At 47.4% G+C, this 115,343-nt stretch carries 100 protein-coding genes and 10 pseudogenes (1 of these 110 only partly in view); 32 read left to right on the top strand and 78 right to left on the bottom strand.

Annotated elements, in window-relative coordinates; genetic code table 11:
- Nucleotides 1–123 precede the first annotated feature (123 nt).
- The 4 genes from BM528_RS09510 to BM528_RS09495 all read right to left on the bottom strand — a co-directional run bounded on the left by BM528_RS09510 (nt 124) and on the right by BM528_RS09495 (nt 5,171).
- Nucleotides 124–699, bottom strand: a complete 576-nt coding sequence (locus BM528_RS09510) for an NADPH-dependent FMN reductase (protein ID WP_071979595.1) — start codon at nt 697–699, stop codon at nt 124–126.
- Nucleotides 700–937: 238 nt separating this feature from the next.
- Nucleotides 938–2,668 (bottom strand): arginine--tRNA ligase, encoded by a 1,731-nt coding sequence (gene argS, locus BM528_RS09505; RefSeq protein ID WP_071979594.1) that lies wholly within the window; start codon nt 2,666–2,668, stop codon nt 938–940.
- A gap of 9 nt (nt 2,669–2,677) precedes the next feature.
- The gene (prfC, locus tag BM528_RS09500) at nt 2,678–4,267 is read right to left on the bottom strand and encodes a peptide chain release factor 3 (RefSeq protein WP_071979593.1); all 1,590 of its coding nucleotides are present in this window, start codon (nt 4,265–4,267) and stop codon (nt 2,678–2,680) included.
- Nucleotides 4,268–4,523: 256 nt separating this feature from the next.
- On the bottom strand, nt 4,524–5,171 hold the full coding sequence (locus BM528_RS09495) for a LexA family protein (protein WP_015066602.1): 648 nt from the start codon (nt 5,169–5,171) through the stop codon (nt 4,524–4,526).
- 117 nt (nt 5,172–5,288) lie between these two features.
- Between BM528_RS09495 and BM528_RS09490 the strand changes: the two genes are divergently transcribed.
- The 7 genes from BM528_RS09490 to eexS are packed head-to-tail and all read left to right on the top strand — an operon-like array spanning nt 5,289 to nt 8,964.
- Nucleotides 5,289–5,540, top strand: coding sequence for a helix-turn-helix domain-containing protein (locus BM528_RS09490; RefSeq protein WP_000451746.1), 252 nt, complete (start codon nt 5,289–5,291; stop codon nt 5,538–5,540).
- A gap of 55 nt (nt 5,541–5,595) precedes the next feature.
- Nucleotides 5,596–6,465 (top strand): hypothetical protein, encoded by an 870-nt coding sequence (locus BM528_RS09485; RefSeq protein WP_015066601.1) that lies wholly within the window; start codon nt 5,596–5,598, stop codon nt 6,463–6,465.
- A complete protein-coding gene (locus BM528_RS09480; protein WP_015066600.1) occupies nt 6,452–7,114 on the top strand; it encodes a DUF6475 domain-containing protein in 663 nt (220 codons plus the stop codon). The genes BM528_RS09485 and BM528_RS09480 overlap by 14 nt, the downstream gene beginning before the upstream one ends.
- Nucleotides 7,101–7,649, top strand: a complete 549-nt coding sequence (locus BM528_RS09475) for a lytic transglycosylase domain-containing protein (protein ID WP_015066599.1) — start codon at nt 7,101–7,103, stop codon at nt 7,647–7,649. Before BM528_RS09480 ends, BM528_RS09475 begins: the two co-directional genes overlap by 14 nt.
- Nucleotides 7,646–7,945 (top strand): flagellar transcriptional regulator FlhD, encoded by a 300-nt coding sequence (locus BM528_RS09470; protein ID WP_015066598.1) that lies wholly within the window; start codon nt 7,646–7,648, stop codon nt 7,943–7,945. Before BM528_RS09475 ends, BM528_RS09470 begins: the two co-directional genes overlap by 4 nt.
- Entirely contained in the window at nt 7,942–8,475 is a 534-nt protein-coding gene (locus BM528_RS09465; RefSeq protein WP_015066597.1) for a FlhC family transcriptional regulator, read from the top strand. Before BM528_RS09470 ends, BM528_RS09465 begins: the two co-directional genes overlap by 4 nt.
- Nucleotides 8,476–8,532: 57 nt before the next feature.
- Complete coding sequence (gene eexS / locus BM528_RS09460; protein ID WP_015066596.1) at nt 8,533–8,964, top strand: entry exclusion protein EexS; 432 nt, start codon at nt 8,533–8,535, stop codon at nt 8,962–8,964.
- Nucleotides 8,965–8,996: 32 nt separating this feature from the next.
- On the opposite strand, the gene BM528_RS09455 is transcribed toward eexS, so the two are convergent.
- The 4 genes from BM528_RS09455 to chrA form a co-directional block, all read right to left on the bottom strand.
- On the bottom strand, nt 8,997–12,566 hold the full coding sequence (locus BM528_RS09455; RefSeq protein WP_015066595.1) for a conjugal transfer protein TraG N-terminal domain-containing protein: 3,570 nt from the start codon (nt 12,564–12,566) through the stop codon (nt 8,997–8,999).
- Nucleotides 12,567–12,569: 3 nt separating this feature from the next.
- Complete coding sequence (locus BM528_RS09450; protein WP_015066594.1) at nt 12,570–13,958, bottom strand: conjugal transfer protein TraH; 1,389 nt, start codon at nt 13,956–13,958, stop codon at nt 12,570–12,572.
- A 2-nt stretch (nt 13,959–13,960) separates the two neighbouring features.
- Nucleotides 13,961–14,905, bottom strand: a complete 945-nt coding sequence (locus BM528_RS09445; protein WP_015066593.1) for a thioredoxin family protein — start codon at nt 14,903–14,905, stop codon at nt 13,961–13,963.
- A 371-nt stretch (nt 14,906–15,276) separates the two neighbouring features.
- A complete protein-coding gene (gene chrA / locus BM528_RS09440; protein WP_015066592.1) occupies nt 15,277–16,416 on the bottom strand; it encodes a chromate efflux transporter in 1,140 nt (379 codons plus the stop codon).
- Between the two features lie 88 nt (nt 16,417–16,504).
- Here chrA and BM528_RS09435 point away from each other — a divergent pair, with 88 nt between their 5' ends.
- Nucleotides 16,505–17,446 (top strand): LysR family transcriptional regulator, encoded by a 942-nt coding sequence (locus BM528_RS09435; protein ID WP_041702643.1) that lies wholly within the window; start codon nt 16,505–16,507, stop codon nt 17,444–17,446.
- A 242-nt stretch (nt 17,447–17,688) separates the two neighbouring features.
- Here the strand turns inward: BM528_RS09435 and BM528_RS09430 are convergent, their stop codons facing one another.
- From BM528_RS09430 to BM528_RS09370, 14 genes are all read right to left on the bottom strand, one after another.
- A complete protein-coding gene (locus BM528_RS09430; protein ID WP_015066590.1) occupies nt 17,689–18,396 on the bottom strand; it encodes a hypothetical protein in 708 nt (235 codons plus the stop codon).
- Between the two features lie 89 nt (nt 18,397–18,485).
- Nucleotides 18,486–19,553: a DUF7146 domain-containing protein gene (locus BM528_RS09425; RefSeq protein WP_015066589.1), complete on the bottom strand. Its 1,068-nt coding sequence runs from the start codon at nt 19,551–19,553 to the stop codon at nt 18,486–18,488.
- Between the two features lie 91 nt (nt 19,554–19,644).
- The gene (locus tag BM528_RS09420; protein WP_015066588.1) at nt 19,645–19,986 is read right to left on the bottom strand and encodes a hypothetical protein; all 342 of its coding nucleotides are present in this window, start codon (nt 19,984–19,986) and stop codon (nt 19,645–19,647) included.
- Nucleotides 19,986–20,483: a RadC family protein gene (gene radC / locus BM528_RS09415; protein ID WP_000791199.1), complete on the bottom strand. Its 498-nt coding sequence runs from the start codon at nt 20,481–20,483 to the stop codon at nt 19,986–19,988. Before radC ends, BM528_RS09420 begins: the two co-directional genes overlap by 1 nt.
- Before the next feature lie 85 nt (nt 20,484–20,568).
- Entirely contained in the window at nt 20,569–22,224 is a 1,656-nt protein-coding gene (locus BM528_RS09410) for a VWA domain-containing protein (protein WP_015066587.1), read from the bottom strand.
- A 69-nt stretch (nt 22,225–22,293) separates the two neighbouring features.
- Nucleotides 22,294–22,734 carry a hypothetical protein gene (locus BM528_RS09405; protein WP_015066586.1) on the bottom strand — a complete coding sequence of 147 codons (441 nt, stop codon included), beginning with the start codon at nt 22,732–22,734 and terminating at the stop codon, nt 22,294–22,296.
- Nucleotides 22,735–22,795: 61 nt separating this feature from the next.
- Complete coding sequence (locus BM528_RS09400; protein WP_015066585.1) at nt 22,796–23,749, bottom strand: DUF3150 domain-containing protein; 954 nt, start codon at nt 23,747–23,749, stop codon at nt 22,796–22,798.
- Nucleotides 23,750–23,847: 98 nt separating this feature from the next.
- The gene (locus BM528_RS09395; RefSeq protein WP_442855911.1) at nt 23,848–24,612 is read right to left on the bottom strand and encodes a hypothetical protein; all 765 of its coding nucleotides are present in this window, start codon (nt 24,610–24,612) and stop codon (nt 23,848–23,850) included.
- Nucleotides 24,613–24,614: 2 nt separating this feature from the next.
- Complete coding sequence (locus tag BM528_RS09390; protein WP_015066583.1) at nt 24,615–25,574, bottom strand: AAA family ATPase; 960 nt, start codon at nt 25,572–25,574, stop codon at nt 24,615–24,617.
- Nucleotides 25,575–25,783: 209 nt separating this feature from the next.
- Nucleotides 25,784–26,800, bottom strand: a complete 1,017-nt coding sequence (locus BM528_RS09385; protein WP_015066582.1) for a YqaJ viral recombinase family nuclease — start codon at nt 26,798–26,800, stop codon at nt 25,784–25,786.
- Between the two features lie 61 nt (nt 26,801–26,861).
- A complete protein-coding gene (locus BM528_RS18660) occupies nt 26,862–27,005 on the bottom strand; it encodes a hypothetical protein (RefSeq protein WP_015066581.1) in 144 nt (47 codons plus the stop codon).
- An 81-nt stretch (nt 27,006–27,086) separates the two neighbouring features.
- Nucleotides 27,087–27,905, bottom strand: coding sequence for a phage recombination protein Bet (gene bet / locus BM528_RS09380; RefSeq protein ID WP_000414662.1), 819 nt, complete (start codon nt 27,903–27,905; stop codon nt 27,087–27,089).
- A gap of 79 nt (nt 27,906–27,984) precedes the next feature.
- Complete coding sequence (locus BM528_RS09375; RefSeq protein ID WP_015066580.1) at nt 27,985–28,404, bottom strand: single-stranded DNA-binding protein; 420 nt, start codon at nt 28,402–28,404, stop codon at nt 27,985–27,987.
- 15 nt (nt 28,405–28,419) lie between these two features.
- Nucleotides 28,420–28,746 (bottom strand): hypothetical protein, encoded by a 327-nt coding sequence (locus tag BM528_RS09370; RefSeq protein ID WP_000455722.1) that lies wholly within the window; start codon nt 28,744–28,746, stop codon nt 28,420–28,422.
- Between the two features lie 367 nt (nt 28,747–29,113).
- Here BM528_RS09370 and BM528_RS09365 point away from each other — a divergent pair, with 367 nt between their 5' ends.
- The 6 genes from BM528_RS09365 to BM528_RS09340 all read left to right on the top strand — a co-directional run bounded on the left by BM528_RS09365 (nt 29,114) and on the right by BM528_RS09340 (nt 37,188).
- Nucleotides 29,114–29,716, top strand: coding sequence for a hypothetical protein (locus BM528_RS09365; protein WP_015066579.1), 603 nt, complete (start codon nt 29,114–29,116; stop codon nt 29,714–29,716).
- A gap of 141 nt (nt 29,717–29,857) precedes the next feature.
- Nucleotides 29,858–30,037, top strand: coding sequence for a hypothetical protein (locus BM528_RS09360; protein ID WP_015066578.1), 180 nt, complete (start codon nt 29,858–29,860; stop codon nt 30,035–30,037).
- A gap of 110 nt (nt 30,038–30,147) precedes the next feature.
- Nucleotides 30,148–31,119, top strand: a complete 972-nt coding sequence (locus BM528_RS09355) for an AAA family ATPase (protein ID WP_020744900.1) — start codon at nt 30,148–30,150, stop codon at nt 31,117–31,119.
- 14 nt (nt 31,120–31,133) lie between these two features.
- The gene (locus tag BM528_RS09350) at nt 31,134–33,512 is read left to right on the top strand and encodes a S8 family peptidase (protein ID WP_015066576.1); all 2,379 of its coding nucleotides are present in this window, start codon (nt 31,134–31,136) and stop codon (nt 33,510–33,512) included.
- A 77-nt stretch (nt 33,513–33,589) separates the two neighbouring features.
- A complete protein-coding gene (locus BM528_RS09345) occupies nt 33,590–35,515 on the top strand; it encodes an ATP-dependent nuclease (RefSeq protein ID WP_015066575.1) in 1,926 nt (641 codons plus the stop codon).
- Complete coding sequence (locus BM528_RS09340) at nt 35,512–37,188, top strand: UvrD-helicase domain-containing protein (RefSeq protein WP_015066574.1); 1,677 nt, start codon at nt 35,512–35,514, stop codon at nt 37,186–37,188. The genes BM528_RS09345 and BM528_RS09340 overlap by 4 nt, the downstream gene beginning before the upstream one ends.
- 141 nt (nt 37,189–37,329) lie before the next feature.
- Here BM528_RS09340 and traN read toward each other — a convergent pair whose 3' ends face one another.
- The 9 genes from traN to BM528_RS19065 form a co-directional block, all read right to left on the bottom strand.
- Nucleotides 37,330–41,022, bottom strand: a complete 3,693-nt coding sequence (gene traN, locus BM528_RS09335; protein ID WP_015066573.1) for a conjugal transfer protein TraN — start codon at nt 41,020–41,022, stop codon at nt 37,330–37,332.
- A gap of 2 nt (nt 41,023–41,024) precedes the next feature.
- Nucleotides 41,025–42,053, bottom strand: a complete 1,029-nt coding sequence (locus BM528_RS09330) for a TraU family protein (protein WP_015066572.1) — start codon at nt 42,051–42,053, stop codon at nt 41,025–41,027.
- A complete protein-coding gene (locus tag BM528_RS09325; protein WP_442855904.1) occupies nt 42,037–43,164 on the bottom strand; it encodes a TrbC family F-type conjugative pilus assembly protein in 1,128 nt (375 codons plus the stop codon). The genes BM528_RS09330 and BM528_RS09325 overlap by 17 nt, the downstream gene beginning before the upstream one ends.
- Nucleotides 43,165–43,171: 7 nt before the next feature.
- Nucleotides 43,172–43,684: a S26 family signal peptidase gene (locus BM528_RS09320; RefSeq protein WP_015066570.1), complete on the bottom strand. Its 513-nt coding sequence runs from the start codon at nt 43,682–43,684 to the stop codon at nt 43,172–43,174.
- Nucleotides 43,668–44,015, bottom strand: coding sequence for a hypothetical protein (locus BM528_RS09315; RefSeq protein ID WP_015066569.1), 348 nt, complete (start codon nt 44,013–44,015; stop codon nt 43,668–43,670). The genes BM528_RS09320 and BM528_RS09315 overlap by 17 nt, the downstream gene beginning before the upstream one ends.
- Entirely contained in the window at nt 44,008–46,407 is a 2,400-nt protein-coding gene (gene traC, locus BM528_RS09310; protein WP_015066568.1) for a type IV secretion system protein TraC, read from the bottom strand. Before traC ends, BM528_RS09315 begins: the two co-directional genes overlap by 8 nt.
- Nucleotides 46,407–47,099, bottom strand: coding sequence for a DsbC family protein (locus BM528_RS09305; protein WP_063527513.1), 693 nt, complete (start codon nt 47,097–47,099; stop codon nt 46,407–46,409). Before BM528_RS09305 ends, traC begins: the two co-directional genes overlap by 1 nt.
- Nucleotides 47,100–47,309: 210 nt before the next feature.
- On the bottom strand, nt 47,310–47,564 hold the full coding sequence (tnpB, locus tag BM528_RS09300) for an IS66 family insertion sequence element accessory protein TnpB (protein WP_011788498.1): 255 nt from the start codon (nt 47,562–47,564) through the stop codon (nt 47,310–47,312).
- Nucleotides 47,561–47,833: a hypothetical protein gene (locus tag BM528_RS19065; RefSeq protein ID WP_071979591.1), complete on the bottom strand. Its 273-nt coding sequence runs from the start codon at nt 47,831–47,833 to the stop codon at nt 47,561–47,563. The genes tnpB and BM528_RS19065 overlap by 4 nt, the downstream gene beginning before the upstream one ends.
- 119 nt (nt 47,834–47,952) lie before the next feature.
- Here BM528_RS19065 and BM528_RS09290 point away from each other — a divergent pair.
- A pseudogene (locus BM528_RS09290) lies at nt 47,953–48,455 on the top strand (IS4 family transposase); the annotation flags it as partial.
- Nucleotides 48,456–48,533: 78 nt separating this feature from the next.
- Here the strand turns inward: BM528_RS09290 and BM528_RS09285 are convergent.
- The 7 genes and pseudogenes from BM528_RS09285 to BM528_RS09245 form a co-directional block, all read right to left on the bottom strand.
- Nucleotides 48,534–48,725: a heavy-metal-associated domain-containing protein gene (locus BM528_RS09285; RefSeq protein ID WP_015066565.1), complete on the bottom strand. Its 192-nt coding sequence runs from the start codon at nt 48,723–48,725 to the stop codon at nt 48,534–48,536.
- A gap of 97 nt (nt 48,726–48,822) precedes the next feature.
- Nucleotides 48,823–49,206, bottom strand: a pseudogene (locus BM528_RS19060) (efflux RND transporter permease subunit).
- Nucleotides 49,197–49,697, bottom strand: a pseudogene (locus BM528_RS19055) (efflux RND transporter permease subunit). The pseudogenes BM528_RS19060 and BM528_RS19055 overlap by 10 nt, the downstream one beginning before the upstream one ends.
- Before the next feature lie 16 nt (nt 49,698–49,713).
- Nucleotides 49,714–49,806, bottom strand: a pseudogene (locus BM528_RS19050) (hypothetical protein); the annotation flags it as partial.
- 213 nt (nt 49,807–50,019) lie between these two features.
- Nucleotides 50,020–51,513 carry an efflux transporter outer membrane subunit gene (locus BM528_RS09255; RefSeq protein WP_011788495.1) on the bottom strand — a complete coding sequence of 498 codons (1,494 nt, stop codon included), beginning with the start codon at nt 51,511–51,513 and terminating at the stop codon, nt 50,020–50,022.
- 1 nt (nt 51,514) lies between these two features.
- Complete coding sequence (locus BM528_RS09250) at nt 51,515–54,706, bottom strand: efflux RND transporter permease subunit (RefSeq protein ID WP_071979589.1); 3,192 nt, start codon at nt 54,704–54,706, stop codon at nt 51,515–51,517.
- On the bottom strand, nt 54,703–55,755 hold the full coding sequence (locus BM528_RS09245) for an efflux RND transporter periplasmic adaptor subunit (RefSeq protein ID WP_269464979.1): 1,053 nt from the start codon (nt 55,753–55,755) through the stop codon (nt 54,703–54,705). The genes BM528_RS09250 and BM528_RS09245 overlap by 4 nt, the downstream gene beginning before the upstream one ends.
- On the opposite strand from BM528_RS09245, the gene BM528_RS18955 reads away from it, so the two are divergent.
- A complete protein-coding gene (locus BM528_RS18955; protein ID WP_269529793.1) occupies nt 55,690–56,175 on the top strand; it encodes a hypothetical protein in 486 nt (161 codons plus the stop codon). The genes BM528_RS09245 and BM528_RS18955 overlap by 66 nt on opposite strands.
- 199 nt (nt 56,176–56,374) lie before the next feature.
- Here the strand turns inward: BM528_RS18955 and BM528_RS09240 are convergent, their stop codons facing one another.
- Nucleotides 56,375–59,029: a heavy metal translocating P-type ATPase gene (locus tag BM528_RS09240; protein ID WP_011788492.1), complete on the bottom strand. Its 2,655-nt coding sequence runs from the start codon at nt 59,027–59,029 to the stop codon at nt 56,375–56,377.
- Nucleotides 59,030–59,365: 336 nt separating this feature from the next.
- Between BM528_RS09240 and BM528_RS18495 the strand changes: the two genes are divergently transcribed.
- Complete coding sequence (locus BM528_RS18495; RefSeq protein ID WP_148290650.1) at nt 59,366–59,554, top strand: hypothetical protein; 189 nt, start codon at nt 59,366–59,368, stop codon at nt 59,552–59,554.
- Between the two features lie 71 nt (nt 59,555–59,625).
- Here BM528_RS18495 and BM528_RS09235 read toward each other — a convergent pair whose 3' ends face one another.
- Nucleotides 59,626–59,904 (bottom strand): ArsR/SmtB family transcription factor, encoded by a 279-nt coding sequence (locus BM528_RS09235; RefSeq protein WP_011788491.1) that lies wholly within the window; start codon nt 59,902–59,904, stop codon nt 59,626–59,628.
- 44 nt (nt 59,905–59,948) lie between these two features.
- On the bottom strand, nt 59,949–60,977 hold the full coding sequence (locus BM528_RS09230) for a cation diffusion facilitator family transporter (RefSeq protein ID WP_011788490.1): 1,029 nt from the start codon (nt 60,975–60,977) through the stop codon (nt 59,949–59,951).
- Between the two features lie 345 nt (nt 60,978–61,322).
- On the opposite strand from BM528_RS09230, the gene BM528_RS18375 reads away from it, so the two are divergent.
- Together BM528_RS18375 and BM528_RS18835 are read left to right on the top strand one after the other, a co-directional pair.
- Complete coding sequence (locus BM528_RS18375) at nt 61,323–62,021, top strand: FAD-dependent oxidoreductase (RefSeq protein WP_015066563.1); 699 nt, start codon at nt 61,323–61,325, stop codon at nt 62,019–62,021.
- On the top strand, nt 61,933–62,301 hold the full coding sequence (locus tag BM528_RS18835; protein WP_223420022.1) for a hypothetical protein: 369 nt from the start codon (nt 61,933–61,935) through the stop codon (nt 62,299–62,301). The genes BM528_RS18375 and BM528_RS18835 overlap by 89 nt, the downstream gene beginning before the upstream one ends.
- Nucleotides 62,302–62,341: 40 nt before the next feature.
- On the opposite strand, the gene BM528_RS09210 is transcribed toward BM528_RS18835, so the two are convergent.
- The 4 genes and pseudogenes from BM528_RS09210 to BM528_RS18370 all read right to left on the bottom strand — a co-directional run bounded on the left by BM528_RS09210 (nt 62,342) and on the right by BM528_RS18370 (nt 64,480).
- Nucleotides 62,342–62,695, bottom strand: a complete 354-nt coding sequence (locus BM528_RS09210) for an ArsR/SmtB family transcription factor (protein WP_011788489.1) — start codon at nt 62,693–62,695, stop codon at nt 62,342–62,344.
- Between the two features lie 370 nt (nt 62,696–63,065).
- Nucleotides 63,066–63,274, bottom strand: a pseudogene (locus tag BM528_RS18490) (IS4 family transposase); the annotation flags it as partial.
- A gap of 183 nt (nt 63,275–63,457) precedes the next feature.
- The gene (gene cueR / locus BM528_RS09200) at nt 63,458–63,883 is read right to left on the bottom strand and encodes a Cu(I)-responsive transcriptional regulator (protein WP_011788488.1); all 426 of its coding nucleotides are present in this window, start codon (nt 63,881–63,883) and stop codon (nt 63,458–63,460) included.
- A 426-nt stretch (nt 63,884–64,309) separates the two neighbouring features.
- Nucleotides 64,310–64,480, bottom strand: coding sequence for a hypothetical protein (locus BM528_RS18370; protein WP_015066561.1), 171 nt, complete (start codon nt 64,478–64,480; stop codon nt 64,310–64,312).
- A gap of 386 nt (nt 64,481–64,866) precedes the next feature.
- Here BM528_RS18370 and BM528_RS09190 point away from each other — a divergent pair.
- Nucleotides 64,867–65,382 (top strand): annotated as a pseudogene (locus BM528_RS09190) (Cd(II)/Pb(II)-responsive transcriptional regulator).
- An 86-nt stretch (nt 65,383–65,468) separates the two neighbouring features.
- Here the strand turns inward: BM528_RS09190 and cueR (BM528_RS09185) are convergent.
- The 8 genes from cueR (BM528_RS09185) to traL form a co-directional block, all read right to left on the bottom strand.
- Complete coding sequence (gene cueR / locus BM528_RS09185) at nt 65,469–65,933, bottom strand: Cu(I)-responsive transcriptional regulator (protein WP_011788480.1); 465 nt, start codon at nt 65,931–65,933, stop codon at nt 65,469–65,471.
- 25 nt (nt 65,934–65,958) lie between these two features.
- Nucleotides 65,959–68,454 (bottom strand): heavy metal translocating P-type ATPase, encoded by a 2,496-nt coding sequence (locus tag BM528_RS09180; protein ID WP_011788479.1) that lies wholly within the window; start codon nt 68,452–68,454, stop codon nt 65,959–65,961.
- A 408-nt stretch (nt 68,455–68,862) separates the two neighbouring features.
- Nucleotides 68,863–69,252, bottom strand: a complete 390-nt coding sequence (gene traA, locus BM528_RS09175; RefSeq protein WP_011788478.1) for a TraA family conjugative transfer protein — start codon at nt 69,250–69,252, stop codon at nt 68,863–68,865.
- Nucleotides 69,249–69,821 carry a TraV family lipoprotein gene (locus tag BM528_RS09170; protein ID WP_156844045.1) on the bottom strand — a complete coding sequence of 191 codons (573 nt, stop codon included), beginning with the start codon at nt 69,819–69,821 and terminating at the stop codon, nt 69,249–69,251. Before BM528_RS09170 ends, traA begins: the two co-directional genes overlap by 4 nt.
- Before the next feature lie 74 nt (nt 69,822–69,895).
- Nucleotides 69,896–71,185, bottom strand: coding sequence for a TraB/VirB10 family protein (locus BM528_RS09165; RefSeq protein ID WP_071979587.1), 1,290 nt, complete (start codon nt 71,183–71,185; stop codon nt 69,896–69,898).
- A gap of 2 nt (nt 71,186–71,187) precedes the next feature.
- Nucleotides 71,188–72,084, bottom strand: coding sequence for a TraK domain-containing protein (locus BM528_RS09160; RefSeq protein ID WP_020743644.1), 897 nt, complete (start codon nt 72,082–72,084; stop codon nt 71,188–71,190).
- Nucleotides 72,068–72,682: a TraE/TraK family type IV conjugative transfer system protein gene (locus tag BM528_RS09155; protein ID WP_002042607.1), complete on the bottom strand. Its 615-nt coding sequence runs from the start codon at nt 72,680–72,682 to the stop codon at nt 72,068–72,070. The genes BM528_RS09160 and BM528_RS09155 overlap by 17 nt, the downstream gene beginning before the upstream one ends.
- An 8-nt stretch (nt 72,683–72,690) precedes the next feature.
- Nucleotides 72,691–72,972 (bottom strand): type IV conjugative transfer system protein TraL, encoded by a 282-nt coding sequence (traL, locus tag BM528_RS09150; RefSeq protein ID WP_000433889.1) that lies wholly within the window; start codon nt 72,970–72,972, stop codon nt 72,691–72,693.
- A gap of 288 nt (nt 72,973–73,260) precedes the next feature.
- Between traL and BM528_RS09140 the strand changes: the two genes are divergently transcribed.
- Entirely contained in the window at nt 73,261–73,833 is a 573-nt protein-coding gene (locus BM528_RS09140; protein ID WP_001167481.1) for a hypothetical protein, read from the top strand.
- A gap of 78 nt (nt 73,834–73,911) precedes the next feature.
- Here the strand turns inward: BM528_RS09140 and istB (BM528_RS09135) are convergent.
- The 20 genes and pseudogenes from istB (BM528_RS09135) to BM528_RS09045 form a co-directional block, all read right to left on the bottom strand.
- Nucleotides 73,912–74,643, bottom strand: a pseudogene (gene istB / locus BM528_RS09135) (IS21-like element helper ATPase IstB); the annotation flags it as partial.
- Between the two features lie 205 nt (nt 74,644–74,848).
- Nucleotides 74,849–76,186, bottom strand: coding sequence for an IS21 family transposase (gene istA / locus BM528_RS09130; RefSeq protein WP_231401163.1), 1,338 nt, complete (start codon nt 76,184–76,186; stop codon nt 74,849–74,851).
- 271 nt (nt 76,187–76,457) lie between these two features.
- Nucleotides 76,458–77,093, bottom strand: a complete 636-nt coding sequence (locus BM528_RS09125) for a DUF4400 domain-containing protein (protein WP_000033756.1) — start codon at nt 77,091–77,093, stop codon at nt 76,458–76,460.
- Nucleotides 77,080–77,640, bottom strand: a complete 561-nt coding sequence (locus tag BM528_RS09120) for a hypothetical protein (protein WP_000546512.1) — start codon at nt 77,638–77,640, stop codon at nt 77,080–77,082. Before BM528_RS09120 ends, BM528_RS09125 begins: the two co-directional genes overlap by 14 nt.
- A gap of 9 nt (nt 77,641–77,649) precedes the next feature.
- Nucleotides 77,650–79,473 carry a conjugative transfer system coupling protein TraD gene (gene traD / locus BM528_RS09115; protein ID WP_071979586.1) on the bottom strand — a complete coding sequence of 608 codons (1,824 nt, stop codon included), beginning with the start codon at nt 79,471–79,473 and terminating at the stop codon, nt 77,650–77,652.
- A gap of 48 nt (nt 79,474–79,521) precedes the next feature.
- The gene (mobH, locus tag BM528_RS09110; RefSeq protein WP_015066554.1) at nt 79,522–81,672 is read right to left on the bottom strand and encodes a MobH family relaxase; all 2,151 of its coding nucleotides are present in this window, start codon (nt 81,670–81,672) and stop codon (nt 79,522–79,524) included.
- A 116-nt stretch (nt 81,673–81,788) separates the two neighbouring features.
- Nucleotides 81,789–82,502, bottom strand: coding sequence for a hypothetical protein (locus tag BM528_RS09105; RefSeq protein WP_015066553.1), 714 nt, complete (start codon nt 82,500–82,502; stop codon nt 81,789–81,791).
- On the bottom strand, nt 82,503–83,693 hold the full coding sequence (locus tag BM528_RS09100; RefSeq protein WP_015066552.1) for a nucleotidyltransferase domain-containing protein: 1,191 nt from the start codon (nt 83,691–83,693) through the stop codon (nt 82,503–82,505).
- Nucleotides 83,686–84,840, bottom strand: a complete 1,155-nt coding sequence (locus tag BM528_RS09095; protein ID WP_015066551.1) for an SAVED domain-containing protein — start codon at nt 84,838–84,840, stop codon at nt 83,686–83,688. The genes BM528_RS09100 and BM528_RS09095 overlap by 8 nt, the downstream gene beginning before the upstream one ends.
- Nucleotides 84,841–84,849: 9 nt before the next feature.
- Nucleotides 84,850–85,218 carry a metal-dependent hydrolase gene (locus tag BM528_RS09090; RefSeq protein WP_015066550.1) on the bottom strand — a complete coding sequence of 123 codons (369 nt, stop codon included), beginning with the start codon at nt 85,216–85,218 and terminating at the stop codon, nt 84,850–84,852.
- 1 nt (nt 85,219) lies between these two features.
- A complete protein-coding gene (locus BM528_RS18655; protein ID WP_000224748.1) occupies nt 85,220–85,393 on the bottom strand; it encodes a hypothetical protein in 174 nt (57 codons plus the stop codon).
- A gap of 129 nt (nt 85,394–85,522) precedes the next feature.
- Complete coding sequence (locus BM528_RS09085; protein ID WP_015066549.1) at nt 85,523–86,074, bottom strand: MarR family transcriptional regulator; 552 nt, start codon at nt 86,072–86,074, stop codon at nt 85,523–85,525.
- 22 nt (nt 86,075–86,096) lie between these two features.
- Entirely contained in the window at nt 86,097–87,182 is a 1,086-nt protein-coding gene (locus BM528_RS09080) for an ATP-binding region, ATPase-like protein (RefSeq protein ID WP_015066548.1), read from the bottom strand.
- A 22-nt stretch (nt 87,183–87,204) separates the two neighbouring features.
- Nucleotides 87,205–90,222, bottom strand: coding sequence for a type I restriction endonuclease subunit R (locus tag BM528_RS09075; protein WP_061094529.1), 3,018 nt, complete (start codon nt 90,220–90,222; stop codon nt 87,205–87,207).
- 14 nt (nt 90,223–90,236) lie between these two features.
- Nucleotides 90,237–91,400 (bottom strand): DUF4268 domain-containing protein, encoded by a 1,164-nt coding sequence (locus BM528_RS09070; protein ID WP_015066546.1) that lies wholly within the window; start codon nt 91,398–91,400, stop codon nt 90,237–90,239.
- Between the two features lie 9 nt (nt 91,401–91,409).
- The gene (locus tag BM528_RS09065) at nt 91,410–92,678 is read right to left on the bottom strand and encodes a restriction endonuclease subunit S (RefSeq protein WP_015066545.1); all 1,269 of its coding nucleotides are present in this window, start codon (nt 92,676–92,678) and stop codon (nt 91,410–91,412) included.
- Nucleotides 92,678–95,106 (bottom strand): annotated as a pseudogene (locus BM528_RS09060) (type I restriction-modification system subunit M). The gene BM528_RS09065 and the pseudogene BM528_RS09060 overlap by 1 nt, the downstream one beginning before the upstream one ends.
- A gap of 113 nt (nt 95,107–95,219) precedes the next feature.
- The gene (locus BM528_RS09055; protein WP_015066543.1) at nt 95,220–96,188 is read right to left on the bottom strand and encodes a WYL domain-containing protein; all 969 of its coding nucleotides are present in this window, start codon (nt 96,186–96,188) and stop codon (nt 95,220–95,222) included.
- Between the two features lie 317 nt (nt 96,189–96,505).
- Complete coding sequence (locus BM528_RS09050; RefSeq protein ID WP_015066542.1) at nt 96,506–96,805, bottom strand: hypothetical protein; 300 nt, start codon at nt 96,803–96,805, stop codon at nt 96,506–96,508.
- 213 nt (nt 96,806–97,018) lie between these two features.
- Nucleotides 97,019–97,924, bottom strand: coding sequence for a 3'-5' exonuclease (locus BM528_RS09045; protein ID WP_015066541.1), 906 nt, complete (start codon nt 97,922–97,924; stop codon nt 97,019–97,021).
- A 639-nt stretch (nt 97,925–98,563) separates the two neighbouring features.
- On the opposite strand from BM528_RS09045, the gene umuD reads away from it, so the two are divergent.
- From umuD to BM528_RS09015, 5 genes and pseudogenes are all read left to right on the top strand, one after another.
- Entirely contained in the window at nt 98,564–99,013 is a 450-nt protein-coding gene (gene umuD, locus BM528_RS09035; RefSeq protein WP_015066540.1) for a translesion error-prone DNA polymerase V autoproteolytic subunit, read from the top strand.
- A gap of 7 nt (nt 99,014–99,020) precedes the next feature.
- A pseudogene (locus tag BM528_RS09030) lies at nt 99,021–99,254 on the top strand (Y-family DNA polymerase); the annotation flags it as partial.
- Nucleotides 99,255–99,442: 188 nt separating this feature from the next.
- Complete coding sequence (locus BM528_RS09025; RefSeq protein WP_061094527.1) at nt 99,443–100,852, top strand: tyrosine-type recombinase/integrase; 1,410 nt, start codon at nt 99,443–99,445, stop codon at nt 100,850–100,852.
- A gap of 4 nt (nt 100,853–100,856) precedes the next feature.
- Nucleotides 100,857–103,325 (top strand): hypothetical protein, encoded by a 2,469-nt coding sequence (locus BM528_RS09020; protein ID WP_071979585.1) that lies wholly within the window; start codon nt 100,857–100,859, stop codon nt 103,323–103,325.
- 11 nt (nt 103,326–103,336) lie between these two features.
- A complete protein-coding gene (locus BM528_RS09015; protein ID WP_196897292.1) occupies nt 103,337–104,890 on the top strand; it encodes a hypothetical protein in 1,554 nt (517 codons plus the stop codon).
- Here the strand turns inward: BM528_RS09015 and istB (BM528_RS09010) are convergent.
- Nucleotides 104,836–105,570 (bottom strand): IS21-like element helper ATPase IstB, encoded by a 735-nt coding sequence (gene istB, locus BM528_RS09010; protein WP_071979584.1) that lies wholly within the window; start codon nt 105,568–105,570, stop codon nt 104,836–104,838. The two genes, BM528_RS09015 and istB (BM528_RS09010), sit on opposite strands and share 55 nt — an antisense overlap.
- Nucleotides 105,571–105,579: 9 nt before the next feature.
- A complete protein-coding gene (gene istA / locus BM528_RS09005) occupies nt 105,580–107,103 on the bottom strand; it encodes an IS21 family transposase (protein WP_071979583.1) in 1,524 nt (507 codons plus the stop codon).
- A gap of 80 nt (nt 107,104–107,183) precedes the next feature.
- Between istA (BM528_RS09005) and BM528_RS09000 the strand changes: the two genes are divergently transcribed.
- The 5 genes and pseudogenes from BM528_RS09000 to BM528_RS08980 all read left to right on the top strand — a co-directional run.
- Nucleotides 107,184–108,068 carry a hypothetical protein gene (locus BM528_RS09000; RefSeq protein ID WP_196897293.1) on the top strand — a complete coding sequence of 295 codons (885 nt, stop codon included), beginning with the start codon at nt 107,184–107,186 and terminating at the stop codon, nt 108,066–108,068.
- 3 nt (nt 108,069–108,071) lie between these two features.
- The gene (locus BM528_RS08995; protein ID WP_061094524.1) at nt 108,072–108,608 is read left to right on the top strand and encodes a hypothetical protein; all 537 of its coding nucleotides are present in this window, start codon (nt 108,072–108,074) and stop codon (nt 108,606–108,608) included.
- 271 nt (nt 108,609–108,879) lie between these two features.
- The gene (locus BM528_RS08990; protein WP_071979582.1) at nt 108,880–109,863 is read left to right on the top strand and encodes a DGQHR domain-containing protein; all 984 of its coding nucleotides are present in this window, start codon (nt 108,880–108,882) and stop codon (nt 109,861–109,863) included.
- Nucleotides 109,864–109,865: 2 nt separating this feature from the next.
- Nucleotides 109,866–110,750: a hypothetical protein gene (locus tag BM528_RS08985; RefSeq protein ID WP_156844044.1), complete on the top strand. Its 885-nt coding sequence runs from the start codon at nt 109,866–109,868 to the stop codon at nt 110,748–110,750.
- Between the two features lie 410 nt (nt 110,751–111,160).
- Nucleotides 111,161–111,505: pseudogene (locus tag BM528_RS08980) on the top strand (Y-family DNA polymerase); the annotation flags it as partial.
- Nucleotides 111,506–111,580: 75 nt separating this feature from the next.
- On the opposite strand, the gene istB (BM528_RS08975) reads toward BM528_RS08980, so the two are convergent.
- Together istB (BM528_RS08975) and istA (BM528_RS08970) are read right to left on the bottom strand one after the other, a co-directional pair.
- Nucleotides 111,581–112,465 (bottom strand): IS21-like element helper ATPase IstB, encoded by an 885-nt coding sequence (gene istB / locus BM528_RS08975; protein ID WP_269529773.1) that lies wholly within the window; start codon nt 112,463–112,465, stop codon nt 111,581–111,583.
- A 12-nt stretch (nt 112,466–112,477) separates the two neighbouring features.
- Complete coding sequence (gene istA / locus BM528_RS08970; RefSeq protein WP_083595380.1) at nt 112,478–114,004, bottom strand: IS21 family transposase; 1,527 nt, start codon at nt 114,002–114,004, stop codon at nt 112,478–112,480.
- Nucleotides 114,005–114,303: 299 nt separating this feature from the next.
- Between istA (BM528_RS08970) and BM528_RS08965 the strand changes: the two genes are divergently transcribed.
- Nucleotides 114,304–114,912, top strand: coding sequence for a DinB/UmuC family translesion DNA polymerase (locus BM528_RS08965; protein WP_071979579.1), 609 nt, complete (start codon nt 114,304–114,306; stop codon nt 114,910–114,912).
- Nucleotides 114,913–114,920: 8 nt separating this feature from the next.
- Here BM528_RS08965 and BM528_RS08960 read toward each other — a convergent pair whose 3' ends face one another.
- Nucleotides 114,921–115,343, bottom strand: partial view of a mechanosensitive ion channel family protein gene (locus BM528_RS08960; protein ID WP_015066538.1) — the 3' portion only. It continues 411 nt past the right edge of the window; only the last 423 of its 834 coding nucleotides appear in the window; its start codon lies off the right edge, out of view; the stop codon is at nt 114,921–114,923.

The following is a 115,343-nucleotide window of genomic DNA, read 5'->3' as shown; positions in this document are numbered from 1 at the left end:
TCAGGTTTATGGATAATCCAGAAAACCTTAACGAAAACAGGCTCTTTTCGATTCAACAACAGTTAATCCGAACATAGCCAAAATAAATCTAAAACTAGAAATGCGATTGGCTAGGGCATTGAACTATTTGTCAGCAAGCTTGCGCGCAAGTTCAGCCGTTTCTTTGCCTAGGTTTTTAAGCTGCTTAATTGTTTTTTCGTCGCTAACATTGCCAGAATCATCAAGCAATGTATTGACCTTCGCAATGGCTTTTTGATTTGGATTAACTACCATACCGATATTTTCTAGCAGCATTCTAAGCACTACCAGCACTCTCAATCCGCCTAAACCACCAGCAGATGCAGCCATAATACCGGCAACTTTTCCTTTAAATGCTTGAAGCGGCTTTTCACCTTCACTCATTCTAGAAGCCCAGTCGATAGCATTCTTAAGCAAAGCAGGATAGCTAGAGTTATATTCAGGCGAAGCAATAAGAAAACCATCATGCTCCATTAATAATGCTTTAAACGCTAATGCGTTCTCTGGAATACCAAACTCGGCTTCTTCGTCTTCATTAAATATTGGCATTTCATAATCAGCCAAGCTGATAAGCGTGACCTCAGCGCCCGCCTCTTTTGCTCCTTGTGCCGCTACTTTTACAATCGCGTTATTAAATGATCCGTCTCGAGTGCTGCCTGCGAATGCGAGTATTTTCGTCATTGGTCTTCCTATTGTTGTTCTGTCGTTTTTTTAACTGGTATCAATATCAGCTCTCACCAATAAAGACGCTTTTCAAAATTAGCTTTACTAAGACGCACCGTTCTTTGCTGTAAATTTTTGCAGCAAAGTTCAACACAACCTAGCATAGCGATGTCTTTAAAAAGAAAAGGCTGACACTACTGCCAGCCTAATATCTTTGATTCACATTACTTTTGTACTGCGTAATGTATGGTGTAGATTACATTTTTTCCAGTGTTTCAATACCGAGAAGAGTCAAACCTTTTTCTAGTGTATTGGCAACTAAAGCTGACAATGCTAATCGGCTATCACGAACAGAGGGCTCTATACCGTCTTTAAGCATTGGGCACGCCTCATAGAACGTCATAAAGGCCGAGGCCACATCGTACAAGTATGTGCAAAGAATATGCGGCGTTGCCTCGCGAGAAACCATGCTAATAACTTCTTCAAATTGCAAAAGAAGAACCGCTAGCGCGTGCTCTTGCTTTTCAACCAATGAAATATCAACCGGCATCGATGCCATATCTACATTCGCTTTTCTAAACAAACTCTTCACGCGAGTATAAGCATACTGCAGATAAGGCGCTGTATTCCCCTCGAAACTCAACATAGAGTCCCAGTTAAACATATAATCAGTGGTGCGGTTTTTAGATAAATCGGCATACTTAACCGCACCGATGCCTACCTTATAAGCAACTTCATTCAATTCGGCTTCGCTTAAGTCATTGTCACGTTCAGCAATGAGTTTACCGGCACGTTCAATAGCTTCGTCGAGCAACTCTACCAACTTAACGGTTCCACCCGTACGCGTTTTGAAGGGCTTGCCATCGCTACCTAACATCATGCCAAACGGGCAGTGCTCATAGGTTTGGGTTTCAAGAATAAAGCCCGCTTTGCGACCTACAATTTCTGTTTGTTTAAAGTGCAGAGATTGACGAGCATCAGTAAGAATCAGCGTGCGGTCGGCATTAAGCGTGCCGCTGCGATAGCGCATCGCTGCAAGGTCGGTAGTAGCATAAAGGTATCCACCGCCAGATTTCTGAACGATATAAACCGCAGGGTTACCCTCTTTATCGGCAAGTTCAGGAATAAAAACTACTTGTGCGCCCTGGTCTTCAACGGCAATACCTTTGGCTTTAAGATCGGCGATAACATTGGCCAAGTCATCATTGTACGCAGACTCGCCCATAATATCGTCGCGGGTTAGACTGACATTGAGTTTTTTATACACTTCTTCCGAATGGGTAATCGATACATCGATAAATTTCTCCCAAAGTGCCAAACACTGCTCATCTCCGCCTTGAAGCTTCACAACGTATTCTCTAGCGCGGTCAGCAAAGCCGTCTTCTTCATCAAAACGAACCTTTGCTTCACGATAAAAGTCTTCTAAGTCTGACAGTGCCGTTTCTGCAACTTCCTCTTGAAGCTTGTCTGAAAGGTGGGCCAATAACATACCAAACTGCGTGCCCCAGTCACCCATGTGATTTTGGCGAATTACCTTATGACCTAAAAACTCGAGCACCTTCACTACTGCGTCACCGATAATAGTGGTTCGCAAATGCCCCACGTGCATTTCTTTAGCTAAGTTTGGTGAAGAATAATCTACAACAATATTCTGTTTAGACGCCTCTGCAACGCCTAGGCGTTTATCAGCCAATGCACTCTCACATTGGCCAGCAAGCCACTCGTCACTCAAATGAATATTGATAAAACCTGGGCCGGCCACTTCCAGCTTGTTTGAAATGTCATTAAGTTCAACAATTTCAACAATTTTCTCTGCAATGTCCCTAGGCTTTTGACGAAGTTGCTTAGCCAGTGCCATGGCACCGTTAAATTGATATTCACCAAACTCAGGACGAGCACTGCGCGAAACATGAACGGGGGCATCTTCCACACCCATCTTTTGAAGTGCTTCACTGAATCTGTTAACTAATAGAGCATGTATATTCATAGTGTATTCTTAATTTTCGCGCGTGTTCGTAAACTGGATATCGGGATAGCGCTCTTGCGCTAATTGCAAGTTCACCATGGTAGGTGCTATGTAGGTAAGGTTATCGCCACCATCTAGGGCAAGGTTTTGTTCGCCTTTGCGTCGGAATTCGTCTAACTTCTTCTCGTTATCGGAATAAACCCAACGTGCTGTACTCACATTGATATGTTCGTACAAGGCTTCAACATTGTATTCAGCCTTCAGACGAGCAACCACCACATCAAACTGAAGCACCCCAACGGCACCAACAATAAGGTCGTTGTTGGCTAGCGGGCGAAACACCTGAACGGCACCTTCTTCTGAAAGTTGTATAAGGCCTTTCAACAATTGTTTTTGCTTAAGTGGGTCTTTCAAGCGAATACGCTTAAACAATTCCGGAGCAAAGTTGGGGATGCCGCTAAAACGGTAATTATCGCCCGATGTAAAAGTGTCACCAATGCGTATAGTACCGTGATTATGCAGACCAATAATATCGCCAGCATAGGCTTCTTCTAGCAGCGAGCGGTCGCCGGCTAAAAACGTTAACGCATCAGATATGCGAACATCTTTGCCAAGGCGACTGTTGCGCATCTTCATGCCTTTTTCGTATTTGCCTGAGACAATTCTACAAAACGCAATGCGGTCGCGATGTTTTGGATCCATATTGGCCTGAATTTTAAACACGAAACCACTAAATTTTTCGTCTTTACTGTCGACGGTCCCAGATTCGGTTTCTCTACCCAATGGTTCTGGTGCCCACTCAACAAGTCCATCAAGCATGTGGTCTACACCAAAGTTACCCAATGCAGTTCCGAAAAAGACAGGTGTTAGCTGTCCTTCTAAAAATAGCTCTTTATCGAAGTCATTAGACGCCCCGCGTACTAATTCAAGCTCATCGCGCAAGGTATCAGCCAGCTCACTACCTACCGCTTCATCAAGTTCACTATTATTTAAACCTTTGATGGTGCGAACTTCTTGAATAGTGTGACCCTGACCGCTCTGGTATAAAACCGTTTCGTCGCGATACAAGTGATAAACACCTTTGAATCTCTTACCGCTGCCAATAGGCCAGGTGATAGGTGCGCAAAGAATATCTAGTTCTGTCTCAACTTCGTCGAGTAACTCCAGAGGGTCGCGAATGTCACGGTCTAGCTTGTTCATAAAGGTGATGATGGGTGTGTCGCGAAGACGGGTGACTTCCATTAGTTTACGCGTTCTATCCTCTACCCCTTTTGCAGCATCAATTACCATCAGGCAGGAGTCCACAGCCGTGAGCGTGCGATAGGTATCTTCCGAGAAGTCTTCGTGACCAGGAGTATCGAGTAAGTTCACTAAATGATCGTTGTAAGGAAATTGCATAACCGAGGTTGTTACGGAAATACCACGCTCCTTTTCCATCTCCATCCAGTCTGATTTTGCGTGCTGCCCAGACTTTTTTCCTTTTACGGTGCCGGCGGTTTGCAAGGCGCGGCCGAATAACAATACTTTTTCGGTAATCGTTGTTTTACCCGCATCTGGGTGCGAGATGATAGCAAAGGTCCTTCGCTTATTGATTTCATTAAGAAAATCTTGGTTTGCCATGTATAAATTCTTTTAGTTTGTACACGGATTTGTACACACTTTTGGAAGTACTCTCTTTTCAGTTCTTCGCTTGTCAAATCCGTCGTGTTAATCGTAATTGGCCGCTATTTTCGCTGATCTTGACTTTATAAACAATCAATGGTTATCTAATCGGTTACCATTTACTCTCAGCGTGCGCCAATGCTCAGTTGTAGCTGTTTGCAATCGTTGCTTCTTCAGCTCATGAACAACTGTGGCTAAACCACAAATTCCTTCGCTACCAAAAATCGATGATAGCTTGTTTAACAACGCCTATAATTGAGCAGTTGCCGTTGATCGGTATTGCTGGATACTGTGGATTAAGAGGCTTCAAATATTTTTGCTCACCATCCAAGACTAATTGTTTAAAGGTTGCTTCTCTTGAATCGTCAAGCCGCGCTACAACCAATGAACCAGATGAGTAAGGAGCATCAGGATCTACAACTATAACAGCACCTTCTGGTATTGATTTTTTGCCGCTTGGATTTTCCATACTGTCGCCTTTCACGCGCAGTGCGAAACAACCTTCATGTGCTTTCCCAGTGACTTCACGCCACTCCTCTGCATCTTCAAAGGCAAATCCCTCCGCTATTTCAGTCCAATCCCCAGCCTGAACCCAATTAATAAGAGGAATACTCCCTTTAATGTCAGGCCCTACTTCTACATTACCGACCCCCAAGCCAATCTCGCCATCACCTGTGGCGAGCCAATGAGCATTCACGCGAAGCGCCTCCGCGATCTGCATGGTGTAACGAGACCTAGCCGATTTACCAGAGCAAATCTGGCTGATCGACTGCTGTTTGATACCAATGCGACGAGCCAACTCAGACTGAGTCACCCCAGTAAGCTGCAAGGCATGGTTTAGTCGTTCTGATAAAGTTTTCATAAGCCCGTATTCTACAAATAAAACTGTAGCCTTTCAACAATTTTAACTGTTGACTTATCTACAGTTTAAACTGTAACATTCAATCTTGTAACAGTTATTATTGTAACAGGAGACGGTATGGAAGTGTTCAACACGACACAAAAACATCTCCGCCGTGCCATTGACTTGGTCGGCGGGCAATCAGCATTAGCACGAGCCATCAACTCAAAACAGCAAAACGTCTGGTTTTGGTTGAATAAATCAGGGCGTGTTCCCGCTGAATTCGTTTTACCCATCGAACAAGCTACGCAAGGACAGGTAACCCGATCTCAGTTAAGACCGGACATCTACCCCGAATGCCCAAGCGAACTGAAAGCCAGTAACCAGTAGGATTTAGGGCAAGTAATGGTCAGCATTTTACGTAAACACAAAAGCGAGTACCTCCATGCGTGATTATGGCAAGGTCTATACCCGCTTTTGGCTAAAGCAAAATGTTTTGTCCTGGAGTGACTCAGCGAAGTTGCTAGGACTGTATTTGCTTACATGCCCACATTGTAATTTGCTTGGCTGCTTTCGATTGCCGATTGGTTACGTTGCTTCTGACTTGAACTGGGATGAGCAACAGGTTGCCAAGGCTCTAAATGAGTTAGAACAAGATCAGTTCCTGATTCGTTGCGAGGAATCTGGTTGGACTTTGATTCGAAGCTTTCTGAAGCACAACCCAATCGAAAACCCAAACCAAGGTAAAGCAGCCTTTCGGTTGCTTAAAGATGTACCTGCCGACTTCGTTGGTATGGCATCGCTTTTGAAATCTCTTGCCGCTTTTCAAGCTCGGCTTCCAGAAGAATTTTCATCATTGTTTACGCCTGATGGCAACCCGGTAAGGGACTCTCAACGGTCGGATGACTCTGAGAGAAGCAATAAACCAACAGTTAAAACTGTTGACCAGATACAGTTTGAAGACTTCTGGGATGTACAAATACGCAAAGAAAAAAAAGCGAAAGCCAAAGAAGAATGGCTTCGCATGGGCCTCAATGAAGACCATGAACTCGCCTTGGAAGTCCTAACACGCTGGAAAGAGCAACGAGACAACCGATTGCAGTATCAAGATCGGACTAAGACCCCTATGCCACATAACTGGCTTTTAAACCGGCAATGGGAAGACGAGTACGTTCGCATTGATGAAGTACAGCAATCATCGACGAGCCTAAAGGTCAGCAATCACCAATTGAATATTGAAGAAAGCAATCGCCGCATTGCTGAAAGCTGGGCCGGACCAGGTATTCGGGAGGTTCGTTCAAGTGCAGGAGGTTGATAAACGCGAGTTTGCTGATGTTTGGGGAGCAGCTTGGGCCATGTATGGCAAAAGCGTATCACCACAATTGCTATCCATCGCATTTGAAGCCCTTCGTGCTTATAGCATTGAAGAAGTGCGAATCGGTCTGACTCGGCATATTCAATCACCGGATACTGGGCAATTTTTTCCAAAGCCCGCTGACGTCATCAAGCATATCGATGGCAACTCGGGTTCAAGAGCCATGGTTGCTTGGAACAAAGTTGACAAGGCTGTTCGTCAGGTTGGCGCTTGGACATCCGTGATGTTTGACGATGCGCTTATTCACCGCGTGATTTCAGACATGGGGGGATGGGTTGAACTCTGCAAGGTTGACGACAGGGAATACCCCTTTAAGCAAAAAGAGTTTTTAACACGCTACCAGGCTTACTTACTGCGGGACGAAGTGAGTGAATACCCAAGGCTATTACAGGGTATTGCAGACCATCAGAACCAGCAAAAAGGATTTGATATGCAAGCGCCGGTTGCCGTGGGCGACTGGTCAAAAGCAGCACAAGTTTATACAAGAGGCATCGCTGACTTTAGCGCAGTGCCTTTGAAAAGAATAAGCCCGAAAGCCATTCAGGCGCTTCTCGGAAATCAATTAGAGGATAAAAATGAAAACGATTAAAGCAAAAACCATTGCCCTAGTGATAGCCATGTCCGCAAGCACTTCAGTCTATGCGTTTCCGGGCTATCAGTGGGAAAAAGCAGCACAAAGCGTTGGTATTGATCCAGTCATGCTCTTCGCCGTTGCCTTGGCTGAGTCGGCCTCACATCGTGGTCTTAACATGACCAGTCCATGGCCATACGCAATTCGCAATGGTTCAAATGCAACCTACGCCAAATCTAAGACAGAAGCTGAGCAACTGTTAAACCAGGCACTTCAAAAGAGTGAAAAATACCAGCTCGATATTGGCCTAATGCAAATCAATTTGCATTGGCATGGGCATCGGGTGAGCTCAGCGGCGGAACTGCTAGACCCCATCACCAACCTTACCGTCGGCTCAAGTATTTTGGCCGAAGCAATCAAGTCTTCACCAAACGATTTAGAGCTTGGCATAGGCCGCTATCACAGTTGGAACGAAGAGCGTGCACGCTGGTATGGGCAAAGAGTGCTTTCTATCTATCGCAATATTTTACATGAACTGGAGGTCCGTCAATGACAACCAATCAACAAGACTTCTATCAATTAAATTTGGCGTACCTGCACGCAGCACGGGAATTGGCGCGCATTGATCCGCAAGAGGCTGTCTTGCGCTTTGGACTTACACGCGATGTGGTTGATGCTCTGATTAATGCTGGTGTTGACGACCTGCAACGAGTGGCGACCTCATCATTCATGCTGTTTCAACCAAGGGGTAACCAAAGCCAACTGATTGAGATGGTGAAGAGCAAAGGCACCGGTATTCCAAGAATCGCTTATTTATTATCAACCCTAAACAACAAGGGGGATACATGATTGATAACCTGTCCAAAAGTGAGCTGTTTACCCGAGCCTCGCTACTTATTAAATATGGATTTCGAACAACCATTATCGCGCTCGATACTGGTTTGCCAATCCACATTATCAGAAGGCTTCACAAAGAAGTGACTGGCAAGTCACCTTGTCCTGGTCAATTGCCAGAATCTGATGCCATTGTTAAAAGCAGAAGAGCCTTAGTTGAAGGCTCCCTGCTGATGGCGCTTTATATCAATATTGGTGGTGACAATGTCTACAAGCAATTAAATATTGATGCTTTGATGAAGGCTTACGATGCGTACTTGGTTGCAAGAGAAGAAGCAGATCTTCCAGCTGAGATCCCCTGGAAAAAACTGACCATCAATGAAGGTTGGGTTCTAGCTCGTGATTTAAGATCACAGCTTGCATCCTTACACCGGTGTCGATGCGGTAGTCTGTATTTGACGGTATCTCAACAGCGCATTCAGCTTAAATGTCCTGTGTGTGAGATTATGGCCGAGCAAACCACTAGAGCACTTTTTGAGAACTAACATGCTGATGCATGATTTGATTGTGCACCGCCCGTGCACTTTGAGAGTACTAAGAAGATGACAAACTTACTTAAATCTTTACCAGCACGCTGCTGGGTTATATCACTGGGGCTTTTTCTGGCGACTTTGGCTGCGGCTCACTTTTTTCCATCAGAAATATTAACAGCATCAGCCAAGTTAGCGGCTTTACCATTTCTGTTCTGCACCGTCGTTTTTTTCGGCTACTTGGGATTCAAAGCGACCTGTAACCCCATCGGCCTAATAGCCATCATCACGATGCTTTTAGCAATCGCATATTGGCAAGCGAGTTGGACAATTGTTGGTTTGGGACTCTTTTTCATAGCTATTTGTACTGGAATTAGATTCTTGAGCAGCCAAGTTAAAGATTCGGGTAGAACTTTGAGCATTGAAGAAAAATGGTATTGGTATAAGCTCCATTCGTTTTTTGATGGCTTTTATCCAAGGTATCCCAAAAAGCCAAAAAAATAGCCAGCCCACCACAAGCTGGCTACCTTCTATTTTCAGTTCCTTCCTGATGCCTGGTTATAGGCTCTAATATCGATCAAGTTGTTCTGAGCATAATCTCCCGCAAGGGATGCATTTGAGATCACCGCTATCTGCTTATCCACAAATGCTTTATCTTCTTCGGACACACTGTCAGGGATGTAAGCGCCACTCTCATCCTTTTGACGATAGTCATTTAGCATTTGCTCCCTTAGATCAAGCATTTCAGGCGACCAACTCGATGAGTCTTCAGAGTTGAAAACGCGCCCCGCCAAACCTTCATTGAAAGCTTGAGCGAACACTTGACTTTGAATCGGGGTCAATCCCATTCTCTGCCCTTCGCTGTATGCTTCCTGTTTAAAATCATCGGCGTACTGTTCTAAGAACTCACCATACCGATTGTTAACTGCCGCACCAAATGCCCCCGCCAACATGGCTTCAGACTTAGTGCCCCAGTTTACTTCGGAGGCATACTGCGAACTCGATCCACTGTATGCATCATTAAACGCCGTCAATGGGTTTTCCAAAGAGGTTCCTGCGTCAACGGCTGCTTTTAAGCCATCCCATGTTGATTTGCTGGCCACCGTAGCATTGTGCAAGAAACCTCGTGAGCCAGGATCTTCAAGCGCCTGTTCTTTGTAACTCTCATAATCTTCGCCAAAATGATTCAAGGTATGCAATGCTGCATCAGTATGCTTGCCACTGAAATCACCAATAGCACTGGCGCTGTTGAAGAACATTTCAGCACCAGAGACTCCGCTATCATCAGCCATAATGCGAGATCGCCACTGAGAGCCAGCTTCACTGTTTAGTCCAGATTGATAGGTACTTGTGTCAGAAGCTACGGCCTGCTGGGCTTGTTGCTGATGCGCATTCAGCTGTCCATCTACACCAGAAAGATTGGTTTGGTAAGCAGATTGAGCCGAATTGAACTGCGTTTGAACTGTTGCAGCATCCTCATAGCCTCCCAAAACACCTGATTCAACTTGGCTTTGAGTGCCACCAAAAGTAGGTGCCGTTGATGACAAGCCTTCATTAGAGCGTGGCTGAATAGATCGTAAATCGGCTCCGGTAGCCATGGCCATAACAGTCATTGCTGCTTGATAGTCATTGTCTCGTTCAGCGGGCGTAGAGGAGTTGCTATAGGTTAAAGACTCCATAGCTGCTGCCACATACGCCTGATTATCATCAGGTAGCAAGCGCTGATACATTGGAAGGTTTTCACGTAATCGGTTACCTGCTTCAACATGTTGGTTCATATAGCGACCTAAATAATCCATGACTTCAGGATTATCCGCTGCTAATCGAGTTAACGTCGCACCATCCGTGTTCCTTTGTCCTGATAGACTGTAGCTGGCCTGATCAAGCTCACTAAAGCGGTTTGATGCCGTGATAACGTCTTGTGCTGAACTCTGAAGTGACTGATAGTCTTGATTAGACAACGACATCTCAACGCCAGAGCGTCTTGAATCTGAAAGGTCCTTAACCATCGCATCGCGAAACTCAGCACGTCGTGAATCACTCGATGCCAAGCTTTGCATCTCCCCAGTGAGCGTATTTGCGCTCGTAGACCGAGAACTGCCTTCTGACGACTCAACTTGGCCACTAAAGTTACCACCTAGATCCAACCCAGCTCGTACCCTTGATAGTTTTGGTACACGAGATGAATCTGGCTTATCAACTCCAGGCAAATTACCTTGTGGAGAATCATTGCCTCCCGTTCCAAGAAGCCTCCCAAGAAAACCCTTATCGGCAACTTCTTTCTCACCGGGATTAGTAATGGTTCCATCTCCACCGACCCTAAGGCCTCCCGATAACACGCCCGATACCAAGCCACGTACAGCGTCTTTTTTATCGTCTCCGAAACCATACCGTGTTTGCAGGTCATCAGTAACCTGATTAACAACGGCGCTAGATGCGGAATTAGAAGAACCGATCTGACGTCCAACCGAAGAAAGGTTGTCGTAACTTAGCTTTTCACCAAAGGTTCGGCTCATGGTATTGCCAACCTGACGGCTAAAGGCTTGAGTTGCCTGAGTCATGGATTCTTTTGCAGAGCCGACCATTGAACCCACTGCGTTTCCGACAGAGAAACTGCTTAGTAGGTTTGACGCGCCGGTCATAGCAGAACCCGTAAGGGCTGAATTCTGGAACATTGACTGTGATTGCATCACCGGGGCATTTTTCGCGACATCTGGACTTGCCATCTTTTCATCAATGGCATCACCGTTTTGAAGACGTCCAGCCAAGTGGGTTGCAGTTATTGCTGAGCCATACACGAGCATGAGCGAAATCGCCGGAACACTCGACGCCAACATGCCGCCAGTAGCTATCCAGGTTTGCAGCACTGAATCCATCTGCATCATCCCAGCAAAAGATGGCACTTCTGTACCTGCAAAGGCATCAAGAGCCGACATTTTCCCAGCAACAGTTAAATGGATATATAGGTTAATGATGGCCATGACAGGCATCCAAAGTTGAATCCAAAGCAGGATTAACAAGTACTTCCCGGCCATTCGCATCCCGATTTGGCCAAGGGCTATCACAAAGGCCATCAAAGGGGTGATGGCGTAAATGAATCCCTCAAAAAATGTCATCATCGGACGAACGATACTTTGGAACAGGGTCTGCTCTGCCGCCCATTGCGTATTGCGCTGCTCAATCGCTTGGTTAACCATAACGGCTGCGGTGAAAGCTTGATCATCCATATATTTGCCCGTCACGCTTTGCTCATAAATAGGCAAAAGCACCGACGCGGTCATGTACTCTTGGGTGTTAACCGAAGCCAAACCAAGGTTATTCAGTGCATTTCGGATCACGTCATCAGTGTCCGTTGCTGACGAAGTCCCCAATGAGGCCGACAGAACCTGTTTAAGCCTTGGAATGAAGGTTGATTCTGTTATGAGTTTCAGCTGGCTGTAGGCATCGGTGCAGTCCAGATCGCTACTGCTACCACTGAGCATGATTCGAGTGCCATAAATGCGCGAATCAAACTTAATCGCAGTCATCGGGTTAGGATCACTCAGCACCTGATCGAGGTTCTTTTGGCCGATGTCGATACCAATCAAGGTGCATTCTTTGATGTAGTTAAACCACGATTGTTCGATATCTGAGCCACCGACACGATTTGCATCACCCAACCCAGAGCGATCCATCACCTGTTTTCTCACTTTAATCAGTGACTGTAAACTGGATGCAAAGCCGTATTCCGTCATGGCGGGAGTTGAGAACGCCGTTTCAAACAATCGCGTGATTTGAAAGCCAACAGTCGAAATCGTACTGCCTGCGGCAGCAACACCGATGGGCACATTATCAACCACTCGAACTTGTCCCGTGTACGCATCCTCAATGCTCACTCGGGTACTGGGCCCAAACATGGTTGCAAAGACTAGCCATGAGACTAAAACATGTTGAAAGTTAATCCCACGACCACCTTGCATTAAGGCCTGAACAGAGACCATCAATACCCCAATGAGCAAGCCAATGCGAACCATTGAAGTAAAATCGCCTGTACCAGTGATCATCGCGACAGCGTTCAGGACCTGCTCTAAAAAAGCCGAATCCCCGATGGAATAGATCTCCCACATAACCTATTCCCCCAGCGCCGTAGATTTAACGGTGTAATAACGCTGTTTGCGAATGGTCTGAATCACTTGGTTAAAGTGCGCCAGCAATTCTTGCTCTGAGCCGTATCTTCGCTGCAACGCGGCGTACTCCTCATTGATTTGGCGACGTGCACGTTCAAGATCTTCCGTTAACAACTTCGCATAGGCATGATCTTCCACACCCGATGTGCTTCTAGCTGCGTTGAGCATGTCTTCAACCAATGCTCGGGCCATCTCAACAGCAATAAATGGAGCCGCTCGTGAAGCAAACGACCTAGCAGCCCCTTCATTTAATGCAGAAAGTGTTCTAATCATGCCGCCAATGCTCGCGGGAGCCGAGGTCATAAAAGCCTGTTCGGTGGTGCTAGCAGCCCCTGTATTTCGAGCAAATTTAAAAATAATGCCGTTACTAGAACCTGTACCAAGAAGTAAATTTTCTACCTGAGTTGATAACCCGGTAAGGGTCACGTTAGTGATTGTCGGGTTCAAACAACCGTCTTGCGTCACTGTGTCACATCGGTACATAGCGACGTTACCGCCGTGAATTAGATGCTCAATAGTCACTTTATTGCCATTCAGTCTGGTCAGTTTCGGGGCTTTACCTTGGCCATCAGCGGCATTAGCTAGATCACCAACAATGATCGAACCCGTCACCGACATAACTGCTTCAAGAAAACGGTCATCCCCCGATGCAAACCAGCTTGATGCCGAATGACGTTTCAGTGCTCGCCAAACCAAATTACCTTTAATCGTTCTGTTTACATCAGATGCCGCGACACTCGAAGCGTTCTCATATGGGTTCTTACCATTGGATTCACTCCAACTGGTAAAAACGTCTCCAGCCCCTTTAAGTGAGCTCAACATGCTGGCTTCTGTTTGCCCCTTTATACCAAAAGCAGCCAGGGTATCGTTCACAACTCCCTGAGCCATTTGACAGGAATTGCCGAAATACTCGTTCAACTGCTGGATTTTCTTTTGCAGTGTCTCCATGTGCTGGGAGCATTTCTCACACATAGCACTGAGCGCCAATTGGAATGCGTACCCCTTGGCGTTTGCAGCAACAGAGCGAAGTAATTGAACAAACTGATCCGCGTTAACAAATGACAAACTTCCCGCGAACATATCAATGCCACCACAACCGGCTTGGAATGACGGAGGCACCATAGAGACGAGGTTCTCGTTCATGATTCTGTTACGGACAACAACGCTTCCACCAGATATAACGCCACGCCGCTGACTCTCGAATACACCTGGCGCAGTGGTGTTGGTCATTGAACCAAACAACTGGTTCATCTCCTGTTGCAAGCTTGCTTGGCTCATAGATGAAAAACCAATCGCACAGGCGATTAGCGATACTCGGAATACTTTTTTCATCGTTATAACCCTCCTTGTGCACGCAGATAGCGAACAAGGAACTCAGGGTCCTGTAATATCTTTTCGTTAAGCTCTTGGGCTGACATCGCGAGTGACACGCCGGGTTGAACAGGTCTGGTGGCATAGTAAGTTTGATCGTCAATCCAACCGGCTTGATGGGCTGCGAGAATGATTCGATTATTGAGCTCATCAAGGCTCATTGCGCCTTGGCCAATCGGAGTGATGACATTAGGCGGATCAACTAAGAACACGGCAGGGACAGTCGTAACGGACAATGATTGAGCTTGTCCTGAATCGACTTTGAAATTGGGAAACTCTCCACCCGGTAAAGGCAAGCCATCGACAGCAATAGCAAACACCTCAAAACCGTAGTTCAAAGCCATGGATTCGATGATAGGCGCTTGAGCATGGCAGTAAGGGCAATCCGAACGATAGAAGAAGAACAAGCCAGCTCGTTTTGCTACCTCAACTAAAGCAACATCCCGTTGAGTGCCAGCTTCTCTATCCATCCGATTGGCGGCATAAGTCGCCAAGGGTCTTCGACTGATTTCATCCAAAACAGGATCACCCATGACCACCTGCTGACTAACATCAGCAAATAGTGAGCCCTTATCCATCATGACGCGCTGAAGATAAAGATAGGCTCTGACATTCTCACTCGTTGGCTCATCAATTGCCTTGTCCATAAACGATTGCATATGCTCTCGGAACCATGCGGCACTGAAGGGCTTTAGTTCGCTCTGACTGGACTCCACGACACCAGCTTCCGGCTCTATCAGCTCATCAGGCTGCTCAGGTTCAGGAATGACCTGATACCAAAACCAGCCTTCCTGACCACGCTGATAGAATGGCCCATCACTGGCATGGGCGGGCAAGATGAATAGAAATAAAATAATGATTGGGATGGTCACCCATAGGATAAACCAAGGTAACAAAGGGGTTCTCATTGTCAGCTCCAGAAAATTTCATAGAGCTAACATGCTAAAGATCCCCATAAGAGCGATTGGCCAGATAGATGAAGGAATCGTGTGTGTTTCTGACTAGCTGTTTTGACCAGTAACAACAGCTAACTTTAATGAGCAAAATATATGACGACGATTGATGGGGGGAGCCGATCAGATCGTAGCTTCTTGATTTAGTTCCATCGATTTAAGCAACAAAGCCGGATGCAGTGTAAATATGGGATAATAATCTCCTACCTTTGTGATGCTCTTTTAATCGGGGTCTGTTCCGTTATCGCTATCTAATCTAAGAACAAGGGCACTCGTATTTGAGTGCCCATGGTTTATCTGGATTCAATGGCTGGCTAATCAGGAGGCTACATCATGCCCGTGACAAGGCCTGCCGCCACAAAAAATACGATCATCCACAGCACCGAAAGGTTGAGCTTTTTGTGTAGATAGAAACCTACAATCACTAACGCCATGTCGATGGGAGCAACAACTGCGCTGCTAAATACTGGCTGGTAAAGTGCCGAGAGTAGCAATCCTACTACCGAGGCGTTTACACCGTTGATGGCGCCGGAGACCAACGGTTTGCTTGCCAGTGCTTGCCAGTTTTTAAGTACGCCAAGCAGTAAAAGAAAACCTGGTAGGAATACACCAAGCGTTGCGATCAGCGCACCTAAAATTGGCGTATCCGAAAGCTCATAACCGATAAAAGTTGCAAAGGTGAACATTGGCCCCGGTACAGCTTGTGCAGCGGCGTAGCCTGTTAAAAATACATCTGGGCTGAGCTGATCGCCAACAATGTTTTGCAGAAGCGGCAGCACCACATGACCGCCACCAAACACTAAGCTACCAGCTTGGAAAAAATCACTAAACAGCCCAAGCAAAGGCAACGTATGAGCCACTAACGGTAAGCCGAGTAAAAGCACCGCAAATAGAGCCAGTGGCGCTATAGACGGTTTAAACGGCTCGGTTGATGGCACGGAGCCTTTCCTCAGATATCGCAAACCGACAATACCGGCTCCGAGCAACACGAACATTTGCGTCATGATGCTTGGTGCCACCAACAACGCAATCGCAGTCGCGACGCACAAACCAGCGGTCAGTTTGCTTTGGCAGAAGTTTTTGTACATGCCCCAGGTCGCATCCGCCACGACAACGACAGCTAGTAGTTTTAGCCCGTGAACGATGTTTTGAAACATTGCGGTGTCGGTGATTTGGCTACTCACCATCGCTAGCGCCAACATGATGATCACCGAAGGAAGCGTGAATCCGACAAATGCTGCGCATGCACCACTTAAACCGCCGCGCTTATAACCCAATGCAAAGCCGACTTGGCTTGATCCCGGTCCCGGCAAAAACTGACTGAGCGCGACAATTTGAGCGTACTCGCTGTCATCAAGCCATTTCAGTTTCTCAACAAAGGTTTGGCGAAAATAACCAATATGAGCCGCTGGGCCGCCGAAGCTGAACCAACCCAGCCAGAAAAAAGTCTTGAAGATAGTGAACATGTCGAGCCTGTTTATTTAAAAAGCATTTTTGCTAATTTATCGAATGCTATAAAATGACTCAAATTGATGATTTTGATTTCATCTATGAATGAAATGGGATGAGGGTGTTGAAGTGAAAGAGGACATTCAGTGGCGCAACATTGACTTGAACTTGTTGGTGACGTTTTCCTACCTGTATCGCCATCGAAGCGTTAGCGTCGCGGCAGAGAAAAGTTGCGTTAGCCAGTCGGCGATGAGCCATAGTTTATCTCGTTTGAGGTTGTTGTTTGATGACCCGCTTTTTGAGCGCAAAGGGCATAAGATGCAGCCCACAGAGCACGCTCACCACATCGCGCCAACCGTGCATAACTTGCTGGACTCTATCGCCAAAGACTTGCTCACTAAGTCTGCCTTCCAACCTGAAAATTACGCGGGTGTATGTCGCATTGGGTTAACGGATTATGCTGAGTTTATCTTTGCGCCTCGGGTTTATGACGAAATACGTCAGCGCGCACCAGAGGCGCAGATCAGTTTTATTAACGTCAATCGTAGCAACTACGTGGCATTAACAGAGCAGGAAAAGCTCGATGTCATTATTGGCAGCATTCCGTTGTTAGATGACAACTTTGAGAGCTTGTACTTGTACACCGAAAAACACGTGTGCATGTGTGATAAACAGGTATTGAAAGGGGAAACACAGCTGTCTCTGGAAGCGTTCGCTAACATCGAGCAAGCTCTGGTAAGTCCCGATGGGAGCTTAAAGACACAAGTAGACCAAAAGCTCGCAGAACACGGCTTGAGGCGTAAAGTCACCGTGGCTTCGCGCAATTTTCTCACCATTCGGCATTTATTGAAAAAGCGCGATCTAATTGCCATCGTGCCAGAAAAAATGGCGTTGGCGGAGGGCTTTTCGGACGATCTCATTACTGTTAAGCCGCCGATCGCCGTTGCGGATTTTGATATTGCCATGCTGTGGCATTCCAGCCGAAACAATGAAGACAAAGGCATTTGGCTACGCGAGTTAATTTCTTCGACCATCAGCTCTAAATGATAAACATTTTGGGCACTCATCGTGCCTAGAGTTATTTGTTGTTGAACTTCTTACTACCCACTGAGTTATTAGCGTTATACCGAAATAGTACTGATTAAGTAAAATGAATGTCTTTGGTTAGGAGTAATGATACTCCTGATTTAATTCATAAAAGAGGATAATGGAAAAGGTATCATTGAGTTGTACCAGGTTGCTGAGGTCTGCTATCGGCACCTAAGTAAGTATCGCCAATACACATTAGCTCACTTTACTTCGAAAACCGTAACCAACGTTTTAATTGAGCCACCAGGAATCATAACAAAGTACATATTGCTCCCCACATGCTGCCAGACCTCGGCCTCTTGTGCATATTTTTTTGCTTTTTGGATAGCGACGTTTTCTGGCAACTGAGTTTTAGTTAGCCCCGAACATAGCAGCTTTGAGCACAAAGACTTCCAAGGATGCTTAGGTACGCCGTCTGAAAGCCGTTCCACGAATCTTTCAAGCGCGTGACGAGTCACCACGACAGGTCCAATTTTCGGAACGTTGATGACCTCATCGATGTCTCTCACTGTAGCATTATCGACGCTGTATTCTTCGAAGGAATGTGAGAGCCAATCGTCCTGCTTCTCTACCGAGATCTGTGCTTCCTGGTATCGAGTTAGCAAAAACCTAGTCAGGCTGTAAAGTGAATGCTGAGTTGAGCGTTGTTTCTGTAACTTTTTGATAGCTCCTTTACTGACCCGGATTTGAAGCCCATGACCGCTTCGGTTACTTCCCATCACCTCTTTCACTGACAGTAGGTGATGAATAGCATAAAGCTCAGCTGCAATTGGCTTTTGCTGCTCAGGTAGCTTGTCGTATTGCTCACCTAAATCGACCTTTAGCTCACCACCTCTTCGAAGGCCGGTCTTCCAGTAAACCGTAAATTCACCATCAATCTGCTTTGTTAACAGGGTTAATACCATCATGTTTGTTTCTCCTATTGGTTCTCTATTTTTCATTCTCCATGTTTTTTCAAATATGCAAGGCGTAAAAAAAGGGGCCGAAGCCCCTTGGATCAGATATGAACTTTCGGAAAGCCCATGGCACCGTAAACATTCAGCACATCATTCCAATCCCAACTTTTCACGCCAAGTGACGTTGGTATCGGAGGGATCAAGACTTGTGTCAGAATGCCTTTCTGCCAGGCTTTTTTCTTGAGTTCATTCGCTGCATTCAGGCCGGTCTCAGAGAGATCATGATCTGCCCAGATGTACAGCATTTTCACATTACTTGGTGGTTCAAACCTAGCCAGTAGGGTTGCATTCACAACCGACCAACATGTTTGTCCCGTTGCTCTGGTAACCGCTAAAGCCGTTTCGATACCTTCAGAAACACCTAGTACCTCACCAGGCTCACCAATCGGAATGGCACCACCTGTGATTGTTCTGTCACTTGGTATCGGCATCATCTTTTTAGGCCTTTCAACCGGCGCTTTGAATCCATCTTCACTTAGGTAGATCCGATGGAACGTGGCCGAACGCCCTTGCTGAGTAACGATTTTACCTAGCAGCGCTGGGTAGCTATCGATAAACAGGCCATCTTCATCATGGTAAGGCAAGTTTGGATGAAACCTCAGCACCGAATCCCATTCAGGACGAAGCCGGGTAACAATGCCACGACGATGCATGTAGTTCCAAACTGGTTGCGCACGAGTATCTGCAAGAGAAAACGTTTCTCCCCAGGTTTGATTCAAGCGATGGATAATCGCTTTGTCCTCTTCCTGCCTTTTCGTCTTCCAGTCAACAGCGTTACTCGGTATTACCCGAGTTGGTACTTGTCCGGGTTGAATACCTAGAACTTGACCGATTGCTTCAATAGACTGAGCAAAGTTCCATCCATTAATCCAAGACAACAGTTCAAAGCCATCATGAAAGATACCGCAGGTATTACAAACGCCACCACCGGTATATTCAGCATCTTTGAACAGCCTAAAGCCATCACGACCGCCATGAACAGGACAAGCCACATGACGGCCTTTTCGAGCAATAGCAGCATCAAGTTCTGGCACCAACGCCGCCAAGACTTGAAGCCATTGGCCATTGAGATATGGCCTTACTGTGTCAATTTGTAAAGGTAACGCCATATAACCTCCTTAAGTAAAATGCCGACTCCTACCACAGGAGGTAAAAGTCAGCTTGGGTCCTGCAATGAGCCGTTTGGTTAATGCAGGAACGTTAGTCAAGCTGGATACCATGTCGTCTTAATAGCCACATGATGGAATCACGAAGCACATCAGGATCGACAACCGCAGCCATTGAGCAAACACGAAAGCAAAATGGCGCTATTTCGTCATTTTGAATCCACGACAACACATCCTTGCGCAACCGAGTGCTGACACGACCGTCCAGCAATACTCGGATCGCATCCAATAGAATGCCTTCGCGTAACTGCCAGATTTCCGTGTCAGACCAAGTGACTGGGGCATCATCAAACTCAAATAGAAATTCGAGCTGTGATGATGTGTGTTGATGGGACTGCTTTTGTGATGTAGGAGAATGGGCAATGCGCCCATTCATTAAAGATAACCGCGTTCGGCAAGCGAAACGCAGCCCTCGGATGCGACCACAACATGGTCAAGCGTTCGAATATCAACAAGTGACAAGGCGTCACGGAGTCGATGAGTTATGCGTTTATCAGCTTCACTGGGCTCAGGATCACCCGATGGATGGTTATGAACCAGTATCACTGCTGCCGCATTAAGCTCTAGCGCACGCTTTGTTACTTCCCTTGGATACACGCTCGCCGCATCTAAAGTGCCTTTGAACAGCTCTTCAAATCGAATAACGCGATGCTTTGTATCAAGAAACAGCACGCCAAAGACTTCGTGCTCATACTCGTGCATCAGTGTTTGCAGGTATGAGAACGCCGATGATGGCTGTTCAATTTTGCGACCTTTACTCAATCGACCACGGGCAAGCTTGAGCGCCATATCTAAAATATCCGCTTCAGTCACTTGCTCAGGAACGATGTAAGTACCGGCTTCTTCGCCAGCTAAGAACTTTTTGTTTTTCATAGGAGTCTCCACAAAAAAAAGCGGAGACGAACCCATGCCCTGAAGGGGACGGAATCGTCCCCGCAGGGTGGTATAATTGATGTGGTTACTGAATTAACAGTTGTTGTGTTACTTCGAATAACTCACGCTTTAGATCTTTGACGTCATTAATCACAATGCTTTGAGGAAAGAATTTCTCAACACTGCGTGTTTGAATCCCGATCCCCAGCAGCTCAAAGCCACTGCGTCTGCACCGGTCAACAATGTCATGCGTGGCAGCCCAATCATCTGGGTCACCATCCGTTAGCACTATCATTAGCTTTCGCTTCTGTTTTTGCGCTAACAAACTGTTTGCCGCAAACCACATTGCTTGTGCCATAGGCGTACAACCTCGTGGTTTTTGGTCAAAACAGGCGGCCCGATGTCGAACCGATTGCTTGGGCAATAACGCGATAGAAACTTCCTGATGAATACCAGGAAAATAACTGACCGCAGGTACAACACCCGGTATGCCTTCCAGTGCCATGGCCAAAGCCAAAGCGGCTTCATTGGCAACATGAAAGTACTTTCGATTACCTTCGCCAATGGGTTTACCCATTGAACCCGATATATCGACCAGCAAGTGCACAGCAGCATTAGGCGCAATGCGAGGTTGCCTTTGAATAAACAATCTCGACTCACCTGCTTGTGAAGCGGCAAGACGATGGGTTGCAACTCGAAGACCGTGCCGTTTGGCATGATTCCGATTGTCCTGACTGGACTGAACCATGCCCCTAAGTCGGGCTCGAATTTGAGCGGACTCAGACGCCGATAAGGTCAAGATGGCCTCATCACCCAACATAGCGTGCTCTGCTTGGGGCAAACTGAGTGGAGTGACACCCTGATGTCCTTCAGCTTGTTCCGACAACACTTCTGCCACTTGGGCAAAGGTATCGGGTTCAAACTGAGCAGCACTGGCCTCTAAGGCTTGTCGCAAATTGTCAGCTTGATCAGAGTGATCTGAATCCCCCGTTTCAGCAGCATCCCCCATTGCAGACGAGTCTGCTTCCGGGGTTTGACTGTCACTACTGTTATTGCTGTAATTACTCGCATCTTGTCCAATGTCATCACCGCCATCAGCATCCGACTCATCCTGTGGTGGACGAGATTCTTCTTCCAACATGGAAACGATGGCATCGACAAGTTTTAGCACTTCACCTGTAGACACTAGGCTAGGCACTGCTGTCAGCATGGCGCTTAACCGGCTCATCGCTGCGGCAGGAAAGAGTTGTCTCACTCTTTCATCGACTGCTTGATACAAAGGCGTCAGCGCTTTCTGGCCCAGAAAATGGCATCTCAAACGGAACAACAACCATGCTTGCAAGTTAGATGCAGGCTCAAGCTGTTCAGGTACACACATTTGCTGTGTGTCCACCATGTACTCAATCACTTGCGAAATACTGCGCCGGGTTCCGGGGTAATCCTTTGCCAATTCGTTTTCAATGCGAACATCCTCAATGATATTGAGAAGTGCCTTTCGGATCGGCTTGGACGACGCCTTCTGCACCATTTCAAAATTAGTATGCCGAATATGCGCCGCTTCATGAGCCAGATAACCCCAAGCTATCTGTTGATAGTGTGGGTCGTCTGGGTTTGCTGTTGGGATCACAATCCGCTCACCATCGGTAAACGCATCTTGTCCTTGAATAAGCACCTTCACACCAAACTTTTCGCCATAAGCGGCGGCAACGATTGGCAGTGCGTTTTTTAATGGATGATTCATGGGAGTCTCCTAATCATTAGGGGGAATACTCCCTCAGCGGGAGCGTTTCCCCGCTGGGAATGTGGATGTTTAAACCTGTGCTTTTAGCTTATCCAGGTCGTATTTTTGACCTAACCAAGCCACCAATTGAGCTGGACTCTCGTGCTGTTCAAATGACGTTTTAAGCTGGTCTAAACTCAGGATGTCATCCAATGTCAGACCGTACTGGTCCTGTAACTGAGTAGACACCTCGTGTTGATATTGCAGCCAGTCCCGCTCAAAAGCGGCTTGCTGCAATGCCATGTTTGGAACAAATACCATGGCTGATAACCAAACACCTTGTGCGTCCGCATCTGCGATCAGCACAGGGTTCTTAGGGATCACGACACTATGTGTTGAGTACGACCGTTGTACTAACGCTCGACAACACGCCACTTCTGGTATCGATTCACTTTCAACCGCATCAGTCACACCACGAAAATGCGGTTCAAACTGGTTCAGTTGGCTGGGGTTATGGATGGTTGATTGCATAATTTCCTCTTACATAGTTCAGAGGACATGCGCCCTTCAGGGCAACATGCCCTCAAGGACGTTAGAAATAAAATGAGTTTGGTACAGTCGAACCAAGGTTTGGTCTGACGGTTGGTTGTGGTATTGCACGTAAGTTATCTGCCTGAGTAGATACTGGCTGTGCGGGTTTAGGTTCAGGTTTGGGCATCAGTTGTCTGATATCCAATTGACCTTCACCGTGCATTCTCATCTTGTCTGGATCAGACAAAATTAAAATGGTCGCCATCAGTTCGTGATAGAGATTGTCTGTCACAGGGCCGGTCTTCGGCAGACGAACAAATAAATTGTCCATCGCTTCAACCATCGGCTGAACTCGATGATCCAGGAATGACAAACCATCCAACTTGTCTCTTAATCGCTTGAGAGGATTAAGGGCTCGCTGGCTGATTTGATTCTTACCTGCAACGGAACGCTCAAACAGTTCATTGGCATCACGAGCCACCTCCCTAAAGAGGGTGTGTCCCATGCCATTGACCTTGTCATCTAAGCCACCACCTTGTTCAGCCGGTTGCATTCGATAGATGGCATAATCGAACTGAAGCCGTTGTTCCACGTCTTCGATGGGTGACAGCGCACGCCGGATTGCATCTGCAAATTCCGGGTGTTTTGCAACCCAGTCAAACGTCACCTGATCATAGTTGTCCAAGAACAACTGCTTGCACTGCGCAAACTCCTGACCGATCCGGTCAAGCTCTGGAACAATCTGATCAATTCGGTCCTCAGGGACGGCATAGCCACCTAAAAACCGCACACCGACTTGCTCACACAAGCGCTGCGCTTCTTTCTTAAGCCTTTCAAAGTTCGCCAATGCCTCAGGGTCGCAAATTTTTTTACTCCCTAAGCTGGCAACATCCTTCGGTGGAAGTTGGCTACCATTGGCTAATCTGAAATCTTCAGGCCTTAGTTTTTTTCTACCGCTCCAGATGGAACAGTCGATGTGACAAATCAAAAGTTTGTCGAGGGTTTGAATACTCATAGTGCATCCTCATGCGAGATGGGGACGCACCACTCCCAACAGGAGCAATGGCCCCCATTTGGGTGGTAGTAGTTGACGCGCTAATGGCAACATCACTATCAGAAATAGTAATTTTGCGAATCAGGCGACGATTGGTTGAGATCGATTTTCGCAGGCATTAAGTCCAGTGCTTCAGCTATCGGGCGAACCCGCTCTAAATCACTGCCTAAAAGCCTCAATACATCTTTTTCCAACTTCAGTTGGTCAGATACTTCTATCCCATCAGGACTCGCTACTGTGAGCGAACACAGTGGTGGTAATTGACGCTTAAAGGCCAGTAACAATAACAATGGCCATGGGCCATCATCAGTGTTAACAATGCCAGCGCCTTCACCTGACACCATGCTGATTTGATTGGTACTAGGTAATCCGCTTTTGCAAAATCCTAATGACCATTCTCCAATCCTGACCCGGTTATCATCAATAACAGCCAAGCCATAGGCTTCAAGCAGCTTTGCCATATCGAACAACGCTTTTTGCGCCAGCGAGATTTGGCCATTGACGTCCTTGCGAGTACGAAACTCCCAACTGACGTTATTGGCGCACGCGACACTATCAAGCGCATTTGAGAGTTCAAATGGCCGCCCTTGATGATCAATACCGACGTGTCCAACAAATCGATAACCCTTGTTGATTTTCTCATTGATTCTTCGGTCTGCTTCTGCGTTAGGATCAGTCGAATCAATCAATCGCTGCTGCGACAATTGACCGGCTTTTCCAAACCGAACTTCAATCTCCTGGTTATCTGATCCAACATAAATGGCCCATTCTTTGGCTGTCCCATCAGAATGACTGTAACGGTAAAGAGCAAAGCACTTTTCCATCATCAATCCTCCCAGTGATCACCGAAGACATCAGCGGCAATACGGTGAATGGCTTCACGTTGCTCCAACTCAGCACGAGCCGTCAAAGACCGAACCAGTGCATACTCCACTGCGTTAGGAGCACCTTTAAAAGCAAGTGTTAACTTTGCCCAGCGCACCAAGGTCCGAGTGGACATGGTGATACTAAGCTCAGCACCGCCATCCGCGCCCCCAATAAAAAGACGACGAATGTCACCAGCCACCTTCACCATTTTTTGGCGAAAGACTTCTGGCAAGCCCGGCGCAACGTTCTCCAGAATGGCTTCCTCTACAGAAGGCTCTGCATAGGTCGCTTCGATGATTCTAAAGCGATCAAGAAAAGCCAAATTCTGTTGAAGCACACCTTGATACAAGCCCGTTTGATCACCGCTGCCCGCACTGTTGCCGGTTGCGATAAAACGAAACTTGTTATGTGGCATGATGATCTCACCGCCATTTTGTGCGATGACCAACGGGGCACCTTCCAAAATGTCATTGAGCCCAGCCAGTTCAGCAGGCTCAGCAAGATCCATTTCATTAATGATCAGCAAATGGCCATGCTTGACAGCCATTGCCAGCGGTCCATACACAAAGGTCATGTTGCCATTAACCAGCGTGTGGTGACCGATAAGATCGGACAACTCCAATCGACCGTGCGCAGTAATTTGCTGAACAGGCCAATTCAATCGAGAAGCAACTTGGCAAATTAGCGAGGTCTTACCGCATCCAGTGGGGCCTGTAATATACAAACCGTCACCGTCTGGGTTAGACAAAAACGCCAATACGTCACGTAAGTCTTCTTTTCTAAAAACATACTCGTCCTTGCGAACGGGAATGTTTGGATGGGTAGTGTCGGCACCAAATCCTTCCAGAACGAAAGCATCAGGAGCCGGGACATTAAACGCTTGATTCACTTGAACCAAAAATGGGGATTGTTCAGTCATGATAAACCTCATCAGTTTTGACGAGGCCCCATGCCCCAACAGGGAATGAAGTCCCCGTCGGGTGGTGTGTTGATTGTGGTATGGCTGTGTATGTAAGAGTTCAGCTCGCTCTATCATTCGTATCCAGCATTGGCTACGAGTGAAACTGCTTTCTGATGCACTTGGTATAAGCGCATTAGAAAGGAGCCGAAATCGGCTCCAAGTGAACGTTAAAAGTAGAATGAGCTCGGCGAGTCACCTGGCAGAACTAAGTTCTCTTGCTCAAGGCTGATTTTGATTGGTGTTTCAACGGGCTGATCTGGCTTATTGGTGCTGATGCGCAACCGCTCTTGTGGCGCTTTTCGGTAAGCGGCTAAAACCTGTTCATCCAGCTCGCCTAATTTATCGGTGGCCAATTGCTTATAGTCCACCGCACCTGCCATCATGTAGCGGCTGAGTTTGACCCCAGCATAGTCGGCATGAGCGTAGTTACCCATCATAGCGACCAATTTCGACTGAGCATCTCGCATTTCCTCTTTCAAAGATTTAATGTGGTTTTCCAGTCGGACCACTTCGGCGTGTGCTGAGCAATACTGTCGAGACAGCGATGTCCAACGGTATTGGGCTTCACCCTTGGGAACAAAACAATCTTGCTCAGGGCATTTTGGCGGTTCTTTTTTAGTTTGAACTAACTCCCAAAACTGAAGCGCCGTTTCTTGCAACTCAGTTAAGAACGCCGCGTCTCGTTGTATTTCAAACTCAATCAGTTGATCCTCAAAATAGAATACCAACCAACCACGCGTGCTATTGGCGACCAGTATTTGATGCTGTACTTGTACCCAATACAACTGGTACGCCTCGCTTTGTTCTCGGTGAGCTTGCACATCCTCAAAAACTGACTGGCAAGGACATTTCAGTTCAACGGGTTCGCCCGCATCGTTGATGCCATCAAAGCTGGCTCGAAAGATTGCGTTATGATCGGCTTCTGCACATAACGGCAGAAGAAAGTCATTATGCGCATTCTCAAATGCTCGCCTTGCTTGAGGCTCCAACCTTATACCGCGAAGCACATTTGGATTATTCGACAGGTCTTCCGGTAATACGAATCCAGTTTTTTCTGCCCATAATCGCCAAGGTGTTTTGTAGGGTGAACGCCCCATAATAATTGGGGCTTCAGATGCCGTAACCCCTGCAATGCGCCACTGGTGCCATGCAGGAGTACGTTGTGATAGGTCGATAACCTTCATATTGCCTCCTTTGAGGGGGAGACTCCCCCGAAGGAGAGAACTCCCCTTCAGGGTTAAGTGGTTACTTTGCTGCTTGTGCTAACGCTGTTTGGTGCTGAACAACACTTGCTTGAACCGAATCAATTGCCGCTTTACCGGCTTGAATCGAACCTAAGACAAGGGCAACAACCAATACCAAGCGAAAAAGTGAGGCTGATTTAGTCATGGAAGATCTCCAAAAAAAGACGAGACCTTCCCCCTGACGGGAGAATAATCCCGCCAGGGTTAGTAAAATGAATGCGTGGCGCTAAGAAGCTAAAGGCTGTGTGAGCGCTTTGGCTGCTTGTTGCTGTGCATTAAATATTTCTTGTTTCGCAAACGTCAGTTCAACACCTTGAAAATGTTCATTGGCATATTCCAATGCACTATTCCAAGCGTTTGAAGCTTCCGCCCGCTCGATAAGCTTGTAAACAAGCCCTCGGGTTCGATCATCAACTTGCTCGGGTGGAATCACCGATGGCTCAACAACGTGTGTTGCTTGGCCTTCGATAATTCGCTCTGCTTCGTCTTGATCGAAAATTCCCACAAAGCCAAACGCAATGCGGGAACACTGGATCATGGATTTATGTCTTAGCATTCGCTTAGTGTGCGTCTGCCATGGACCATCTACACGGTAAGGGCCATTTTTGCCGTTACCTTCAAAAGGTGGTCGATAGACTTCATCCAGATACTCAGTGATTTTGACTGGGTGCGAACGGTCGCGCCGATAGATGATGCATTCCATCCATTCAGGGCATTCTTTCGCGCCATCCAGTGAGACTTTGTTTTCTGAAGTCTTAAACTCCATGCCATCAAACTGGTCGTGTTGATTGATGATGCGAGACCATCCATCGACACCTACCACTGGAATAATTCCAGCTTGTTTATCAGGGAACGCAAAAATCTCTTTGGTGAAAGGGTTCAAGCCGTACTGATCTGCAACCACCAAGAGCGCCATCATCTGCTCATTGGTCGGTGCACTACCGTCACGTTGCTTGAATGCTGTTGCTTTTAGGGTATCGAACAATTTGTTTGGATCGACACTAAAGCGCTCAGCAAAGCGTTGGATTAGCTTTGGTTTTTCCATTATGGACTCCGACAATCAAAGTGGGAGTCTGCCCCTGACGGGAAAGTACTCCCGGCTGGGTTAAAGCGTTTTTGCTCGGTTAAAAATCTGGTGCAGGATAAGTTTGTGCCCAATTAGCTTGGGAGCTCGCATCATCCGCTGGTGATGGCTCAGATGCTTTGTTCACACTATCAAGAAGCAAAAACTCGTCCGCGTCCACTTCGGTCAATCGATGCTTAATACCATCTTTCTCCCATGAACGCGTGCGCTGAGGACCTTGAACAAAAAGCTTCGCGCCTTTTTGGATTAAATCTTTTGCCCTTAGCCCTAACTTAAATCCACCACGATCTCGAAAAACAACCCGATGCCATTCCGTATGCTCTTTGAGCTCATTGGATTGACGGTCGCGCCATTTCTCAGAAGTGGCCAGCGAAATGCTGGTCACCAAATCACCTGATGGATAGGCTCGCGTCTCTGGCTCAGCACCAACGTAGCCTATGAGTGTTACTTGGTTTTTCATGATGTTCTCCTCGTCTTAGTTGAACTCTGTGCACACAGTCGCTTCTACCCGGCTGGGCAAAGAAGACTGACGACGCAGATAGGTTGGTATTTCGAGTAAAGCCATGTCGTACTGATGTGGCTCTTTGTAAAACGCAGATGTCAAACGGGGCATACCAGGAGCTTTAGGCACTGCCATTGGACGACGTTTTGGTGTTGGTGTGAGCAATCGCTTGATTTGAGTAAGTACAAATCGAAACGGGCGCACGCTTTGACGAGCAAGCAATCGCAAAAGCGACCAGCTCAGTTTTGCAAGCAACATAATGCCTGCGATTTGGATAATAAATCCGAAGATATATTCCATTGGTGACTCCTTATGTTGGTTTTGAAGGAGTCACCCCCAACTGGGGAAAACTCCCCCAGCTGGGTGGTGAAAAGGCGAACCGTAAGGAACGCATGGTTGAGCATGTAAAAACATGCAGGCTATTTGTTTAAGGAGGCTAGCTACCTCTTAGTACCACTGAGAAAACTCAGCGGCGGGCTTCCTTTGAGCTCATGCTCTCAGGCGCAGATATCACTGAAACAGATCAGCAATATTTGATAGTCAGTGTAACCGTCTTATCCAGACAGGATAGTTAGAAAGATGCTCAATTCTTCCACCTAGCTGAAAGGCCATTACCTCACAGAGGATTAGTCTAGGGACTGATTATTGTCATATCAGGAGCAAACTTATGGCCCAAGCAAAACCCAATTACTCAAAACCCATCTTTGAACAATCATTCACAATTAACAGCTTACAGGCGCAACGTGTCGTTGACCGTGTTTTTAGGCGCACGGTCAGTGCGCTCTACGGAATCGATGTCATCCTACGCATCATTGGCGATGAGAACGAAATTGATGAAGTGGAACAGATCATTAGCCAGCTGATCGAGGATTGCGCTATGGCGGTAGACAACGAACAAGCTCGTTTGGACAAACTGATGGAGTCCAACGGTATCGATGAAGTACCTGACTACACCGATCCGATTACCTTCAACGCCAAAATCAGCTCGCCTCAGGTTGGCCAGTTTGTTGGCTTAGTGCGCAAACTCGATGCGTTGATGATCTCAATGGACACACTCTGGTTATCTAGCGTGCTTAGCAACAAGCAACGCGTTGATGGCAACTACGCATGGCAACAGCGCATTATCAAACTTGCACGACGCATTATTGATATCGAAATTCGAGCACGAAAATCAGCCCAAGCTAAGGGTAAAGAAGCAGAAGTTGAGCAAGCGGTGCCTTCAACCGATGACGATATCACTGAAGAGGAAACAGATAACCCCGCCAACTAGCCAACTAGGCTCCCATCAACCAGCCCCTCTCGAAGGGGCACTATATCGCTATCCATGCTATCGGTAATGAGTTCAATAAACAGTATACAATGTACGCATAATGCAGTACATTGTATTGCTTATTTATCATGGAGAAGCACAGTGTCGCGTTCCAAAGAAGAGACTTTGTCAATACGAACATCTAAAGAAATCAAGCTGTTGCTAAAAGCAGCAGCGGAAAAAGAACATCGCTCTCAAGCGTCTATGATAGAAATACTAATTTTGGATTATGCAAAATCGAATGGGCTAAGCACCATCATAGCCTCAGATAATACTAAGTAGTTACGTCTGATTATTTTAAATCGTTATTAATATGATGAAATAATTAGTATTTAATACGATAAACGACTGAGTAATTCGATTATAAATGAACATTGCAAAGGGGAATAATAGTGGCTAACGGTAAAATACTGAGACAGTTGATTAGGGCTGGAACCATTGGTGATTCCGAGGCCTTTCGGCTTGCTTCAGAAGCTGTTATTCAAGATGAGCGTCAAAAGCAACATCACCTTCTTGCAAATGATCTTGAGCAGATATTGTATGGTGAGCATTTAAGACCGCTTAAACAAAATGGACGTAACGCTTTGCCTACTCCTCCTGTAGATAAAGAGCGAGGACTACCACTTTTAGATGTTCGACAAGCTCAGCGACCAATAGAAGAAATGGTTTTACCTGAATCTAGTATCGCACCCATCGAGGAACTTCTTGAGGAACACCGCCGTGTCGATGTACTGAGAAGTTTTGGAATGAAGCCTTCTGGAAAAATTATTTTTCATGGTCCTCCAGGTTGCGGGAAAACCTTAGCAGCTGAGGTCATTGCTTTTGAGCTTGATTTACCTCTTGCAATTGTTCGTCTCGATGCGTTGGTATCTTCTTTTTTGGGTGAAACAGCCGCGAATCTTCGCAAAGTTTTTGATTTTGTTTCTGAACATTCTATGGTGGTTTTATTTGATGAATTTGACGCCATAGGCAAAGAACGTTCTGACTCAGGTGAACATGGTGAGTTACGCCGCGTCGTTAACGCAGTGCTTCAGATGATGGACGCTTATCAAGGGAAGAGTCTAATTTTAGCAGCTACAAACCATGAGCACATTTTAGACAGTGCTATCTGGCGACGCTTCGATGAAAAAATTGACTTCCCATTACCTGATGAGCTGCAAATACAACAAATTCTTTCACTCAAATTGCGTGGTGTACGTCGCCAATTTGAGTTAGATGATAAATCTATCCTCGGGATATTTTCTACAAAGAGTGGCGCTGATATTGAACGTATTGTTCGTAGAGCAGTAAAAAGGATGATCCTACGTAGTCAGGAATTTTTGACCGTTAAGGACTTGAAGCAAGCAGCTTCTCGAGAAAGTTAAAAAAGGGACTAGGAATGGCTAATTATGAACATCTTAAGATTGAAAGAGAACTGCTTGAAAATGAACGTAGAACAAGGAAAGTCAATATCCCAAAACATCCACGAGGTGATCTTCGGGGGCATGGTCAAAAATTATCTAGAGACTTAACTGAATCAATCAGATTCGCACAAAGTCAGCAAACGTCACGTCCGGGTAATTTTGTACTGAAAATTCGTTATACAGGACTTCTCGATATTACCCATCTAAACAAACATGGTATCGAGTTTGTAAGCCAAGAAGACAATCATCTGTGTGTTGTTTTTGTTGATGAAACCGGAATGACTGTGTTTGAAGATCACCTGCAACGCTTAGGTTTGGACGAGACAGAATTGACGTACAAGCAGATTCTCGAGGCCATAGAGGGAATCGATAACTGGACAAGTGATGACCGGAAAAGTTGGGCTCTAAGAAGGCATGGCTTACCAAGGTCAGAGAAGTTTCTCTTAGATGTAGAGCTTTGGCCTGTAGCTGTTGCTCATCACCCAGAGAGATTAAGCACTTGTGATGCATTTGAGCGTTGGCTAGCTCATAACGGAATACGGCGAACAGATAAAGTTAACCTTGATAGCTTAGTAATGTACCGTTTGGAGGTTAACTCTAGTCAGGCTAATCTACTGCTGAATCACTCTGATGTCAGACTTGTTGATCTCCCCCCCAAGAGCGGTATTCGCTATAGCCAACTAAATTGTGACATCAATAGAATTCCTGAAGGAATACAATCCCCTACTCATCAAGCTGCAAGAGTTTGCGTCCTTGATAGCGGAGTAAATACTAACCACCCCCTGTTGGCACCCGCAATTGCGGAAAGTGCAGACTTTATTGGTGATACAGACGGCATGGATTTGAATGGTCATGGCACTGCTGTTGCTGGTGTAGCTCTGTATGGTGACTTGGAAGCGTGTAACTCAACAAATTATTGGCACCCTGAACTTTGGATTTTCAATGGTAGAATTCTTGATGAGAATGCAGAATTTGACTCCAGTTCTATCGAAAAAACTCTCATTGAAGCTGTAACCTATTTTGTCGAAGAACACCAATGTCGGATTTTCAATTTGTCGTTAGGGAATTCCAATGCACCTTACGATAATCGTCATATTCGAGGAATTGCGTATGTCTTGGATAAATTGGCTAGGGACTTCAATATCTTATTTGTCGTTTCTGCTGGGAACTTCTCAGGCTCTATCGATCCAGATGTGCCAAGACATAGCTGGAGAGACGAGTTTCCAGAATACCTTCTAGCTGACGAAAGTATTATCATAGATCCAGCTCCGGCACTAAACGTTCTAACGGTGGGAAGCTTGGCTCGACATAATGCGACTTTCGATGCTCAACGGTATCCTGAAATTGGGCAATTGGCTCCAGCCACAGAAAATCAACCATCCCCATTTACACGTCACGGTCCCACTATTAAAGGTGCAATTAAACCCGAGCTGGTAGCTATGGGTGGAAACTTGGCTTCTCCAATAAGAACAGGCAACGAACTCAATGCAGTTATGCGAGGCATGGGGGTACTGACCTGTAATAGTCGATTCGTTGGGAACACATTGTTTAGCGAAATTAGCGGAACAAGTTTTGCGGCACCTTACATTACCCATCTTGCAGGTCGTTTATTGAATAACTACCCGAAGGCTTCTGCTAATTTGCTCAGAGCACTACTGGTTAATCATGCGAATATGCTGTCGGAGATTGAAAGCAGCTTTCCTGAAGATATGAAGAAATCTTATAGGAGCGCAAATGGACGAGATGCGTTTAGAGATATAGCTGGTTATGGTGCTGTTGATGAGGGGGAGCTTTTTAGATCTTCACAAAATGCCGTTGTCTTAATGGCTGAAGAGAAAATTGAAAACAACTCGCATCACTTTTTCGAACTGCCGCTTCCCGATGATTTTTTAAGGTCTCAGCGTGCTTCCAGAGAAATTAGAGTTACTCTGTCTTATTGTCCAGCGGTCAGGACAACTAGGATAGACTATGTGGCCACTAAAATGTCTTTTAGGTTAGTCAAAGATCAGTCGCTTGAGTCTGTTCAAAGGCATTTCAATCACAGTACTCAGGATGAAACTAAAACCAGAAATGATGATGCTACAAGTAATAGGGACATAAGTGCTGAATTAAGAGGTAAAGGTACAGTTCAATCTTCAACTTGGCGGATTAAACAGCCGAAGCCTTCTGAAAAGTGGTTTGTTGTAATTACTCGACAAGATAGAGATTGGGGTGAGGCGTTGAGTTTCGAACAAGAAGACTATGCCTTGGTTGTGACTGTCACTGATCGAGAGAATGAGGAAGCCCAGCTGTATAGCCAAATATCACAACGCATAGAGCTTAAGGCTAGAGAACGTGCACGGGCTCGAGTGTAGGGAATTCTTGTTCTGTAAAAATCACCCATGGAACGGGAAGATTTAATTTTTCGGGCCATATGTATTAGGAAAAAAGGATGAAACTGCACAGTATTCGGGTTTCAAATTTTCAGAGTTTTGGTGCTGAACCAACAGAACTGACACTGGAAAATATTACCTATCTGATTGGCCCCAACGGGTCAGGCAAGACTGCTGCACTCCAGGCTTTGTGCCGACTGTTTGCATTTGATCCATCATTACGCCGTATTCAGCGCTCAGACTTCCATGTCCCGCACGATGAACAAGAAGCGCCCGAAGAAAGGCAGTTATGGATTGAGGCGGACTTCGTGTTCCCCGAGTTGGAGGATGAAGAAGATAACTCGACCGTTGCTCCCCATTTCAGTCACATGCGCCTTGATGACCCTGACGGAATTCCTAGGGTACGATATCGCCTAAGTGCCACTATGGGCCTGGATGGGGATATTGATGAGACTTTTGTGTATGTGCTTGAAGCTGGCCCGGATGGTTCGCCTCTAAATCCTCAAACGGTTCCAAGGTCTGAACGAAATCACATACAAGTCCACTATCTGCCCGCAAGAAGAGATCCGACTGACCACATAGCATATGGAACGAACGCGCTGCTTGGCCGCTTGCTACGGGCAGTGAACTGGGAAAATGAACGGGAGGAAGTCAAAGGGTTCACCGACCAGATTAGTGAGAGTTTGGCTGCTAATCCATCGGTCAATGCTTTTAGTGCCCACCTGAAGAAAACTTGGGGCACCCTTCATAAAGGCAGCTACTTTACAGATCCCAAGATTACTTTTGTGGCATCTGAGATCGAGGCGTTGCTTCGTCATTTGTCCGTATCATTCTCGCCTGGACATGATGAACATCTTGTCGATTTTTCCAGACTCAGTGACGGCCAGAAGTCGATGCTCTATCTGTCATTGGTTCTTTCATCTCAAGCAATTGGGCGTGCTGTCCTTGCCGGTGAGGACGGCTCTTTTGACCCAGAAAAATTGCGTCCGCCAGTCTTTACTTTGATTGCCCTTGAGGAACCAGAGAACAGCCTCTCGCCTCACTATCTGGGGCGGATTGTCAGCGCTCTGAACTCCATGACGAGCAACGAGGATGCTCAGGCCCTAATCGCTACGCATGCTCCGTCAATGTTACGACGTGTCGATCCGGAACATATTCGATATCTTCGACTTACCGAAACCCGGCAATCAAGAATTACGAAAATCCAATTACCCGCTAAAACCGATGAAGCGCACAAGTTTGTACGCGAGGCTGTCCAGGCATTCCCTGAGATTTACTTCTCACGTTTGGTTGTGTTGGGTGAAGGGGATAGCGAAGAAATTGTACTACCGCGCCTTTTCCAAGCAAAGGGTGCGCCAGTTGATGAATCAGCGGTTACGATTGCTCCGCTTGGAGGTAGGCATGTCAATCATTTTTGGCGCCTGTTATCAGCACTGCAAATCCCATTTTTGACCCTTCTCGATTTAGATGTGGGCAGATATCAAGCGGGCTGGGGAAGAATAAAGTATGTAAATAACCAACTTGGCTTATATCAACCTGAAAAAGTTCTGCCAAATACTTTTTCTTTATCAGATTGGAATGATGACAAAGTACCTGTTCGTACCCACCACTTCTTTGAAAACGGCACTAAGAGTGTATTTGCAGAGCTGGAAATGCGTGGTGTGTTTTTCTCATTTCCAATGGATTTAGATTTTTCAATGCTCCTTGCTTTCCCAGATGCTTACGGTGTTCAGCAGGAAGTTCCGGATGACTCAACAATTAAAGCCGTGTTAGGCAAGAGCCATCATGACCCATCCCAATATAGCTATGACGAGTTAAATCTTTTCTCTACGTATCACAAGCTTTTTAAACTGGGCAGCAAGCCCGCTGCTCATATCGAAGCTCTCGCTCAACTAAGCGACGAGGATTTGCTGGCGAACATGCCTGAATCATTTGGACGACTCACTGATGCCGTGATCGCCAAGCTTGCGGAACTGCCCGAGTGATTGCTGTAGATGCATGGCTGCCTTCGGATGGGCTAACTCTTGAACCCAATGCACTGCGGGCTGCGAAGGAACAAGCGCGCTGTCTTGCACTGACGGCGGGGCCGGGCGCGGGCAAGACGGAAATGCTTGCACAAAGAGCTGACTTCCTCCTACGAACCGGAACCTGCCGTTATCCGAAGAGAATACTCGCTATCTCTTTCAAAGTTGACGCCAGCAAAAACTTGAAGGAGCGAATCCAGCAACGCTGTGGACAAGAATTGGCTTCCCGTTTTGATAGCTACACATTTCATGCGTTTGCAAAGCGTATTATTGATCGCTTCCGAGTAGTGCTTACTGGTAATGATGCTCTTGATCTGGATTATTCGATTGGCGAAAGAAAAGTCACAAAAAGGCAAATTACATTTCATGATCTTGTACCGCTAGCAATTCAAATTCTTAAGGCCTCCACTGTCGCAAGAAATGCCATACGCCAAACTTACAGCGATGTTTTCTTGGATGAATTCCAGGACTGCACGGATCAGCAGTATGAACTCGTGAAGGTAGCCTTCCAAGGTACGAGCATTCGTCTCACTGCTGTCGGTGATACCAAGCAGAAAATCATGGGATGGGCAGGTGCATTGGACGGAATTTTCCAAACGTTCGCTAGGGATTTTTCAGCGGTCCCATTAAACATGTACCGAAACTTTCGTTCAAAACCACGCCTGCTTCGGATGCAGAACGAGATAATTCGCGTGCTCGATCCGGCTTCCGTCATGCCAGATCACCAACTTGCTGGTGAAGAGGGAGAGGTCTTCGCGTGGCAATTCGAGAATGCCCAGGGTGAAGCTGAGTACTTGGCCGATTTGATTGCCGGGTGGATAAGAAATGAACAGGTTCCGTTATCCGAAATCGCCGTATTAGTGTCCAAACAACTAGATCTTTACGCCAATCACCTGATGGTGGCATTGGAAGTTAGGGGAATACCGTACCGGAATGAGCAGGAGATGCAGGATATTACTGTCGAACCTGCCGCAAGGCTCGTTGTTGACTATTTGTCCTGTCTCTATGGCCAGCGAGAGCCCAAAGCCTGGATTCGGCTGATGAATCAATTGATTCCCTTTGCCGATGACGAGGTGCAGTCTAGCGTCAGGCAAAATTTCCAAAGCTTCTTCAAGGAACAGCGAAAAATCATCGCCATGGCCGAGTTGTTGGATGAACCGTTTTCGGGATGGTGGGATTCTGTGTGTAGATTTTTGAAGAAAATAGGAATGGAGACTCTTGTTGCTCTCTCGCCTGACTATGAGTCACATGCCAGATTAGGTGAAGTTGTGGGAGATACCAAAGCGCGCATTGAAGAATTGCTTGAACTTACCCCCGACTTGCCTCAAGCCTTGACTCGTTTCTCTGATGATCAGGCTGTGCGTATTCTGACTATCCATAAGAGCAAAGGATTGGAGTTCGACTCAACGATAATTTTGGCCGTTGAGAACGAAATATTTTTTGGGGATCAAGATTCTAATCTGTGTGCTTTCTTTGTTGGTGTATCCCGTGCCAAGCGTCGGCTTGTTCTTACATACGCTAAACAACGCGACAGGCCCCTTAACTATGCTAAAAGATGGGATGTAATTCGAACTCCACAACAGGAATATCTTCAATATGCAGCACAGTTTATTACCGATTTAACGCACATTTAAAAAGTCATTAGCTAAACTACTCAGTTCAAAACTTGCAAAGCCATAAACCGTCCTCAAAAACGTTCTCTTTACTAAATATAATGCAACATCTAGCGCGATGTCAGCTCCAAAATATACTGGAGCTGACAAAGATTTTTTCTTCTAGTTATTCCCCGAAATTTCCTCCGTCGCCTCCTGACGCAGTTTCTGGGCATCCATTCCGTTTAGCCGTTCAAGGGCTCTGTCTGCGGCACTCTGACGATTTCCATCAACGTTTAGCGTACTTCCTGAGCCTGTGAGTCTTTCCAGATCCAGTGACGGTACTTCGGGTAGGTTGCCTGTTATCGATAAGATACCTATCCATTCATCCAGATTGACTTGGCTCCAATCCACCTGGTTTAACTGACTCGCGGTCAATCCTTCACAGTTTGGAGATTTCGCACTGCCCCAGCCAAGGCCCAATTGCGGACGCACTTGCTCTTGAATGATCCGTGAAAGCGGCGAAGTAAAGCAGCAATATGATTGCCGTTTCTCAACACAGGCACCTAAGAACTTAGACTTGCAGTAAGAGCCCACATAGTGGCAACTCTTCAATACCCGCTTAGCGTTCATCTCAAACTCACTCTGCTCACATTTCCAGATAAGCTGAATGAGGATCATGGTGACTGAGTAAATCATGTAGGCCGTCATAACCGTACTCAGAACCGCGCCCGCAGCGCCACCCAGCGCAAAGTTACCACCCGAAACGACACCATCGGCTCCAACTGCGCCACCAACGTTACTAAACAGTGCCGATTGCGCCCCCGAACCAAAGGTCGTACCTACCCATTCAGCCGTTTTGTTGGTCAACACCTGCATGAAGCCAGTCGCAGCTTGCTCCGCTCCCGCGCCAGCAGCCGTTGATGGCCCAGCCCCCATAAGAGAGTCCCAAGCAGACACAAAGGGCTCTTTGACCGCACTCCAAGTACTCGTGATTGGCTCCCTAAGCGTATTCCAGGAACCATAGATTGCCGACGACGGATTCATGGCCATGACTGCCGTATCAAGCTTGTTGACCGCCACAATCATTGTGATGTAATCCGATAACGACACGCCACTTGGCTTTTCACAGCAATCCACTATACCGCCAACGGCTTTTTTGCACTGGCCAGCATTACCTTTAAAGACCGTACACTCGACGTTATCTTGGCCATCAGCTCCCGTGCATGACATATCATTGGTCATAAACTGCGCCGCATTAAGCATCGCGGCGGCCTCTGCAAAGTTAGCCTGCTTGATTGACTCTGGCTCTAAACAATCTGTGCCCATACAGCGAACTGGCCCCTCACAGTTGTATTGAGTTTCCATTCGTGCATTTTGCACTTCAACGCTTTGTCCACAGTCATACACCAAACTTTGGATATAACAGAAGCCTTCATGACCAGCCCCGCCTTCAGTGCATTCGGTTCTGACATACTGGCAGGCCGGGTTTTGCTCCAGCGCGGCACACGTATTGGTGGTCGTGTTTTGTCCGTTATTGACGATGGTTTGTGTATTACCATTGGCATCTACCCAGCTATCTGAGCTGCCCATGTTGAATTCTGGATGAGCAGTCGAAGCATTGTAGGTCGCTTTTGCCCTCCAGCATGAGAGCCCCAGTCCATCAGAGCTGCCACGACTGGTTAAATGAGCAGGAGACGAAACAACCGTCGGATAAAGGCTTCCAAGATTGGCCAACTCGCCACTACCAACTGTTAACCCGTCGATTCGTTTTATGCCCGTATCCAAACACTGCCACTGCACCGCAGTGAACTGATCCGTTTGCATCAAGCATTGGTCTATGCCCGGATCACTTGATTGATGAACAACGTCTTGCTCTAAGTATTTGCCAGAGAAGGTCAAGGAAGCACTCAGTTTCGCAGGAGCCAAACACTTCTGAACTTCTCGGCTGCAAGTATCGAAATCGACTTTGTTCCAGCCGGACTCACATCTGGAACGCGTGACTTCCTGCGGTTCATGCCACGAAATAATCGACCCATTAACGACCTTGCACAATGAGCCAACCAAGGTTCCTTTTGGACAGGTCATTTCAGGGTATTTAATGGACGGTTTCGTCTCTGTGACCGTCTCCTTGTTGCCCGTCAATGAGAGTGTCGTTTTCCAGCCATTTGCCTTGGACGGCGACTCGGTGATTTTTATCTCAGTATTTTGATTATCAAACACTCTCAGCGTCGCGTTTCCAGTTTGCATGGTACTGCTGTGCTGTGGAACAAAGCTGAGCGTTTCAGAGCTAAAGCAACCGCGCTCAATGGACCAGCTTTGTTGATGGGTTTCAGCGGATACACGTCGTTCTAACTGACACTGAGTAAGCGTGCTGATCTTCTCGCACACCTGGTAATCCGGTACATGCTTGGTTTCAGTAAATGGCGTAATCGTCTGAGTAGGCTCACATGCCTCAAAACTACTCGGCATAAGATTGGATACCACGCACTTTGGATCGCTGGTTTGCAATCCACAGTCATAGGTATCGGTAAAACGAATGCATTCACCTTTATCATTGGTTTCGGCACATTCTGACGACATGAATCCACAGGAAGGATTCGCTTCAAGCACTTGGCAGGCCTGATTTTCAATCCCCTTATAGCTTTCATCATCCACACTGACTTGTACACGCCGACACAAAGGCGATATGCCAGCCACAGGGCTTGGAGCAAAGTAGGATTCACAAACTGAAACACCATTGACCACCGTACATCCGTTGGTTGAAGACGGCTGATCCGTGCATTGAATGCTGTAGTCTGAAAACTTAGTCGGGATATCCGCTGCTTGTTCGATACAGGATTGTGGCGACCAACTATCATTCATCACCACCTTGGTTGGATCAAAGCGCACCTTGATACGTGCATACCCCTCACCACTACCCGTTACCGATACGCGAATTTTTACTGGCACTTCTAAACCGGGCTCTACCGCTTTTAGCTTAGAGGTTAAGTCAGTATTAGGATTGCGCTCCCAACTTGTACTGAGCTCGCAGCGGCCAGCCGTTTCTGGTGGAAAGTTATTGTTCGGCCCAGACCAGACTTTCTGATCACCAAGCCACACTTGCATGTAGTCATCCCATTTGGCGTATTCAAGAACGGCTGAGGTAATCGCATCGGGGTTCACGACTTTGAGTGTGATGGCCTGTTCAAACACTTTACAACGGCCACTCCAGTAGTTGTCGCCAATTCGTCCAATCCAAACTTCAAGACATCCCTCACCACAAGAGCGAAGGTTCATTGGTCCTGAAACATGCTCAATAATGCCTGCCGTGTAATCGTGAGTAATCGTGCAGCTGTTAACCGCTGTATTGAGCCTGTCACATTGCTGGTAGTTTGGGCTGCCTTCACCTTGAGACTCACAGCCGGGGAAGCTTTGCGTTAATAGATTTGGGTCAGTTTGAACCGCATCAGTTAATGCCCAAAGCGGATCATTGACCATATCTGGCCGAGACCTGTCTTTGATTTCCTGTAGCGAACGAAATGCTTCACCCGTAGCGCCACTTTCGGATGCCATGCTCTCTTGGCGCTGTGTCCCCAATTGATTCATGCTGGCATCAGAGCCATAAACGCCCGTTAAGACATCCAATGAGCCCTGATCCATACCAGGGAAAAGCTCTTGCAAGTTAATGGACTCATTACCACTGCCATTCGGCACCGACAATGTATTGCCATTGAGTGCGGGCATCGTCCAGTTTTGCAGCAATTGCTTACCTTCTTGTTGTCCGCTTAAGCCGGATTGGCGCTGCACATCAGCGGCCACACCATGTAAGGGCAGGCACGCCATAGTGATTGATAAAATACCCGCTAAAACTCGGGTAAAAAGTGTTGGTTTCATGGTTAACCTCCCGAGTTACAGCAGTCTTGCCAGCGCCACAAAATGTAGAGCGCATCTTCACCGGCACCGGGGATCGTTCGCCACTCTCCCCATTTCATGGTGCTTTCACCGATGACATGCGCACTTTCAGTTTCCGGTACAGGGAAGAACATACTCATCTTGTATTGGGATTTCGGCAGCATGGGTTCGATAACAGGTCGGCATAGCGCACTGCTCCCCATTGTTCGTCTTGCAAGACCACGCCTGTGTTGAGCCGCGATTGCACGCGCCGCTAAATGGCTGGTGTTTTCTGCTAATGAACCAAAGGCTAAGGTGTGGCCAGATAACGGATAGAGATGGCCCCAACTGCCAGCACACCAAAACAACTGATCGATGGGTTTACCAAGCGTTGATGAAGCAGCGTCAGCGGTACAAGCAGAGATAGCCAATGGATTAGCAACAGCAGCAGCTTCAGGCTGAGTAAAAAAGGCCAGTTCATCGTTCAGCCATGTTGGGTCCAATTCCGACAAATACATCAAGTCAAAATCCATGTAACCATCGGCATTGCAATTGCCATCCATGAACAAATCGAGCATGACCAAAAGCGGAAAGGCGTAATAATGGTAATGATAGAAAGCAAGATCACCGGTATCGTATTCACCTTCACCATGACCACCTTGCAATCGCCTATCACCTAACGGTAAGCGAATCCCTCCCAGTGAAGGCGAACAACCCGGCGTTCTGACCAGTTCAATCAGACGCGCTGGCTCCCACATGCTGGTAACAATACCTGGCCTTGGCACACCTAAGTTGTCTTCACATAAGCAAAACGACTTGTTTGATGCGCCGCTTGGGACACTGCCAGAGCCAAGTGGAAGACCTGCAACCCGGATAGGAAAAATGCATGACCAGCAAACATCCGTCAGCAACTTACCGGACAATAAACCCGCGTCTGGGCAGGTCAGTTCGGCTTTAGCAGAAATAGATGCGCCCAGGACAAACATGACAACGAGAGTCCGCAACAGACGATACGTATTATTGAGCTTTTTCATGAACAAGCTCCTTTGCTGGAATTTCTTCTATTTCAAACGCGAGCCCCTTTGCTTGAACAAACGATGGGGTGACTTGCAGATCAAAGCGCTGCTTTAGCGAGGCATTGAGAAGGTAAACCGGACTGTCCAATGTCTTTTCGAGCGCATTGAGGCTATTCCAACCTTGAGTACGGTCGAGCTGCGTGGTGATAAGCGTAATGCGGCGCAGTGTCCTATCTTGCGTCTCAAGCCAATGCGCAACTGCGTCCACTTCTTCAGCGTTCGACGCATTAAACACCACAAGCTGCTGAGTAAACGGCAAGGCTTTTAGCGGGTTAATACGCGTTCCTGCTGGGATCAATGTTCGGCCATTGGCATCCAATAGTGGCCGCTTCATGACGATGGTTGGATCAACCATTCTTATCCGATACTGCGTGGCTTTGGGTAAGTCAGTGAAAGTTTGGCGAGACCAGAAACGCTCAATGGCTTTTTTCTTTAATGCGCCCAGGTCAATCGACTGTAAACGCTGCATCGCTACTTGCACCAAATCCGGTTCTAAAATGGAATGAATAGGACCGCGTTGACCCAATGAACCGGTATTGCCTGTTTCAATTTGACGCTGCAACCAGTCGTTGCTGTAAACCCCTAGTGCACTTGCAGTCACCTTGTCATCTTCTATGCGGAAAATGGCAGGCACGCTAGTCACCCGCCAGTGCACAAAGGCTTTCGGATCGATTCGAACCTGAGGAACAGGATCAAGCCCCGTCATCAGCGTATGCCAATCACGGATAGCCGCCCCCAAGGTCTTTCCTTCAGGAATTCCCCGAAACAACACAATAGCGCCGGTAGCACTGGCCTCTTTAAATAGCTGCTTCAGTGACGAATCTCCCAGTGAAGACGACGCAAAAATCAACCATTCATCGTTGTGTTTGAGCGACGCAGGTTGTTCAATCGGTGCAAAAGGCTCAATAAATTCAGATGAACCATCCACAGCACTTTGTAAAATGCTGCGGCTCATTTCGACGATCTTTTTGTCTTCGTCAGACAACGGAAAAGGCTCTTGTGCCCAGGACACTTGAACCCAAGCCAATGGCGCAACCAACAAAAATAAGAGACATAGTCTTTGCATCATCTACCTCCTACCAAAGCGGCCAAGCGCGACCGACAATCTGCTCGCGCTTAACGGCGTTCCAATAGCGGGAGTCGAAACTCGTTGCGGCCTCACCGGAAAACCAATACTCGTTTTCTTGCAGCGTCAATGAGCGGCTAAATTCTGTTTCAGCCACACCAAGACGCTGGGCTAATGCCATGCCGGTAGAGACTTCAGCACCATTCACCAGTACATGCTCAGGCGTCACCTTGACTTCATCCCCTGGCATCCCTGTTAGGCGTTTCAGCATCCGAGTACCGTCGTTATATAACGGAGCAAGTCCTTTTGAGTGGAAGGCATACAAACCATCCTTAACGGGCTCTTTATTCCATAGGTCAATCAGATACACCGTGGTATCAGGCAGGCAGCGCTCTTGCTGGGTATCAATACCTATTCGGTAGCGCATCATGGCGTAGGTGCCTACCAAGGCCATGATTAACGCAAGAACAGTCAACCGGATGAGGTATGGCCGCCAAGGCATTCTTTTACGGAGTATCTGCATGAGACACCTCCTTTGAGCCTACTGGCACAAATACGGAATCATCAGCACCCACCACCGCTTGGGCATCCAGCACGATAAAACCGGCTGTTTTTAACTTTTCAATTTGCTGATTGGTCTGAAGCAACCTGGATTCGATGTCTTGTTCGCTGGCATTGGGGCCCAGTGACAACACCGCCTCCCCAAAATCTACGACTGCAATGGGCGTACTTAACGCCAACTGGCTGTGGATGGGTTCGAGTGTTTTCATTAAGAGCCAGCTGGTCATTAAACCGCTGCCTGCAATAGACAAAGTAATAGAGGCCATAAATGGCCAAAGCGTGGTCTTATTCATAGCCTCGCTCCTTCAACAACTGAGAGATGGCATCAGCAACAGAAAGGCCTTTGCGCGTTAACTGTTTAATCGCGTTTACATCTTCTGCACGGGACGAGTACAACAGCTTGTGAAACGGATCGACAATGAGGCGGCCAATCCCGGTGCCCATTTCGGTAATAAAGAAAATCTCGGAATAGACACCCGTGACGGTATGAACCGTTTTCAGGTATTCATAGCCGCCTTCACCTAGTGGCAAGCGGCCTTCTTTTTTGAGCGCGTTGATGGTTTCAGCTTTTTGGCCAAGCAGGTACATATTGGCCGAGTTTTCAGCGATGGCTTTACCTGTTGGGCTGTCATACAAATCGTTGACCGACTGCGTTACCGTTACAGCACTGCCGCCATATTTTCGAAATCGACGGTAACCCGTCTCAATGAACTTACCGACATCACCTTGAGTCAGCAGATCCCAAGCTTCATCAATGAACACAATCTTGCGACGATCCCGCTCACCTAAGTACATCTCTTGTTGGATTTGGTAGATAAGCTGAAGCAACACTACTTGTTGTAGATGCTTACGCCCCTTAAGCTCTTCTAACTCCAGAACGGTGAAACGGTTTTTGAAGCGAATATTGTTGTGGCCATTAAAGAATCGGCCATATTCGCCCTGTGTCGTAAACGGATAGAGCTGCTCACCCACGTCTTGCACACGTCGGTCTTCATGATTTTTTAAAGCCTCTGCCACATCATCAACCAACATGGCACGACCTTTTTTCTCCCACAGTTCACGGGTCTGACGCTTTAGGTTTGCCATCTGAAAATCGGTTAATGACTGCGTAGGTGCGGCCATTGCGGCCAATAACCCAACCAACACATCCGCTTCTTCGTCATAGTCCTCAACGATTTCAAACGGATTTAAGCAAATGCCACTGTCTCGCCCGAACTGTAAGAACTCACCGTCATAGACTTCACACAGCTTTTCATAAGAGCGGCCAACATCAATCACCCAGCATTGCCCGCCTTCTGATAGGTAGGAGGAGATGATTTCGTTCACCAGGAATGACTTACCCGATCCCGATTGCGCCGCGATGCAACAATTGTAATTACTGCCCGAGTCATAAAGGGACACACTCATGATCTGGCCATTACGGGAAACAAAGTTAATCACCGGCGTGCCAGTGCCTTTCCAATCCGCAAACAAAGGCAACAGAGGGATCACATGCCGTGTCGCCATGGTCTTGAATCGAAACAAGTCGTTCATCGCCTGGCGGTCGGCACCAAATGGCAGGGCATTCAGAAAAATGGGCAAACAGAAGTACTTGTCTTCCATCAGCTCAAATCCGAGTTCTTTGAAATAGGTTCGAGCATTTGAAACAGAACTGATGGACGCTTCTTCCGTTGGGGAAAACAGCGTCAAAGTCATATTTGCCCGAATAGGACGATCACCTTCTTGCAAAGCTTCAAAAAGAACATCAAATCTCTTTTTCTTGGCTGCAAGCACCGGCACAAACTTGAGCATCGGGCCATAGGCCTGATTGACCGCCCACTGACGCTTCGTCTCTAAACGAGATCGCATCGCCTCAGCTGAGGGAAAGTGAATGGTGACATTTAGCAAAAAGCTGCCGCGTAAACCGCGACTGCCCGTCATCATATCGCCCGCAAAACTTGCGGCATGACCAAACCAGATCCGCTCAGGCAAGCGTTTAAACGATAAGGTTTTAACTCGGTAATCGCCCAGCATCAGACCTTGGCTATCCACCTTGATAGCTCGGTCATAATCCAACACTTGCTCCCGAAGTGGTTTATCTGCCTCACTGCGGATTGGTGATGGATTACGCCAGGAAGCATCTTTTCCCCAGTTAAGCTGAGCACTTATTGCCGCGAGCCAGTTTCGGTCAGTCATCTCAGTGACGCGAAAACCAACCGTTGCCAGCGCTTGCGAGAAAGAAGCCCGAAGCGCGGATGCTCGACTCAACTCACGCTCCGTCGGAATAGGACTTTCCAAAGGCAATTTGCAGGTGACGATCAGTTGAAAGTTGCGTACCTGAGTCTGGGTCGATTCTTCTATCGATTGAACCGTGCCCCCATCGAGGAAATCCGCACGTTTGCGTATCGACGCCCTAAGCAATGGATCAGATTGACGATGCCGTAAGCCCATCATGCGCTGAAGGTCGGTTTGAATATCAGGCGAGGCGTAAAGGCCAAATTGCAGCAAAGTGTCTTTTGGCCAGTCGTTGTTGAGTAGAACATTAACCCTGTCTGCAACAGACTCATCACCACCCGGCAATGGGTCACATAGAAAACCAAAGCCAACACTTTGGTCTTCCATGAAAAACAGTTGCTCATCGTCTGAATAGGCCAATACTGGCAATAGCTCTGAAGCGCGTTGTCCTGAATACAAAGAGGCTTTCATTAACGCCCCTCCAACCAAGCAGAAAGGTCATAAGGACGACCTCGGCTGATGCGACCATCATTGGCGACAATGAAAGGCACACCTTGAATGCCCAGAATTTGAGCCGTCACCAAGGTACGCTGCATTGGTTCTAAGTTGCAGGCATCATCCTGTTCTAGGTTACCAATCCGGCCATTCAGCAATGCATCGGTGGCCGCTTTCTTGTCACGCGCACAGCCAAGCTGGCGAACCTGACGCTCTGAATCTGGACCAAGCACTGGCACAGGGAGAATTTGGAAGGTGTATTCTTTGGTTAACGGCAGGGCTTGTTTCAAAAGCTCATGGCAATGTGGGCACCGAGGGTCAACAAAGACCACCACTTTCTTTTTGCCTTCGCCTAAAGTCAGTGGGTTCAAATCATCCATTTTTAAGCCAAGGCGACTTAAGTCCAGCGTGTTTCCCGCTTCTCGAATTTCTTCAAGGCTGGTAAGCGGCTTTTTGGACCAGGCATCATAGAGCGTGCCATCAATGACGAACCGGCCACTGTCTGACATAAAAATAATACGGTTATTGCTTTCGACCGCTTTCATACCCGTGACAGGTAAAGAAACCATGCCGTCAATTTTGCCAACGGGCGACACTTCAGACACAGGTTCAGCTTGAACAAAAGGAGACAGCGCAAGCGCCAGAATAAATGGAGATAGTTTTCGCATGAGGAGTCCTCGTTAATGTAAATCGAGGCTCCAGTCTATGCAGTTGTCCTATGTGGACTCGGTTAGATAGATTGAAGAATTGAATACCTTACTAAATAGCTGCTCCGAAGTGTAGATCACCTGCGAAGGTGAACTCAGTGTTGAATGAGCGATCAGATAAGTCTCCAAACCGCACTTTACAGAAGCACTTGGTGGTTTTGAAACCGCCCCCTACAGGTAGATTTCGAGAGGCCTTCTCTCATCAGAAATACAGATCCAAAAGGTATTAACCTTTTGTTCGTGGCACACGCCAGCACAACACTTTGATTTTATCGCGCTGTTTTTGGTGAACAGGAATAATGCGCCACTTACTAACGGTAAATCGGTGTCACTTTCGATAATCGCGGCAAGGCCGTTGATGGACTTTCTAAAATCGACACTTTCACGATACAGATAAATCTCTAGTGAGCTCAGCATGCCTTTCATGATAGCGCACCGATGAGTTCAGCCAGGTTACTTACTGGCGTGCATTGGGGATTGCGCAGTTCGATATCATTGACGAAGAGTGTCATGTTGGCGGTTGCCACTTGGGCCTGATACTGAGTTATCTTTTCAACGACTTCTGCTCTAACAAAACCTTGAGATGCGCCAGTGTTGTTGAGTTGCTGGCGCTTGGCAGAGAACGTTGAGGGATTGAGTTGATTGAGCTTACAAAATGTGAGTGTTGATAATGAACTCGATTCAGATTGCTTGATTAGCGTTTGCCATTATTGGTTGGTGCATCGTTTGCCATTTTAAATCTCCTTATGGTTGGAGACTTGATCTTATTCTGCGTGTTAGGTGATTAGAATGCGCGGTTTATGAGGCGCTTACGCTCGATTTGCAAGTTCGTCGAGGAAAGCAGATATTCAGAGTAATAAGGCTCTGTTTTGCCGGAGAAATACGATTTTGCATCTGGCTTATCAACCTCCCGCGGGAAACCTACTAAGCGGATGATGTTATGGCAATCTATCGTTGTCGCTGGCAGGTGAAGTTGCGATTCAAAGAGTTGAAATCCCATACAAACTTGCAGAAATTTATGGCGGCACAGAAAGCGATTGTAGATGGTTTGGTATGGTCAAGCCTGCTCGCTCTGATCATTCGGCGAAGCGTCTTTCTTCAAATCATGCCATCAGTCTAGCTATTCAAGGCCGCCAAAAATGTGGAAATTTGGCTGTTGCCGATCTTGAAAGCATCAGCCAGCACGCATGGTCAGAAATAGCGGAGAGGATAGATTGGGCGACCCGTTATATAACGAAGAACGCCCAAAAAGCCCAACAGTCAAAAGACAAACAAAACATCACGTTAGATGGGATACTGCATGGGCTTAATTCTTAAGGTCCAGTCTATGAATGAATGCCCTGAATGCGAAATTTAAAGTTGCCTCATTCAGGAGGCAACCGTAAAAGGAAAATACTAATCCCGAGGAGGGAAGCCTGCTTCAATTAGAGCATAGGAGACCTTTTCAACTGATAATGAAGTTTTTACCGTCACCTTACGAGTCGGAGGATCAGTTAAAACTGTAGCCTCTGGGTCTATATCCTTAATTGCTTTAGTTACCGTCCGGGCGCAGCCCCCACATGTCATATTTTCTAAATGAAATTGCATTTATATACCTCCAGTTTGGTTTGAGTACTTCTGATTGTAGGGCTTTCCACTGTTGTAAGGTCAAGGTCTAAACTCATTTCACTCTGATATCTTTTCACTAAAGATTGACTATACTTTCTGCGTTTTTTCTTAATGACAGATTTCTTACTATAACGTAAAACACCGGCGTAAGTAGTAATCCAAAGAAGGTTACACCAAGCATACCGGCAAACACTGCAATACCCATGGCGTGACGCATTTCTGCTCCAGCACCACTAGCTAGTACAAGAGATATCACACCAGCAATAAATACAAGAGAAGTCATCAAAATAGGACGCAAACGTAAGTACGCTGCCTCGAGTACGGCCCCAAGCGGTGATCGTCACTAATTCTCCTGAGTCCTTGCAAAATCAACGATTAAAATGGCATTTTTTGCGGCCAGCCCGACTAAAACAACGAAGCCAATTTGAGTATAGATGTTATTATCACCGTTTAGATCCATATACCGCCAATTGCAGAAAGGAGTGCCATTGGTGCAATAAGCAGCACAGCAAATGGAAGCGACCAACTGTTGTACTGAGCGGCAAGAATCAAGAATGCAAAGAATACCGCCAATGGGAAAATATACAGTGCGGAATTGCCCGCTAATTTTTCCTGATAGGTCAGATCAGTCCATTCGTACGCCATACCTTCAGGTAGATTTTCCTTAACTATTTTCTCAATAGCATCTGTAGCCTGACCAAAAGAATATCCTGATGCAGTACCTCCCGTAATATCAGCGGATGGATAGCCGTTGTATCTCATAACGCGATCAGGATCTGAAGTTAGTTTGATATTGATCAATACTTATAAAGGGATCATATCACCAGCAGAATTCCTGACTTTCAATAATCCAATATCGTCTGCCTGCATACGGAATGGGGCATCAGCTTGAGTTATTACACGGTAGGTACGGCCAAATCCATTAAAATCATTGACGTAAAGCGATCCCAAATTTACCTGTAATACATCAAAAATGTCGGTCAAAGCTACCCCCTGAGATAGTCCGGATCTGCTCCAGACTGATACCTAATACTTTGCAACTTAGTATAAGCTGCAACCGCTCAACTTGCTCCTGCCTTTATTGCCTTTAGTTGTTGCTATAACGATCAGGAGCAGGTAAAAGACCCTGAGCCTCGTAGAACCCAGGGAGTCCTCGTTAGCTTTGCAAGCTCGCCGGTTTTCATACTCATCTACACACGCATGGAGGCGACTGCCACCATGCGTCATTTCTTGGTACGAATATCCAATACCAGTGCCAGTAGGGAAAAACTAACTATCGACTCGCTTGCGCCACACCACTTGGTGTGCTCTCTGTCCACCCGCCTCCCAGAGCCTTGTAGAGCGCGATAAGGTTGCTCAACCGAGCCAGACGCGTACGCACCAACGTCTGCTGCGCGCTGTACAGCGTACGCTGCGCGTCAAGCAAGGTGAGGTTATCGTCCACACCTTCCCTGAAACGTTGCTCGGCCAGGTCATACATGCCCTGACTAGCAGCAACCAGGAATTGCTCTGAACGAATCTGCTCATCAAGTGTTCGCTTGCCGGCAAGGCCATCAGCCACTTCACTAAAAGCAACTTGAATGGACTTCTCGTAGTTGGCGATCTCGATGCGCTTTTTTACGTGCGCCACATCCAGATTGGCGCGCAACGCGCCACCCCGGAAAATAGGCACCGTAATCTGCGGCAAGAAGCTCCAGGCGCGCGAACCCGATTCGAAGAGCCCATCAAGCGATGCGCTTGCCGTCCCCGCCGAACCCGTCAAGCTGATGGTGGGGAAGAAAGCGGCTCGCGCTGCTCCGATACTGGCGTTGGCACCCAGAAGTACCTGCTCGGCCGCGCGCACATCCGGTCGGCGCACGAGCAACTCAGAAGGTAGGCCACTGGGCAGTTCGGTCGGCACGATGCCATCCGGCAGCACTATGGCTTTGTCAAGTTGCTGCGACAGCTCAAGCGTCAGCGGCTGGCCGAGCAGTAGCACTAGCGCGTTTCGGTCTTTGGCCGTTTGACGTGTGTAGTCCGCGAAGTTGGCCTCGGCTGTACGCAGTACAATTTCCGAGCGGCGCACGTCAAGTTGCGTGGCATTGCCAGCCTCGAACAGTTGGGCAGTAAGTTCATGCGAACGCTTTTGCGTGCCGAGCGTCTCGCCTGTTAACTGCAGTAACTCCTGGTCAGCCCGCAACGTGAGATAGGCGTTAGCAACCTCAGAGATCAAACTCATCTGCGTCGCTATGCGAGTCTCGTCCATAGCCAAGTAGGAAGCCAGCGCTTGGTTGCTGAGGCTGCGGATACGGCCCCAGACGTCCAGTTCCCAGGCAGCGGTCACCCCAGCAACCTCGTAACGACGCACGACGTCGGCAGCGCCGGTGTTGCTGAGATCGGCTGGCAGTCGTTCTGCGGCCCCTCTGCCGGATACCCCCAAGTTCGGGAGCACCTCAGCGCGCTGAATGCGGTACAGTGCCTGCGCCGCCTCAACGTTGAGCGCAGCTTTGCGCATGTCGCGGTTGCTCTCCAGCGCGATACCGATCAATTGTTGCAACAGCGGGTCGCGGAAGAAATCTCGCCAGCCGATATCGGCCGCGTCCGTGACTGGGGCCTCTGGCGTCGCTTTCGCCGGTTCTGCATAGGCCGCGCCCGAAGGATATACTATATCAATCGGCGCTGGCGGCCGATCGTACTTGGGTGCCATGGAACAACCGGCTAACGCTATCGCGAAAGCTACCGGTGCCAAGCTCTTGGCAGGTTGTGTGAGTGCGAAAGGTTTCTTCATCTCAAAATTCCTCCTGGCCGTTATGCTTGTCGCTCATACCGACGCGGGCTTGACTGGCTTCACGACGCAACGCCAGCTTGCGCACTACGACGTAGAACACCGGCGTGAGCACCAGACCGAATGCCGTCACGCCCAACATGCCGGCGAACACAGCGATACCCATTGCGTGACGCATCTCGGCACCCGCTCCACTCGCGAGCACCAGCGGTATCACGCCAGCGATAAAAGCCAGTGACGTCATCAGAATCGGGCGCAGCCGCAGCCGCGCCGCTTCAAGCACGGCCGCCAACGGATCGACACCTTCACTCTCCTTGGCACGGGCAAACTCCACGATCAGAATTGCATTCTTGGCTGCCAGGCCTACGAGCACCACGAAGCCAATTTGCGTGAAGATATTGTTGTCGCCGCCCGTAAGCCAAACACCGGCGATCGCCGAAAGCAACGCCATGGGCGCGATCAACAGAACAGCGAATGGAAGCGACCAACTGTTGTACTGAGCTGCCAGGAACAAGAATGCCAACAGCACTGCCAACGCAAAAATGTAGATGGAGGTGTTGCCAACCCGCTTTTCTTGGAACGTCAAGTCAGTCCATTCGTAGGTCATGCCGTCCGGCAGCGATTCGCTCACGATCTTCTCGATCGCGGCAGTAGCCTGGCCAGACGAATAGCCCGGTGCTGGTCCGCCGCTGATGTCAGCTGATGGGAACCCGTTGTAGTGCATCACTCGATCGGGACCGGAGCTACGTGAGATCGTCGCGATCGCGCTCAACGGGATCATGTCCCCCGAAGCGTTCCGCACCTTCAGCATGCCAATGTCTTCAGCCTGCATACGGAACTTCGCATCGGCCTGCGTCATCACTCGGTAAGTTCGGCCAAATCGATTGAAGTCATTGACATAAAGCGAGCCCAGATTGATCTGCAGCGTGTCAAAAACTTCGGTCAGCGACACACCTTGCGACTTGGCCTTTACGCGGTCGATGTCCACCTGCAACTGTGGAGCATTGGCCTGGAAGCTGGCCAACATGTTGGCCAGCTCAGGCGCTTGCATGGCTTTGCCCATGATCTGACCTTGGGCCTGTGCAAGTGCGTCTGGCCCCAGGCCCGCACGGTCTTCGATCTGCAACTTGAAGCCGCCCATTGAACCCAGGCCAGGCACCGGTGGCGGAGGAAAAATCCCGACGAAGCCGTCCGGTATTTGACTGAATTTGCCCATGAGCCTGCCTTGAATGGCGAACGCCGACAACGACGGGTCCTTTCGTTCGTTGAAGGGCTTGAGCATGGCGAACACCAGCGCGGTGTTGGGCTGATTCACTGGGCCGTTGAAGGAGAAGCCGGGGAATGCCATCACGCTTTCGACGCCAGGCTCGGCAAGCGCGATCTTGCTCATTTCCTTGACAACCGCGTCGGTGCGGTCCAGCGAGGCACCAGTCGGAAGCTGGGCGATGCCCACGAGGTAATACTTGTCCTGTGCGGGCACAAAGCCGGCAGGTACCTTATGAAAGCCCAGCCACGTCAACCCCAGGAAACCGACATAGAGCAGCAGCACCACAGCACTTCCGCGAACTGCGCGGCGCACGCCTCCGACATAAGCATTCGAGGCGCTGTCAAAGAAGCGGTTGAAGCGGCGGAAGAAGCCACCAAACAGGCCGTCGATGAGGCGCGTGACTCGATCGGGCTGGGCCGCGCCATGATGCGGCTTGAGCAGGATGGCGGCCAGCGCGGGCGCAAGTGTGAGCGAATTGATCGCCGATAGGATGGTCGAGAACGCGATGGTCAGCGCGAACTGGCGATAGAACTCGCCTTGCAGCCCAGACAGGAACGCCGAGGGAATGAAGACCGCCGCCAGCACCGAGGTGATGGCCAGGATCGGGCCAGTAACCTCGTCCATGGCTTTGAGCGCTGCGTCCTTGGGCGACTCGCCAAGTGCCATGTGGCGCTCCACGTTTTCTACCACGACGATGGCGTCGTCCACAACAATGCCGATTGAGAGTACGAGGCCGAACAATGACAGTGTGTTCAACGAGAAGCCGAACATGTGCATTACGGCGAAGGTGCCGACCAGCGAGACCGGCACGGCGATCAGCGGGATGATCGACGCTCTCCAGGATTGCAGGAACAGCACCACCACGATCACCACCAGCAGAATCGCCTCTAGCAGCGTGACCGCTACAGACTGAAGCGAGGCCCGCACGAAGACCGTAGGATCGTAGGCGATCTTGTACTCGATGCCCTCTGGAAAGCTTGCTTGTAGACGATCCATCGTCGCGCGTACCGCGCTAGACACATCTAGTGCATTGGAGCCAGGCGTCATCAGGATCTGAATGCCAACCGTGTTGCCGCCATCAAGTTGGGCGCGCATGGTGTAGTTCTCCGCACCTAACTCCACACGTGCCACGTCGCGCAAGCGTGTAACCTGGCCGTGGGTGCCAGCCTTGATGACGATATCGCCGAATTGCTCTTCGGTGGTGAGACGCCCGAGTGCGTTGACGGTGACCTGAAAGGCAGACGAGGCGTTAGGCTGCTGACCGATAGAGCCGGCCGCAACCTGCACGTTCTGCTCCCGAATGGCGGCGACCACATCGCTAGCGGTCATGCCACGAGACGCAACCTTTTCGGGGTCGAGCCAGACCCGCATCGCGTACTCACCCTCACCACCAAGCAACACGTTGGCGATGCCCGGCAGGCGTGCCAGTTCGTCACGGACGTTGAGCATCGCGTAGTTGGACACATACAGCGGGTCGTAACGATCCCCTGGCGATAGCATGTTCACAACCATCAGGATGTCGGGCGCGGTCTTCTCAGTCACAACGCCGATGCGTTGGACCTCGGGTGGCAACCGGGGTAGCGCACGCGACACCCGGTTCTGCACCTGGATTTGCGCGATATCGGCGTTGATGTGTTGCTCGAAAGAGATGGTGAGCACCATCTTTCCGTCCGTGGACATCTGGGACTGCATGTACATCATGCCTTCCACGCCGTTGATGGCTTGCTCTAGCGGCGATGCCACGGTGTCGGCAATCACTTGCGGATTGGCGCCGGGATAGCTCGCCGTGACCTGTACCGTTGGGGGGGTAACCTGAGGGTACTCGCTCAGTGGCAACTGGAAGTAGCTGATCGCGCCCGCGATCAGCATCAGCACCGAAAGGACGATTGCGAAGATAGGGCGGTTGATGAAGAAACGGGGGAAATTCATTTGCGAGCCTCCGCTGAGCCAGCTGCGCTGTCAGCCTTGACCTGATCGGCCCCAGCCGCCCCAGCGGCCTTGGCAGACTCCGCAGGGACTGCCGGGGCACTAGCCGCAGTCTTAGTCGCGTCGGGAGCGCCGGCGGCCGGTGCTGCCGGCCCCTGCATGGGCACCATGCGCGGCGTGACAGTCATACCAGGTCGTACGAGGCCTTTGATTATGATTTTTTCGCCACCCTGCAGGCCACCGTTTATAACGCGCAGACCGTCGACTACGGGACCCAGCTCAATCGGACGATACTGAGCTTGGTTGTTTTCACCCACGACCAGAACATAGTTTCGGCCTTGATCGGTGCCAACCGCTTGGTCGTCGATGAGGACGGCCTGCCGAGAGCTTGCGGTGGAGAGCTTGGCCCTCGCAAACAGCCCAGGCGTCAGCCGTCCATCAGGGTTGGGGACGACCGCGCGAGCGCGGATCGTGCCGGTACTTCTATCAATCGCATTGCCGACGAAGTCGAGCACGCCCTTGTACGGAAAGTTTCTGTCAGTGCTCAAGCCTACTTGAACGGGCAACGAAGCATGAGTCCCTGAACCAGGTCTCGAGCGGCTCACCACATTGACGTAGGTTGCCTCATCGATGTCGAAATAGACGTGCACAGGATCGATGGACACGATCGTGGTAAGTAGCGTGGCTGCTCCTGCACCGCCGCCGCTGACCAGGTTGCCCTCGGTCACCAGCACTCGGTCCACGCGCCCGGCAATTGGTGCCGATACCCGCGCGTAGGACAGGTCGAGCTGCGCCGCTGCGACTGTGGCCTTTGCCGCCTGTACCTGCGCCTGACGCGCATTGCGTGCGGAGACTGCATCGTCATAGGTCTTCCGAGACAGGGCGCCAGTGGCAACAAGCCGCTCGGCACGATCAAAGTCGGCCTGAGCCTGACTGGACAGCACCTCAGCCTGCCGCAACTGCGCCGTGGCGGTGTCGAGCGCGACTTGGAAAGGCCGTGGGTCAATCTGGAACAACAATTGCCCCTTGCGTACCAGACTTCCCTCGGGCACGCTCACCGCGTCGACGGCCCCCCCACACGCGAGCGCAACTCGACCACCTTCGGTGCGGCCAAAAAGCCGGTGAACTCAGTTGACGGCGTGATTGTGCGCGTGATGGCCTCAGCCACAGGCACCTGCGGTGCCATCGGTGCGCCAGCTGGTGGTGCTGCTGGTTTACTTTCATCCTTGCCATCTCGGGCAGCCACCGCTATCCCCCCGACGGCCGCGATGACGCTAGCTACCAAAATGATCCTGATTTTTTTATGCATGGAAGTTACCTTTTTTATTACGGGGCTTCGGTCCATCCGAAGCGGTTCGCATATGTTTCTAAAGGCTAGCCCTTACAACCACGTCAAGGTCAAGCCTTTTTCGATGACCATGACGAGCATGGGACTGGACTACAAGCTCTGGAACCTTCCGGCCTCCCGGTGAACGCATGAGATGCAGTTACGGCCGAAAGGGACGCATCTGAGCCCATTATCCACGTCCGATCATCCCATCTATTTAAACTCGTTGTTCTAAAGGCATTCGTTTATCGCCTAACATCGATGTTTTCGGAGATCGATTTACAGATGAAGATATGGAAGGGCTTGGCGCCGCAACAACGGCAGTTCAAGCCCTCTGCAATACCTCAATGGGCATCCTGTACGGACACAGAGCTTTGATGACCTCCGTTCTGGCCATCGGCTGGCTCTTGGGCACCCTTAAAGCGGAGTAGGCGCAGCGCATTGAGCGTGACCAAAGCGGTGGCACCGGTGTCGGCCAGCACAGCAACCCAAAGGCCAGTGATACCCAGCACACTGGTGACTAGGAACAGGCCCTTGAGGCCAATGGCGAACACTACGTTCTGGTGGATGTTGGCCATCGTCGCGCGGGACAGCGCCACCAGGTGCGCAACGTCCGTGACGCGGCTCTTGAGCAGAGCAGCGTCTGCGGTCTCTAGGGCCACGTCGGTGCCGCCGCCCATGGCGATCCCTACATCGGCGGTCGCCAAGGCCGGCGCGTCGTTGATGCCGTCGCCGACCATCGCCACCTTCGCGTCGCGCTTCAAGTCGTTGACCAGGCGCAACTTGTCTTGCGGAAGCAACTCACTCTCCCACTCGATATCCAGCTTGCCGGCGATGGCCTGCGCAGTTCTCCGATTGTCACCGGTGAGCATGACCGAGCGCACACCCATCGCCTTGAGCTGGGCCACGCCTTCGCGGGCGTCACGGCGAGGTTCGTCACGCAAGGCCAACAGGCCCATGACATTCTTGCTTGCTTCGTCGAACAGAACCACCACCGTCTTGCCACCATCTTCCAGCTTGGCGATTTCCTGCTGGTGCGCGAGGGTCAGCGTGGCCATCTGCCCTGCATGGACGGGCGATCCCACGGCTAGCTTGCTGCCGTTCACGGTAGCGCGAACTGCCTTGCCCGGGATAGCGAATGCTTCGGTGGCTTGTGGAACCTCCACATCGAGGCTCTTGGCGTGGGCAACGATTGCCTTCGCCAACGGGTGATTCGATCCAGACTCGACGGCGGCGGCGAGCGCCAGTACCTGTTGCTGCTTGGATTGCCCGAAAGGCACGACTTCAGTGATGCGCGGCTTGCCCTCTGTCAGCGTGCCAGTCTTATCGAAGGCGACTGTGCGAACGCGACCAATGGTTTCCAAGGCGTTGCCACCTTTAATCAGCAAACCTCGGCGAGTAGCAACAGCCAGTCCCGAGGCAATGGCCGCCGGCGTTGACAAAACCAAGGCGCACGGGCACGCGATTAGCAGCAAAGCAAGACCACGGTACAGCCAAGTGCCCCAATCACCACCCATGGTAAGCGGGGGAACCACGACGATCAGCGCCGCGATGGCCATCACGGCCGGGGTGTAGTAACGGCTGAACTTTTCGATGAAGCGTGCCGTCGGCGCCTTGGAGGATTGAGCTTGCTCGACGAGCTGGATGATGCGCGAGATGGTGTTGTCCGATGCAGCCTTCTCAACCAGAACTTCAAGCACACCGTCGACGTTGATCGAGCCGGCAAATACGTCATCGCCACCGGCCTTTTGACGCGGCACGGACTCCCCTGTGATCGGAGATTCATCGAGACTGCTTTCGCCGCGGAAGATCTTGCCGTCAGCGGGCACTCGATCACCCGGGCGCACCAAAACCCGGTCGTTCACGCTCAGGGAGGCAGCGGGCACTTCGCGCTGCCCACCATTGGCGTCGAGCAAGACAGCAGTTTTAGGCACCAGAGAAGCCAGCGCTTTAATGCCGGCGCGGGCGCGGCCAGCGGCCACACTTTCAAGCAGCTCGCCGACCGCGAACAGGAACACCACAGCAGCGGCCTCCTCGGCCTCGCCAATCACGAGCGCGCCCAGCGAGGCGACAACCATCAGTGTTTCGATGGAGAACGGGGAGCCAGATATGGCCAGCGCGAAGGCTTTGCGCGCGAACGGGAGTACGCCAGCGATCACGGCAGCGGCGAAGATCCATTCGGCATAGCCGGGGATAAATTGAGCAACTGCATAGGCCGAGCCCATGAGAGCTGCTAGGCCCTGCACATGCTTACCCTTCTTCGTCTGCCACCAGCGTTGAGTGATAGCTGAGGGCACGCGGGCAGGCGCGGCAGGCGAGGATCCATCAAGGCGGCGCACGTCGGAGACGCCGAAACCCAGGCTTTTGATGGTCTTCTCGATGTCGCCAATATGTGTAGGACTTCCAGACGCGAGCGTCAGCTCAAGCGTTTCTGCCGTGAAGTTGATGCGGGCATCTGATACGCCCGCCATGCGAGCAAGAGCCGTTTCAATCTTGCCAACGCAGCTCGCGCAGTCCATGCCTTCCACGTGCATCGAAACGTTGGGTGGGTTACCAGGGGGCTCGCGGCGAGCGTGTGAGGTGTGATCATGTCCACTGCAGGAGCCGTGTTCATGCCCGCCGTTTGTCTTTTGCGTGTGGCCGTGCCCATGATCACCGCCGCAAGCGTGACCATCCTTGTGATCTTCGCTGTGGTCATGTGCATGGACCGATTGGCGCGATACGGCCGCAATCGAGAGCGACGACACTGGCAGTTCTTCCACACCGAACCCCAAAGTTTTGATTTTCTTAGCTACATCGCGAGCAGTGAAGCGGCTTTTCAGATTGCGAGTCAACGTCAGCGTTTCACTAGAAAAATTGACTTGCACGTCCGTCAGCCCATCCATTCGGGAAAGGGCCTTCTCGATTTTGCCGACGCAGCTCGCGCAATCCATGCCCTCCACACGGAAGCTCAGCTGCTCCCTAGCCTTGTCCTGGTACTCCGTTATTTCCCTTGTCATATCTACCTCCAAGTTCTCTGAACACTTTGCAAGTTAGGTTCGCCGCACGCCGCACATACTGCTTAAATATAACAAACACATGAACATACATCCATGTGTTAATCATTAAAAAAGAAGGCTGTTGTCCTTCTGTTTACGATCGTCTGTGGTTGTGGCGTGCGGCGTGCGGCGCACGTGCTTACAGTTTCGACACATTTTCAAAATGCAGATTGAATTTTAGCACACATATGAAGATATGTTCAATTATTTAATTCATGAAGTTAGCATGGTTAATTTCTACGCTCACGATGGGGGGGAGTGAAAGCTGGCGTCGGCTGATGAGGCCCAGGGGATTGAGTGCGGTCAGATTCATACAACCGTCACCCAAACATCACGCATGGGCGAAGTCGCGCTTACTCAGGACTTGGATGGCGCATTACAGTTGCTGACGGGCTGGCACCTCTCTTGCGCAATCGCGAAAATGCCCAGCAAAAAGTAGGCATCTTTGCGTTCGACGCAATTCGCAATCATTCCTCAGAGAAGTGACAGACCATGTCCTGAAACACTTGACTGATGTGCTCATCCGCGATGCCGTAGAAGATATGTTTCGCCTGACGTTATCCACGCACAAGTCGAGCTCCACGCAGGAGCCGCAGATGATGACTGACCAAGAATTGGGATAGATCGAGCGTTTCTGCGATGTCGCCCACCGCGACTGATCCGCGCATGCACTGTAGCAGGATCTTCAGGCGCGATTGATCTCCTAACAGGAGAAAAGTCTCAGCGAGAACAGCGACGTCACTATGAGAGAGCGCCAAGAGCTCTGGGGCCGAACGCTGAGCATTGGTGGCGCAATTCTGAGCATTGTCGCCATTGGCGTGTTTTCGAGAAGTCATGGATTTCTTGTCCCTGAGCTGCCAGCACTACGCTGGCTGCAGCATCAGTGTTGATGACCCGGGACGGAATGGTCGTGCTTATGACCCTTTTCATGGCTGTGGCTAGTGTCATGCTCATGTGGGGTGTGCCCTTGCGGCCCACCTGTCGGCTGCAAGCTGCAAAGGTTCTTTTCACCAGGAGAGTTCCATTCGATCCCGACCGTCACGTGCTCGATGCCAAATTGCTCTCGAAGCACCACCTCTACGCACTTGACCACGGTGCGCGCTTCCTCAGCCACACTAGGGCGAACGTGCAGCGTGGCCATCGTGCGACCAGAGGTAAGCTGCCATACATGCACATGACTGACGGCCGCCAAGCCAGGCACCGCGCCCATCAGGCCTTGTTCCACCTGCTCCGGAGAAGCGTCCTCGGGCGCACCTTCGAGCAAAATGTGGATCGATTTCGCCAGGAGCTTCCAGGCGCTGCGCAGGATCAGGGCTGCCACCAGCACCGACAGGATGGGGTCAATTGGCGTCCAACCAATGAGATAGATGACCACTGCAGCGACGATGGCACCGACCGAGCCCAGCAGGTCGCCCATCACGTGCAGGATGGCCCCCTTCACGTTGACGTGATCGGTCTCTCCGCGGGTCATGATCCACAACACCAGAACGTTTACCAACAATCCAAGCACGGCGACGATCATCATCGGGCCGGCAAGGATGGCGGGCGGAGCTTGCAGTCGCTCCCATGCTTCATAGGCGATCCATGCCACGATCACAAAGAGCGTCACAGCGTTCAGGAAGCCGGCGATGACCTCGAACCGAAGGTAGCCAAAGGTGCGCTTGCTGTCAGCTGGTCGGCGCCCGAACCGGAATGCCGCGTATGCCAGAGCCAGCGCTGCTGCATCGGTCAGCATGTGGCCCGCATCGGCCAGAAGGGCCAGCGAGCCCGACAGCACGCCGCCGACAGCCTCCACGATCATGAAGCCGAAGATCAGGAAGAAGGACAGCAAGACCTTGCGTTCGTTAGCGCCGGTCACTTTTGGAGTGTGGTCATGGTCGTGACCATGTTCATCGTGCGATTGGGACATCAGGGCCTCGCGCAGAAATTAGGTGGTTGACTGTACGTAAAATATAATACATGAACATATGTTTATGCAATGTATTTTTAGCAAACCATACTAAGGACTGCGAAAGATGAGTGGCGGCGATGCGGCTATTTAGTACGCCTATCCTCTTGGCCACACCCTGTGCAGGTCGTCCACAATCAGGTCGTGATGATGTTGGCCCAGATCCAAGTGCTGACGCAGATAGAGGATGACCCGCCGGAAGGTTCGGATGGTCGTGAGCCAGATCGGACGGGGCGCTGGCTGGCCAAAACCGCAGCGCGAGCACCACGCAGGAAAGCGCCTGAAAACATCTAGGAGATTTCAATCATGGACACGAACTTCGACGTCATCGTCATCGTCATCGTCATTGGCGCCGGGCCTGGTGGCGACATCGCAGCGATTCGCGCCGAGCAGTTAGGCATGAATGTCGCCTGCGTCGATGCCTGGAAAACCAAGGAAGGCAAGCCTACCCAAGACGGTACATGCAACAACATCGGGTGCATCCCGTCAAAGGCGCTGCTGCAGTCGTCCAAAAACTTAGACCAAGCCAAGCACCACTTCGGCGCGCTCGGCATCATGTCCACGGGCGAGCTACGCATGGACGTGGCTGTGATGCTGGAGCGCAAGAATCAGGTCGTGAAGTCGAGCAACGAAGGCAAACTCTATCTGTTCCGAAAAAACAAGGTGCAGTTCTTAAACGGTCTGGCGTTTATGACTCGGGCCGCCGTCGGCCTTGAACTGGATGGGCGCGGAGCCGTCGTGGTGAACGGCGAATGGCGCACCAGCGTGCCCAGTATCTGGGCCATCGCCGATGTGGTGCGCGGCCTGATGCTAGCGCACATGGCAGAGGAAGAAGGTGTCGCTGTGGTCGAGCGCAGAAGGTGTCGCTGTGGTCGAGCGCATTGCAGGCCATCGCGGTCATGTCGATTTCAACACGATCCCCAACGTCATCTACACCAGCCCGGAAATCGCCTGGGTAGGTCGCACCGAGCAGCAGCTCAAATACGCGGGCGCAGCATATCGTAGCTGTACATTTCCGTTCATGGCTAACGGTCGCGCGCGTGCATTGAGCGAGACAGCGGGTCTCGTCAAGGTGATCGCAAATCCTACGACAGACGAAATCCTCGGCGTACATGTAGTCGGCCCGCAGATCAGCGAACTTGTGGCTGAGGCGGTCATCGCGATGGCATTCAATAAGGCCTCACTTGCGGTCGATAAGCGCGCTGAACTTCTGATTGATCAGAATTGGACCCGCATTCATCTCATTGAGTGTAGCCGCGGGCGGTCATACGGCCCCAGCTTGTAATAGATCGCAATCCGCATCGCAACGAGCGCTTCGCCCGCGGCTAATCGTCGTTGTGCTCTTCGACGATGTGAGTGGACATGTCCAGCAGCACTTGGTTCACATGCTTGTCGTCCACCTCATAGAAAATTTGCTTGGCCTGGCGCACCCCCTTCACAAGGCGGGCTCCACGCAGCAGCCGCAGGTGGTGACTGACCAGCGACTGCGAAAGCTCGAGGGATTCCGCGATGTCCCCAACCGAGGAGGAACCCTTCATGCAGCACAGCATTATTCTCAACCGAGACGGGTCGCCCAGTAGGCGGAAGGTCTCGGCCAGGATCGTAACGTCATTCTGTGACAAAGAAGCCAGATCGTCGCTTGCACCGCGGGGCGCGTTAACTTGTTTGCGTAAAGTCATTTCTCAAAAATTCCAACTCTCGAACAGCTACTCATGCCGTTCAGAATTAACGAGGCTGCGATAATTTGATCGCACTCGCCGACAAAGATCAGGAGACAGCCTGCGAGCCAAGGCGCGCCGCGTCTATGCGCAGCGAAATCGTCCAAACCAGCAGCGCTCAAAATAGGGCTTAACCTTACAACATAGTAACCCTCAAGTACCCTGTATGTCTAATTTCAATTTTGAGAAGACACCTTGAGCATGCCATTAACAAGTGCTGGTCGTGCCACCGTAGCAGCGATCAGCCTGCCCATCGAGGGCATGACCTGCACGAGCTGCATCGTCCGAATCGAGTGCGCCCTGACCAAGGTGCCTGTCTCTTGATCACATCTCATTGATCAAGAGACTTGGCTAACAGGTAACCTTCAAGGATGGTTTGTGGTAAAACTATCCTTCCCATAACCGCTCCCTGCCGACTCGTCCCGTCCTTTTTGAATCAAACCAACCCACTAATTTTCCGAGACTTATACAAACCCAATAAACACTTGGAGTTCGCTTCGGTACTTTTTTCTTTTCGACTTTTGACCACAGCAGCTTCCAATCACTCACAAACTTACTTGTTAGCACTGATTAAATAAAGTTGACTTTAATCATATGAATTTTAATAAATTAAAAATCAGGCCGCATGCGACCTCATCCTGACGACAAAGGTCTAGCTTTCGAGCTAAACTGCGTATTCCCACCCATGGCGATCACCTAATAACATTGAAGGGAGTCGAAAGTTTAAGGGCAGCTTTCTATGTCCTGCAGATGGGAAGTATCCGCGAGGTAGAGAGCCTTCAGTATTGGGCAGTCGGGTTTTTCATTTCCCGCGCAGCAAGCAGAGAGTGTGGTAAGAATTGATGCCATACGTTGAAATTCTTCAATTTTTAAGGTTAAATCATTAATATGAGATTCAACTATACTTTTAACATCTGCACTCTGACGCGAATGATTTCCCCAAAGAGAAAGTAACTCTCCTGCCTGTGACAGAGAAAAACCGAGATCTCGACATCGACGTATAAAATGTAACTTATAAACATCGGCATCTTTGTAGATCCGATAACCAGCCTCTGTTCTGGAGACTGATGGTATTAGCCCAACCTCCTCATAGTAACGAATCATTTTCGCCGAAACTCCCGATAAGCGGGCTGCATCACCAATGTTCATCTTCACCTCCCAAATGATTTTTACTAATACTGTAGTTAGCTTTAAGTAACATAGTTTCGGGTAACATTTATTGAAGGAAATTTCCTAATCCATTGAACCAAGTAACCATTAACCTGTTCCCAAAAATCTCACCAGCCCCCACCTAACTTCAGGTTAAACCTTCCCCTAACCGGAAGGTCAAGAGAAGTCGATAGATTTTTTGTATGATATTAAAATCTTGATCGTTTAGATTTCCCACATGGTTTAATAATAAATAATTCTTAAAGTTCAAAAATAAATGCCGACTTAATTCATCTGACTCCACTGATCATCTAGTGTTCAAAAAATTATCTACCCATTGAACCATTGCTTTAACCAAATCATCATCATATGCGATGTGCTGACCATGGCGCTGTTCTGGCGAGGGCAGCCTCAAGGTGTCATCGTTCATACTGATAGTTGGACCATTGCAGTTTTGAGAGTCAAATTCATTAGAGATCCGATTGCATTTCGAGCTCTATCGAGTGATTTTGCTTCAATGAGTTCAGCAATAGTAAAGAGCACCATAATCATCGCAGCTTCTGGCCACTGTCTAGAATTAAGGCCCATAACTGCCATATACATCCCCTTATTTCTTTTTAATCAGTTTTTCCTCTACAGGACAATCCATTTGCATAATGCGGATTTCAGTTCGCCCCCCCCAGATTATTTAATCTTTGTAGGCGCAGCCGCGCAACAGTCTCCACTAAGGCCATGATCATCTTGATCATGCGATTTCTGGTCATGGTCATGGCCACAACCTTTGTAAGTAGGCTTATCATGATTTAGGTCTTTTTCAACATGCGAATGGTTGCAATCATTATGAACATACAAATGACCATTCGCCTTGTTCAATTCGCCTGATTTCTGAATCTTGCCTCCCACAACCAAGCTTAATTTTTAAATACAACTAGCAGCTTCCTTCCTACTAGAGTTTTACTTTTTTGCGGGACCACTTGCCCAATATGTTTACTATACTGACTACTGAAGACCCTAATCTAACTACAGAGTCAAGTTCAAACGAGGGATATATGAAAATTGGTGAGTTGGCGCGTAAAGCAGGCTGTCCGGTAGAAACGATTCGTTACTACTAGAAAGAAGGTCCACTGCAGGCACCTTTACGAGACATAGGAAATAATTATCGTCACTACGACAAAACCCGTCTTGAAAAACTACTATTCATCCGCCGCTGCCGTTCTCTCGATATGACCCATGAGGAAATTCGCGCTTTGCTGTTAGCAATCAATAATCAGGGTAAAGAATGTGGCCCGATAGATGCAATCATCAACGCCCACCTAATTCACATTCAGCATCGAATCAAAGAATTAGTAGCGTTAGAAGAGCAACGTAAGGAGCTGAATGCTTTTTGTAGCGCTGACCGCAGCATAGATAAATGTTGCATAGTCCAAAAATTGACAGCTGATGAAAGTGATAGCGATCTTTCCTTAACCGCACCAACCAACCATTTAGGGGGGCATTAGTGATGCCACGCGCTTGTTTAAAATGAAAAAAATGTGATGGTGTTAAAACTGCGTAGTCTTACACCATTATGGGCCAATTTAAAGTACTACATTTTGCCGCTCAGCTTATCTCCAGAGCGGCGCTGTACCGCTCCTCCTCGGTTTACGGTGCGGGCTTTGCCCGAAGCATTGGTTAATGTCCTAAGAATAGGACATTCTGACCGCTCATCCCCAGCACAACTCCGGATTAAAACTCGTAGTTTCTCAGTCATTTGACGTATACTTTCCATACGTCGTTCTAAGTCAGCAATGTTCTCCTGAGCCAGGCGTTTAACATCAATGCTCTGGCGAGATTTGTCATTCCATAACGTAAGCAAGCCTTCTATATCTTCCAGAGAGAACCCGAGATCTCGGGCACTACGAATAAAAACCAATCTATGAACATCATTGAGAGCATACTTACGATAACCTGACTCCGTACGCTCGGAGGCAGGGATTAATCCAATTTGCTCGTAATAACGAATCATCTTGGTGGATATTCCTGATTTACGCGATGCTTCTCCGATATTCATAAGCCCACCTTGTTAATGCTCAGCGTTAATGCTCAGCGTCCTCAACCAAAGGAGGCTGGAACCGACGCAGACGCAATGAGTTTCCCAGAACGAACACGCTTGATAGCGCCATCGCCCCTGCTGCAAAAATTGGAGAGAGCAGTATTCCATAAGCTGGGTATAGCAGTCCTGCAGCCACTGGAATCAATGCTGCATTGTAAGCAAATGCCCAAAAGAGATTTTGTCTGATGTTACCGATTGTTGCCTTAGACAATCCAATAGCATTAGGAACTCCCTGCAAGTTTCCTGACATTAAGACAACATCAGCTGACTCCACGGCTATATCTGTTCCTGTACCAATTGCAAGTCCAATATCTGCAACTGCAAGTGCCGGGGCATCGTTTATCCCATCGCCGACAAAAGCAACTTTACCGTAATTTTCTTGCAGTCGACGCACCGCTTCAACTTTGCCTTCAGGTAACACTTCCGCAACCACTTCATCAATATCTAATTGTTTAGCAATAGCCTGAGCTGTATTCGCATTGTCACCGGTAATCATGGCGACCTTGAGACCAAGCTGATGTAATGCCTTTATAGCTACTGGAGTACTTGATTTAATAGGGTCAGCTACAGCAATAATTGCAGCCAACCGACCATCTATAGCAACATAGAGAGGTGATTTCCCCTCATTCCCGAGGCGTTCAGAAATCCGGGAAAAATACGTTACCTCCAATGCTAACTCACGCATAAATCGATCAGCGCCTACTTCTACAAGGCTCCCTTCAACAGTCGCTCGTACTCCCATACCAGTGATTGAATCAAACTCAGTAAGCTCTGGCAGTAAAATGCCGTCTCCTTCTGCCGACTCAACAATAGCGCGAGCAATAGGGTGCTCAGAACGTGATTCAACTGCGGCAACTTTTGCTAATACCTCATTACGTTCAAAACCCTGAGCTAGTTCCAGATCTGTCATGACTGGACGACCTTCAGTCAGAGTTCCGGTTTTGTCTACAGCAACAACTTTGGCATCTTTGAGTAACTGTAGGGCTTCTCCCTTGCGGAATAAAATTCCCATTTCTGCACCACGACCTGTACCAACCATGATAGATGTCGGTGTCGCGAGTCCCATTGCACATGGACATGCAATGATTAGCACTGCCACAGCATTAACCAATGCGAAAGACAGGGCTGGTGATGGACCAAATACTAACCAAATCAGGAATGTAAAAAGTGCTGCCAACATCACAGCTGGAACAAACCACAATGTCACTCTGTCCACAACAGCTTGTATAGGTAACTTTGACCCCTGGGCCTGTTCTACCATCCGTATGATTTGTGACAGCATTGTCTGACCACCAACCGCAGTAGCACGCAACCTCAGTGCTCCTTTCTGGTTCACAGTCCCTCCGACAACTCCACTGCCAACGATTTTTTCCACTGGTATAGGCTCACCAGTTATCATCGATTCATCTATAAAACTGGTACCTTCACTTACCTCTCCATCGACCGGAATCCTTTCTCCCGGGCGAACTTCGATAATGTCTCCAAGCACAACGTCTTTGACAGGAATATCATTCATTACGCCATTACGGAGCACGTGCGCCTCCTTAGCCTGCAAGCCTACTAAGCGTTTGATAGCCTCAGACGTTCTCCCCTTAGCTCTCGCCTCCATAAATCGTCCCAAAAGAATGAGAGCGACAATCACTGCAGCAGCTTCGTAGTACACATTAACGGTACCCTCAGGCAAAAGGTATGGTACAAACGTAGCAACCACAGAATAACCAAAAGCAGCAATAGTCCCGACAGAGACCAGTGAATTCATGTCAGGAGCAAGCCGCGTAAGAGCAGGAATGCCTTTCATGTAGAATCGACGACCTGGAACCACTAAGACTAACAATGTCAATACAAACTGGACGTACCAGCTTTCCTGGATCCCAATGGTATTCATCACCCAGTGTTGCATTCTTGGAATCATGTGAGATCCCATTTCGAGAACAAATACCGGCAGAGCCAGTGCTGTTGCAATAACTAAATCTTTCTTTAATAAAGCCTTCTCTGCGTCCTTTCTTACTTCAGACTCATTACTGACCTGATTTTGGGTATCGATGACACGGGCTTCATAGCCAACTTTTTGAATAGCAGATATGAGATCGTCTATGCCAGCCACTCCGCGAATAGTTGCCCTCTCAGTTGCAAGGTTAACCGTTGCCGCCTTTACACCATCAACCGCTAAGAGTGCCTTTTCAACACGGCCAACACACGAAGCACATGTCATACCTTGCACTGAAAGTTCAACGGATGTTACAGGAACTTCATATCCTACCTTTTCAATTGCTTCGATTAACTTCAGTCGATCAACAGGAGCTTTAAGATGAATATCCGCCAGCTCAGTCGCAAGATTGACACTTGCGTTTACGACGCCTTCAACTTTGTTTAAAGCTGCTTCAACTCGTCCTACACAACTTGCACAGGTCATACCCTCAATAGGTAAGCTAACCCGGGCTTCAGCATTGCTGGAGAGCTGGTTTTTATGAATGCTCATGATGTATTTCTCATTGTTGGTTCAGATATTAAACAGTCTAGGGCTTACCATGATGGGAAGGTCAAGCGTATTATTTTTAACCTCATGAACACAACAAATGAAGCGCCATCATTCCTGATATTCATCCAGCTGTTTGGTAGTGTGTAACTCTAACTCAAAAGAAACGAGCGCCTAAATCTCAAAATATCAGGCTAGTAGCCTGTTTGAATGTGCTCCCTCAAGAAAAGCCCCGCTAACTGCCTTTTGCAGTGGCGGCGCTAGCATTCTTTTCGGTATTCATGGCCGCTGCTTGTAATCAAGCTAAGTGAATGGGAAACCTATTAACTGAAACGCCGTCATGGTAATCGGGGACGGGGTGGGATGACGCCCAAGCCGTCAGAAATCTGGCCGCTTGGGCGTTTTTTATTGTTATAAGGTGCCCAGTAAAACGGCGCTGATTGCTGGAATTGTTGTGCCAATGACTTCTTGAGTGCTAGCAACAACAGGTAAAGTTGCAGACATGACACTTTCAACGACTGTTGGTGTGTTGTAGAGACCCATACCGCCACCAATGCCCAAGGCAAAGGCCATCAAGCTTTGGCGAGCGATACCGCCCACAATACCCACCAGAACCATGGCTCCCGCTACGATCCGTCCCAAAGTACCTTGGGTCCAATCTTTTAGGGTATCCCACACATCGGTGAAAGCATCACCACCGGTGCCTGCAAATGAGGGCTCCGAAATCATTAACGCCATTAAACCAAGCGCACCAATGGTCATTAGGCGCTGAGTCTGAATGCTGCGAACTGCATTTGTCATTCGTTAGTTTCTCCGTAGATACTCAAGTTATCGCGCTTACCATCAGCTCCCGCTGAGGCTGAATCGCTTTGAGTCTGAAGTGGACGTAGCACTGGCGAAACCGTTCGAGGTGCTGACACCCCAATATCCCACCGGCGCGGTTCAATTTCGGTAAACACGTAGCTGGATAAATTCAGATCTCCACGGTCATCCTCCCAAGGCGCAATCCAAATCCGCATTACCCTTGAAGGAATGCGAATAGGTGCAGATTGCTGCGTCTCGGGTAATGCTGGATGGCTCAGCAGTCCTGTCTCTAAATCAGATTGTGAATACCCAGAGGGAGAACCAATTCGAGTCGCCACAGCATCAATCGTCTTGGGTGCAGCGCCATAACTGGTAAGCTCATAGACTTCACGAGCAGATAAACAGCGCACACCGTCAGGCATACCTGGGCATCCATATTCACTACTCCCAAGACCCAATGAACTACAGCCAGACAATAAGGTTGAGCCGACTGCCAATAAAAGTAATCCAGCTTTAGACCACTGTTTTGAATGGTGCTTTGGGTTGTTCTGCATTGATGTCGTCATGGTTAACTCTCCTCTGGATACACATCTTATTGTCTGAAACGGACTTCGATCGGTTAGCAACATGCAGGATTTTTTCATCTTCTTGCACCTCCCCCTTGCGAAGTGGCCAACGACAACGAGGCACCACGAGTGACTATGACTTCAATTTTCCTGGCAGCGTCTACCTCTATGACTGGGAACATATTTTCAGCCATGTCCAAATAGAACTTGGCCACTCGATCCAATGCTTTACCGGTGCCTTTAATCGCAGCACCTTGTAATGCTTCTTGGCTCATGACTTGCTGGTACAGTTGAGTATCACCGGCATTACCCGTCTGAATCGTCGGAACAGGATTCACATCAAATGCGCCTGCCAAGCCCTGAAGGAATCCGGCCATCATCGATTTGGCCACCAGCTGGCCTTGTTTCGACACTAATCGGCCACGAATACCGGCTTTGCCGTCTTCACCCACGGCATAAGAATCCAGTCGCGTTTCAATGACGCCACCATCTTCTCTCACACATGAAATGGTCTCGCCTCGCAAATAAGCACGCTCAGAGCTCAAATCACCGTAACCTGCGGCGATCAAGAAACACTCTTTGATATCCGCTCTAAATCGGTTGGGTAAAATGGCTTCCTTTTGAATCCTCAGCAATGCAGGAAAAGGCTCTCGTCTTGCGGACTCGTGAGTCGGTGCATCCAAACCGGTGATCAAAGTACCTGAGATGATGCTGCCCGCCGGTAGATACAAAGGCGGCGCTTCTTGCACAACAACCTCTGGTTCAGCAACCACTTCAGGCTCAATCATACGAATCGTGATTGGCGGCAATGGAACATCTCGTGCTCGTGTACCTTGGCCATTGGCTGGCTGCCGATAGAGCGGATCTGGCAGCGGCGCATTGGCAAAATAGTCGTCTGGGTTAGACGGCAGAGGCTTTTCGTCTTTGGGTAATTCCATGGCAGATAAAGGCACTTCAAAGCGGCTATTTGTGCCTTCAACTGCTGCATCACCTCCAGCGCGAACATCATCAAGTTCCGCTCTAAGGCGGGCCAGCTCCGCATTGACCTCACTTGGTATAGAAGGCGAACCTGGGCTTAGCCGCCCTGAATCGACGTCACGACGCAAGCGCTCAACTTCACGACGTAACTGTTCATTGCGCTCACTGAGTAGTTTTACGTTCGCAGCCAAACTATCGACCCCAACATCACGAGTATTGGTATCCGTAAGAATGTGCCGGATCGTTTCCTGCCGGTTCCGACTGTTCGCGCCATCGTCAGGATTAGGTGAAAACACCATCACCATAAGGATGAGACCACCAGCAATACCTGCAACCGATAGGCCCCGCTTCATGTTCGGGCTCAATTGCTCCCATTGTGCTTTCATCGTTATTCACCTCCTACAAGAAGCGAAGGTCGCTGACTTTCCACCGCTTCTTCACGATGATTGCGAACAACCACATACAACTCAGTCTTTTCGCCCGGCAACAAGATATTGCGAGGCCAGTAGGCGCTTGCCACTATACCTGGTGCATTGCAGGCTATCTCACTGGCTTCTATCGGCTCATCGGCAAAGCTTTCAACCAGTCCTACATAGACGGTGAAGTAATGTCCCGTCACAATTTGCCCCTGTTTAAAACCAAACTTTAAGCCAGGCTGAAAACATTTCGGGCTTGTGTCAGTTTGGCCAGCTAAACGGATGTCATAGCCTTGTGGTAACTCATTTAGTGCAAGGCGTCTGAGTAAATCACGTAAGCTATCGACGTATGGCTGAGCCGTTTCCCAAGTGGCGGCTTTTCGGTTCACGACGCCCTTAATAGGCCACTGCTGACCATCAATAGCTAAGGTGATTTCACGCGGTGGAATACGACGAGGTACTAAGGTGACAGATAATGCGGGAGCTTCCTGACCAGGCGGAGTGATGTAAAGTGAAACCGGTGATTCTTTGTCCGTGGCTACATATACAACATTCCCCTTGATTTGCGTCTGAGCATCACTGGTTGTTCTCACCTGAGGCGATTCAAACGGCGTCACAATCCGATTCAGATGACCAAGTGCTACAGGGATCAGTTCATTAACCCCCGGTGTCATCAGTAGCATTGTTGGCGTATCCGCTGCAACCGAATTGCTTTGAACCGGTGGATTTGCAGTAGCAGACTGCTTCATCACACTGGCTGGTACAATCGGCAATTCCACGTCTGCATAAGAAGCTTGAGATAACAGGACGCCACTCAAGCTCATTGCGATTAAGCTTGGTATCATCCATCGACTAATTTTGGTTCGCATCATTCACCCTCCGGTTTTGCTCTTGGGTCAACTTTTCACGAACTCGCTTCGTTCTAGCTTGCCCCTCATACGTATCCATCCAGCTAAGTTTTGGACGGTATTGCTCAATGTCGATATCAAACTCATAGGTGCGAGTTTGGCGCTGCTCATCTCCAGATGGTCCAGAGACCAAGGAATAACCGGTCACAAAGACATGGCCGGTTTCATACTCATACTCCACTTGTCTGGGTTGGAATTTGAGCGTGACTCGGTCTTCACGGATCTGTCTTGCCTGAATCTCCAGTGCATCGACCACTTGCTGGTACACCGCAGGTGAAAGTAGCGGCTCGATAGCAACCCGGATAAAGGACACATTGCCCGGCGTCACGTTGCCCATAAGCTCAGCCAGGTAGAGTCCCCAAGATTCCAGGTAAGGCTGACTGGCCTGGTTTCGTGACACTTCAGCCGTTTCAGACAAGGTTGGTGGTTGAATGGCCACCACGGTATTGCGAGAAAATGCCGCTACCGCAAGCAGCAAGTTAGATAGCACCAGCACCGCAATCAGGAACCGTTGCCATCGGTTCTCTAATTGCGTGCCTTGCCATGATTTTAAAAACACGTCGAACTTCACGGCAGATAGCTCCTGATAAATGGGTTAGGGATTGTCTTGGCTTTGGTTGGCAACAGCCCGGCCCAGTAGATGGCGTGAAGAATAAAACCATCTGGGCGACCATCACGAAAACGCCGATAGAGCTTGGTTGTCACCAACCCCAACAGGCATAAAACCAAGGCATTACCGGTAAAAATGCCGATCACTAGCCCCAACAGAATGGGAGCCATCTCATCGGCACTCCAAAGCAGGAAGTGCGGCGGGTCATCGATATAGGATGGAATATTCACAGGTTCCATAGTCACTCCTCGTTGTTTGAATTGAGAAGTGAAGGATGCCTTGGGATTGGTAGGTTCAGTGGTCAGCTAGATGCCGAATTCTTGAAGGTTTTGAGGGTTCTACTCAGACAATACTAACAATTGATCTTTTTGATGCGGTTGATATGATGGGGTTATTGGTCGTGTCGAGACCAGCTGCCCACTTTAGCAAACCCGGACGGGACGACATGCATATCAAATTTATTTTTTGCTTAGGTTTTTTCTGCGACCTCGGCAGTGGGCACCGTATTCGCTAATAGGAGAAACTCAATGCAAATTACTAAAATCATTTCCTCTGCCTCGGTTGAACGTTTAAAGCAAAAAGCACGAAAGCTTAAACGTGAAAAATCCATTCCACACACTCAAGCACTCGATGAAGTTGCAGTATCTGCTGGTTTTAATCATTGGCATCAAGTTGTGCTAGCTAATGACTTACTGAAACCATCAGAAGTGGCGTTATCTTCTGGATGTGTCATGGCTTTTGATGTCAAAGATGGTATGGACGTCGATACCAGTGATGGGGTTTTAATTGAAGACCACTTCTTGGAGATGCTCACTGAAAAGCAGCTATTTGAAATTTATGCCAATTCCCCTGATGAGGACGACGAACAAAACAGGCCGCTAAAAGAAACGCTATCGGATTCAGAGCTTCATGAGTATTTTCGAGATTATTGCTCATTCATGTACTTTCGTATTGCCGAGCCTCATGCAAACAAACCGTTAAAAGAAGTATTGGCTCTTATACGACAGTACTCGTTTTGGATGCCTCAATATATTTGGCTTCAAGGCCACCTTATTGATACTTACCATTTGCCTGCTGAAGACGAGTGCGTATTTTTATAACTATGAACGCTGATTTTTGCTTAGCGTGAACACTTCCACCCCTTATTCTTGCAGATGCGGCACTTTTACCTTAAGTGTTCACAGTTGGTCAAGATTCGCTTGTTTTTTACGCATGGATTCTCCTTTCAAACTAATTTTATAGGCGTTGTGTAAAAGCCTATCTAAGATGGCGTCAGCAAGTGTTGGATCGCCAATAGTTTCATGCCAATGATTGGTTGGAAGTTGGCTAGTAATGATTGTCGATCCGATTCCGTGCCGGTCTTCAATCACTTCCATTAAGTCCATTCTTTGCTGCCGCTTTAGGGCGTCCAATCCCCAGTCATCTATGATCAGGATTTCAGTTTTCCGCAACTGTAAAAGCACTTTACCAAAGCTACCGTCACCGTGTGCGATCGTGAGCATTTCAAGTAGTCTGCTGGCCCGGTAGTAGCGCACGGAGATTCCTTGTTCACAAGCAGTTTGCCCCATGGCGCAGGCCAGGAATGTTTTGCCTGTGCCTGTTGGCCCTTCAATCAGAATATTTCGATGCTGCTTAACCCAGTCAAACTGCAATAGCTGTGCGACGGTGCTTTTGTTTAAACCACGCTTGGTTTGGTAATCAATGTCTGATGGTTGGGCATTGATTCGGAGTTTGGCTTGTTGTAACAGGCGTGCAATTTTACGGTTATCTCGGGTTGTGATTTCATGATTAACCAAGAGTGCGAGTCGTTCGAGAAAGCTCAGCTCCTCATAGGTATTGGGTTGATCACACTGCTGAGACAGAGCCTCAGCCATACCGGTTAATCGCAAACTGTTTAGCTGAGTGCGTGTTTTATTAACTCAAGTTTCGGAGTTCAGTTTAGCCTAAAATCAGCACTCATCACCAATAGATTTGGCTTCTAGCCTCAGCGTGAAGGTATCCATTTGCATGACTTGCATAAAGAACTCCTGAACCGTTTTGTCTATTTGGTTCATTAAGCTTGGAAACGAAAGTAACCCACAGCTGGAGGCTATATAATACAAAGCCTGTAGCATTCTATGTTACTTTAGAGGGGAAAATCCCTAGAACCCCAAGTTGATGCTCAACCACCAATGTCGTGTATTCGCCAATTCGGGTTGCCCATAACACAAACCGCTGAGGCGACCACTCTTGATGCTTCAAATGCGCCTTCGCCATATGCGTGGTGTCAGTCGTGTGGCCGTGTTTAAAGGCTCGCGGGTGGTGGGCCACCTGCTTTCCCTGATGATTAATGGTCAAGGTGGTTCGGCTTGCATGAATCATCACGTTTTGTTTTACCAGTTGATATGGTACGGAGTAGAAGTGACCGTCGTATTCCACATGGTAATCAAGATGAACTCTGGCCTTTTTAACCTCAAGGTACTCATAGGGGGATGGTGGTAACGGTCTTAACGCAGGCTTATCAATACTTTCAAATTGAGATTGGCGAGATCCCGGACGTTTTTTAAACGGGCGGTTGTTGAGGTCTGCCAGCAAAAAACGAATGGCTTGATTAAGTGACGCGAGAGTAAAAAATGGCTGCTTTCTCAGGCGCATCATGATCCACCGCTCAACCACTTGAACCGCGACCTCTGCTTTAGATTTGTCCTTTGGTTTGTAGGGGCGAGCTGGGATGACGGCAACATTGTAGTGCTCTGCAAGTTGCTGATAGGTAGGGTTTAGGTCAGGATCATAGCGGCAGGCTTTGCTAACGGCACTTTTCAGGTTATCTGGCACAACCACCTCCGGAACACCACCAAAAAAGTTAAATGCTCGAACATGGGAACCAATCCAGTCAGGCAAGCTTTGTGACCATGTCGCCTCAACGAATGTATAAGAGCTGGCGCCCAGGACGGAGACAAAAATCTGGGCAGTACGTACCTCGCCCGTTTGATGGTTAATGACATCCATGGTCGGCCCGCAATAATCGACAAACATCTTCTCGCCAGCTAGGTGTGTTTGTCTCATCGATAGCTGGCGTGAGCCCTGCCAACGTTTGAACAGAACGGTGAAGCGAGAATAGCTATAGTGATTACTGGGGTGGTCTTGTGTGTACTCTTCCCACAGCAATTGTCGTGTCATTCCCTTGGTCCCCAACTCATCGTGAATTGCATTGAAATCGGGTTCCGCAAACACGGTGACCGTGTCCTTTCTTGGTTTTCGTGACGGCTGCAGGATGGCTAAAACTTGTTGCTCTGTCATGCTCTCTGGCAAAGGCCAACCAATGCCAGCCGCATCGGCTCGATTGAGGTACTTTGAGATAGCCCCCGTTGATATATTCAGGCTACGGGATATTTGCCTGGATGAGAGGTCGGCGCCGTATTTGAGGCGCAGAATTTCTTTGATTTTCTGCATAGAGATCTTCTTCGTTTTCATAACGGCTCCTGAGGGTTAAACAAAGGAGCGCAGGTTAATGGTTAAAAACTGACCTGCAAGAAGGGGTGGGGATTTTTGCTTACCGTGAACACTAAATTTTGTCATGCGGAAAAAGTGTTCACGCTTAGGCAAAAATCAGTGTTCACAGTTAAGAAAATTAGGTGTTCACGCTAGAGAAAAATTGGTGTTCACGGTTGGGAAAAATACGCAACGAGAACGGCAATACCGTAGGCGTAAGGTTTTAGCTCTACAAGATGAGGCCCAACTGGCCTCATATCTTCTTCTGCAAGTGACTTAACGCCAACCCTGCCATCAATGCCAAGCCGATGATCATCGACGGTAGTACCACCGGTGGAATAGCCAGCGGGGCGAACAATCCCATAAACAGCAAGATGACGCCTGAACCCAGGATAATCATGCTGTAGCGGTGAATGATAGGGCTCGAAAAATCAAAGGTTGTCTTCTTAATCTTCCAGGTCATTAAGCCATCCCACAACGCCGGTAACATGAGAATAAGCGCAAAGGGCAACCAGACCATCAGTAAAGCAAATCGAGTGAACACTTGGTACAACACATCAAAAAATGCCTGAATACGGTCTTCTACCCAGACAAACCAAAAGCCTCCCATGTTCTCCATCCCTTTAGAGCGCAGTCGCTGCTCTTCAGTGGGGATTAGAAAATCTCGCACAGATTGCTCCATCTGCGTATCCACAACCCATGATTGATACCAGCGATGGCTAGTTTGACCAATCCAATAGCTTGTTTGTGCGCCCAATTGGTTTTGGATCATCTGCTTCTCTTTACTGATGACCCGGCCAGTCCAATCACCGGGCACTAACACGCCAATGGCAATAATCTCCAGCATCAGTGCCAGACACAGCAGCCAAACCGACTTATGCTTGCTCATGCCAAACATCCTCTTCAACTCGCGCCAGCATGGCTGCAACGGTTGGAGTCATAATCCGGGCTTTAATCACTTGTTGAAGCCGCTTTGTCGATGTATGGCCACTGACATAACGCATATCAATACGTCCTTCAGCCAGATACGCCATCCGATTTGGACGATTACGAATCCAGGAGTAGAAATACACACCATCTACGGCGGCCCACTCGAAATGGTCAGGATCACGCAGGCGAATCCCCGTTAAAGCACTGGCGGCAGTCCAGGTCAGTGCCTCAATGAAATGCCAAAGGCGTACACTATCATCATCACAACTGACTTCTTCATAACTGCCCAAACCATTACACAGACACAAATCAAAGATGGAATGGCCATCTAACGTGAACGCATCCGTTAAGTAGTCCGCCAAGCAATACACCGAGGCCAAAGCATGAGGCCAGTCGGTTTCAAGCAGTCCTAAGGTTTCCTTGAACTGGGGGTTATGTTGCTGCCACTGAGCGAGCATTTCTTTACTGGTAAGTGTTGTCATTTTCAGACAGACAGAATGATGCATACAGACTCCTTATGCTGCCTGTGTAGAGCTGGTTAAAATAGGAATGCGGCCTTTGATCACGCGGCCACCTGAAAGCTTGGCGATGTACTCCAGGTTGGGAAGCTGGCCTAATAACTGCGGTGGAAACATATCGCCTTCTTCCTCCATCAAGCGTTCGCCATGATTGCCGGTAAACAACGCGGGGCTGTCCGAGTTGGACGACATACCTTGAGTTTGCATGATGTACTGCAACCGAGTCTTAGGCAGATTGTCGGTAATGTACTGCTGCGTTTCGGCATCCATCACCCGAAGAGCTATCAGGTTGTTGATGTTACCTAACACCTGACGGGCCTTAGCTTCGCTGCCTGTACGAGCTGAAAAATCAGCAAAGGTCTGAGTAGCAATCACACAACGCATTTTTGCGCCACGGCCTTTGTTGAGCAGTTGAATGAAGGGATCGTTGACGACTTCAGCAGCCTCATCGATGAAGATATTTACGGGACGATTTTCAACACCATAGTTATAGCGGTCACCGGCCACAGCCGTGAGATCGGATAAAAGCAACGAACCAATGGCGCTGCCAACCATGGCGTCGGTCAATGAATCCAACCCGATATAGGCCACTTGGGCATTGTTGATAATACGGCCAGAATCCGTAATTAACCGGCTGTCATTCACATCGTTTGCAATCGGTGATAGCAGTGGGCCAAGTTCACTTGAAGTGAGCATATTGAGCACCGGCATCAATGAAGCCACCATCTTGGAATAGTGGGTTCTGTCATGCTCAAACATACTCAATAGCCCTTCCAAATCGGTATTGGCGGCAACGGGCTGAATGCGTTCGTAATAAAAAAGCAGCATCGCCATGGCTTGTTTTGCCAAGGTATTGGCCTTTTCGGTAAAGCGCTTAATCTCCACACTAAAGTTCGGATATACCTGCTCACCCCAAGCCGTGACGGCTTTTACTACCAAACCTTCTGGGCCACCTTCCAAGAATCGTCTCAGGGTTTTCAGATCAGGACGTTGTGACGTAAGCAACAGACCTTGCACTATGTTGTTCAATGCCATTTGGCCAAAGGCTTTAAATGGATCAGCACCGGTTTCAGATGGGATTAGTGCCGCAATTCGGCTGGCAATTTCAGTGCCCCGGTTAAAGTTTCTAAGGGGATTAAGCCGTACCGAATGCTCAGGAAAACCCGGATGAAAATACACAAAGCGCTCAGGACTACCGGCGGCAATACAGGCTCGCTGCGCATTATCCTTAAGTTCCTTGTCTCCCTTAGGGTCAATAATAATCACGGCTTCATTACGCAAAATGGCCTGAGTGATCATCGCATCAAAGCATCGGGTTTTTCCGGCACCGGTCGTACCGACAATTAAGGTATGCCCCTCGGTGTGACCAACTGGCTGGTACACATCTTCTTCTTTGGGCTCGACACCATGAATCCAGGTCGAACCCATTTGTTTGCCGTGACCTTGGTTAAGCAAGGTTTGCTTATCCCGCTTTAGGATTTCATAAGCGCGTTGGGCATGGCGTTGGTCCCACTCAAAGCCATAACCTAACCACAATTCATCAGGATGTTTTGCCATTACCTTTTGCAAATGCGACAGCGCCATAAATGCCAATGGTTTGCCTTTTAGCCCCTTCTGCAACTTATAAAGACGGTAAGCCTCAGGCAGGCGATACAACGCCATGCCCGAGGAAATCCCTGTCATCCACCAAAATGGCTCAGGTGGTAGCTCAGTCAGCATTTCTGCGGCAATCGCCCCAGTGGCCCCAACCACCAGCCAACCTGCTGCTGCCATGGCCTCATAGTTCGTGCGCCAGGGCATTTCGTATGCGTTTTCTTTCATTCATGCTCCGCAAAATAACCGTTTGCAATCCACTTAATTTCAAATGGATTAACGTTTAGCGTGAGCGGTAAACAGAACCGTTTCCCCCTCATCAAACTGGCATTGGTCACTGGCCGAGATCCCCCGAAGCAGCTGTCCGGCTGGAATGCCATGCTCCTTGGCGACTTGACGTAAGGTTTGAATCGTGACGCGAATACCATCGGCACTATGATCCACGTCTGGGTAATCGCCATCGGTCAGTAAGATGGGCAAATCTTTCACAAAATTAACCATCTGTTGCCGCTGTGCGTGTTTGGGGTCTGTACTTGAGTTCGCATTGGGCGCAATCGGCGTTTGCTTGCGCTCAGCTCTTGTGGCGAGCTCTTTTGCTTGGGCACTGGTTGTCTCAGTTCGACTCGGACGCTGTGAAGCCTCTTTGTTCTGAATTGCTGCCACTGATTCTTCGTCTTGTTTGGAGATGTCTATCAGTGCAGTAAGCCCCTTAGAAATCGATACTTTCAGTAGTAACCCTTGCTCCTGAACGCCATCCTTCGTAGTCACAGTTCTGGCCTTACGTGTCGGGTTTGCGGGATCTAGTTCAAGCCAATCTAATCGACTGAGTTCAGCAAGTAGTTTTCGGGGGGCACACCAAGGTCTTACGGCATCGGGATAGCGGATCAGGGCTTGCTCACCAACCATAATCAACGCACTGCTGGCCTCTGGGAGCCACGCCAAAGATTCAGGGAGATTCAATGAATCTGCATCGTACTGGTTTACGTTATTTGAGATAGCGCCATCATATGAATTGTTAGGCTTTTCACATCCATCACCCGGAACGTTTTCATTTTCCTCAAGGTGATTAACATCACTGGCATGACGAAGTTCATCATCTTGGTCGGACGATTTTGACGATGGCGACTCATCCGAATTACTGAGTTCGATTGATGATGACGCTTCAGGCAAGCCTGGCTGCTCACTGGAGCTACTCTGTGGCTCTGCTTGTGTTTGCTGTGTTGATTCCCACTCAGATTTGCTAAACAGTCTCACGCTACTTGGTACATTCGAGCTGAACAATAAATCGGCCTCAGATATATGCAGCATGGGTAGCCAGATTGGATTGCCGTCTTTGATCAGTACTTCAGGGGCAAGGCTTTCATATCGCTCATTTGAGGCGGATTTAGTGGCCAATCCTCGCTCAATGAGGATGTCCGCAAGGGTATCGGGATCTCTTGGAATGCCAGGTATCTTGTCTTTAGCCAATAGCTCAATGATGTCCTTAGCCGCGCTTTTCCAAACCAGGTAAAGATCGGTTGATTGATTCGATTTTCGTATCCAAACTCTGGCATCTCGTTGATTGACCAACCACTGGGAACTGGCAAGCAATCGCCTCATGGCATCAAGTAGATAGCGTTCGACTGGGACTCCAAGGGCATTGTCGTCAACGGAAATGCGTTGAGCTTTCAGGTCTCGCTGGACACTGGTTTGGTCAGCTTCAATAACCAATTTGGACAGGACATGCTCGGGATCGGTATTGCCAATTGCTTCCAGCATGGCTTGCAAAATTTCAGGGCCCGGTTGGGTTAACCAGGCGAGCAACTCAGGTGTCATCACCCGGTTTAATACCAAAATTGAAAATTGCTCGTGCCGCTTGCACCGTCCGTCGCGCCAGCGAATGAAATAGCGTTCAATGCTGTTGTTACTGGTCCACTGGGATAAGGTCTCTAAAAAAGGGTTCCACTGATAGCGTCCATCTTCGTCTGTAATGGACAAGTCTGAAACAGGCTTACCAATATCATGGAACAAACCGCCTAATGCCGCCGCAACACGCCACCTTGGCTCTAGCTCTTTTTTCTCAACCGGTGTGCCACTGGCAACAAAGATGATCCCTTCAGCAGCTTGTGCCGCCCAGAAAGCAACTTCCAACGAATGACGTAATAAACCACCAGCGCCACTGTGATGATGATGCTCAGAAGCTGGCAACAAATGAACATAAGCAGCCAGATGATCAATGCAGGGCTGAATCAGCCTTTGAAACTCACGCTGATTAAAGCCAAGTACTTGGCGCAGTTTGGCAATTAGCTCGTCTTGTGTGGACTGCAAATCCTCGGGTGACGCAGCTGGCAACCCCTTCAGGAATGGCGGATAGCGTGGAATGTCTGCATCCAGTTGCGATGACAGCTCTGGTAGTGCTTTGGTTTGAAAAAATAGTTTTTTGAACATAGTGAACCTCCGACACGATAGTGTGAAGGTTCAATCTGGCGTTGCCGGTTGATTAGACTAAAAAATCCGATATGTATTAACACATACGCCAAAAAATGCTGAGGGAGCTGATTAAGCTAAGGCGTATTTCTACTTGGCCTTTTAGTTTTTTTCCCAACTCTCCTTTTGGGTTTTTCAATCGGTGTAAAAGCTTCTTGTAGGTGATCGCGAAACCATCGGCGGCGCTCAACTTGACGAAACTCGTTCAAGACAAACCGATAGTCACACGAGCCAAGACGATCACCACAACCACATGGACAAGGTAATTTATTTGCCTCACGCTTGCGCAAACCTAACGCTTTCAGTGCCCGTAGAACCGATGCTTTACCATTAACATTGAACAACTGAGAATAATCATCAATCAGGCCTTTCTCACCATGGTCCAGTTCGCCATAGGGAAAGTTGCCAAATTCAACCCTATGGGACACCGAATAAAGAAACCTGACAACAATCTTTTCGAAAAAGGTTGTCAATGACGAGTCGGCTTTCAAAATTGACTTAATTTTCAGGTCTGAGCCAAGACAAAATGATCCATCAGAGTAAGTATGGAAGTCCTGATTACGAGGAAAGTAACCAGCTGTATCAAACACCACTGGTAAAGCCCTAGGATACTCACTTGGGCATACAATCCTTAGAGAAAATGTTCGCTCAATAAACCGACTTCCAGCTAGCTGTGCTTTTAACTGATACTCTCCCTGCAACTCAATCTTATCTGCATGGACATCTACTAATCTAATGTTCGGATAGGCCGAGAGAAAAGCCTCTAGGCCCACAGCCTTCCAGTGCTTCATCTATTGCTTAAACCATGGCTTTGGATCAGATGATTGAATTGCGAAAGTTGGTTTTGTTGTCACCGCAGGAATACCCAATAGACGTGCTACCGAACTTGAATCAAGCTTCAAATCCAAACCATTTTGCGCCGCATTTACTATTCGTTGCGTATCATCACTTGAGCAAAGAGCACTAAAGTCAGCTCTAGCTTGATACAGCCATTTATAAAAGTTTTCTTGTAATCGGTATTGAGCAGATTTTTCGTCATACCACTTGTCTGCAAAATCTTCGGCTGGGTTGACTGGGTTCGGAATCATTGGCGCTTGTGCAGAAATATGGTCATCCATCTCGGAGAGCACCGTATTCAACGCTGAAGCCAAATCACTTTCACCTTTATACGATTTAGCCGCCAATGTAGTGATGATTACCGATATTGGCTTACTATCCTCATTGTTTTTAAACATAGTGTCACGATGACGCTTCAATAATTGGATAACCTGCTGTAAGGGTGTCTTCCATTGATAATATGGCAGACTATCTATACTGGCTTTAAATCGCATTTCACGTTCGTTTATCACTAACCGTGCCGTCTTCATGCGCGTTTCAAACCATCGAGCATATCCTTCAGGATTGCTGATACGCCAGTTTTCATTCACAACTGCATAAGTGGAATCTGTGTTGTCGGTAATCGAAACTGCAAGCTGAGACACGTTTTGAGCCAAGTTTTCATCAAACTTAGAGTTTTCGACCATCCGCTTTTTCAACAGTCCTCTTCCTGTATCACTCTCTGGCACACACGGAACTATGTCCATGTGAAAGCTAAGCCCATCGGCATACTCTAAGCGCCAACAGCGTTTCTTCTCGGCTAGCTTTTCCTTAATTCCTCTGGCGTTTCGATAAAGCTCTAATTCATGACCCACTAGGTGCTTTAGTTGCTTTTGAGTGATAGACGTTTTATCCAGGCCACGCCGAAGATTGCACCCCATGTCTAGGTCATACTGTTCTTCTGAATCGGGCCTAATCGCCGTACCTAGACGAAAGGAACCTTGAGAAAACACGTGGGGATCAAAATTCACGCATGTTGACTCTGGGCGATGTAACCAATCACCTAGATCCTTATAGCGTTTTTCAGCCTTTTCATAAGCACTGTCTGGTAGCTCAATTTTTTCCAGAATTGTGTTTAGAACGTCGTTACTTTTAGTATTACTCATGTAGATCTCCTCGAAGCTCGACTGCCATTACGAATTGTTGTGTTTTTATGTCGTGGTCATAAATAAGCCATGGCATATCAGCCTTAGGCATTCTGGCCCGTCCTAATTCGACGGCACACGATACTGGCATCACAGGAAAAATTTGCAGTGGCGTCGCATCCCCGTGTGTATTTTTGATTTCAACAATCAGCTTTCTTATGCACTTTCTGAACAAGGAGAGCTGCTGCTTTGACTGCATGAAATCATTATGAGGCTGCTTGATAGTCACTTCCCAAATCGATGTATCTGGCCCTATAACCCGAGTAATTCGCTCATGCGACACATGGTCACTCAAAGAAAGTACCAGGGCTGGCTTTCCCTCCATATTCTGAGGTCTGTTGATGATGTACTCAAAATCATCTGAACAGTCTTGCCAAAACCAGCCTTTAGGCTCTCGATGCAGCTGATAAGTCTCGACGTCAATTTTGTCGGTGAGCAAAGCGCCAAGTTTTATTAACAATGGTTGAGGAGCTAACGCGAACAATGAAAAATGCTTACATGAATCCTCTTCGATAATCGATGAAATTTTACTTTGAAAACGCTTCGTTAGGTGTTGCGACTCTGCTTGCCAATATTGTTCAGAGTGATCCTTCAGCTCTGATACCATGGATAGGGTCACTGGCTTTTCAGTTGCCGGATACCAATTCGGAAACATTGCCTCAACACAACCGTGATAATTAATCGGTGATCTTTCAGTTCCAATATTGGCACCATATAAAACAACATTTGATTTGCGATCAGGATCAATGCCTGTGAGTATTTCTATACGTTGCTCATGCTGCATTTTCCAACTAATCAAGAGATCGGCTGGATACCTATCCTCGCTGCCTTTCTGATCAATTTTTTTGTGACAGTCATAGCACATCAACATGAGGTTGCTGACGTCATTCAAGCTGGTTGGCTTAGTTTTAAAGAGTCCCCAACCACGAGGCCCATTCTCAGAAAATGCGTAAATATGAGCATTTTGAGAGACATTGACCGATTCCTGGGTCACCGCTGATTTGTATAGCAACTTATTACACCCGCTAAACTGACAACGCGCAGCGGCACGAGCCCAAAGTTCTCGCTCAACAGGGCGTTTAATGTGCCTCGTGACTTCAACGACCATTCAAAACTCCTATAGTTTGCCAATTAACGGAAGTGAGCGCGGTGTTGTCGCATCACAGAGCAAATGGCTTACATAAGCACATCCGGCGATTAGCCCCAGCCCGCGAAGACACTTATCAATTGCCTCTTCCGGTTGCCACTCATACAAATGTTTGAGACCAACACCTAGTGCAGTTAACACCAATAGACTGTGGCAAAACTGGCGATGGTGAGGGTTACCCAAAGAGGGTTCCAGAATATCTGGAAGCTTGCCAAATAGAGAGCCAACCGTAATGGCAGTTACAGGATGGTGACTGACAGCTTGTTTTTTGTTGTCCGCAAAGGCAACGGTTAAACCAACCGCAGCCCCGACGGCCAAATGGGTTTTACCATTAGCCAAACTATTTCTCCTTCCTGACACCTTTAAAAGGTGTTTTGTCGGATGTCTTTACATCCATGAATCGACCAGTATCAGCATCTCGCTTTACCCAATGTCCGCTTGGCGTCTGAGTCTGAGATCTACCTTTAACGGCACCGTTTCTGTGTCCGTCACCTGATGGGGGATTTGTAGCCATAAAGCCTCCTATTCTGCTTAACTTAATCACATTTATCAGATATTAATAAAAAAGATCCAAAGGATCTGATCAAATAATAAACTTCAATTCTGCTTAACGCAAGCAGATTAACCAGAAAATCAAAAAAAACTACAAAATTGATCGGTAGACAAATTCCAGTCCACCTGACTCTGCCACTTCTTTTTGACCTAACACAAGACCTGTAGCATGAAGCTTCTTCAATCGACCACTGGCATTCTGTGCTGAAATGTCAAAGTGCTTAGATACATGTGACGAAGTCACTGTCTTTTTTGCAATAACAAAATCTAGAAGCTCTTTGACAGTCGCACTGAGTTTTATACCAAGTACTTCGTAACCGCTATCGCTCTTTACTAGAAGAGGTTGATCCTTGGCTGTAGCGCCATAAGACCAATTATCCAGAAGGTCACGACTCGGTACATTAGAAAGGTAAAAACCTTTTTCTCCTTTCAATGCTTTAGCCAACGAGATTACACTTTCACGAGGAAATGAAGCATCAGTGAATCGAATGCCTTCCAAGCTGATAGCAAAAATATCGCATGATGGGTGACCATCAACGATCTTTTTAATCTTCACATAGGCTTCACTACCTTCATCGTTACCAAAGGCATGGTCAGAACCTACGACTTCTGAAAGAAGAATTTTATGAGTTAACTGTTTCATCTGCTTAAGTTGACACTATTTATCAGAAATTGTCAACATAGAAGTCAAAACAGATATGGGTTCCTGTGATAGGGAACAACCCTCGATCTTCAGAAACATTGATGAGTTGACCCTTCGAGTATTCCAAAGCCAATGAGAAAGTGAGCTGCCTAATAACAATGATAACTTTCTCTTTACTAGCGTGCTCTCGACTACTCTTGAAGCCTAACCCCCGGCCTTTACCAAAGCGACTAACCTCACCAGATGTAAATGCTTTTTGAACGAGCGCAATGTCATTCTCAACAGTTTCCGCTGAAAACTGTGCGTACAACTTCGGATGTTCACTTTGTAACGTTGTTCTCAAAGTAGCGGCAATACCTAAACCAGAGTCGGATATGACTGTTTGAATATGCTTTGGTTTATTATACGGTCGATACACTTGCAGACCTGCTAGTCCAGGTATTTTGGATTCACTGTGATCAGTAACGTTGCCTACAAGCTCTGAAAAAACAGTCTTAGCCGCTAAGAAATAGCTAGCTGAAGAATGCTCTACAAACCTGTCGCCCAAACGAATTACAAGCTCCTTGTTTTGGATTGGCTGTGCAATTTCGCCTAGTTCGACCAAGGTATCGCTATTATCCCGATAAGTTTTAGCAGCTGACAAAACGGGCCTTTCAGGAAGACAAGTGACACTTTGATTAAGATAATCAAAGAAGCCATTTCTGCTGAAAAAACTGTGAGTATTAGGACATGCTGTAGTATCCATCACCACATCCTTCCCATTAGCAGTAAGCTGATTCGCGAGAGCAAGAAAACGGGCCAATGCTATCAGCAAAAACTTACAATCGATGCCGAATCTAAATGTTATCTTGTTTGCATCTTTTTGATACGCAAGCTTACCGATAGCACTCTCAAAGGCTTTCTCATCAATCCAACCTGTACCGAAATCAATTTCCACATGCTGAGCCCGTATCAAGCACCATTCATGATTTGAGTTTTTCACAAACGTATCCTGGTTTTTGTGAAGAAACGAGTTCACTTGGGACTTATCCAGCCCTAGCTCCTTGGCAATTTGACGTCCTTTCAGGCCTGGTGACCCATCTAATAACTCTGAGACTGCCTTCAGCAAACCATCACTCCTTTCTACCTACCTACATACCTACCATTCGTTGCATACTTTGCGTCCACGAGGCTTTAAATGCTGAATCTCCTGCGAACAACTTGTAGAGCTCAAGTTCATCTTTACGGCGTTGCAGCATAATTTCCTTGAGCATTTTTTCGAAGGCCAAATCTCGATTATGAGGATCTGGGTTGTTTTTGTATTTAGATTCAAAATCTGGGTGATTGCGGATACTCTCAGCGATGTTCACGAACTTAACCTTTTGCTCTTCAGGTGTGGCACTCCAGCCTTGGAACCATCGTTCATTAAATGTGCGAATGATTTCATCCAGCGGGTCAGTTTCTTTTTCACCGCCATGCGCCCCACGTGGGTTCGGATTTTGAGGATCAAGCTCCGCTTCTTGGTCACTAAGTTTAATGCTGTGGTTAAGCTTCACACGTTGCAAACCGTATGAACTCAGATCGACAGAATCGAGAAGCTCATCAATAGCATCAGCATCGGGATCTTCCACTTTCAATTTCGGTATTAAAAACTTCAGGAACCAAAACAGTTTTTCCCAGCTGACCATTTCATAAGGCATGATAGACGCCATCTGCCCATAGATTTTCACGAACTGCTTGGCTTTAATCTTAAAGTCCACTTTAGCTTCAGCTTCAAGCTCCAGCTCATGGTCAAACCGTGCTGCTGCAACATCAATGATTGGACTGAGTGTCTGGGCGTCTTCATTCTTGAAATAACGCGTAACAAAGTCTTCAACTTCATACCATTCGTACACACCGACATCGTCCATTTCATCTTTCAACTCGTGCAGCACGTTTATATCTGTAGCTTGGGACAATGACGTTGCTGTGTAGAAAGGATCGAATGCTGACTGAATATCTTCAACCGAGTTGAAAAAGTCCAAAACAAACAGGTCTTCTGTTTTTTTACCCCATTTAGGCGCACTTCGATTGAGACGAGATAATGTCTGTACACACAAGACACTGGCGAGCTTCTTATCCACATACATGGCGCAAAGCTTAGGCTGGTCAAAGCCAGTCAGATACTTGTTAGCAACCACTAAAAGTCGATACTCATCGGTATCAAACATATCTTTGGTATCTGACTCGGCAAAACCATTAATATCTGCTTCGGTATATTCAATACCATCAACTTCTTTGGTTCCTGAGAAAGCAATGGCAACTTTAAAGGGGTTCCCTTGCTCCTCAAGTATTCGCCTTATCGCTTTGTAGTATCGAATGGCCGTCTCAATATTTTGAGTGACCACCATTCCTTTACCTTTACCCTTGAGCTTTTTCGCATTCACGACATGTGGAACAAAATGCTCCAGCATAATCTCTGCCTTGGTATCAATCGTTTGCTGGCTTCGCTCTACATAAGCTCTGAGTTTTTTCTGCGCCTTTTTGGTATCAAACTCAGGGTTATCAGCGATTGATTTCTCAATCTCATAATAACTTTTGTACGTCGTATAATTTGCGAGCACATCCAAGATGAAACCTTCTTCAATGGCTTGTTTCATCGAATACAAGTGAAACGGCTTGAAAGAGCCATCTTCTTGGCGCTGACCAAATTTCTCCAAAGTGCTGTTTTTTGGTGTAGCGGTAAATGCCAAGTACGATGCATTCCCGCGCATCTTGCGCGATTTCATCGCCTGAAGGATTTTATCCTGAGCATCTTCTGCCTCTTCGATTTCAGACTTGCCCATCGCTCGGTTCATATTGTCATGCGCCGAACCAGACTGTGAGCTGTGTGCTTCATCAATAATCACCGCAAAGCGCTTGTCACTAAGATCGGCGATACCATCAATAATGAACGGGAATTTCTGAATCGTCGTTATGATGATCTTTTTGCCATTTTCGAGCGCCTGCTTAAGCTCAGAAGACTTGTTCGCCGGGGCAATAATGTTCTTTACTTCAGAAAACTCTTTAATGTTATCCCGCAGCTGCTTGTCCAATAGGCGTCTATCGGTAACCACAATTACAGAGTCAAATAACGGCTGCTCCAAGCTTTTTCCGCCTGCCACATCAGACGAAGCAGGATAGGTTTCAATTAACTGATAAGCAGCCCAGGTAATAGAATTAGACTTACCTGAACCGGCAGAGTGTTGAATTAAGTAAGTCTGACCGACACCGTACTGGGCGGCATGGTCCACCAATTTTCTCACCACATCTAATTGGTGGTATCGAGGAAAGAACAGAGTTCGCTTTGGTAATGGATCTTTGCTTGACCCATCCAGACGCACAAAATGCTGAATAATATTCGCCAAGCTTTCTTTGGTGAATACTTCTTGCCATAGGTATGCCGTTTTATGGCCAGTTGGGTTCGGCGGATTGCCTTGTCCAAGATTGTGACCTTTATTGAACGGCAAGAAGAAGGTACTGCCACCTGATAACTTGGTGGTCATATACACTTCGTCGGTATCGACCGCCATATGCACTAGGCAGCGGCCAAAGGTCAGCAAGGCTTGCGCTGCATCTCGATCATCCCGATACTGCTTTTGGCCGTGATAACGTGCTGTTTGCCCCGTCCATGCGTTCTTCAACTCCAGCGTTATCAATGGTATTCCGTTGATAAACAATACCATGTCGATTTCTTGTAGGGGATTTGCCATGGAATAGCGCACTTGGCGAGTACAACTAAACACGTTGTCTGCAAAGTTTTGCTTTACCTTCTCACTACTGCTTGCCAAAGGGGCTGGATAGAGCAAATTGAAATGAGCATCGTCTACGCTTAGCCCTTTCTTAAGTAAATGCAGAATGCCATGCTTCTTAATCAGTCGGTCAAATCGTTCGAGTAACTTACGCTGCCAATCTGAGGAGTTGTTCTTTTGCAGTTTGGCCAACTCTTCTTCTTGTGTCTTTTGCAGAAATTGCCAGAAAAAACGTTCATCAATGGCATATTGCATATTAAAGTCACTAGCAGCACCAATGAAGTATCCAGCACCCAGTGACTGCTGACTCAGCCCCTCTTTGAGCTCTTCAGTACTGATCCCAGCCAGACATTTCTCAATGGCCGACTCTAATGCTTGTTCATTGGTTTGACTGACCATAATTGTAAGTTCCCTTAATCAAAATTCTTCTGTTTCATTGCCTCAGCCGCTTTTTGCAGCGGTCCTTTTAAGGCTTTTTCTAACTTTGTCATCTGCTCTAAGTGCCACGCAACCGCTTGGGGCCACGTATCTTTATTAAACCCATCAGCTTTGGTCGAAAACTGAATACGGCAAGATTTCTTCTCATCCAGCCTCATCCACTCAAGTTCTGCACCAAAAGTATGTTCAATGTCCTGTTTGGACTGACTCAACAAGTCAAAAAGGTATTTATTCTCTTCGGTAACCCCACGGCTGATCCAAAGCTCTACTCGAAGCTCTTTTTGCAGAAATATCAGGTTATACGGACACCCACTTAACCCTGAGCCTGCTGATAACCAATGATCTTTGCTTGGGCTAATGTTGTTATAGAGTTGGCAAGCGCTTTTCTGAAACGCCTCTAAGGCACGCTCCCAGTATTCGCGCCGCACCGTATGGCGGTTTTTTAGTACCACTTCGGTGGTTTTTTCTTCCGCTTCCTTGGCATTAATGCCGATCATCAACTCTTTCGCTTCTGGCGTTGGGATGATCTGGTCAATATTAATCAGTAGCTGTTCACCCAGTGAATAAGGCGTGATTTTGAAGCAGGCAATGCTAATGCCTTGACCCAATAACCACAGCGCGGTGCTGGTCACTTCTTTGCGAAAGTTCGCCGCAACTAACATAATACGCTGGCTGTTACCCAGGTTGAGCTTTAACTCATCCAGATCGGGCGCATCCAAAAATTCACATATTCTCGCCGAAGCACTTGCAGGGGCATTTAACAGGTCAACCTCTCGGGTTACGGGCTCATAGCGGTCTAAGTACTGTTGGTAAATGTCAACGATTTGCGCTTTGGTTAAACTTGCACAGTAAGAGGCATATTTAAGCGCCTGCCACACCACATCGCGGCCACTGTCGTCCAGCTTGTTTTCAATAATGACCAAGTTGCCATCTTTATCCAGTGCCAGTAAATCTAAGCGTTCACGGGTGTCATCAAAGCCATCGAACTCTTTTTGAATAATCAACAACTCTTCACCGAGTGCGGAAGGTTCGTGTGCCAACCACTCCTGAAGATGCTTGCGCTCAGTAAAGCCCAACTCACTGAATCTCTTCGTCTTAACCGGACTAATCCTATTGGTCTGATGATTTACCGTGAACATATGCGCGTCCTATTGCTCAACCATTTCCGGGGTGATTTTTATTTTTCCTGTCACGGCGCTGTTGATCAGGGTGGTTTTGTATTCTTTGAGTTTTTCGATTTGAGCTTTCTGTAGAGAAATATTCATATCAAAAAGTTCGTTTTGCTTGTCGATAAATGAAGAAATTTTAATTTGTTCTTCAAATGGTGGATTAACTATATTTAAATTTCCGATAAAATCGGAACTTGCTCTTGGCATTTTTGACCCATAAGTTGATGCATCAACCACACTAATAAACCCATTCGACAGCATTAGTTTTGAGAAGAAGGCATTACTACCTCTCTTCACTTCGTACACTAAAAACTCTGTGGAACAAACCCCTTCAAAATCAGCGACATAAACTTTTGCCAAGTAAGGGCGTAATTTACCGAATAAAATATCCCCAACTTGAAAAAATGTTGACAGGCCGTCGGCTTCAGATTTTATTTCATTCTTTGTTCCATCAAAGGAGTTAACACACTCCATCCCCAAATATTCTAAATTGCTTTTACCTGCTTCTATCTTTAAATTTTTCAGTTTTAGTATGTGTTTTAGAGGCTTGATTTCCCAATGCTCCGGTATCTCCCCAATCCAATCCACACCGGAGTCTTTCATTGGCACATTGGGATCAAGCCCTTGGGTCACCGCCTGTTGGATGATGATCTGCTTACGCTCTTTGAGCAGGTTAATTTGCTGCTCTTTGATAGCAATCGCGTCGTCGATTTGAGCGGTTTTCTTGTCTAGAAAGTTGGCGATACGGGTTTGTTCTTCTAGTGAAGGAACAGATATAGTAATCGTCCGCATTTCATCGTATCGAGTAGTCCACAAATCTGCGACAATTCCACGTCCAACACGATAGTATTCCTCAATAAATGCATGACTTTTCAAAAGGTGCTCTGAAAACTTTGGATGAATCCCTTTTGGTTTAAGTACTATATTTATAAGCGATACTGATCCATCTCTGTCAGATACTCCACTAGAACCCTTCCGATCAGAGCGGCTATTTATAACAAAGTCACCCTCTTTTACTAGCTTCCTGTTATCGCCATCTTTTGTTTTGGCCGCATTATCCAATTGAGGTAGAACGCCTTTTTTTGTTACGGAGAGTGCAGGGTAGTCTATGTCTGAAACTTTAGATCTACGCTCATTAAAGCGAGTGCCTAATCGTGTTAATTCCCAAGAGGCTGGTACTCGTCCCAACCATTCAACCCCAGAATCTACATAATCGTCATATTTCGGCATCAATGCTAAACGTTCCATTACGCTTCTCCCTGAACTTCCGCCACGTTCACACCCAATATCTGCGCAATAAGACCTTCGGCTTTTTGTTCCAGGTTGATGATGTCGGTTGCCACCTCTTCTAAACTACGCAGCGGTTTATGACGGTAGAAATACTTATTGAAGCTGATTTCATAACCAATTTTCACCGTATCCAGGTTTATCCACGCTTCATCAACATGTGGCTTCACTTCGTCTAGGAAGTACTGGTAAATGCTTTGCTTCAGCGGGACAGATTCTGTGTCTCGCAGGTCTGAGTTGGTTTCGTAAGTGATGAACTCGCCCTTTTTACCGCCTTCTTCTCTAGGAACGGGGTAATAACCAAAATCTGGCAGGTCAGCGACTTCACACTCGTAGCGCTCCAGGAGGTCGTCTAATTTATCACCCGTTAATTTAACTACCTTTTTAACCACTTTCTTGGCGGTTTCGTCATACCAGCTCACCGCGTTTAGGATGGCATTTTTCTCAGGTGCTGAAAGCTTAATGGCGTGGGCTTTTAGTGATTTATCAACTTGGGTTTTAAAGCTATTGAAGTCATCAAATTCATTGCTACCGATATCAGCCATCAGCGTTTGTGCCGTTTCAAGCAATGCTTTTAGCGCCAGCCAATGTTTCACATCGAGCAGTTTTGCCTTAGCCTTTGCATTGAGACTGATGTCGTTATCTTCACACCAAGAAAGAATGTCCTTCTCAATGGATTTTAAGAAGCTCTTTTTCTGATCAGACCCGTAGCCAGTTTTTTCGTAAACACGTTCGCCGTGCTCTGCGTAAACGTGCTCCATCACTTCACTGAGCTGCTTATCAAAACGCAGTGGGGCTATTGCGTCTTGAGTGAACTTGGCTCTGCGGCGATCTGGGCGCTCGATAGTGACTTTGTAGTAGCCAAAATCGTCATTGCTAAACACCTTGCTGGCGATGCCGATCGGATCATTGTTTGCATCAAGTGCTCTTTCAACATCCATACACGCCAGGTAAGTATCGGTAATTTCCGTAATGTGCTCAGGTGCAAATTCGCAGTTTTTGTTACCTAAGTTCTTACGCAACTTACGGTATAGCAAGCTGGCATCAATCAGTTGCACCTTACCTTTACGTGCCTCAGGTTTATTGTTGTTCAACACCCAAATGTAAGTGGTAATGCCGGTGTTGTAGAACAGGTTATTAGGTAACTGAACGATGGCATCTAGCATGTCGTTTTCAATGATGAAGCGACGAATGTTACTTTCGCCACCGCCCGCATCACCGGTAAAGAGCGATGAGCCGTTATGAACAGAAGCAATCCGGCTGCCTAATGGGCTTACACTCGGATCTTTCATCTTGTTGACCATTTCCATTAAGAAGAGCAGCTGGCCATCACTTGAACGTGGCGTGGCATCTACCACTTCGAGATTTCCCCAATAGTCTTTCAGGCTAACCTTAAAACGAGGGTCAATCACATCACTGCCGTCTTTAATGTGCTTCTGTTCAGACGCCCAACTCTTACCATATGGCGGGTTAGACAACATAAAGTCAAAGCGTGAAGCCGCGAACTCATCGGTAGACAAGGTTGAGCCTACTTTGATGTTCTCAGGGTTGTTACCTTTGATCATCATGTCCGATTTACAAATCGCGTAGGTTTCGTCGTTGATCTCTTTGCCGTAAAGGTAAACATCACGGCTGTCGTTCGGGTATTTCTCTTCAATGAAGTTTTGAGATTCAGTCAACATACCACCGCTACACACGCAGGGTCATACACTGTCATGGTAAGCGGCAACTGGTCTTTCACTGGGTCGAACACCAGGTGCGTCATCAATTCAATCACTTCACGTGGTGTAAAGTGTTCACCTGCTTCTTCGTTGTTTTCTTCGTTGAACTTGCGGATCAACTCCTCGAACACGTAACCCATACCCAGGTTAGTAAGGGCTGGCATCTTGTTGCCATCTGGGTCTTCGACCGTTTCATGAGTTAGGTTGATGTAAGGGGAAACAAACTTTTCGACGACATCAAGAAGGACTTGCTTGGAGGCCATGTGACGAATTTGCGATTTGAGATTAAAGCATTCAATGATTTCTTTAACGTTATCGCTAAAGCCAAGCAGGTACTCTTCAAAGTTGGCGAGTAATATCTGTTGGTTATTCGTTGCGGTGTTGAACAGGGATTTCAGCGTCCATTTAGATGTATTGTAAAAAACATAACCACTGGCCGCTTTTAATGGTTCATCATCAAGCTCCGTGGCTTGCATCTCTTCTTTTTGGAACTTTACCTCTTCAAGCACGGCTTCTTTGGTAGGTTCTAGTAACGTATCTAAACGTCGTAATACCACCATAGGTAAAATCACATCGCGGTACTTACCGCGAACGTACACATCACGTAAACAGTCGTCGGCAATGTTCCAAATAAATGAGATGAGCTTGTTATGTACACTATGATCCATTTTCTTTTCCTGTTCAGTGTTGGTTGCATCCCACTAGGTTGCTGCAACGGCTTCACTATAAATTTAAAATTCTGTTCTTTATGTAACGTCTCAATGGTCGCTACATCGTTCGATTAACTTGTTCTACCCGGCGCAATACTTAAGTTTGTGACACCATAAAGAGCCTGGCTGTTACGCAACCAAAGCTGATACTCAAAGCCCATTAATGAGTGTTCCGTAGAACAATCCACATGCCATTGGCGTAGCAAATAGCCAGCGGTTGCTGCTCTAATCTCAACCTTTAGAACGCCACCCGTCATGCCATAGTCCAGCTCTATCGCTTCGCTGTGCTCAATACGTGGATGCGGCACTAACTCAAGCTCTACGAATCGGTTCCACTGTCGATCTTGGGTTTCGAGCTCACTTTCTTTGATAACAGAAGGCGACAAGGTTGAATCTTCAAGCACAACCGCAGCTTTAATGCGGGTCAATACAAAGTCACGGAACTCACCATGCTTGCGGTCAAAACCACGAACATGCCAACGCAGGCCATTGTCCACCAGCGTATGCGGTACAATTTCACGCGTTGTTTCACCGCTCGATAACGACACATAGGTGATACTCAAGGCTTTGCCTTTGTGGATGGCCTCGGTGACTTTCGCTACTATCGATAAACTCGGCTTGTTAAGGTGATAAGGCGCTTCACAAGCCAGAGGTGGTTTTACCTTTCCAGTGAAGCCATCGCCGTAGCCTTGGCTAATGGTTGCCAGAGTTCTCACAACGTCGTAGTCGAACAGGGGTTCAAATGCTTCACCACGCTTGTGCAACTTGAGCTTTTGGTCATACTCAATATTGCCTGGCGCAAGCTCTCTGTACATGGTGAAGTCTTTCGTTGCTTGTGCGGCAGCTATACTGAAGCGATCGACTAAGTCCGCCCGTACCGCTTCTCCCTTAAACAATAAGGTGAAATCAATGTGGGCAATGCGATCCCTGGTTGCTTGTGGCAACTGCGCTATCTGCGAAAGCCTATCTGGCTTTCCTTTCGCACTTTCTTTAGCGAGTGAACTCGCCACTACCGTTTTTTTCAGACCATCATTTGTCATGCGTCTTGTTTATCCAATTCAACCAGATTCTTAAAACTCTGTTTATAAAGTTCGGTCAGACATCACGTAATCACATTGAACGGCATGGCATAAAGCTGCTATTCATCCGCAATGGCTAATCAATCTCTACCGGTTGAAGCTGAACAGATGGCCATAAAACACTGAATAGGCTTCAACCTAATTAATTTTATTAGGTATCATCCTATCACAAATTATTTTGTAGGGAAGACTAAGCGGCAACTTTTTGATCTGGATTACAATTGCCGCTGAGTCATGAGCGTGAAGGCCTTGTTTCATGCCATTGCTGATAGCCGCTATCAATGCGCTACCCGAACCAGTGGCACCACGATGTTACCGCGATGCGATACCCCTTTGTCCGACTCTGTAGAGATCAGGGCTCGTTGCTCACTCTCTCGAACACGCCTGGCAACTTCTGCCTGGGCTGGTAGCAATGGCAGCATCCCTTCAGCAATCGCGTCCGGTGCAGATTCTTGGCCACAGGACATCAAATGCTTCCATGGATCTTTTAGAAAGCGCTCGAACGTGATGCCAAATTCAATGATGCGGGCAGAGACGAAGATTTCGCCCCAGTATTCAATGTAGGTGTCTTGGTACATGGAAAGATTCCTCTTGTTGGTTATATACCCTTCCTACTTGCAGCCGCAGCGGTGTTACCTGCATTCGCTCACCCCAATCACATAGAAGATCTATGCTCATGGGGACTCACTTACTTGCCGCCTAGCTGCAACACCAAGTAGTTTGGGTATAACGTAAGTTCACTTTCCATTTTCCAGAGGTTTTCAAATATGCAAGGCTTACCTTGTAGAGAGCTACAAAGCTTTAAATCGATTGCGAGCATCTTTGTAGTCATAGTGGGCATGTTCTGAGCCACGATGGTACAAATCATCCAGGTAAGTTTGTTCCTGCGGCAACTCGTCTTCGCTGATTTCGCGCCACCAATGTTTGTTGGCACCTTTAACACCGTCATGCCAGCGGTAACCGCGCTCTTTTAAATAGTCCTTTACGTCAAACGGCGCACCAAACGCACGAACTAATACAGTTCGCCTGTCTGCTTCAGACAACAAGTTTGCAACGGACTCGGGCAACAAATGAAACAACCAGGCCATCGCCAAACAATCGGTTGCAGCTCGGTGTCCTTCATAGAACCAACCTAAGCGAAGCAGCAGGTACTCAAGTTTTCGACTTTCAAAACCCAGCGCCTTCCAATCTATGCCACTGGCTGAACAGACCCAAGATAGATGTCCTAATGCAGCAAACCGCTTTTCAAAGAAAGGACGATCAAACTGTGCATTGTGTGCAACCACCAGCGGATCATCGGATAACCAACTCGCTACCAGTGAATCATCAATGTGCTGGCCTTGCACCATCTCATCAGTGATACCGGTTAACTCGGTAATCAGCTCGGGGATTGGCTTGCTGGGATCTTCATACAAGCTGATCACATCAACAATCGACACAATCCGCTGAGCAGAGGGGCTGTAAAGCACCTTTACCATACCAAGCTCAATAATGGACTCATCATCGGCAGACAGTCCAGTTGTCTCTGTATCGAGCAGCACCATTGGCTGTTCATCACCGACCATAGGCGAAAGTTCAAGTGGCCAGGACTGCGGTTCACGCGTTAATGGAATGCGCTCCAGCAATCTAAAATCTTCTGGCCTTTCTGGGATATCCGCGAGGCGCTCTAGCGGAAATGGCGCAGGGGCTCTTGTCATTGATGGTTCCTCTTCACTTCTATTGTTCGCTTTAGGTGATTTCACTGTGCCACAGGTTTTTCTAAATGCACCTTGGATACCTAAGCGTTTTTTTAATCTTTCTACTGGGTGAACCCATGTATGAAGGCTTTGGCTAAGCCTTTCAGAAAGCCTTAGCTAAACCCTTTAGGTAACCCTTACCGATACCCTTTACGTATGGCTTAGCCAACCCCTTTTCAAACGGTTGCAAAAGGCTTGAACTGAGTTCGACTGAGCATTTTAATGGTGCTCCTAACTTCGCTTTAAGCCAGTAAATTCAATACGAAGCAGAATTTTACTAACTGTTTTTAAACCCTTTGCAAAGGGTTCAACAAGCCTTGTCTGACGGTTACTTGACCCATGCGTTAACCAGTAGCAGTAACAGGATCAGTAACAGAAACAAGAGCAGTAGGCAGAAGCAGTAATGTCCAAGCCTTGCAGGCTTTGACGAGGGCGAGCTATCCCCACATCAAGCTTTTCAACACAAAAAAGAAATCACCCACGACACAACGTCTTACTCGAACAACACCAGTTTTACCTACAATTCTACTTGTAGAAATCAGCATAGCATTAGATACTGTATAAACAAACAGTATTAATTATGATTTTTCGAGGTTCGTCATGAGTGTCTCGCTGATAGGCCGTAGCGGCGCACTTGCCTTCATCAAAGCAAAGCGCCTTCGTATTCCATTGTTCATGGAACGTGTTTCTGCTGGTTTTCCCTCACCAGCGCAGGATTATGTTGAGCAAATGCTCGACCTCAACGAGCTGTGCATCAAGCGACCGGCTGCAACGTTCTTTGTGCGTGTTGAAGGTGATTCAATGATTGATGCCGGGATTCACCCAGATGATATTTTGGTGGTTGATCGCTCTGTCCAAGCAGAACACGGTGACATTGTCATAGCGGGAATCCATGGAGAACTCACGGTAAAGGAGCTTCAACTAAGGCCGTGCGTCATGCTGATCCCAAGAAACCAGGCGTATGAGCCCATTCATATTCCTGAAGGAACAGAGTTGGAGATATTTGGTGTGGTCACCAATGTGGTGCGAAACATGCGCCGTAAGTCGTGACTATCCCATGCCTGTGTTTGCCTTGGTGGACTGCAACAATTTTTACGCCAGTTGTGAGAAGCTGTTTCGTCCTGATTTAAAAGATACACCGGTTGTGGTGCTGTCCAACAATGACGGCTGCGTGGTTGCACGCTCGCGTGAAGCTAAGTTACTCGGTATAAAAATGGGTGTACCCGTCTTTCAGATCAAATCTGAAATGCTGCGTCATGGCATTTTGGCCTTTTCGTCCAACTATGCGCTTACAGTTGGGAAATACTTTAGACATCACATGTTGTAATGTTTCAGGTTGTATAAATTAGACGTCGAGATGAGGGGTGGTTACAATTTTTACTATTGGTTAAGAAATATCTTGAAAAAGTAGATGTATGAACGCGTAACCCCCTGGGGGAAGGCTTAGCAGTGTGAATAACGGATGATTTAGGTGTTAATGTGATTGAACAAAATAGGTCGTTTCCAGATGACTTCGGCTTTGACTATTGTCTTATGTGGATTAGTACGGAGAAATATCCCTCATTTATAAGTAGGCCACACCCTGACAGTGGCGAGATCATCCATGACGTTAGGGACAACTCAAAACCATTTGCTCATAAACTTCCAATTTTAATAGACCCCGATGGTATCAATGTGGTGCCAGTGAATCTATATCTTCACTCTTTGTTGGCAGACCCAGATATATCCTCCGATAAGACGATTCAATCCCATGCAGTTGCGTTATTGAGCTTCTATCGGTGGTTGAGCACGGAAATCCCCGAACATACACACCCAAGGACTGGCCTTCTGGTTGATGAAAAACCTCCGTTAACAATATATGACTGCACCGAGAAGGTAGAGGAAAGTCCAATCGTGAGATATCGAGACTATTTATTGGAAAACCTTTATACCAAGGATGAAACTGGAAAAGTCGGTGGTTCTCCAAGTACAGCCTCTAACTATGTTTTGAAAGTTGTCAATTACTTCATCTTCCTTCATCGCCAGCGGATCATTTCAATCAGCAAAACCTTTCGACCATTTGAGTTTAAGGCAAAGACTGTTCGCATAAGCAACAAAGGAAACAGAGCACAACATGAAATGCTCTCACATCTCAATCGCAGTCACAGTAAGGAAATTATTGTATACACCACAGGTCTCACTAGACCATTTAAGAACATAAAAAAACCTCAAGATGCTGATATTCGAGAGCTTAACCCACTTCGTGAAGATGAAAAACAAGAGCTTTATAAACACCTTGATATTGAAAATTCATCTGACACTAAAGCCCTAATGGTGTACTTAAAAACTGAAACGGGATTGAGATTGGAGGAATTAATAACATTTCCTGCCTCTGTCGTGGACAAGCCAAAAGCTAAAGTAGTTAAGGTGCAAATTGGTGAGAATATTAACGGTTGCTTAACCAAGTTCAAAAAAAACAGAACAATTGAAATCCCAGCCAGTGTCATGGATCTGTTGTACGAGTACAAGTTAAGTAAGGCGAGGAAGAAGGCTATTGAAAAAGGATTACTTCGCCATAACCACTTATTCGTTAAATCGAATGGCAATATCTACGCTCCAAACACCATTCAAAAGTATGTGGAAACTATCCGCAATGATTTGACACACTGTGGGCTTGATATTTATTTTGCCCCTCATGACTTACGAGCCACTTTCGCAACCGACTGGCTGTACAGCAAACATATGGAAACAGGTAAGCCCTTCGAGGCTTTGTTACAGGAGCTGGCTGATTTGATGGGGCATGAAAGCACCTCTACCACTCAAAAATACGTTAACTACATGAATGACAATAAAACATGGTTGGAATTCGCTCAGCGTAAAAATCAATTCGCACAACAATCGCTGAGGTGATGATATGGCAAAAAGTCGATTAGCAGCATCGAGAAATCAAAATAAATCACCCGCTCCGCCGATTACTAAGAAAAATGTTACTTCATTAGATTTTATCGTTGATATACGGCCAGAAGGGGTGCTAAACAGCACAAGACACAATTTTATTTATTGGTGTCATGAACAGTGTGATCCCAAAAAACCATTAGCTAAACCCTCTCGACTGGAAAGAATGCAAAAGCTAAAAAGATGGGTTGATCAAGAGAAGAAAAATGAAACCAATGCATGGTCTCTAGTAGTTAAATTAAGCGCCTTAAAGACTTACATTGCATTTTGCGACATTAAGAAGTTCGACCCTTTTAGTCAGGCTGGATATCTTTATTACGCTGGTAACTCAGGTGAGTTACGGCGCTTAGTTGACATTGCTAGTGAGCCTAAAAAATACCAATTTCAGTATCATAATGGTGAAGAGTTTGGTTTGTTGGAATCCTCAGCTCTTCAAAAAAAGATGAATCTCGACTCGATGCTTCCAGTGCTTGATTTTGATGTGTCAGACATGCAAGCCACGCTTAAGAGCTTTACTGGTGAGATAACAGATTTTGCTACACTACCTTATACATCAAGCGAATGGTATGCACTAGTTAGACGCACTCAGCTTCTCTTTTTCTCTTTGGTAACTCAACTTATTGCGTTTAAAGAAGAAAACCCCGAATCGCCCCCACCTCAATACCTAGAAAACATTGTGGTTGAAAGAATAGATAATCGTGACATCACGATTACACTTGGGAGAAAAAATGGTTCAGCTTCAGAAGGCTTAGCGAGTCCTTTTAATCAATGCATGTCGGCAGCTTACACTTTGATTGCCTATTACACTGCATTTAACGACACAGTGATTAGACAGGTTCGCCACCCCATTAAAATGGTTACGTCAAATAAAGATGGTCGGACATCAAAAGTTGCTCAAGTTCGCGCTTACAAAGGTCGTGCATCAAAGGACGTAAAAGCGTTATTTTCAGGCTTAGAAGAAAGCTCCCACCCCGAAGCCAAAGATGAGGAAGCTGGGTTTATTGTCGCTGACATCAATAAGCGCGACACTGTTGGAGAAACTGACGGAATTACCTTTCTTCGAGCACTCGAACTCCTCTCGAAAACCTACAGCGAAGACCCTTATGACACTCTGATATATTTCCTCAATAGCGAAGGTGATAAAGGCAAGGTTGATGTGTCTGGAGCTTCATTCCAATTATCAAAGAACCTAAATTTGCTTTCTGATAGCAGAGCTGAGTTGACCGACCATCTAGTAAAAACCTACGCCGACATTGTTAAAGATCAAAAGATGACCACGTTTAACAAGATTAAACGAGATGATGGTGTATACACGATGGAAGCAAAAGTCACCGTTCTTAAAAAGCAAGTTGTAACAATAAGAGCAATGCCTATTGCTTACGCTGCTCTTTCATGTATGACTGATGTTTCATTGCGGAACGCGCTTATACCGCTTAATTATTCAGAGAAAGATTCCGATGGAGCGATCACAGTTTCTTTCAAATATGCTGATGGCTCTAAAGGTGAGTTTATTGTTGCAGCTAAATACAAACCTTTTCTTCAATTGGTTGAGCGTTATGCTGCGAGCAGAAACCCTTTACCCAGAAAAAATTATGGTTTTGGTGGGGGGAGTTCAACAACCAAGCATCCATTCTTACTACCGCTGGGTGGTAAATATGTTACTTATCAGTGGTCAGAAGGTGAGGTTCCGATTCGCGAAGTTCTGTTAAAATTGTGTGGCATTGGTCGCGGTGATTACTTTATAAATATTACCGCCAGTAGGATTCGCACTACTCATTCTAACTTAGAGTATAAAGCTGAAGAAAAAGGGTGGACAGCCCGAAAAATTTTGCAGCACAATATTGAAACAACTGAAAGACATTACCCCAACGGCCACCCTGTATCAAACAACAAGCAAATGTCACAAGGGATGATGGGGTTAGTCTACATAGCCCAGGGCAAGAGCCGCAGTGAAGCTATAGAATCGGTTAAGAAAGAATTGGAAATTCCCGTCTTAGAATACGATGTTTGGAAACAACGTAATGCTCCTACAAACCCCAATGGCATTAGCTGCGGCGGGGAAATTGATTTGCTGTCAGAGAAAGATTGGCATTATGCAGCACGCAAGTTCGCAGAAAAAAAAGGGATTATTGAAGAGGGTCAAGATATTACCTGCTATCAATACGATCTTTGCGTCTTTTGCAAAAGCGCCAAACTCGTTGATGACCCCTACGCTATTTATAAACTATTGAGCTTTCTCGATGCGTTAAGTGAAGCCATTGACCAATACCCAGAACGCGCTTCGGTAATTCAATTAAAGATAAATCGCTTTCAAGCTAACCTTGACGGCCTCCCATTAGAGACCGTTGAACAAGCTGAGGATTTGCTTGAAGAAAAAGGGCGTTATCCACTTTTCGACTCGTTATCTTCCATTACCCAATTTTTATAAGGGCTATATCTATGCTGTCTTTTGAAAACTCACAAGATATGGATTCAACCTTAGATACCATGCGTTTAATTGGTGATAGAGGCGACTATTTGCAACAGGAACTTCTCCCTGCGCTACTGCGAGGCGATTGGGAAGAATTAGACAAAATGGTGGTCTATCAAGATCAAAAAAAGACCATCTTGTTTGGCGAGGATATATGGGCGTTTAGAAATTCTGACTACAAAGGGAGTGGGGTCACGAACTTGATTTTTAACATTGAGCCAGAGCAAGAAGAAAATGTCATTGTACTTCATCAAAAAGAGCGTCACATGCTTAATCAAATGAAGTGCGTAGCATTAGCGGATATGTGGTTTTCTGTTAAACATATAGAACTGGCTTCAATAAATAATAAAAAAAACTCTCTTCGAAAGGATATTGCCCAACTAATCAAACGTGGCATCAATTCATTTGAGGAATTGAATCAAGAGCATCTAGAAATTTTGGTTACTGAGGGATGGTATGATATTTCTAGGAGCTATTGTTTTATAGGGTTGAATAGTCTTGTCCACTTGAAAGGGCTGCTACCTTTCAAGGTCAATTTTTCACATCAATCCCATAAGATGTACAACATGAGTTCTGATGCGCAAAACGGAAAAGTGGTGATTCCCCCCCGAATCTATTTTGCGGCATTAAAAGGGTACAGTGAAGATATCGTAAAAGCCTACGGATTAAGAGATGAAATCGAACAAGCAGTTGAGCAGATGATTTCCTTTTATTCCGATGAAGTAAAAAGAAAAATTCTGAGGATTAGAAGCGGCTATAGCCATAAACCTCATGGCGGTTATGCAGAATCATGGGAACGATTTACCCAGGCGCTCGACAACAATGGAATAACCTTAGCGGATAAAGGTGAAGATCCACGGTGGATGCAAATATTCACATCTATTCAACCCCGCATTCAAATACGACGAGAATGTCTTAGTATCTTCAGAGCACGCATTGGCAACACTTATTATGGCTGGGCTGGTTTTAGACAGTATTTGAGAAGCTTGAACACAAAAGCCTCATGGCTTTGCTTGGCATTGTCAGGAATGCGCGTAGACGAGTTGTACAAAATGAGTCCTGTTTACGGTGCGCAAAGAACGACTTTCGATAAAAATGGATGTGAGTCCGAAACTGGCAAGGAAACCATTTACTTTCTAACTACACGCCAATCAAAAATTACGATCAGTAGTCAAACCAAAAATGACACGTTTGTAACCACGGAAACGGGTTGGAAAGCCTTCCATATGTTAAATGCTATTAATACGCCTTATCGCGACAGATTTGCAAAGAAAAATAATCATCGAATGTTTGCAAACTTGAAGGACATCGCTTTTCCCCAACCTATAGGGAAGAGCGCATTGCGTATTAGGCATTTCCCGATCACTAATTCCGGCCTCTCGATCACCCCAATTCTGATACACCCGATCACTGGTATTATGGCTTGCCCGATCAGTAGTTGTGGCAGACCGCAGTCTGCCACAGGTATTTACCTCATGGTTTGTTGCTTTCTCATTGACTCCCCAGTGAGGGTTATCCGGTGAGCATTGTGGATGAGGCGATCTAGTAGCGCATCGGCAACCGTGCCGTTACTTATCATTGAATGCCATTGCTCTACAGGTAGCTGACTACAGATGATGGTGCTACTTACGCCGTGCCTGTCTTCTACCACCTCCAGTAAGTCTGTTGCCTGTTTGACGGTGAGTTTTTCCAGTCCCCAGTCATCCAGGATCAGTAGCTGTTGTTTCGCTATCGTTGCTAGCTGCTTGGTGTAACTGCCATCAGCGTGACCGATGTGTAAGTGCTCGTTTAATCGTGGTAATCGCCAGTAACCAACACGTATTCCCTGGCGACACGCTTGTTCACCAAGCGCACAAGCTACATAGGTTTTACCGCCACCTGTGGCTCCGGTAACAATGATATTCTGATGATGACTAAGATATCCGCCATTTAATAAATCGGCCATTCTTGGCTTTTGTAATCCGCGGCCATTGTCGTATGACAGTTCTTCCGGTGTTGCATTTAACCTGAGTCGTGCCTGTTTACGAAGTCGGTTGATGCGGTTTGTCCGTCTTTGGTTCATTTCATGGTCAACCAGCAGGGACAACCGTTCCTCGAAGGCTAATTCACAGTAGGTGTTGGGTTGAGCGCGTTGCTGTTTTAACATATCCGCAATCCCTGTCATGCGCAGTTGCTGTAATTGTTGGATGAGTAGATCGTTCATTTGAGTTCCTTATTTGTAATATTTAGGGCCGCGGATGTTGTGATGAGTGAGATTGGGCGTTTCAACGTCATCCACTTTCGGGGCATTATCAAGGTGGGTGTGCAACAGCGATTTCACGCTGGCTCGACAGGGATTACCTATATCAATAGCCCGGCGACAGGCTTGTTCCAGGCGACTTTCGCCGTATTTCTTTGCAAGGTTAAGTAGCCCAAGGCAGGCCCGATAACCTTGCTCTGGATGTGGTTTGCTTTGCAGAATGGCGTCGGTGACTTCAAGTGTGGAAGGGCCGATCTGCTTTGCCCAGTTCTTGAGTCTTCCGGGTGACCATTTCTGATGCTGATGATTGGCAGGCATATGCTCATCAACACAGGTAAAGCCACCTTTTCGGTCACTACGCATGTGTTGTGCAATGCACTCGCGTTGGTAGTAAATCCGAATAAGCCGCTTAGAAGCCTGTATTTCAACTGACTTGCCGACAAAGAGGTGAGGAACTGAGTAGAAATGGTCTTTGTACAAGACATGGTAATCAATACCGACTCTGGCAATATGGATTTCAGTGTATTCCCATGGTGTTGTGGGTAACGGGGCCAGCTCTGGTTTATCCAGCGATTCAAACAAGGTTTGTCGGTTTCCCGGTAATCGCTGGAATGGTTTCTGATTCAGTTCATGCAGTAACGCCCGAATAGCAACATTAAGGCCTGATAAGGTATGGAAGACCTGATGCCGCAATTTTGCCATTATCCATCGTTCCACAATGAGTACGGCATTTTCTGCTTTCGCTTTATCTTTTGGCTTCAGAGGTCTTGCAGGCATCACGGCGCAGCCATAATGATTCGCTAATGACTGGTAAGCTGTATTCAACTGAGGTTCAAATCGACAGGCTCTGGTGACCGCTGACTTGAGATTGTCCGGTACCAGCAATTGCGGCACGCCGCCGAAGAAGGCAAACATAGCCACATGCGCCTCCAGCCAGCTTTCGAGCTTCTGGTTTTCTGTGGCAATCGCAAAGGTGTAGTTTGACGCGCCCAGTACCGCAACAAAGACCTGGGCATTACGCACTTCTCCGGTGCCGGGATTTACAATCGGTAATGTCGGCCCACAGAAGTCGATAAATAGCTTCTCGCCTGCTTTATGCGTAAATCGCATCGAGCGCTTTTGCTGGGATTTCCATTCACGATAATTGTCGCAAAACTGGCTGTAGCTATAGCAAGCATCAGGGTAATTAGCCTGATATTCCTCCCAGAGCAGCAGTTTAGTTACACCTTTACGCCGCAGTTCAATATCCATCAGGCCATAATCAGGTTTAATACGGCCCGCTTTCCTGTCAGGATAAAGTGACTGATGTAGCCATTGATCGGAGGCATGCTCAGGTAACGGCCAGCCACAATCCAGGGTTCTGAATTTACCGAGAATATCAGATATAGTGGCAGCCCCCACATTCAGTCTCCTGGCGATGTCCCGGTTACTGAGGTTTTCATCAAGCTTAAGATAGAGAACCGCTTTAACGCGTTCTATGTCAGTAGGTTTTGACATACTTGTTTCCTCTTTAAAATTAAAAGAAGTTAACAAGCATAAAAGACTGATCGGGTGGTGAAGAAAAAGTCTGTGATCGAATGACCGGAATAGAGTTGATCGGGCTAGCCAGAATCAGCGATCGAGAACATCAGAATACGCACGCATTACACACTAAAATTAATACGGGGTTTAACAGCGATAAATTTGATTTTACACTTACAGCAGAAGATATGGGGCATTTACAGACCTCCGACCCAACCCAAACATCTTTTAATCAGGGTGATAAATTTCACTTTTCGCCACACCAGACACGGCGCTCCCTCGCGTACTACCTAATTGGTTATGAGCTGTGTTCTTTCCCCGCCTTGAAGCAGCAATTTTCGCATTTGTCGATGGCAATGACGCGATGGTATGCCCGAAATGCCTATTCATTTGAAAAACTTTACAGCGAAATACAAAAAGAACGAGTCACACAACAGGCTGAGATATTTGCTCGCATATATCAAAAAATGGCGAATGGTAAGCGTATCGCAGGAGGTAAAGGTCAAGCAGCAGCGGCTGAGATTAGTCGCGAAGGTGAAAGTTATTTTGAAGATGGAGTAAGCAAACGCAAGCTATCGGTTGACTACTGGATAGATCGGTTGACCAACGGTAAAGAACATTTACATGCTATTGCTCCTGGGATGTATTGCACTAACACTCAATGTTCAATGCGTATCAATATTGATTTAAGTGAATGTGTAGACTGCGAATATGATTTTATTGAAAATGCTGTTTATGCCGAATCCTCCCGTATGGACGCAATGAGAAACGTTGAGTTTTTAAAAGAAAACAATGAATTAAACTCCAGTTCTGCAACCAAATACTTTATGCAGGTAAAAGCTGCGGAAGCGATCATGGATGATCTAGGATTTAAATATGAAAAGTATGAATTTGCAGAAGATGTGCTGAATTTGGTTATCGAAACGACAAGGAAGGCGTAAGGCATGACAGACAAGGCGGAGTTAAGCTCAACAGAAAGACAGCTAAGAGACGCATTGGCGCGGCTTGTTCATCAAAAGCCGATTAACAGAGAGTTGAAACAAAAGCTTAAAGCCAACAAGCTTAAAATTGTTGTTTCTAATGTTGAGAAAGAAGCGGGGTTATCGAATGGATCGGCCAGGCGCTATCCAGAAACAAAAGCGCTGATCGAAAGCGCTGAAGCAAATCGTGTTCATGGAGTAAGCAATGTGTCCGATACTGTGGTTCGCGGCCACCCTCTCCACATAAAGGCTAAGGAAGACTTAGACAAAGCTAAAAAAGAAATCAAAAAGCTTAAGAGAGAAATTGAGAAGAAAGAAGAAAAGCTTGGAGATTATAAAAAACGCTTAAAGTCTCAAGCCGTGAGAATGCACCAAATGACCGTTGCTATGTGGGAACATATGCCTGAAGAATGCAAGCATATTGAGTTAATGATCGATGTGGAAACAACGGGGGCAACAGGCAACGTTCTAGAATTCAAAAAGCGAGAGAAGCTAGATTAGCTCCGAGACTTATGTTCTTAGCTGGATTAGTCTGGACTCAACCTGTCAAATTCAAATCACGATGCAATTAGGTCCGACAGGTTGCTCTAACTCACCTCTGCCCCTAAGTGTGTTGTGAGCGTTTAAATACATTTCACCAAAGCACCATTTGACTTACTTTTTGTAATACCAGTAATTTGTCTACACAAACGGGTGACTTAACTTTCAGAATCTAAGACACAAGATGTTGTTCTTGGTATCATAAAAAAAAATAAGAAAAAGGACTAAATTGATGACTCAAATTAATAAAATGGCATTCAGCATAGGTAATGATGATATTGATTTATACCTTACGGCAATGAAGGCTAGTGAAATTTTGCAAGTTGCCACAGTTTCTCGAGTAGATGAGGATGCACAAAAGGGGTATCAGCGTCATTTGTCAGAACCACGAGCTAAGCTGATCGCGGAATATTTAGATTCAGGGAATCTAATCCCAGGGGCCGTAATTCTGAGTGCTCAAGAAAACTCAGTTATATCATTCAGTAATTCTGAATTATCGATGGAACTGATTCCTAACTCTTTATTCGTTATTGATGGTCAGCATCGATTATATGGCGCTCATTTGGCAGAGCAAGATATTGAACTACCCGTGTGTATTTTTAAAGGTTTAGAACACACTAACGAAGTTCAATACTTTATAGATATAAACTCTAACCAGAAAGGCGTGCCTAAAACACTTCGTCTTGAGTTGTTAAAGTTTTTGGCTGAAGAGGACTCGCTCGATGCTGTTAGAGCCCGATTATTCGATGAGCTTGGAAATGAGCCTGATTCTCCCCTTTACGGAAAACTCAGTGCAACCTCTAGTTCTAGAGGTAAAATCTCGCATGTTCCATTTCAAGCAGCCTTAGACCCTATATTGAAAGTTCATCCATTATCTAGCTTGGCTTACGATGATAAAAAACGTCTATTATCAAACTATACCTCCGCTGTACAAGGTGTTCTTGAAAGCACATTAGGGAGCAGCGAAAAGCTAACTACAGCAGCATATTTTGAAGCTGTATTTAGCATCTTTGGACAAGTTTGCGGCCTTTCAATGATGTATTCAAAAAGCTACTCTGCCTCCGCACTAAAGGAAGTCTTAGAAGGTTTAAAACCATTCAACTTTGCTATTCATACAGGCACAAACCGTGATGCTATCAAGAAAATGAGTGATGAAATGCAAGAGCTAATTGAAATTCATAGCCACAAACTTGGCTCGGTTCAAGATCTGTTTTAATCATGATCAGTTCTGAAATATCAAAGGAAGTATTAGGCAGGCTTACTTCACTGGGATTCCAAAGAAGTGATAAGCCATCAAGTTATTCGATGGCTAATAGCTTCAAAAAAGCCCTAGTTAGCTCTATTGTCGATATAGATGTTCAAGTGATCAACTCAAGCCGCCTTGAGGTTACCATGCCGATGAGTGACTATCTAAATGCAATTCTAACGGACTTTCACTTTGGAAAAGTTCGTGTAGAAAACCAAATTAAACACTTAACTGAACAGGTTAATGGTGATCTACAAGCTGCATGGTGTGTTGTTACAACTTATTATGCTTGCTACTTCATGTGCAATGAGATTTCAAGGATTGCAGGAAAATTCATAACCAACCTGACAGAAGAAGATCAAACCCGATTATTAAGTGCAGCTCAAGCAGGTACATCATCGATGTTTAACATTGATGGCCCAAGTAGCTTTGCTGTAATGGCTTCTCAAGGTAATAATTTTAATGAAATTAAACTAGATATCATTAAAACGGGAGCTAGACCTCATCAAGTCGCTTGGACAAATGTAAGTAGCCTAATCAATCCTATAAAAGTATCGGATAAACACAATACAGCATGTCAACTGCTAAAGGATATTGTATCTTCATCTAATGACAGGTGGGCTTTACCTAGCGCAATTAGAAATGAGTGGAACTACAGTGCACCTAGTCTTTATGGAGATTCTGGTACTGATATTGGAAAGAATTTTTTATCCCTTATGAAGCAAGGGTCTTCAGTTAAGTGGGCTTCAAAAATAGGTATTCAACCCCATGAAAATAACCGTGTTGCTGCGTTAGCATATGTATATGATTGCTTAAGTGGTGCGTATCAGTTGATCGATGGGCGCTTAAACAGTTGAAGCAAACCAATATTGGCCATTGAGCGGTTCAGTAGTTTTGAATACCCTATCAGTGAGCACCATCATCAAAGCGAGTGAAATTTCCATACTTTATCTAATTCATGTTTTTCTAAATTAGCTAAAATGCAACTCAGAAATGTCCAGAAGTGAGTTGTGTGGTGTCGAGTGGAGATTGTACGATTAAGCCCCTAAGTAATTAGTCCGTCAGTCTCCCTCGGTAATCAAATTAGTACATCTTAGCGATCAAATTGGTAAAAAATTAGACATGTAGATGAATGCCCACCTTAAAAAATAGACAGCGGGTTGGGCTGGGTGATTTTTCTGGTGTTAGACGCCAGCAACCCATGCGGCAGAATGGTTGCTCACTTACTCGCCTATTTTTAGCGGGAATTCTTAGCCAACTGTACTAGCTGTATACAGATTTAAGCAGTCGAGTGATGCGCACTTTGGAAGAGATGGCACCACGAGTAGAGGTTTACTCCATTGACGAAGCGTTTTTGGACTTAACCGGTATTGAGTCTGTCCTATCCCTTGTCGAGTTCGGACAACAAGTGCGAGAGCGCATAGGCCACTGGATTGGGATCACCGTCTGTGTAGGCATTGCACCGACTAAAACACTCGCCAAGCTGGCTAACCATGCCGCCAAGAAATATCCTGCCACTCAGGGGGTTGTAGACCTGACCAATCCAGATCGGCAACGTCGATTGCTCGCATTAGTCCCGGTTGATGATGTTTGGGGCGTTGGTGTCAATTTGCACCCTAATGGCGCCACCCATTTGCGGCCTAATGGAGCCACCTAAACCGGCTCTTTTTACCCTCAAACAAGTTGATTATTGACTGTTTTTAGCACTACGTCCAGCATGTTGGTTTTTTGCTCCTTTTTCTGAGCGTAGTTTTCGGTAACTTTCTCCTTCTAAGATTAAGCGATATGCGTTGTGTTTTTTAGCACTACGTCCAGCATGTTGGTTTTTTGCTCCTTTTTCTGAGCGTAGTTTTCGGTAACTTTCTCCTTCTAAGATTAAGCGATATGCGTTGTGTTTTAGTCGGTCAAGTGTGGCGGCCCCGAGTAGTTTGTTTGGGAAGGCATCGCCCCATTCTGTGAAGTCTAAATTGCTAGTGATGATGGTCGCGTGTTGTTCGTAGCGCTCGTCTATTAGGTCGTGTAAGTCTTCATCTTGTGGGGATTTCAGTGGTTTTAAGCCGAAGTCGTCTATGATGAGCAGTGGCACCTTTGCCAGCGCTTGGAAGCGCTTTTCATATGTGTTGGTGGCTCTTGCTGCATAGAGGTTGGCGAGCAGTTTTGCTTGAGTGAAGAACAATACGTCCACGCCTTGTTGTACCGCGCAGTGACCAATGGCTTGGGCTAAATGACTTTTTCCCGTGCCGCAAGGACCGGCAATGAGTACAGGTACTTTTTCATCAATAAAGCTGCAAGTGGCTAACTCTTTCACATAGGCTTGATTGAGGTTTGGGTTGTTGCTTAAATCGAAGCTTTCCAGTGTTTTATTGGATTTAAAGCCCGCACGGCGCAGCCGTGTGGCATATTTCTTTTGGTCACGTCTGGCCACCTCATCTTGAACAAGCAGGGCTAAGAACTCTGGATAGGTCATTTGATGTTCGATGGCTTCACGGTTACGCTGAGCCAGTGAATCGGTCATACCCGATAGTCTAAGTTGTTTTAATAGTGGCGATAATTCTGGAATGGGATTAATCATATTAATGTCCTTTTAATGAGGGATGAGTTTGTTAGGATCACGGTGGAAGCGACCACCGCCGGTGTAACTGTCGCTTAAACTGTCAAACGCATCGCCTTGATGCGGTAAGCTATCCAGCCCTTTTTCAAGGATTTGCTTCACCGCACTGTAGCGCACGTTATCGAAGGTCAAGGCACGGGCACACGCGGCCTCAAGACGCTGATTACCATAGCGTTTGGCTAAACTGATAACTCCTTGCGCGGCCCGTAGGTTATCGAGCACACGACTGGCGAACAGGCGTTTGGTAAACACATGGCAGTATTCCCCTATCTTCTCGGATTGGGCTAAGCAATATTGTGGGTCTTGCATGTTATAGGCTTGCGCCGCAGGCGGTTGATGGTCCGGCACCGTGGAGCGGCCACCTTGGTGACGTAACCTGCCGTGGGTCGCCTTCAAGTCATACCCTTGGTAAATGCGCACACTGGTATCACTGGCGCGAAGCCACAGTGATTCTCTAATTAAGGTATATGGCACTGAGTAACGACAATGCTGGAATTGCACATGGCCATCACCATGCACTTTGACTTTCGCCCATGTTGCCAGCTCGGGCGGGACGTCAGGCAACGCGGTAAGTAAACCTTGTTCAATCTCCTTAAACTGCGTTAAGGGTTGTCGCCTTGTCGTACCATGGTCGCGATTACCGGCCACACTTAACACCCATTCACGTAATTGGGCATTGGCATCGGCTAAGCTTCTAAACTCACGCAAGGGAACAAACGCATTTTTGACATACTTGACGTTTGACTCTACACGCCCTTTCTTCTGAGGGTCGCGCACCGGGCATGGCGCAATTAAAAAGCCATAGCCTTCGGCGCATTCGCCATAAGCTCGTTGTACATCGGGGTCGTGATAGCAGGCTTTGGTGATGGCGCACTTAGGGTTATCAATCACGACACGCTTAGGCACCCCGTTAAACCATTCAAAGGCGCGTCGGTGGCACGATAGCCATGTATCAACACTTTGGTCCCAGATAAACTCGGCATACATATGACGGCTCCATGCCATGGTCATAATAAATATCCAAGTCTTACGCATTTCGCCGGTACGGGTATCGACGATGAGCGGACCTGCACCGAAGTCCACTTGCGTCGCATCGCCTGGCTCGAACTCCATCACGGTAGAGACCTTGCCAGGTTGAGTAGCGATGACGCTTTTAATATAACGGTTTACCGCCCAGTAACTGCCGGTGAAGCCGTGGTTATTGACCAAGGTCGTATGGATAGTGCTGCCTTGCACACCGTCCTCAATCCATTGATTGACCTTATTGGCAAACGGTAGCACCGAAGACACAGATGACGATGGCGTATGCACCGTCACATTGAGCACAGCCGCAAGTTGGGTGTTATCTGGCAGCGCATTCACCTTATCCAACCAACCATGCTCAACAGCAGTTTCTCTCAGCTTCTGAGCTTTTTTGCGCCCCATTAAGCCTGCTTGCGCGATCGCGCGATTAGATTCACCCATTCGCATCCGAACGAGTATTTGTCGATATTGATACATTTCAAACCTCTTGTTTGCCATGCGCCATCTCCTTGCCTAAAAAGTAGACATAAAGATACGCGATTTACAATGAAGTTTGAGGGAAAAAGAGGGACATTTAGTGGCGCCATTAGCCGCAAATCCGGTGGCGCCATTAGGTGCAAATTAGGTGGTGCCTTTACGCCGCAAGTCAACTGGCTCCATAGCGGTGCAAATTAACAGTTGGTAAACGGCTTTCTAAGCGATTAAATGCGTTAGGTATCACCACAGCCTTAGACCTAGCCAATGCCTCTCCTAGAGCCATCAGAGACCAGTTTTCAGTGGTTTTAGAAAGAACCGTCAGAGAGCTCAATGGTGAGTCGTGCATTGAACTTGAAGAGATCCCGCCAACTAAGAAACAAATCGTCTGTAGCCGTTCATTTGGCGTAAAAGTAACGCAATTTGAATTGTTACGTGAGGCCGTATGTGAATACGCAACCCGCGCCACTGAGAAGCTTCGCAAAGAACAGCAGCAAGCCAAAGTGCTGACCGTGTTCATACGTACCAGCCCCTTTAAGGACAACGAGCCGCAATACAGCAACTCTGCATCGGGTGAATTGCTAATCCCCAGTTGCGACACGCGGGATTTTATCGAGCTGGCCAATCACTTACTCAAGCGGATTTGGAAGGATGGTTTTCGTTATGCCAAAGCGGGCGTCATGCTGTCTGACTTTTACGATCCCGGCATGTTTCAACCAGGACTATTCGATGACGTATCGATCCGCTCTAATAGCCAGCAGTTAATGTCTGTATTGGACACCATTAACCAAAGCGGTGCCGGAAAGGTTTTCTTTGCTGGACAAGGTACGAAGAAAGATTGGTCGATGAAGCGAGAGCATTTGTCTCCCGCTTATACAACACGCTGGGACCAGTTACCGCGAGTATGGTAATGCTCTCTTTATTTGCTGCTTGAGTTTTCGATAATGTGGAGCGTACGCTGAGGGAACGGAATCGTCAGACCAGCCGCTTCAATAGCTTCTTTTACTTGTTTATTTAAATCCCAATAAGCTGACCAATAGTTTTCATTTGTTGCCCATGCTCTCAGCTGAATATTTACTGCACTGTCGGCCATGGACGCAACCATTACCTGAGGCGCTGGATCAGTCATCAATCTTGATTCATTTTCTGCAACACCTTGCAATATTTTAAACGCGTCATCTATGGAGTCGGAATAGGAAATACCAACAACAATATCCATCCGTCGTTTACCATTACGGGTGAAGTTTTTGATATTATTTCCCCATAAGACGCTATTCGGGGAAGCAATATACAATCCATCTATAGTTTCAAGCACTGTTGTAAAAAGATTTATCTCTTTAAC

The organism is Alteromonas sp. RW2A1, from assembly GCF_001886475.1.
Classification (GTDB): Bacteria; Pseudomonadota; Gammaproteobacteria; order Enterobacterales; family Alteromonadaceae; genus Alteromonas; species Alteromonas hispanica.
This window is presented reverse-complemented; position numbering and strand designations above follow the sequence as displayed.

Coding starts and splice junctions, on each gene's coding strand:
- BM528_RS09510 (WP_071979595.1), bottom strand. CDS start 699: ATGACGAAAATACTCGCATTCGCAGGCAGCACTCGAGACGGATCATTT.
- argS (WP_071979594.1), bottom strand. CDS start 2,668: ATGAATATACATGCTCTATTAGTTAACAGATTCAGTGAAGCACTTCAA.
- prfC (WP_071979593.1), bottom strand. CDS start 4,267: ATGGCAAACCAAGATTTTCTTAATGAAATCAATAAGCGAAGGACCTTT.
- BM528_RS09495 (WP_015066602.1), bottom strand. CDS start 5,171: ATGAAAACTTTATCAGAACGACTAAACCATGCCTTGCAGCTTACTGGG.
- BM528_RS09490 (WP_000451746.1), top strand. CDS start 5,289: ATGGAAGTGTTCAACACGACACAAAAACATCTCCGCCGTGCCATTGAC.
- BM528_RS09485 (WP_015066601.1), top strand. CDS start 5,596: ATGCGTGATTATGGCAAGGTCTATACCCGCTTTTGGCTAAAGCAAAAT.
- BM528_RS09475 (WP_015066599.1), top strand. CDS start 7,101: ATGAAAACGATTAAAGCAAAAACCATTGCCCTAGTGATAGCCATGTCC.
- BM528_RS09470 (WP_015066598.1), top strand. CDS start 7,646: ATGACAACCAATCAACAAGACTTCTATCAATTAAATTTGGCGTACCTG.
- BM528_RS09465 (WP_015066597.1), top strand. CDS start 7,942: ATGATTGATAACCTGTCCAAAAGTGAGCTGTTTACCCGAGCCTCGCTA.
- eexS (WP_015066596.1), top strand. CDS start 8,533: ATGACAAACTTACTTAAATCTTTACCAGCACGCTGCTGGGTTATATCA.
- BM528_RS09455 (WP_015066595.1), bottom strand. CDS start 12,566: ATGTGGGAGATCTATTCCATCGGGGATTCGGCTTTTTTAGAGCAGGTC.
- BM528_RS09450 (WP_015066594.1), bottom strand. CDS start 13,958: ATGAAAAAAGTATTCCGAGTATCGCTAATCGCCTGTGCGATTGGTTTT.
- BM528_RS09445 (WP_015066593.1), bottom strand. CDS start 14,905: ATGAGAACCCCTTTGTTACCTTGGTTTATCCTATGGGTGACCATCCCA.
- chrA (WP_015066592.1), bottom strand. CDS start 16,416: ATGTTCACTATCTTCAAGACTTTTTTCTGGCTGGGTTGGTTCAGCTTC.
- BM528_RS09435 (WP_041702643.1), top strand. CDS start 16,505: ATGAAATGGGATGAGGGTGTTGAAGTGAAAGAGGACATTCAGTGGCGC.
- BM528_RS09430 (WP_015066590.1), bottom strand. CDS start 18,396: ATGATGGTATTAACCCTGTTAACAAAGCAGATTGATGGTGAATTTACG.
- BM528_RS09425 (WP_015066589.1), bottom strand. CDS start 19,553: ATGGCGTTACCTTTACAAATTGACACAGTAAGGCCATATCTCAATGGC.
- BM528_RS09420 (WP_015066588.1), bottom strand. CDS start 19,986: ATGAATGGGCGCATTGCCCATTCTCCTACATCACAAAAGCAGTCCCAT.
- radC (WP_000791199.1), bottom strand. CDS start 20,483: ATGAAAAACAAAAAGTTCTTAGCTGGCGAAGAAGCCGGTACTTACATC.
- BM528_RS09410 (WP_015066587.1), bottom strand. CDS start 22,224: ATGAATCATCCATTAAAAAACGCACTGCCAATCGTTGCCGCCGCTTAT.
- BM528_RS09405 (WP_015066586.1), bottom strand. CDS start 22,734: ATGCAATCAACCATCCATAACCCCAGCCAACTGAACCAGTTTGAACCG.
- BM528_RS09400 (WP_015066585.1), bottom strand. CDS start 23,749: ATGAGTATTCAAACCCTCGACAAACTTTTGATTTGTCACATCGACTGT.
- BM528_RS09395 (WP_442855911.1), bottom strand. CDS start 24,612: ATGGAAAAGTGCTTTGCTCTTTACCGTTACAGTCATTCTGATGGGACA.
- BM528_RS09390 (WP_015066583.1), bottom strand. CDS start 25,574: ATGACTGAACAATCCCCATTTTTGGTTCAAGTGAATCAAGCGTTTAAT.
- BM528_RS09385 (WP_015066582.1), bottom strand. CDS start 26,800: ATGAAGGTTATCGACCTATCACAACGTACTCCTGCATGGCACCAGTGG.
- BM528_RS18660 (WP_015066581.1), bottom strand. CDS start 27,005: ATGACTAAATCAGCCTCACTTTTTCGCTTGGTATTGGTTGTTGCCCTT.
- bet (WP_000414662.1), bottom strand. CDS start 27,905: ATGGAAAAACCAAAGCTAATCCAACGCTTTGCTGAGCGCTTTAGTGTC.
- BM528_RS09375 (WP_015066580.1), bottom strand. CDS start 28,404: ATGAAAAACCAAGTAACACTCATAGGCTACGTTGGTGCTGAGCCAGAG.
- BM528_RS09370 (WP_000455722.1), bottom strand. CDS start 28,746: ATGGAATATATCTTCGGATTTATTATCCAAATCGCAGGCATTATGTTG.
- BM528_RS09365 (WP_015066579.1), top strand. CDS start 29,114: ATGGCCCAAGCAAAACCCAATTACTCAAAACCCATCTTTGAACAATCA.
- BM528_RS09350 (WP_015066576.1), top strand. CDS start 31,134: ATGGCTAATTATGAACATCTTAAGATTGAAAGAGAACTGCTTGAAAAT.
- BM528_RS09345 (WP_015066575.1), top strand. CDS start 33,590: ATGAAACTGCACAGTATTCGGGTTTCAAATTTTCAGAGTTTTGGTGCT.
- traN (WP_015066573.1), bottom strand. CDS start 41,022: ATGAAACCAACACTTTTTACCCGAGTTTTAGCGGGTATTTTATCAATC.
- BM528_RS09330 (WP_015066572.1), bottom strand. CDS start 42,053: ATGAAAAAGCTCAATAATACGTATCGTCTGTTGCGGACTCTCGTTGTC.
- BM528_RS09325 (WP_442855904.1), bottom strand. CDS start 43,164: ATGATGCAAAGACTATGTCTCTTATTTTTGTTGGTTGCGCCATTGGCT.
- BM528_RS09320 (WP_015066570.1), bottom strand. CDS start 43,684: ATGCAGATACTCCGTAAAAGAATGCCTTGGCGGCCATACCTCATCCGG.
- BM528_RS09315 (WP_015066569.1), bottom strand. CDS start 44,015: ATGAATAAGACCACGCTTTGGCCATTTATGGCCTCTATTACTTTGTCT.
- traC (WP_015066568.1), bottom strand. CDS start 46,407: ATGAAAGCCTCTTTGTATTCAGGACAACGCGCTTCAGAGCTATTGCCA.
- BM528_RS09305 (WP_063527513.1), bottom strand. CDS start 47,099: ATGCGAAAACTATCTCCATTTATTCTGGCGCTTGCGCTGTCTCCTTTT.
- tnpB (WP_011788498.1), bottom strand. CDS start 47,564: ATGAAAGGCATGCTGAGCTCACTAGAGATTTATCTGTATCGTGAAAGT.
- BM528_RS09285 (WP_015066565.1), bottom strand. CDS start 48,725: ATGCAATTTCATTTAGAAAATATGACATGTGGGGGCTGCGCCCGGACG.
- BM528_RS09255 (WP_011788495.1), bottom strand. CDS start 51,513: ATGAAGAAACCTTTCGCACTCACACAACCTGCCAAGAGCTTGGCACCG.
- BM528_RS09250 (WP_071979589.1), bottom strand. CDS start 54,706: ATGAATTTCCCCCGTTTCTTCATCAACCGCCCTATCTTCGCAATCGTC.
- BM528_RS09240 (WP_011788492.1), bottom strand. CDS start 59,029: ATGACAAGGGAAATAACGGAGTACCAGGACAAGGCTAGGGAGCAGCTG.
- BM528_RS09235 (WP_011788491.1), bottom strand. CDS start 59,904: ATGACTTCTCGAAAACACGCCAATGGCGACAATGCTCAGAATTGCGCC.
- BM528_RS09230 (WP_011788490.1), bottom strand. CDS start 60,977: ATGTCCCAATCGCACGATGAACATGGTCACGACCATGACCACACTCCA.
- BM528_RS18375 (WP_015066563.1), top strand. CDS start 61,323: ATGGACACGAACTTCGACGTCATCGTCATCGTCATCGTCATTGGCGCC.
- BM528_RS09210 (WP_011788489.1), bottom strand. CDS start 62,695: ATGACTTTACGCAAACAAGTTAACGCGCCCCGCGGTGCAAGCGACGAT.
- cueR (WP_011788488.1), bottom strand. CDS start 63,883: ATGAACATTGGTGATGCAGCCCGCTTATCGGGAGTTTCGGCGAAAATG.
- BM528_RS18370 (WP_015066561.1), bottom strand. CDS start 64,480: ATGGCAGTTATGGGCCTTAATTCTAGACAGTGGCCAGAAGCTGCGATG.
- cueR (WP_011788480.1), bottom strand. CDS start 65,933: ATGAATATCGGAGAAGCATCGCGTAAATCAGGAATATCCACCAAGATG.
- BM528_RS09180 (WP_011788479.1), bottom strand. CDS start 68,454: ATGAGCATTCATAAAAACCAGCTCTCCAGCAATGCTGAAGCCCGGGTT.
- traA (WP_011788478.1), bottom strand. CDS start 69,252: ATGACAAATGCAGTTCGCAGCATTCAGACTCAGCGCCTAATGACCATT.
- BM528_RS09170 (WP_156844045.1), bottom strand. CDS start 69,821: ATGACGACATCAATGCAGAACAACCCAAAGCACCATTCAAAACAGTGG.
- BM528_RS09165 (WP_071979587.1), bottom strand. CDS start 71,185: ATGAAAGCACAATGGGAGCAATTGAGCCCGAACATGAAGCGGGGCCTA.
- BM528_RS09160 (WP_020743644.1), bottom strand. CDS start 72,084: ATGCGAACCAAAATTAGTCGATGGATGATACCAAGCTTAATCGCAATG.
- traL (WP_000433889.1), bottom strand. CDS start 72,972: ATGGAACCTGTGAATATTCCATCCTATATCGATGACCCGCCGCACTTC.
- BM528_RS09140 (WP_001167481.1), top strand. CDS start 73,261: ATGCAAATTACTAAAATCATTTCCTCTGCCTCGGTTGAACGTTTAAAG.
- istA (WP_231401163.1), bottom strand. CDS start 76,186: ATGAAAACGAAGAAGATCTCTATGCAGAAAATCAAAGAAATTCTGCGC.
- BM528_RS09125 (WP_000033756.1), bottom strand. CDS start 77,093: ATGAGCAAGCATAAGTCGGTTTGGCTGCTGTGTCTGGCACTGATGCTG.
- BM528_RS09120 (WP_000546512.1), bottom strand. CDS start 77,640: ATGCATCATTCTGTCTGTCTGAAAATGACAACACTTACCAGTAAAGAA.
- traD (WP_071979586.1), bottom strand. CDS start 79,473: ATGAAAGAAAACGCATACGAAATGCCCTGGCGCACGAACTATGAGGCC.
- mobH (WP_015066554.1), bottom strand. CDS start 81,672: ATGTTCAAAAAACTATTTTTTCAAACCAAAGCACTACCAGAGCTGTCA.
- BM528_RS09105 (WP_015066553.1), bottom strand. CDS start 82,502: ATGAAGCACTGGAAGGCTGTGGGCCTAGAGGCTTTTCTCTCGGCCTAT.
- BM528_RS09100 (WP_015066552.1), bottom strand. CDS start 83,693: ATGAGTAATACTAAAAGTAACGACGTTCTAAACACAATTCTGGAAAAA.
- BM528_RS09095 (WP_015066551.1), bottom strand. CDS start 84,840: ATGGTCGTTGAAGTCACGAGGCACATTAAACGCCCTGTTGAGCGAGAA.
- BM528_RS18655 (WP_000224748.1), bottom strand. CDS start 85,393: ATGGCTACAAATCCCCCATCAGGTGACGGACACAGAAACGGTGCCGTT.
- BM528_RS09085 (WP_015066549.1), bottom strand. CDS start 86,074: ATGAAACAGTTAACTCATAAAATTCTTCTTTCAGAAGTCGTAGGTTCT.
- BM528_RS09075 (WP_061094529.1), bottom strand. CDS start 90,222: ATGGTCAGTCAAACCAATGAACAAGCATTAGAGTCGGCCATTGAGAAA.
- BM528_RS09070 (WP_015066546.1), bottom strand. CDS start 91,400: ATGTTCACGGTAAATCATCAGACCAATAGGATTAGTCCGGTTAAGACG.
- BM528_RS09065 (WP_015066545.1), bottom strand. CDS start 92,678: ATGGAACGTTTAGCATTGATGCCGAAATATGACGATTATGTAGATTCT.
- BM528_RS09055 (WP_015066543.1), bottom strand. CDS start 96,188: ATGACAAATGATGGTCTGAAAAAAACGGTAGTGGCGAGTTCACTCGCT.
- BM528_RS09050 (WP_015066542.1), bottom strand. CDS start 96,805: ATGTACCAAGACACCTACATTGAATACTGGGGCGAAATCTTCGTCTCT.
- BM528_RS09045 (WP_015066541.1), bottom strand. CDS start 97,924: ATGACAAGAGCCCCTGCGCCATTTCCGCTAGAGCGCCTCGCGGATATC.
- umuD (WP_015066540.1), top strand. CDS start 98,564: ATGAGTGTCTCGCTGATAGGCCGTAGCGGCGCACTTGCCTTCATCAAA.
- BM528_RS09020 (WP_071979585.1), top strand. CDS start 100,857: ATGGCAAAAAGTCGATTAGCAGCATCGAGAAATCAAAATAAATCACCC.
- BM528_RS09015 (WP_196897292.1), top strand. CDS start 103,337: ATGCTGTCTTTTGAAAACTCACAAGATATGGATTCAACCTTAGATACC.
- istB (WP_071979584.1), bottom strand. CDS start 105,570: ATGAACGATCTACTCATCCAACAATTACAGCAACTGCGCATGACAGGG.
- istA (WP_071979583.1), bottom strand. CDS start 107,103: ATGTCAAAACCTACTGACATAGAACGCGTTAAAGCGGTTCTCTATCTT.
- BM528_RS09000 (WP_196897293.1), top strand. CDS start 107,184: ATGACCGGAATAGAGTTGATCGGGCTAGCCAGAATCAGCGATCGAGAA.
- BM528_RS08995 (WP_061094524.1), top strand. CDS start 108,072: ATGACAGACAAGGCGGAGTTAAGCTCAACAGAAAGACAGCTAAGAGAC.
- BM528_RS08990 (WP_071979582.1), top strand. CDS start 108,880: ATGACTCAAATTAATAAAATGGCATTCAGCATAGGTAATGATGATATT.
- BM528_RS08985 (WP_156844044.1), top strand. CDS start 109,866: ATGATCAGTTCTGAAATATCAAAGGAAGTATTAGGCAGGCTTACTTCA.
- istB (WP_269529773.1), bottom strand. CDS start 112,465: ATGATTAATCCCATTCCAGAATTATCGCCACTATTAAAACAACTTAGA.
- istA (WP_083595380.1), bottom strand. CDS start 114,004: ATGTATCAATATCGACAAATACTCGTTCGGATGCGAATGGGTGAATCT.